A 114505-nucleotide genomic window follows, 5' to 3' on the forward strand; every position below is an offset into this window, starting at 1 on the left:
TTCATGTCCATCACCCGGCGCCACACCACCCGGCGCTCGTCGATCTTCAGCTCATTGCCCCAGTAGATATGGTTGTCGATCATCGCCGACAGAAGGTTGTGGGCGCTCGTGATCGCGTGGAAGTCGCCGGTGAAGTGAAGGTTCATCTCCTCCATCGGCACAACCTGCGCATAGCCGCCCCCGGCAGCCCCGCCCTTCATCCCGAAGTTCGGCCCAAGCGAGGCCTCGCGGATACAGATCACCGCCTTCTTGCCGATCCGGTTCAGCCCGTCGCCAAGACCCACCGTCGTCGTCGTCTTCCCCTCGCCCGCGGGCGTCGGGTTGATCGCCGTCACCAGAACAAGCTTCCCGTCCGGCCGACCCTCCAAAGACCGGATGAACGCCTGACCAACCTTCGCCTTGTCATGACCGTAAGGCAGCAAATGCTCCGAGGGGATCCCAAGCTTGTCCCCGATCTCCTGGATCGGTCGCTTCACAGCCTCACGCGCTATCTCAATATCCGTCTTGAAACCCATAACTCCGCTCCCTTCAGAATGTCCAAGGCGCCGGTGCGACCGGCTCTTGTCCGGGTGATAGCGATAGCTTGGCCGGTCGGAAGGCTGATTTCCGACCTATCCGCTCGCGGAATCGCCAGAAGCTGTTTCCCATCGGAAATCCCGGCCCCCGATCCGCGACGGAACCGCGCGGCGGCGCCCTGCGTTGGGGACGGGAGAGAGAGGAAAGGGGACCGGACATGCGTATCACGACCGTCATCATCAATGCGGGTTTCGCCTTTGGCCTGATGCTGGCCTCGACCGTGCTGCTCTTGGTCTAGACGGCGCCCGCCCAGCCGCGCTGCGACGGTACATGCAGGCGCAGCCGGTCGCCGACCGACAGCCGTCCTTCCCGTTCCACCCAGGCCGTCACCCCGCGCCGTCCGGCGGCGGCACGTTTGAAGGCGGCGCCAAAGCCCGCGTGGACGCTTTCGATTTCCCGTCCCGGCAGGTTGCAGGAGCGGTTTTCCATATCGACCGTCACCGTCACCCCGCTGTCGGATTGCAGGCGCGAAGACGGCGGGACATGGGTGAAATCCGCGATCCCCTCGACCACGACGGAGGCACCGACGAGGTCGGGCGAGAGCCGATCAAGGCCCATTTCGGCGGCGATGGCCGCCAGTTCCTCAGCCGAGACGATCGACAGCTGGCGGGTATTTCGGATCTCGGTATCGCGGGGGTATTGCGACAGCACGCGCGAACAGGATGGCCGCGTCAGGCCCGAATGCGCCTCTCCCGTCACGCCGGCGAAGGTCAGGTCCAGCGCGCGGGCCGGGTCGGAGGACAGCTTTGCCGCGCGGTCGGCAACGCGGCCCAGCCAGATGACGGTGGCGTAGTGATCGGTCGGCTCAAGCGCGGGCATCGGCGGTCCTTTGCGGCCTAAACGGTCAATGTGAAGAAGAGGCGGCGGAACGGGAAAAGGACGGAACCGTCCGCTTCGACCGGATAGGCGGCCTCAAGCGCCTTGTCGTAGCGGCTGAGGAAGGCCGCGATCTCATCCCCGTTCATCCGGTCGAGGTAGGGCCGCATCGCGGTTGCTTCGGTGAAGCGGCGGACCGGGTGGCCGTTGTCGGACGGGGCAAGGCGCTGCACATAATCGGTTTCCCAGACATCGACCTGCCCCAGCGGGGAAAGCATCCGGTGGTAGTCGACCGGCGGCGCCACCGGGGCGACCCGGTCGGCCAGTGGAAAGCGGTCGGGGAACATGTCGGCGGCGAAATCGCGCAGGAAGCGGTGCGAGGGTGCGCCATATTGCCGGGGCATCTGTACGGCAAGCGTGCCGCCGGGCGCGAGATAGCCCGCGAGACGGGGGAAGAGGCCCGCGTGATCCGGCAGCCATTGCAGCGCGGCGTTGGAGAAGATCAGCGCCAGCGGGGTATCGGCCCGCCATTCGGTGACGTCGGCGGGGATCAGATCGTCGTAGCAGCCCTTTGCCCCTGCCGCATCGAGCATGTTGGGCGAAGCGTCAAGGCCGATCAGCCGCCGCCCCGGCCGGTAGCGATGGGCCAGCGCAGGCCCCGCCGCGCCGTTGCCGCAGCCGAGGTCCAGCGCCGCGCCGTCCGGCAGGTCCCCCACCCGGCCCAGAAGGTCCAGCGCGGGCCTGAGGCGCAGGTCGCGAAAGCGCGAATAGGTTTCGGGGTTCCAGTCGGCGCCACGCGCGGTCATTCCCGTCGCTCCTTCATGCAGGCCCGTCCTCCCTTATGCAGGAAGGCGGGACGTGGCCTTTGCCGCATCCCGCCCCGCTGTCTTTTCGTCAGCCTCAGGTCACGCCGAGGGTTCAGGCTCAAGCCCGCCCTTGGGGGTGCGCGGCTTTTTCGTCTTCGGGATGGCGGTGACGGCCGGAACCGCGCTCCCTTTGTCGGAATTGTCATCCTCATCGGTGTCCGACTTCGGCGGCTCACCCCGGATGACGCGCATCATGTCCTCGCCCGTCAGGGTTTCATATTCCAGAAGGCCCTGGGCGAGATTCTCCATCTCCTGCCAGTTGTCGCGCAGGATCGACTTGGCACGCTCATACGCCTCATCCACCAGGCGGCGCACCTCCTGGTCGATGATCTCGCGGCTTTCGCTTGAGGCGTTCCACTGCGATTGCGCGCCAAGGAAGCTTTCCTGGGTCGAGGTGTAGTTAATGTTGCCCAGCTTGTCGGACATGCCCCACTGGCTGACCATCGCGGTGGCCAGGCGGGTGACATGCTGGATGTCGCTGCTGGCGCCGTTGGTCACGTTTTCCGGGCCGAAGACCAGTTCCTCGGCCGCCTTGCCACCCATGGCAGAGGCAAGTTTCGACAGCGCGCTTTCGCGCGTCATCGACAGCTTGTCGCGTTCGGGCAGGTAGAAGGTGACGCCAAGCGCCCGGCCACGCGGGATGATCGTGACCTTGTGGACCGGGTCGTGCTGCGGGACGTGGATGCCGACGATGGCATGGCCCGCCTCATGATAGGCGGTCAGCTTCTTTTCGTCCTCGGTCATGACCATCGACCGGCGCTCAGGCCCCATCATGACCTTGTCCTTGGCCTTCTCGAAATCCTCAAGCGTCACGAAGCGCCGACCGACGCGGGCGGCCAGAAGCGCCGCTTCGTTGACAAGGTTCGCCAGATCGGCGCCGGAAAAGCCCGGCGTGCCGCGCGCGATGATGCGCAGATCCACATCGGGGCCAAGCGGCACCTTGCGGGCATGGACCGACAGGATCTTTTCCCGGCCCTTGATGTCGGGATTCGGCACCTGCACCTGACGGTCGAACCGGCCGGGGCGCAGAAGCGCGGGGTCCAGCACGTCGGGGCGGTTGGTGGCCGCGACGATGATGATGCCCTCGTTCGCCTCGAAACCGTCCATCTCGACCAGAAGCTGGTTCAGCGTCTGCTCGCGTTCGTCATTGCCGCCGCCATAGCCGACGCCACGGCTGCGGCCGACGGCGTCGATCTCGTCGATGAACACGATGCAGGGGGCATTCTTCTTGGCCTGTTCGAACATGTCGCGCACACGGCTCGCGCCGACGCCGACGAACATTTCCACGAAGTCCGAACCCGAGATGGTGAAGAACGGCACGCCCGCCTCCCCCGCGATGGCACGGGCAAGAAGCGTCTTACCCGTCCCCGGAGGGCCGACGAGCAGCGCGCCTTTCGGGATCTTGCCGCCAAGACGGCTGAACTTCTGCGGGTTGCGGAGGAATTCGACGATTTCCTCAAGCTCTTCCTTGGCCTCGTCGATGCCCGCCACGTCGTCGAACGTCACCCGGCCATGCTTTTCGGTCAGCAGCTTCGCACGAGACTTGCCAAAGCCCATCGCGCCGCCGCGTCCGCCGCCCTGCATCCGGTTCATGAAGAAGATCCAGATGCCGATCAGGATCAGGAAGGGCAGCCAGAGCGAGAGGATCGAGAAGAAACCCGATTGCTGCTGACGCTCGGCCCGGACGGAAACCTTCTTGGCGATCAGGTCGGTCACCAGCTGATCGTTCAGCGCGTCGCCCTGCGGCTTGACGGTGACATAGGTCTGACCGTCCTTGGTCTGGACCTGCAACTGTTCGCCATCCATCACGACGGCGCTGACCTCACCGCTGTCGACCTTCTGGACGAAGTCCGAATAGGTCAGCGTGCGCGCGTTCATCGTGCTTTGGCCGTTGCCGAAAAGCTGGAACAGCGCGAGGATCAGGACGAACAGGACGACCCAGAATGCGATGTTTCTCGCGTTACCCAAGGGGATTTCCTCCAAACGTATGCGGGCCGCTCCGGCGAAGGCGCGGCCTTTTCTCTAAAATAGACATTAGAACGCCGGGTTCAATGCGTTATCAGCGTGCAAGGTTGCCCTGTGACGATTTCCGCCGTCCAGCCCGCCCCATGCCCTGCAAACGGCGCCGCGACAAGCGTTTTTCCGCGCCAGACCGCCGGGGAAACGACCAGGGCGGCGCGGCTGATGCCGGTATCGCGCCATGCCTTGCAGGCGCGAAGCCCCTCGGCGCCCAGCGCACGGATGCGCAAATCCGCGTGATGGGGGCCGGTCAGGCGCCAGCGCCCGTCCCAGATCGCGTCGGTCGGGGTAGCCAGCGCCGCAACCGCCTTCGGTTCGCGCGTGATGCGGATTTCGGTCTCGCTGACCCGCAAACGGCAGCCCCACAGCGTCGCGTCCCGGCCCTGCCAGATCGCCTGTTGCAGCCGGTCCAATTGCACCGCGCGCGGGGCGTAGGCGGCAGAGGATGCCCAGCGCAGCGCGGCAATCAGGATGCGGCGGGCGGTTTCGGGATGCGTCAGCCGGAATCCCTGCCGGTCAAGGATCACCTCCCCCGCCGCGCTGCGCAGGATGGCGGATGCCCTCTCGACCGCCGCGGATTTCAGCGCGCCTTGTGCGATCGAAAGCGTGTCGGTGACGGCAGACAGCCCCTCGACCGTGATGCCCAGTGGCTTCAGCGCGGCCAGAACCTTGCGGGCCTTGACGCGCTGAAAGCGGTCATCGGCGTTCGACGGGTCATCGACCCAGGTGATTCCGTGGCGGGTCAGGTAGGCGCGCAGGTCGGCGCGCGGCACCGTCAGGTAGGGGCGCAGCCAGCGGATGCCGCCTTCCTCCCAGCCCCGGCGCATGCCGCAAAGCCCGTCGATCCCGGCGCCGCGCGCAAGGCCCATCAGGAAGGTTTCGGCCTGATCGTCGGCGGTATGGCCCAGGACGACCGACCCGATCCCCCGATCCCGCGCCCAAGCGCCGATCAGGTCATAGCGCGCGCGCCGCGCCTGGTCCTGAAGGTTGCCGTCGATCCTGCCATGGTCCCAGACCAGCGTGTCATGGCTGACGCCCAGCCCGGCGCAAATCCCGGCGACGAACCGCGCCTCTTCCGCCGCCTCGGGCCGCAGGCGGTGATCCACGGTGACGGCATGAAGCGTGCCGCCGCGATGGGCCTGGATGCGCGCGAAAAGGTGCAGCAGCGCAAGGGAATCGCTGCCGCCCGACACGGCGACACCGAACCTTTCCGGCCAAACGCGCGGAAAGGCCCAGTCGGGCAGATGCAGAAGGAAGGCGTCCGCGCCCTCGGACAGCGGCCAGCCTTCGCCCGTCACTGGCAGCCGTAGTTGCGCATGTTCGCCGCCGCCTCGACCGCCTCTGGCGCCGTGGGGAACCGGGTTCCGACCTCGCCCAGCGTGACGCAGGCCTCTTGCGTCTGGCCCAGCGCGCCCAGCGTCGCGCCAAGCCTGAGAAGCGCGCCCGGCGCGCGCGGGCCGTCGGGCGCGCCCGAGAACGCCGTCAGATAGGCGCGCGCCGCATTGGCGGTGTCGCCGGTCTTTTCCAGCGCCTCGCCCCGGTAATATTGCGCATCCCCCATCAGGGGGCTGCCCGGATAGGACTGGGTAAAGGCCGTAAACTTGTCCGCGGCGCCTTGAAAGTCACCGGAATCGAGCGCCGCCTTCGCCCGATCAAAGTCCGCCTGTTCGGCCACGGCCAGTTCCGGCGCCCCAGCCCCGGCGCCCGTCGCGGGCTGGGTGGTGACGACCGGGGCCGTGCCCTGGGAACCGCCGGCGGGCGCGCCCCCAAGGCTTTGGGTGATCGGCAGGTTCGACGGATCGCAGCCCTCTTCCAGCTCACACAGCCGGAATTCCAGATCGCCGATCCGGTTGGTGCCGTCAGACACCACCCGGTTGACGTGGTTCTGAACCTGTTCGGTCTGGGAGGTGAGCCGCGACAGCTCCGCCTCCATCGCGTTCATGCGGTCAAGGGCCGAGGCCCCGCCCGCCGCCTGCATCGCGGGCGCGCCCCCCTGAACAAGTTCGGAGCGCAGCGCCTGGAGATCGTCGGCCAGCCTTTGCAGCTGGCCCCGGATATCGGCCAGCGTCTCGGCCTTGGCCTGCGCGAAACCGGCGGCGGGGGCCGCCACCAGCGCGAGGGACAGAAGAAGCACCCGCATCATCGCCCCTGCCTCAGACGCCGCCCGCGGCGCCAAGAACCGTCACGGCGCGGCGGTTCTGCGTATAGCAGGCCTCATCCGAACAGACGGCCAGCGGGCGTTCCTTGCCGTAGGACACGGTTTGCAGCCGGGTCCCGGCGACGCCATTGGCGATCAGGAAATTCTTCGCGGCATTCGCGCGGCGGTCGCCCAGCGCGAGGTTGTATGCCCGCGTCCCCTGTTCGTCGGCATGGCCTTCGATGATCGCGGTGTAGGCGGGGTGGGAATTCAGCCAGTTCGCCTGCTGGGTCAGCGTCGTCTGCGCCTCGGGCGAGAGCGTGGACTGGTCGACGGCGAAATGCACCCGGTCGCCGACGGTCTGGTTGAAATAGGCGATGGAGTTCGGATCGCTCGGGTCGCCAAGACCACCCTGGCTGATGCCGCCCGCGCCCATGCCGCCCGCACCCGCCCCGCCCGCGCCATAGCGGTCGGGGTTGTTACATGCCGCCAGCGCGACGACGCCCGCGACAAGAAGAAGGGAGTTCAGTTTGTTCATCGGTTTTACCGCCTCTTTCCTTGGCTCGATGGCCGTTATCATATCATCGGGTTCGGTCTTTGGGAACGTCGGCTTCCGCCCCGTCGGGATGGGCAAGATTGCCCATCCTACGGCAGCAGCGGCGACCAGTCCGGGTCGGACGCCCCGCCCTGCATCGGCACCGCTTTCAGGTTCCGGCCCGAAATATCGACCGAATAAAGCTGCGCCACACCCGCCGCGCCCGCGCCTTCGCGGGTGAACATGATGACGCGGCCATTGGGTGACCAGGTCGGGCCTTCGTCGAGGAAAGAGGCGGTCAGAAGCCGCTCTTCCGACCCATCGGTGCGCATCACGCCGATGTGGAAGCGGCCCGCGTTCTGCTTGGTGAAGGCGACCATGTCGCCGCGCGGGCTCCAGACCGGGGTGCCATAGCGGCCCTCGCCAAAGCTGATCCGCGTCGCCTCCCCCCCGCCCGCCGACATGACGTAAAGCTGCTGGTTGCCGGAACGGTCGCTTTCGAAGACGATCTTCGACCCGTCGGGGGAGAAGGAGGGTGCCGTCTCGATCGACGGCGCGTTGGTCAGCCGCGTGGTCGCGCCGGAGGACAGCTTCATCGCATAAAGATCGGTATTGCCGTCCTGCGACAGCGAAAAGACCACCGTCCCGCCATCGGGCGAAAAGCGCGGGGCAAAGGTCATGTTGCCCTGAAGCTCGGCCAGCGCGCGGGAAGAGACGCTGGCAAGGTCCATCAGCTTGATGCGGGGAAAGCCGGTCTCGAACGAGGTATAAAGCACCCGGTCGCCCGAGGGCGAGAAGCGCGGGGCCAGCACGATGGTGGAACTGTCGGTCAGGTACTGCACGTTGGCGCCGTCGTAATCCATGATCGCAAGGCGCTTGAGCCGCTGATCCTTCGGGCCGCTTTCGGCGACATAGGCCACACGGCTGTCGAAATAGGGGCTTTCGCCGGTGATGCGGGCATAGATCTGGTCCGCGACCTTGTGCGCCATGCGCCGCCAGTCACCCTGCCCGCCGCCGAATTGCAGCCCGTCGCCAAGGGGCGCGCCGGAAAAGACGTCGTAAAGCCGGAACTTGACGTTGATCCGCCCGTCCGTCCCGGCCGAGACCGCCCCGGTGATCAGCGCCTGCGCGTTGATCGCCTTCCAGTCGGCATAGGCCACCGGCGCCTCAAAGCTCGTCACCGGGCTGATGAAGGCCGAGGCCGGGATTTCGCGGAACAGGCCGGTGCCGGTCAGGTCGGCCGCGACCACCTGCGAGATCTGCGCCGCGACCTCGGCAGCGCCGGGGTTTTCCGCGATGAACTGCGGGGCGGCAAAGGGCAAAGGCTCGATCACGCCATCGGTGATGGTGATGCGCAAGGGGCCGGTCTGCGCCTCGGCCGCCATCCCGGCAAGACCGGTCAGCGCGAGGGCTACGCAAAGCGAGCGGATGAAGGTCATGGCTTTCCCTTCCCTGGGATCGTTGGCTTTGATGCCGGCCGCATGGATCGCCGCGGCGCGGCCCCATCTTGTCCGGTTCGAGAGTGAATTCAACGCGGCGCGCCCCGGTTCCATCCGGTCGGCGAAAGCCCGCCATGCGAAGGGGCGATGGGGCAACAGGCGATGGGGTGTCATTTCATCCTCATCTTTTCCGGGTCGAAGGTGATCTCGACCTCTTTCCACTGGTCATATTTCTCTGCCGGCAGCGGGTAGCCGTTCTGGCCGCAGCGGATGATGGCGCGGCGCCCGGCCTCATAGGCAAGCCTGGCCGATGCCTCGCTGCCGCCCTCGAAGCCGATCATGTGGATCGACCCGCTGACGGGCTTGCCGCCCGGCTCCATCGTCACGCCGATCGTCACCACCGTGTTCAGCGCATCGGTCGACAGCGATCCGACGTTCCAGCATTGCTTGACCGCGATCACCAGCGCGTCCTTTTCACCGCCCGTCATGGGCGGGCCAGAGGCGGCTGTGCCGGTGCCGGGCGCGGGCGTGTCGGACTGTTCGCCTGCAAGGGCCTCGCTGAGCGCGTCGGCAACGGCGTCGGTCGGTGCCTCCGTCGGCGCGGGCGCTTCGGCGGTCTCGGTCGGGGCGGGCCTTGCTTCCGCCGGTGCCGCCTCGGCGGGCTTCGGCTTGGCCGGTTTGGACCTTGGCCGCATGGAGGCTTCGGGCGCGGCCGAGGCGACCTTGTCCTTGTTCTCCTCGGTCTTCAGCACGTCGCCCGTCTCTTTCGGGGCGGCGGCTTCGGTCTGCGGCTCGGGCAAGGGGTCCGTCGTCGGCTCCGGCGCGACCTCGACCGTCTTGTCGGGGGCGATCTCGGCCGGGCGGTCGGGCGCCTCGTTCGGCGTCGGCGCGACGATGTCGGCGGGTTTCGGCTGCGGCGCGGGGGTGACGATGTCGGCCGAGGCCACCTGTTCGCTTGGCGGCGTGGGGGGCGTCGGCGGCGTGTCCGCCACCTCGGCCTGCGGCGGCGCGATTTCGGTCACGTCCGGGCTTGCATCGGGTTCGGGCTGCGGTTCGGGCTGCGGCTGCGGCGCGGGGTCGGACTGGGTGTCGGGTTCCGGCGCGGGGGGCGTCGGCTCCGCCTGCGGCGGTTCGGGCAGCGAAGGCTGGGGCGGTGCCTCCGTCGCCGCCTTTGGCGCGGCGGCGATCATCGCGTCATAATCGGATTGCGACATCAGCGACACTTCGGCCGTGGCGACGGGCGGCGGCATGTCGTGCGAAAAGAAGATCCCGCCCACAAGCAGCCAGAGGATCGCGCCCGCATGCGCGCCCCCCGAGACGATCAGTCCGATCCGTTCCGAACGGTCCATGGGCATCAGCCCCATCGCCCCCTCAGTTCGCCGCCTGCCCGCCGAAATTCGGGCCTCCGGCATCGGTGACGAGCGTGATGTTCGTAAAGCCGGCCGAATTCAGCGCGCCCATGACCTGCACGACACGCTCATACGGGATGCGCCCGTCGGCACGCAGGAACAGCTTGTCGCTGGTCCGTTCCGTCGCGATGGCGCGCAGCCGGTCGATCAGCTCGCCCTCGGCAACAGGCGTGTTCTGGATCGAGATCGACCCATCGTCCTGCACCGAGATGGTCAGCGGCTCTTCCTGTTCCGTCGCCACCGCCTGCGCGGCGGTCTTGGGCAGTTCCAGCGGCACCCCCACGGTCAGCAAGGGCGCCGCGACCATGAAGATGATGAGAAGGACCAGCATCACGTCCACGAAGGGCGTGACGTTGATTTCCGACATGACGGCCGCCTTCCCGCGCGAGCCGCGACGGCGGCGCCCGCCGCCCCCGCCCTTGATGACGCCAGCCCCCATCGCTCAGGCGTCCAGCTGGCGCGAGAGGATGGTGGAGAATTCATCGGCAAAGGCCTCATACCCGCCGATGATACGGTCGCTGTCGGTCGAAAGCTTGTTGTAGAAGATCACCGCCGGGATCGCCGCGACAAGGCCGAGCGCGGTCGCCACCAGCGCCTCGGCAATGCCCGGCGCCACGACGGCGAGCGAGGTGTTCTGGCTGATCGCGATCTGTTCGAAGGCGACCTTGATCCCCCAGACAGTGCCGAAAAGGCCGACGAAGGGCGCGGTAGAGCCGACGGTGGCCAGGAAGGGCAGCCCACGGGTCAGGTTTTCGGTCGCCTTGGCGATGGCCACATCCATCGACCGTTCGATACGCGCCTGCGCGCCGGTGATAAGCGCCCCGTCCTGCCGGTGGCTGCGCCGCCACTCGACCATGCCGGAGGCAAAGATCCGCTCGCTCGCGCCCTCGGGCTGCGGGCCGATCTGGTCGAAAAGCTCATCCAGCGGCTCACCCGACCAGAAGGCGCGGTCAAAGACCGCCGCCTCGCGCCGGGCCTGCCGGTAAGAGATGAACTTTTGCACGATGATCGCCCAGGACCAGAAGCTGGCCACGGTCAGAAGGATCATCACAAGCTTGACGATGAAGGAGGCGCGCCAGAAAAGCGCCAGCAGGGAAAAGTCGATGTCCTGCGCCATCGCGATAGTCTGGGTATCCATGAATGTCTGCTCGCCGGTTCCGGTCCGTCTTTCGCGGCCCTGTTATCAGCGATTCTACCCGGCTTTTAGAGGGAAAGCCAATACATCTGCGTGAGCGGGCGAAACATTGCCCCTTTGGGGGGAAGGGGCAGGCGGGCGACCCGGCCCCGCTTACCCTTCCCCCTCCGCTCCGCCCGGCGACGCCGCCATCCAGTCATTTAGGCAGAGCTTTTGCAGGGTAGCATCGTGGAGCAACAGGATCGTCGTCCCCGCGAAGACCAGATGCTGCCCCGTTTTCGGGAACTGCGCGGCATCGAACCCGCTGCTTTCGCCGCCCATCAGGTAGATCAGGTCGTCCCGATACGGGTTGGTCAGGTGGTGCGGGGGGCCGTCCGGGGCGGTGAAGCCCATGACATCGCCGGGGCCGACCTCGACGCTGCTGTCGCCGATCTCGGCCCGGCCACGGCCGGAGAGGATCATCAGAAACTCCTCGTCATGGTAGTGGCGGTGGCAGGCGAAGCTTTCCTTTCCTGGCGGAACCCGCGCGAGGTACAGCGCCAGCCGCTTCAACCCGAAAACCGGCGCCAGACGGCGGAGGAAGACATCCGAGGCCGGGTTCAGGGGGTGGCGGATATGCACCTCCTCCAACGCCTCCAGCGCCGTTCGGGACAGATAGCCGACAGGACCGCGTTCGCCCTCCATCGGCCTATCCCGGACGCCGGGCCTTCACCGCCCAGGCCCGCGCGGCAAGGCGCAAGGGCGCGTCCGGCCCCAGGCGTTCGCGCAGCCGCGCCTTCAGGGCCAGACGCCGGTCCTCAGCCAGGCTGACGCAATAGCCCGGCGCAGGGCCTGTGCCGAGCGTGAAGGGATGCCAGAGGGCTTCGAAATCGGCGAACTCCGTCACGATCCCGATCGGGGCGATCTCCGGCGCCGCGATCCCTGCCCCGTGGCAGAGCGCCGCCAGCCCGTCTTCGGTGCAGAAGGAAAACCGCGCGCCCTCGTCAAGCTCCGACGCCGCCGGGTCGATATCGGCCGCCGCCTTCCAGAAGGCATCGACGAAGCCGAGGCCGCCGTCAGGGTAATCCCAGACGTAGAAGGTCAGCCACCCGCCGGGGCGCAGCACGCGCCACATCTCAGCCAGGGCGGCGTTACGGTCGGGCAGGAAATTCAGGACAAGGCCCGAGGTCACGACATCGACGCAGCCGTCCCCCAGCGCCAGATCCTCGGCCACGGCGGTCTGGAACCGGACCTTCGGGTCGGTGATGGCACCTTGTGTGTGGCCGAGGAAGTCCCCGGACGCATCCGTCGCCAAAACCGAAGCGGGCGCGCAGCGCTCAAGGATCGCCGAGGTCAGCGCGCCGGTACCGCAACCCAGTTCTAGCCAGTCCGCCGCGACCGGCGCCTTCAGCCAGTCGAGGAACCGGGCCGCGATCAGGCGGCTCCAGCGGCCCATGTATTGCTCGTAATTGCCGCCTTCCGCCCAGGCGTCGTAGCGTTCCTGCTTGTCCATTGGTCTCACCTCGCATGTCCGGTGTGCGCCGACAGACCGAAAGGCTGCCGGGAGATCACGCCATTGTCGGCCGCCGGGCCGCGCGCTCAAGTTCATAAAGTGAAGTTGCCGGGTGCGGGCGGGCGCGCTAGGCTTCGGGTCATGGGCAAGCGTCAGGGATATGGCCAGTTCTGCCCGATCGCACGGGCGGCAGAGGTCTTGACGACCCGCTGGACACCGCTGATCGTGCGGGAGCTTTATTTCGGCAGCACCCGCTATTCCGATCTGCGCCGCGGCCTGCCGCGTATCTCAAGCGCGCTCCTGTCCCGGCGCCTGAAGGAGCTGGAGCATCACGGCATCGTCCACTGCGACCGTGCAGAGGGCGGGACGGTCTATGGCTTGACGGAAGCGGGGCTGGCGCTGTTCCCCGTTCTTGAAAGCATGGGACGCTGGGCGCAGGCGCATAGCCGGGACGACATGACGAGGGACGAAAACCTCGATCCCGATCTGCTGATGTGGAACATCCGGCGCAGGGTCGACGGTGCGGGTATCCCCGAGGGGCGGACCTTTGTCGTGTCTTTCCATTTCCTCGGCGTTCCGGCGCAGCGGGGCCGGTTCTGGCTTCTGTTCCGGGGCGGCGAGGTGGAAATCTGCGTCCGCGACCCGGATTACGGGACCGATCTTGAGGTGACGGCGCATATCCGCACGATGACGCAGGTCTGGCTTGGGCATCTGCCACTGGGGACGGCGATCCGGCAGCGCGCGCTTCTTCTCGAAGGCGGCGGGGCAGAGGTGCGGGCCTTTTCGCGCTGGTTCCGGGTCAGCGCGCTGGCGATCCGGGATCAGGGCGACACGTCCGCAGCGCCGCTGAATGCAGTCAATCCTTCGCGGCCGGGCCATGGCGATGCGGCGGTCAGCCCAGGGGGGCTTGCGCCGCCGGGCGGTTCCTGACAGGGAATGGGCATTGCCCGGACCCATCCCCGGACCTATCCCATGTCGCTTTTCATCCGCGCCTTCGGCACCCCGCACTGGCCGACCGTCCTTCTGACCTATGTCATCGGCGGCGCGGGCGGGATGCTTGCGAAGGCGCTGCACCTGCCCTTGCCGATGCTGCTCGGCTCTCTCCTCTCCGTGGGCGCGGCGGCGCTTTTCGACCTGAAGCCCTTTGGCCACCTGCCACAGGCGCCGCAGAAGATACGGATGATCTTCATCCCGGTGATCGGCGTCGCCATCGGCGGCGCGGCGCGGCCGGAGATTCTGCAACAGGCCTGGGAATGGATCCCCTCGCTGATGATCCTCGGGCTTTACATCCCGGTCATGCACTACCTCGGCTTTCGGATGCTGACGGCGACGGGGCGGATCGACCGCAAGACGGCCCTTTACGGCACCGCGCCCGGCGGGCTGGTGGAAACCGTGCAGATGGGGGAAGAGGCCGGGGCGGACATCCAGATGCTTTCCATGCTGCAATTCCTGCGGCTGATCCTGACCATCGTCGTGGTCCCCTTGAGCTTCACGGTCATGGAGGGCCATGCCGTCGGCTCGGCAGGCGGTGCGGCGGTGGCTGGGCACGGGATGGGGGCGGCGGATGTGGCGATCCTGCTGGCCTGCGCGGTCGTGGGCGCGGCGGTCGGGCTGCGCCTGAAACTGCCCGCCGGGCATGTGCTGGGGCCGATCCTGTTTTCCGGCGCCGCCCATGTGGCGGGGTTGACGCAGTCGGTGCCGCCCGCATGGCTGGTCGCGGCGACGCAGGTGGTGATCGGCACCTCGCTGGGCGTGCGCTTCGCGGGGATGCCGAAGCGGCGCATCCTTGACGCGCTGGGGCTGGCGCTGATGAACGGGACGCTGACCATCGGCGGGGCGGCGGCGCTGGCCTATCTGATCGCGGGGCTGGTCGGCGAACCGGCGCGGGCCGTCTTCCTGGCCTTCGCGCCGGGCGGGCTGGTGGAGATGGGGTTGATCGCGCTCAGCCTGAACATGTCGATCCTTTATGTCACCGCCCACCACCTGATGCGCATCATCCTTGCCGTCAGCTTCGTGCGCGCCTTCGGCGGGCGGCTGTAAGCGGGGGCGCGCTACAGCAGCCACTCCACCGGCAGCCAGCCGATAACGGTGACGATGGCGCGGACGGGGGCGGTGGTGTTCGGCTCAACCGTCGATGTCACCTCGGCCCCGTCGGCATTCCGGCTGGTCCAGACCAGCCCGCCCCCCGCCCCGCGCGTGACCTTCCACGCCAGGCGCGGCAGGCTGGCGTCAAGCCAGTCGGACATGCCGCCCGCGATGGCGGGGCTGTCGATCAGGAACCCCATCTCGCAATTCAGCTGCTTGGATCGCGGATCGAAGTTGAACGACCCGATGAAGGCGCGCTTGCGATCCACCGACAGGCTTTTCGCATGCAGCGCGGCCGTGGACAGTTCGGTGATGCCAAGATCGTTGACCGACTTGCGGTCGCCGCCTTCCGTGCGCAGTTCATACACCCCGATCCCGGCGTCGATAAGCGTGTCGCGATAGCGGGCATATCCGGCATGGACCGGCACCACATCGGTCGCCTCAAGCGCGTTGGTCAGCGTGCGGACCGTCGCGCCGGAGCGGGCGAAGGCAGCCAGGCTGTCGGCCCCCTTCTCACCGGGAATGAAATAGGCCGAGACGAGATCGACCGAGTGTTCCGGCACGCCGATCTCATCCATCAGCTTGCGGATCATCAGGCCCTGGCCATCCACCAGACCCTGCGCCTTGGCGGGGTCGTCGCTGAACAGCTTGGCAGGCACCCATTCGAAGGACAGCGCCCCGTTTTCGATCTGCCCGACCAGCGTCGCATCGCGCGCCGCCGCCGCATAGGCGACGCCCTGGGGGGAGGTCCTGACCACCGCGTCCCGCGCGGCAAGCCGGTCGGCGGCATCGTCCTCTGCCGTGATCAGCATCGCGGCGGGGAAGGCCGAGGCGCTGTTCCAGTAGCGATCGAAATCGACGCCTACATCGGCGGCGGCGGGACCAGCAGCCAGCACGTCGAGATCGAAGTAAAGATGCCCTGCCCCGGTCTCGAAATACACATCGCCGATATTGCGCCCGCCGACGATGGTCACGGCGCCATCCACGGTGAAGCTTTTGTTGTGCATCCGCCGGTTCAGGCGGAAGAAGTCGAAGGCATAGTTCAGAACCCGCGGGCTGCGCATCATGAAGGGGTTGAAATAACGGACCTCCGCCGTGGGCAGCGCGTCAAGCGCGACAAGTTCCTGATCCAGCGCCGGGGTGCCGTTGTCATCGACCAGCAGGCGGACGCGAACGCCCCGGTTGGCGGCGTCCTGAAGCTCTGCCAGCAGGCGGATGCCGGTCAGGTCATCGGCCCAGATGTAATATTGCGCGTCGATCGAGGCCTCGGCCGCGCGGGCAAGGGCGACGCGGGCGGCAAAGGCATCGACGCCGTTGCCCAGCGGATAGATCCCCGAGGTGCCGGGATGTGCGGACGCCAGCGGCAGCACGGCGGCACCAAGGGCGGTCCGGTCGCTGGCGGGGATGGCGCCGCTCGATTGACGCTGGGCGGCGTCGGGCAGCGGATGCAGCAGTCGCAGCGCCAGCAGCCCCAGCAGGACAAGAGGGATCAGGACAAAAAGCGCGCGACCGATCTTTCCAAACATGGCACCACCTTTCGGGGTTCAGATTTCTTCCACCAGAAGCACCCCCGCCATCGCCTTGATCGCGCCCTTGATCTGCGGATTGACGGGGAAATCGGGGCCGGTGGCGACCTCGACCTCTTCGCCCGTCTCGCGATTGGCGATGCAGAACAGGATCGGCCCGCGGGTGCGGATCTTCGCCTCTTCCCGGATGCGGTTCAGCAGCGCCGCGACCGAGGCGACGGCCTGATCGCTGTCGATATGGATGCGCAAGCCAGCGCCGCCCGCATCGGCCACCACGCCTTCCATCGGCGCGGCGGACCGGGCGACGGGGTCGAACTGGCCTTCGTTGAAGCGCGCCTCAAGCGACATGACAACCTGCGGGGTCTGGTCGAAGACCCGGCGGCAGGCGTCGAAATCCTCGGGGAACAGGACAATCCCGGCGACCTGCCCCGAGGGGTCGGAGATGTTCATGCGGAAGAACCGCGTGCCGCGCGCGGATTTGCGTTCCTGAAGGCCGGAGACAAGGACACCGACACGCGCCACCGCCGCCCCGTCGCGTTCCGCCTTTTGTTGCAGATCGGCCAGCGTCATCAACCCCTTGCGCTTCAGCGCGGGGGCGTAGTCGTCCAGCGGGTGACCGGACAGATAGAAGCCGATCGCCTGATGTTCCTGCGCCAGCCGGTCGGCGGGCATCCAGTCATCGCAATTGGCCAGGCGCGGTTCGGGCAGGTCGTCCCCCGCCTCGCCAAAGAGCGACACCTGGGCCGAGGCGCGGCCTTCGTGAATCGCCGCCGAATAGGCCGACAGCGCATCAAGCGCGCCGAAGACGCGGGCGCGGTTGGGGTCGAGTTGATCGAACGCACCGGCGCGGGCCAGCATCTCCAAGGGCCGCTTGCCGATCCGCTTCAGGTCGACGCGGCGGGCGAAGTCGAAGAGTGTCGCAAAGGGCTTGTCGCCCCCCGTCCCGTCGCGGCGCGCCTCGACGATCATCCGCATCGCCTCGACGCCGACGTTCTTCAAGGCGCCCAGCGCATAGACGATCTGCCCGTCCGTCACCGAGAAGGTCGCGAGAGAGCGGTTGACGCAGGGCGGCACGATCCCGATCTCAAGCCCCCGGCGCACCTCCTCGGCATAAATCGCAAGCTTATCAGTCAGATGGATGTCGCAGTTCATCACGCCGGCCATGAATTCGACCGGGTGGTTCGCCTTCAGCCAGGCGGTCTGGTAGCTGACCACGGCATAGGCGGCGGCGTGCGATTTGTTGAAACCGTAGTTGGCGAATTTCTCAAGAAGGTCAAAGACTTCCCCGGCTTTCTTCTTATCGACGCCGTTCGCGGTTGACCCCTCGATGAACTTCGGCCGTTCCTTCGCCATCTCCTCGGCGATCTTCTTGCCCATGGCGCGGCGCAGCAGGTCGGCGCCGCCAAGCGAATAGCCCGCCATGACCTGCGCGATCTGCATCACCTGTTCCTGATAGACGATGATACCTTGCGTTTCTGCAAGGATGTGGTCGATGGAAGGGTGAATGGATTCAAGGTCCTTCACGCCGTTCTTCACGTCACAATAGGTCGGGATGTTCTCCATCGGGCCGGGACGGTAAAGTGCCACCAGCGCCACGATGTCCTCGATACAGGTGGGCTTCATGCGCCGAAGCGCATCCATCATGCCCGAGCTTTCCACCTGGAACACCGCGACCGTCCTGGCGCTGGCGTAAAGGCGATAGGTCGGCTCATCCTCCAACGGGATGGCGTTGATCTGATCCTCCGCGCCCTCCGGTGGAACGTACAGCTCCCGCCCGTCGGCGGCGATGTGCAGATGCCGGCCGCCGCCCCGGATCAGGTCCACGGCGTTCTGGATCACCGTCAGGGTCTTCAGCCCGAGGAAGTCGAACTTCACCAGCCCGGCCTGTTCGACCCATTTCATGTTGAACTGCGTCGCGGGCATGTCGGACCTTGGGTCCTGATAAAGCGGCACAAGCTCATCCAGCGGCCTGTCGCCGATCACCACACCGGCGGCGTGGGTGGAGGCGTTCCTGAGCAACCCTTCGACCTGCTGGCCGTAGTCCAGAAGGCGTTGCACGACCTCTTCGGCCTTCGCGGCTTCGCGCAGGCGGGGTTCGTCGGCCAGCGCCTTTTCGATGGAAACCGGCTTTACCCCTTCGACCGGGATCAGCTTCGACAGCCGGTCGACCTGGCCATAGGGCATCTGCAAGACGCGGCCCACGTCGCGGACGGCGGCCTTGGACAAAAGCGCGCCGAAGGTGATGATCTGGCCGACCTTCTCGCGCCCGTAGCGTTCCTGCACATAGCGGATCACCTCTTCGCGGCGGTCCATGCAGAAGTCGATGTCGAAGTCCGGCATCGAGACCCGTTCGGGGTTCAGGAAGCGTTCGAACAGCAGCGAATAGCGCAAGGGGTCAAGGTCGGTGATGGTCAGCGCATAGGCGACGAGCGAGCCCGCGCCCGACCCCCGCCCCGGCCCCACCGGAATGTCGTGATCCTTGCCCCATTTGATGAAGTCGGCGACGATCAGGAAGTAGCCGGGAAAGCCCATCTGCTCGATGATGCCAAGCTCGAAGTCCAGGCGTTTCTGGTAATCCTCGACACTGACGGCATGGGGGATGACAGCAAGGCGGGCCTGCAAGCCTTCGTTTGCCTGACGGCGCAGTTCCTGCACCTCGTCATCAGCGAAACGCGGCAGGATCGGCTTGCGCTTGTAGACGCCGAAGGTGCAGCGGCGCGCGATTTCTACGGTGTTTTCCAGCGCCTCGGGCAGATCGGCGAACAGCGCCGCCATCTCCTCGGGCGATTTCAGGTAATGCTGCGGCGTCAGGCGGCGGCGGGGTTCCTGCTGGTCGACATAGGCGCCCTCGGCGATGCAGATCAGCGCGTCATGCGCCTCATACATGTCCGGTTTCGGGAAGTAGACGTCATTGGTGGCGACCAGGGGCAGGTTCATCGCATAGGCCATGTCGATATGGCCGCGTTCGGTCGCCTGCTCGGCCTCGGTGTACTGCCCGCCCTCGCCCGGATGGCGTTGCAGTTCGACATAAAGCCGGTCGGGATAGATCGCGGCAAGGCGCAGCATCAGCGCCTCGGCCTTGGCGACCTGACCGGCCTGCAAGAGCCGCCCGATGGGGCCATCCGGCCCGCCGGTCAGGCAGATCAACCCCTCCGCATGGCCCTGAAGCTCATCCACCGTCACATGCGGCAGCGTCCCGTCGCCCCGCAGATAGAGGCAGGTGTTCAGCTTCATCAGGTTCATGTACCCGGCTTCGTCCTGCGCCAGAAGGACGACGGGCGCGGGCGGGCGCGGCTTTTCGCCCTGCTGCGCGGGGTCATAGTCAAGCGAGAGCTGGCAGCCGACGATGGGCTGCACCCCGGCCCCCTTGGCCGAGACCGAAAACTCAAGCCCCGCGAACATGTTGTTGGTGTCGGTGACCGCGATGGCGGGCATGTTCATCTTGTCGCAAAGGCCGGGCAGCTTCTTCAGCCGCACCGCCCCTTCAAGCAGCGAGTATTCGGTATGAACGCGAAGGTGGATGAATCGGGGAGCGGTCGCCATGGAACAGGCGTAGCGCAGCGCGGGCCTCGGGGAAAGGCGGGGCGTGGCGATTTCGGCCGATCATGGCGGGGGACCGCCCGCGCGGCTCAGGGCGCGAGGTGATAGTCGGTCACGCTCAGGCGGCAATAGGGTTCATACCCGTCGGGATAGACATAGCCGATCTCGGCCGAGGCCGGGATACGGCGCGGGCCGATGCGGCGGTAATCCTTGAAATAGCCGCGCCAGGGGCGGCGATGCTCGGTCCCGTCGGGGTCGAGCGCGGGACGCTCCTTCGCCTCCATCTCGACAATGTCCCCCGCTGCGTCGAAGCGGAAGCTGACCCGCGCGGGGCCGGCGGGCGTGGCCATCCGCACCTCGGCGATATTGCGCGCGACAAGGCGCCATTCGAGGTCCGGGTTGCCCAGGATCGCGTCCGGCGCCCAGGGTAGTTCGGCGAGATAGCGGTAAGCCTCCCCCAGCGTCAGCGCAGGGCCAGAGGCCTCGGCCACGCGGATGGAGCCCAGAAGCCGCACCTCAAGCCGCCCTTCGCGCGCGACATAGGCATCAAGGATGCGCAGCTTCGGGAACGGCCCCCAGTCCTGCCGGCCCAGCCAGACGAAACCCGGCGCGCCGAGCGTGATCGCCTGCCAGGCGGCGACCTTTGCGAAGGGTCCGCCCTGTTTCGCCCGCAGCTCTCCCGTCTGGGTCAGGCTGGCGATGCGCAGCTTGGTGCCGCTTTCGGCCCCGCAGCGCACGGCAAATTCCAGCACCGGCTGCGGCAGCCCGGCGATCTTGCGCGGCAGCGGGCCTTCATGCAGCTTCGCCACCAGCCGCACCCCGCGCTTGCGGAACGCGCCGGACACCGCCACCTGCACGGCAAGGGCGATAATCAGGACCAGAAAGACGAAAGCGACGAATATCTGCATCGGGTACTATGCCTGCAAGGGTTTACCCCTTTGGCACCGATCTTACGCGACCTGCGGCGCAATACCAGCCAAGGTTGTTGCATACGGCGCAGAACTGCCTATTTTCGTACCATTTGCGAAGCACTTTCAGCATCCGCCTGAAAGGTAACGCTTGCCATGCGGGGGGCTTCTGGCGCTTCATACCGCAAGGGAGATGGCGCGCGATCCCGCTTTACGCCGCATCGGGCGGGCGCGCAGGGCCATATGAGGAGAAGGCGGCGGGTTCAGTTGATGAACGACATCGCGTTTCTGTTGAACGGAACGCCGGTCCGCGTGTCAGGTGACGACCCGACGCGGACGCTGTTGCAATGGCTGCGCGAGGATCGCGGCCTGACCGGCACCAAGGAAGGCTGCAATGAGGGCGACTGCGGCGCCTGCACTGTCATGGTGACGGACGCGGGCGGAACGCGGGCGCTGAACGCCTGCATCCTTTTCCTGCCGCAGCTTCACGGGCGCGCGGTGCGCACGGTCGAGGGGCTGAGCGGCCCGAAAGGCGAAATGCACCCGGTTCAGGCGGCGATGGTGGACCACCACGGCAGCCAGTGCGGCTTCTGCACACCGGGTTTCGTCATGTCGATGGCGGCGGCACAGGTGAACGGCGCCACGGATCACGACGATTATCTGGCGGGCAACCTTTGCCGTTGCACCGGCTATGCGCCGATCGTGCGCGCGGCGGAGACGGTGGCGGGGACAGAGGCGCCCGGCTGGATGGCCGGGGCGCTGCCCGAGGTGGGCGCGGCGCCATTCGCGCCGACCTCGTCGGATGAACTGGCAGCGTGGTACGCCGCGCATCCCGATGCCACGCTGATCGCGGGTGCGACGGATGTCGGGCTTTGGGTGACCAAGCAGCTTCGCGACCTGCCCAAGGTCGCCTTCCTGCACGCCTGCGCGGATTTGCAGAAGATCGAACGGGACGGCGACAGGCTGCGCATCGGCGCGGGCGTGACCATCGCGGCTTTGCGCAAGGCGGTGGCAGGGACGCATCCCGCCTTCGCCGAACTGCTGCGCCGCTTCGCCTCGGAACAGGTGCGGCAGGCGGCGACCATCGGCGGCAACATCGCCAACGGGTCGCCCATCGGCGACACGCCGCCCGCGCTGATCGCGATGGGGGCGGTGCTGCATCTGCGCAAAGGCGAGACGCGGCGGGATATACCGCTTGAGGATTTCTTCCTCGACTACGGCAAGCAGGACCGCGCAAAGGGGGAGTTTGTCGAGGCGGTGACGATCCCGGCCTCTGCCGCCGGTCTTGCCTGCCATAAGCTGTCGAAAAGGTTTGATCAGGACATTTCCGCCGTCTGCGGATGCTTCGCGATCGGCGTGGAAGGTGGCAAGATCGCAAATGCCCGCATCGCCTTTGGCGGCATGGCGGGCATCCCGAAACGCGCGGCGGCCGTCGAGGCGGCGCTGGTTGGCCGCGACTGGACGCTTGCGACGGTGACCGCCGCCCTGCCCGCCTTTGCGTCGGATTTCGCGCCGATGACGGATATGCGCGCCTCGGCGACCTACCGGCTTGAGGCGGCGCAAAACATGCTGATCCGCTATTTCCATGAACGCGAGGGACAGGCGGTGTCGGTTCTGGAGGTCACGCCATGAGCGTCGCAAAGCCCCTGCCGCATGATTCCGGCCCGCTGCACGTTTCGGGCCGGGCGCGCTATATCGACGACGTGCCGCTGCCCGCGAATACGCTGCACCTTGCCTTCGGCCTCGCGACCGTCGCGCATGGGGAGATTGCGTCGATGGACCTGTCGGCGGTGCGCGCCGCGCCGGGTGTGGTCGCGGTCTGGACCGCCGAAGACCTGCCCTTCGCCAATGATGTGTCCCCCTCCGTCCATGATGAACCGATGCTGGCCACGGGGACGGTGCATTACGTCGGCCAGCCGGTCTTCCTCGTCATCGCGGAAAGCCATCTTCAGGCGCGCAAGGCCGCCCGGCTGGGCAGGATCGACTACCGCGAACGGCCCGCGATCCTGACCGTCGATCAGGCGCTTGCAGCCGACAGCCGTTTCGAAGACGGGCCGGTGATCTGGGAGAAGGGCGCGGCAGAGGCCGCCATCGCCGCCGCGCCGCATGTGATCGAAGGGCGCTTCGACATGGGCGGGCAGGAGCATTTCTATCTGGAGGGTCAGGCCGCCTTCGCGCTTCCCGCCGAGGGGGGCGTGGTGGTGCAATCCTCCACCCAGCACCCGACCGAGATCCAGCACAAGGTGGCCGAGGCGCTTGGGCTTTCGATGAACGCGGTCCGGGTCGAATGCCGCCGCATGGGCGGCGGGTTCGGTGGCAAGGAAAGCCAGGGCAATGCGCTGGCCGTGTCCTGCGGGCTGGTGGCGCATCTGACGGGGCGGCCCGCCAAGATGCGCTATGACCGCGACGACGACATGGTCATCACCGGCAAGCGTCACGATTTCCGTATCGAATACCGCGCGGGGGTCGATGAGACGGGCCGCATCCTTGGTATCAGCTTCCGCCACCTCGTGCGCTGCGGCTGGAGCCAGGACCTGTCGCTGCCGGTCGCGGACCGGGCGATGCTGCATGCGGACAATGCCTATCTTCTGGAAAACGTGCGGATCGAGAGCCACCGGCTGAAGACCAACACCCAGTCCGCCACCGCCTATCGCGGCTTTGGCGGGCCGCAGGGGATGCTGGGGATCGAACGCGCGATGGATCACATCGCGCATGAGCTGGGGCTTGATCCGCTCGCGCTCAGGCGGGCGAATTACTATGCCGAGGCGCCGGGGGCGTCGCCCCCGGACCCCCAGAGTATTTCGACAACGAAGAAGCAGACGACGCCCTATCACATGGAGGTCGAGGATTTCATCCTGCACGCGATCACCGACCGGCTGGAGGCGGCGAGCGATTTCGCCGCGCGGAAGGCGGCGGTGGCGACGTGGAATGCGGGGAATGCGATCCTGAAGAAGGGTATCGCGCTGACGCCGGTGAAGTTCGGCATTTCCTTCACGCTGACGCATTTGAACCAGGCCGGTGCGCTGGTCCATGTCTATCAGGATGGCTCCATCCACCTGAACCACGGCGGGACCGAGATGGGACAGGGACTGTTCCGCAAGGTGGCGCAGGTGGCGGCGTCCTCCTTCGGGGTGGACATTGCGACGGTGGCGATCACGGCCACGGATACCGGCAAGGTGCCGAACACCTCGGCCACGGCGGCCTCCTCCGGGTCGGACCTGAACGGGATGGCGGTGAAGGCCGCCTGCGACACGATCCGGGGGCGGATGGCGGAATTTCTGGCGCGCGAGCATCAGACGATCCCCGCCAAGGTGCATTTCGAGAATGGCCGGGTCTTTGTCGGCGGCGATGAGATCGGCTTTGCCGAGGCGGTAGCGCGTTGCTATGAGGGGCGGGTGAGCCTGTCCTCGACCGGGTTTTACGCCACGCCGAAGGTCAGTTGGGACCGCAAGGCGGGGCGCGGGCGGGCGTTTTACTACTTCGCCTATGGCGCGGCGGTGAGCGAGGTGGTGATCGACACGCTGACCGGGGAAAACCGCATCCTGCGCACCGATATCCTGCATGATTGCGGCGCCTCGCTGAACCCGGCCATCGACATCGGCCAGATCGAGGGCGGTTTCGTGCAGGGCGCGGGCTGGCTGACGACGGAGGAACTGGTCTGGGACGACAGGGGGCGGCTCAGGACCCATGCGCCATCGACCTACAAGATCCCGGCCTGTTCGGACCGGCCGCGCATCTTCAACGTGACGCTGTGGGATGGCGAGAACCGGGAGGAGACGATCTATCGCTCGAAGGCCGTGGGAGAGCCGCCCTTCATGCACGGGATTTCGGTCTTTTCGGCGCTGGGCGCGGCCTGCGCCGCCTGCGGACCGCATTTCCCGGACCTTCAGGCGCCCGCGACAGCCGAGGCGGTTCTGGCCGCCGTGAAGCGCGCAAGGGGGGCCGCATGAGTTTCGACCGCGAGGGCCTGGGACGGCTGGTGGCGGCGCATGGCGCGGTGGTCCGCGTCGTGCTGGCCGGGACCGCCGGATCGGCCCCGCGCGAGGTGGGCGCTGCGATGGTGGTCTGGGCCGGGGGGCAGGACGGCACGATCGGCGGCGGCGCGCTGGAATATGAGGCAGCGGCACGGGCGCGGGCGATGCTGGCCACGGGCGCGGACCGGCTGGACAGGGTGCCGCTTGGGCCGGCGTTGAACCAGTGCTGCGGCGGGGCGGTGGTACTGCTGTCCGAGGTCTGGGACGCGGCGCGGCTGGCGGGGCTCGGCGATATCGTGGCGCGGCCGATGCCGGGCGCCGGGGCCGCGATGCCGCTGAAGGTTGCGAACCGGCTTCGGGCAGCGCGGAACGGGACGCGGCCCGTTATCGCGGAAGCGCTACAGGGCTGGATGATCGAGCCGGTCGCCACCCCGGCGCGCGAGATCTGGATCTGGGGCGCGGGGCATGTGGGGCGGGCGCTGGTGGCGGTTTTGTCCCCCCTGCCCGGCCTGCACCTGACATGGATCGACACCGATGCCGCGCGCTTTCCCGAGGTACCGCAGGGCGTTACCCAAAGGATCGTGGCCAACCCCGCCGATCTGGTGGCGGAAGCCCCGCGCGGGGCGGAGCATCTGGTCCTGACTTTCAGCCACGCGCTTGACCTTGAACTGTGCCACCGCCTGCTGGGCCATGGCTTCGCGCAGCTTGGTCTGATCGGGTCGGACACCAAATGGGCGCGGTTCCGGTCGCGGCTGGCATCCCTTGGCCATCCGCCCGCACAAATTTCGCGCATCCGCTGCCCGATCGGGCAAAAGGGGCTGGGAAAGCATCCGCAGGCGATTGCGGTCGGGGTCGCCTGCGACGTACTGACGACACAAAACAACAAGACCGAAACGGGGAGTGGACACAATGGCGAGGGACGTGCTGCTGGGCCTTGAGGGGATCAGCAAGACCTATCCCGGCGTGAAGGCCAATGACGGCGTGTCGTTTTCCATCGGCGCGGGCGAGGTTCATGCGCTTCTGGGCGAAAACGGCGCGGGCAAGTCCACGCTGGTCAAGATGATCTACGGCCTCGTGAAGCCCGATGAGGGGCGGATGACGCTGCGCGGTCAGCCCTATGCCCCGCCCGAGCCACGCGCGGCACGGGCGGCGGGCGTGGCGATGGTGTTTCAGCATTTCAGCCTTTTCGACGCGCTGAACGTGGCCGAGAACGTGGCCCTTGGCATGGACAATCCGCCCCCGATGCGGGCGCTTGAGGGGCGTATCCGGGAGGTGTCGGAAGGCTATGGCCTGCCGCTTGACCCTGCCCGGCTGGTGGGGGACCTGTCGGCGGGGGAACGGCAGCGGGTGGAAATCATTCGCTGCCTGTTGCAGGACCCGAAACTTCTCATCATGGACGAACCGACAAGCGTTCTGACCCCGCAGGAGGTGGACATCCTGTTCGGCACGCTGCGGCAGTTGGCCGCCGAGGGGACCTCGATCCTCTACATCAGCCACAAGCTTGAGGAGATAAAGGCGCTCTGCGATGAGGCGACGATCCTGCGCCGGGGCAAGGTGGTCGGCACCTGCACCCCGCGCGAAAAATCGGCGCGCGAGATGGCAGAGATGATGGTCGGCGCAACGCTGAACGTGCCGAAGCGGGCGGGGAAGGAGCCGGGGCCGGTCGCGCTGAAGGTACAAGAGCTTTCCGTCGCCTCGCCCTCGGCCTTCGGGACCAGCCTGAAAGGGGTGAATTTCGAGGTCCGGCAGGGTGAGGTTCTGGGTATCGGCGGTGTCGCGGGCAACGGGCAGGATGAATTGCTGCTGGCGCTGTCGGGCGAACTTCGCACGCCCCGCGACACGGTGCAGATCCATGGGCGCGGGATCGGCGACAGCGGGCCGAACGACCGGCGGCGCGATGGCATCTGCGCGGCCCCCGAGGAGCGGCTGGGCCATGCCGCCGCCCCGGACATGAGCCTGACGGAGAACGCGCTTCTGTCGGGCGCCGTGCGGCGCGGGTTGACGAAGCGGGGCTTCATCGACTGGGCCAGGACGCGCGACTTCGCCGAGGATGTGGTCAGGACATTCGACGTGCGCACCCCCGGCATCGGCACGGCGGCCCGCGCGCTTTCGGGCGGCAACCTTCAGAAATTCGTCCTTGGCCGCGAGATCATGCAGGAACCGGAGGTCATCGTCGTCAACCAGCCGACATGGGGCGTGGACGCGGCGGCGGCGGCCTTTATCCGGCAGGCGCTTCTGAACCGCGCCGAGGCGGGGGCGGCGGTTGTCGTCATCAGCCAGGACATCGACGAGATCATGGAGATCGCCGACCGCTTCGCCGCGCTGAACGAAGGGCGCCTGTCCGAGCCGGTGCCGACACAGGGCCTGACCATCGACCAGATCGGGCTGATGCTGGGCGGTGCGCATGGCATGCATCAGGCGGAGGTGTCCCATGTTCACGCTTGAAAAGCGCCCCACCCCGTCAAAGGCCTGGGCCTGGGGAACACCGTTCCTGGCGGTCGCGCTGACCATGGTGGCGGGCGGGCTTCTCTTCGCCGCGCTCGGCAAGGACCCGTTCGCGGTCGTCAGGACGATCTTCTGGGACCCGCTTTTTGGTGAGTTCGCGCGGTATCTGCGGGGGCAATTGCTGGTGAAGGCCGCGCCCCTGACGCTGATCGCGGTGGGCCTTGCGCTGGGCTTCCGGGCGGGGATCTGGAACATCGGGGCAGAGGGGCAATACATCATCGGCGCCATCACGGGCGCGGCCATCGGGCTGGCCGTCTACCCGACCGAAAGCCGCTGGATCTTTCCCTTGATGATCCTTGGCGGGGCTTTCGGCGGCTGGGTCTGGGCGATGATCCCGGCGCTCTTGCGGACGAAGTTCAACACCAATGAAATCCTCGTCTCGCTGATGCTGGTCTATGTGGCCGAAACGATCCTGTCCAAGGCCGCGACCGGCTTTTTGCGCAACCCGGAAGGCATGGGCTTTCCCGGCAGCCGCAGCTTTTCCTCATATGCGGCGGCGGGCAACCCGGAGCTGATCGCGGGGACCGGCCTGCACTGGGGCGTGGTCGCGGCGCTGATCGCGGTGATCTGGGCCTATGTCCTCTTGCAACGCCACCTTCTTGGCTACCAGATCAAGCTGGCCGGACAGGCGCCGCGTGCGGCGCGTTTCGCCGGCGTCAGTGCCGACCGGCTGGTCATGCTCTGCATGGGGATGTCGGGCGCGCTGGCCGGGCTGGCGGGGCTTTTCGAGGTGACGGGACCGGCGGGCCAGATCTCCATCGACTTCAACGTCGGCTATGGCTTTACCGCGATCATCGTGGCCTTCCTCGGGCGGCTGAACCCGTTCGGCATCTTGCTGGCGGCGCTTCTGATGGCGCTGACCTATGTGGGGGGTGAGATGGCGGCGACCAATCTCGGCCTGCCTTCCTCGGCGATCCGGGTGTTTCAGGGTATGCTTCTCTTCTTCCTGCTCGCCGTGGATCTCTTGTCGAACTACCGCATCCGGCTGGCCGGTGCCGCACGGGAGGTGAGGTGATGGATTTCTACGGCATCAACCCGGCGGTCCTTATCGCCTCTCTCATGGTGGCGTCGGTACCGATCATGCTGGCGGCGATCGGCGAGCTGGTGGTGGAGAAGGCGGGCGTCCTGAACCTTGGCGTCGAGGGGATGATGATCATGGGCGCGGTCTGCGGATTCATCACCGCCGTCCATACCGGCAGTCCATGGGCGGGCTTTCTCGGCGGCGCGGCGGGGGCCATGGCGATCAGCCTGATCTTCGCGCTGCTGACGCAGGTCTTTCTGGCCAATCAGGTCGCGACGGGCCTTGCGATGACGCTTTTCGGGCTGGGGCTCTCCAGCCTGATGGGTCAGGGGTATAACGGCATCAAGCCGCCCGCGATGGCCGATGTGCCGCTGGGGCCGCTGGAGGACATCCCGTTCATCGGCCGCGCCTTCCTGTCCCATGACGCGATGGTCTATGTCTCCATCCTGATCGTGGCGGGGGTCTGGGCGGTGCTGAAATACAGCCGCGTGGGGCTGATCCTGCGGGCGGTGGGCGAAAACCACGACGCGGCCCATGCGCTGGGCTACAAGGTGCGCCGCATCCGGGTGCTGGCGATCCTGTTCGGCGCGGCGATGGCGGGGCTTGGCGGCGCCTATGTCAGCCTTGTCCGGGTGCCGCAATGGACCGACGGGATCACGGCGGGCGCGGGCTGGATCGCGCTGGCCATCGTCGTCTTCGCGAGCTGGAAGCCCTGGCGCGTCCTGATCGGCGCCTACCTGTTCGGCGGCATCACCGTTTTGCAGCTGAACCTTCAGGCAGCGGGCGCGCGCATTCCGGTGGAGTACTTGTCGATGTCGCCCTATCTGATAACCATCCTTGTGCTGGTCATCATGTCCTCGGGCAAGGGCCGCGCGGGCCTGAACGCCCCCGCGGCACTCGGGCAGAATTTCCACGCCTCACGCTGAGGCGCAGATCAACCGGGGCAACAAGCCCCATCCAACGGGAGTGTACGGTATGAAAAGAAGAACATTGCTCGCCTCCGCCGCGACGGCGCTGGGGCTGACCCTGTCCGGCACCGCCTGGGCCGAGGGGATGGACAAGGTGAAGGCCTGCTTCGTCTATGTCGGCCCGATCGGCGATGGCGGCTGGACCTATCAGCACGATCAGGGCCGTCTGGCGGTGATCGAGAAGTTCGGCGACAAGGTCGATGCCTCCACCTATCAGGAAAGCGTGCCTGAGGGGGCGGATGCCGAACGGGTGCTGACCCAGATGGCGCTGGGGGGCTGCAACATCATCTTCACCACCTCCTTCGGCTACATGGACGCGACCAATGCCGTCGCCAAGAAGTTCCCGAACGTGAAGTTCGAACACGCCACCGGCTTCAAGCGCGAGGCCCCGAACGTCTCCACCTACAACGCCCGCTTCTACGAAGGCCGCGCGGTGGAAGGGCTGATCGCGGGCCGCATGACCAAGTCGAACAAGATCGGCTATATCGGATCGTTCCCGATCCCCGAAGTGGTGATGGGGATCAACGCCTACTACCTCAACGCCAAGAAGGTGAACCCGGATGTCGAACTGACCGTCGTCTGGGCCTATACCTGGTTCGATCCGGCGAAAGAGGCCGACGCCGCCAAGGCGATGATCGAACAGGGCGTGGACGTGATCGCGAGCCACACCGATTCCACCGCGCCCCTGGCCGAAGCGGCGAAATCGAACGGCGCCGTGATCGGGTTCGGTCAGGCCTCGGACATGGCCGAATACAAGCCGAGCCCGCGCGTGACCTCGATCATCGACAACTGGGGTCCCTATTATATCGACCGCGTCGGTGCGCTTCTGGATGGCACCTATGAGCAGGCCGATGTCTGGGCCGGGATCAAGGGCGGTGAGGTCCTGATCGGCGAGATCACCGAAGCCGTTCCGGCAGAGGTCAAGGCCGAGGCCGAGAAGCTGCGCGACGATATCGCCTCGGGCGCCTATCACCCGTTCACCGGGCCGATCAACAAGCAGGACGGATCGCCCTGGCTGGCCGAGGGGCAGACCGCGCCGGATGGCGATCTTCTGGGCATGAACTTCTATGTCGAGGGCATCAGCGGCGATATTCCGCAATAAGCCCAGGCTGAGCGGACGCCTCCGAACCGGCCCGGAAACGGGCCGGTTTTTTTGTGCCTGGGGCGTGGGGCTGCCTCATCGGCCCTGCGGATTTTGACAACAATGTGGCGATTTTGCCTTATTGTTGCCCCCTGGAGATCAGCGGCGCGCGCAAAACACAGTGCCGCCGCGAACCGGCCAGAAAAATCCGCGCGCCTGAATAACCAAGCGCGCCCGTCAGGCCACGTAAAGTCGCGCCGTTTTCGTTCCTTTACATCAGATTAAGCTGACAATCTTCGCTGGAAAGTCGTCCTGCCTGTCCCTGCCGACAACCCCGACGCGAATACCGGACGCTACGTCATCCTGAAAACGGCTCAACCTGCCTTTTTCGACAATTGCGGCAAGAAAAAGGAAGGGTTAGGTCCGTTTCCGACGGGTTGACCAGTGATAGGAGTATGAGAAATGAAGACCTTTAAGATCTTGGTCGCGGCCCTTGCCCTTGGGACCGTAACCGCCCTCTCCCCCGCCAGCGCCGCAACCATCAACGTCACCAAACAGGGGACGAACGCCTTCGTCGATGCGAGCGGTGGCAACGGCTGGTATCAGTCCACCAGCTACACGCTGAACGGCACCGGGCGGTCGGCCGCGGCGGGCATGTTCCGCCTGACCGGCACCTCCACCAATGGCGCGGTGCAGGATTTCCTCGCCTTCTGCCTTGAACCGCTTGAGACGCTGACCCTGCCGAAGGATCACACCGTCGGCACGACGCTGGGCAGCTCGGTTCTGGACCGTCTGGGCGCTTTGATGTCGAACGCCTTCACCCTCGTGACCGGATCGCAATCGGCGGCCGCGTTCCAGATGGCGGCGTGGGAAATCGCCAACGAATCCAACGGCAGCCTCGATCTGGCGCAGGGCGGGTTCAGGATCACCTCGGCCCGCAGCGGCACGCAGTCGCTGGCGCAAAGCTGGCTTAACCTGATCGGCTCTGGCCAGTGGACCTCCGGCGGCAATGTCACGATCCTGTCCGCCTCGGGGACACAGGACCTTCTGACCAATATCGCGCCGGTGCCGGTGCCCGCAGCGGGCGTGATGCTGCTGGGCGGGCTTGCCGGGCTGGGCGCGCTGCGCCGCCGCCGCAAGGCCGCCTAAGCGCGGGAAAACACCCCCTAGAAGGCCCCGCCCACGCGCGGGGCCTTTCGCGCTCCGGCCCGCCAAAATGGCAGAGATGCGTCAATCTGCCCTTGATCTATGTCATTCACACATTCGAAATACGCTATATGTATGCCATTGCGGACAGACGAAAGCCGCATGGCGGGAGGACCGATTCTATGGCGCATATCGTTATCCTGGGCGCGGGGCTGGGTGGCTCCATCATGGCCTATGAGCTGAGCGAGCAGATCAGGAAGGAAGACCGGATCACGGTCGTCACCAAGGAAACGAAGTATCACTTCGTCCCCTCGAACCCCTGGATCGCCGTCGGCTGGCGCAAACCCGAGGACATCACCATCGACCTTGCCGACACGATGCGGAAGAAGAAAATCGAGTTCCGCACCACGGCGGCGCAAAAGGTTCACCCGGCGGAAAACCGGCTTGAGCTGATCGACGGGACCTCTCTCGACTACGATTACCTCATCATCGCGACCGGCCCCGAACTGGCCTTTGACGAGATCGAGGGGCTGGGGCCGCATGGCGGGCATACGCAATCCATCTGCCATGTCGATCACGCGCTTCAGGCCAATGCCGCGTTCGAGGCCTTCTGCAAGAACCCCGGCCCGATCGTCGTCGGCGCGGTGCAGGGCGCGTCCTGCTTCGGCCCTGCCTATGAGTTCCTCTTCATCCTCGACACCGAGCTTCGCCGCCGCAAGATCCGCGACAAGGTGCCGATGACCTTCGTGACCTCCGAACCCTATATCGGCCATCTTGGCCTTGACGGGGTGGGCGACACCAAGGGGCTTCTCGAATCCGAGATGCGCAACCACCACATCAAATGGATGACCTCGACCCGCGTGAAGAAGGTCGAGCAGGGCAAGATGACCGTCGAGGAGATCAACGAAGACGGCTCGGTGAAGGCGGAAAAGGACCTGCCCTTCGGCTTTTCGATGATGCTGCCGCCCTTCCGTGGCGTCGAGGCGGTGATGGGGATCGAGGGGCTGGTGAACCCGCGCGGCTTCACCATCGTGGACGAACATCAGCGTAACCCGAAATTCCCCAACATCTTCTCCATCGGGGTCTGCGTCGCAATCCCGCCGATGGGGCCGACGCCGGTGCCCTGCGGCGTTCCGAAGACCGGCTTCATGATCGAAAGCATGGTGACGGCGACGGCCCATAACCTAGGCCAGGTGCTGCGCGGGCAAGAGCCGGACAATGTCGGCACCTGGAACGCGGTCTGTCTCGCCGATTTCGGCGACAGCGGCGTGGCCTTCGTGGCCCAGCCGCAGATCCCGCCGCGCAACGTCAACTGGGCGTCCTCGGGCAAGTGGGTCCACCTCGCCAAGATCGCGTTCGAGAAATACTTCATCCGCAAGGTCAAGAAGGGGACGAGCGAGCCCTATTACGAAAAGGCGATGATGAAGATGATCGGCATCGACAAGCTGAAGGAAATCCAGAAGGGCTGAGGCAAGGCAGGCGCACGGCCATGGGGGCCGGTCCGAAAGGGTCGGCCTTTCCTACGCCTCCCCCGCCACGTCCTTGTGAACGATCACGTCGCATTGCGGATAGGTGTCGATGATCTTGCGGCGCAGGCCCGCGCCGATGCCATGCGCGGCGCGCAGGCTTTGGTCGCCGTCCAGCTCGATATGGATGTTCACGAAGACGATGCTGCCTGCGGTGCGGGTCTTCAGGTCGTGATAGCCCCGCACGCCGGGCCAGTCGGCGGCGATACGGCCGATCCCCTCGATCAGCGCGGGATCGGCGCGCCGGTCCATCAGCGCGTCCCACGCCCCCTTGCCGATCCTCAGCGAGCCGACCACCAGAATGGCCGCCGTCGCCAGCGCCACCACATTGTCCACCGCGCCAAACCCGAACTGGCGCGACATCCACAAGGCGGCAATGGCACCGATATTCGGTATCAGGTCGGACATGTAATGCAGCGAATCCGCCGCCACCACGCGATTGCCGGTCCGTGTGGCCACCCGGCGCTGCCAGAGGACAAGCGCCAGCGTGAGCAGGATGGACAGCGCCATGACCGCCATCCCCGGCCCCTGCGCAGCAAGCTCGGTCGGCGCGTCGGACATCAGGCGACGGACCGCCGACCAGGCGATCACACCGCCGGAGACGAGGATAAAGACCGATTGCGCCAGCGCCGCCAGATCCTCGACAGAGGTATGGCCGAAGGCGTGATCCTCATCCGCCGGGCGTGCGGCGTAAAGGATCGCCATCAGCCCGCCAAGCGACATCATCAGGTCCAGCGCGCTGTCGGCCAATGAGGCCGCGACCGACAGCGATGAGGTCATCCCCAGCGCCCAGAGCTTCAGCGCAACAAGGATCAGCGCCACGGTGACCGAGGCCACCCCGGCCGAAATGTTCAGCGATGTGCCGCGAGTCATCCCGCCCCCCTTCGTTGCGGCGCGCCTTACCAGCTTCGCAGGCGAAGGGGAACCGGCGGTGTCAGTCGCGCAGTTCTTCGGGATCGACACCCCAGATCGCGGATTTCTCCACCCAGCCGGTTTCGCCCCCCGCCGTCACACGGCACCAGTCGGGCTTGCAGGCGCCCAGACGGCCGATCACGCCCGCCTCGGCCTCGGCCACCTCGGATGCCTCCGGGTCGGGCTGGCTGCGCAGCGCGGTGCGCTCGGGTTCGAAAAGCACCGTGCGCACGCCGGAAATCAGCGTGTAATGGACCCAGCCGCCCTGCCCCTCATTATCCTCCACCCTCCGCCAGTTGGCGAATTCGCCGGTGACCTTCAGCGGCATGTCGCGGTGGCGGAAGACCCAGTCGATGCGGTGTGACAGGCTGGGTCCGCGGCGCACATTCGCCTCATCCGTCTTCAGCGAAACGTAGCGCGGCAGCGGCAGGTTGGTGACCGGCCCCTTCCCCGCCTCTTCCGCCAGCACCGCGCCGGGCGCATGCAGACAAAGGCCGATAAGCAAGGCACGCGCCGCAAGGCGCCGGAACCGGGAACTCCGCATGATGTCTGGGCCTGTATTGCCAAGGATTAGTTTACGTTTCGGGGCTTGTGACTTGCTCCGTTCGACGGCACTTTGCCAGTAAGGATGCGCAGATGGAAGAGAGGAGGCAGCGGTCATGGGTTCGAAGCGGCTGAGTGTTGTGGTGACGCGACGCCTGCCCGAGGTCGTCGAGACCCGGATGAAGGAGCTGTTCGATGTCGAACTGCGCAATCCCGACACCCGCATGACGCGGGAGGAACTGGGCGCCGCCATGCAGCGGGCCGATGTCCTTGTCCCTTGCGTGACCGACCATATCGACGCGACCCTTCTGGCGCAGGCGGGGGAGCGGTTGAAGCTGATCGCGAACTATGGCGCCGGGGTCGACCATATCGACGTTCACACCGCGCGGCAGCGGGGCGTTCTGGTGTCGAACACGCCGGGCGTGGTGACCGAGGATACCGCCGACATGACCATGGCGCTGATCCTGGCCGTGACGCGGCGCATCCCGGAAGGGCTGGCGCTGATGCAGTCCGGCGACTGGCAGGGCTGGGCGCCGACCGCGATGATGGGCGGGCGCGTCGGCGGGCGGCGGCTGGGCATCCTCGGCATGGGGCGGATCGGTACCGCCGTGGCGCGCCGGGCGCGCGCCTTCGGGATGCAGATCCACTACCACAACCGCAAGCGCCTGCGGCCCGAGATCGAGCAGGAGGTTGAGGCGACCTATTGGGAAAGCCTTGACCAGATGGTCAGCCGGATGGACGTGATTTCCGTGAACTGCCCACATACGCCCTCGACCTTCCACCTGATGAACGCCCGGCGTCTGAAGTTGCTGAAACCCTCGGCCGTGGTGGTGAACACATCGCGCGGCGAGGTGATCGACGAAAACGCCCTGACCCGGATGCTGCGGGCGGGAGAGATCGCGGGCGCCGGGCTTGACGTTTTCGAGCATGGGCATGAGATCAACCCCCGCCTGCGCGAGCTGACGAATGTGGTCCTTCTGCCCCATATGGGTTCGGCCACCGTCGAGGGCCGGGTCGAGATGGGCGAGAAGGTCATCATCAACGTCAAGACCTTCGCCGACGGCCACCGCCCGCCCGATCTGGTGGTGCCGGGGATGTTGTGAGGGCGCGGCGACGATAGCGGCCTTCCCCCCCTGACCCACGGCCAGAAAGCCGCAGGAATTGTCCGCTGCGGTCACGCTTGTGCCAGATTCCGCGACAATCTTTCCGCCAGATTCGAATTGCCGGAAAGAGTTCCATGTCAAAAGCCTATCTGGGCGCCTTCGTCGCCATCGCCCTCGCCGCCGTAGGGGCCGTCGATTACATCAATCAGGCCAAGACGGCGGGCTCGAAGCCAGGGCAATTCGGTGTCGGCGACTATGTCGGCACCATTTCCGGGCGCTTCATCGCACAGCGGCAGGCCATGGCCGATGCCGCCGCGCGGCAGGACCTTCTGGCGCAGGACCCGCGCGATCTCTTGCCCGAGGCGCCCGAAGGCTGGACCCGCCACGACTGGGATGAGGCAAGCGCGGATGTGTTCGGTCGCCGCTATGACATGCGCAAGGATGACTTCCTCCCCGAAGAAATGAAGCAGGACAAGACCCTGCAGGCGTTCGCCGCGCTTGAAAAAGCGGCGGGGGACAAGAAGGACGCGGCCGAGGTCTATGTCTATGAAAAACCCGGCGCCATCATCGCGCTGCGCCTTGTGGTCAAGCGATCCGAGGGCGGCGGCGGGATCAGTGGCGGGGCGATGAAGATGGTGGCGAACAATATCGAGGCGATGTCGGGCAAGGACGGTTTCGCCGTGATCCGGGGCGTCACCTTCCGCGAGGAGCTGGGGATGTTCGGGGCCGGTGCGGAGGAGCGTGACTACCGCGTCTTTTCCGGGCGGATCGGCCAGACCGTCCTGATTTCCGCGCGGGTCAAGGCCGAGGATGCCGATGTCATCGCCCTTCTCGACCAGATCGACTATGACCGCCTGAACAAGACGCTGAAAGAGCCGGTCGCCGGAATCGGCAGCGAGGCGCCGGACCTCACGCCCGAGGAACAGCTGGCCCTGGCCCAGCAGCGGGTCGAGGCGGATAGCCACCAGCAGCGGATCGACACCGCCGAACAGCATTTGCGCCTGCAAGAGGCAGCGCTGGAGATCAACCACCGCAACGGCGTGATCGACGATCAGCACTATGAGGACATCAAGACCAAGCTCGCCAAACAGCGCACGCGGATCGAGGCGATGGCGGAGACGCCGCAGGCCGACATGCAGACAGCCGCAGCCGAGGTCCCGCAGGAAGCGCCGGCCGCCGGTCAGGGCGGCGGGCTTTTCGGCCAGATCCTTGGCAGCATCGGCTTTGGCGGCAGCACGGGATCGGCCGACACCCCCATCGAGCCCGCCCCCACCCCTGTTGAGGCGAAGGCGAAGATCAAGGTCAACGCCCTTGGCTCCGGCGCCTGCGAAAGCACCGGCCTGGGCAAGCGCTGCAAGATCGGCGAGTGATCAAAGCGTCAGGATCGTCGATCCGGTCGTCCCCCGCGCCTCAAGCGCGCGGTGGGCTTCGGCGATCCGATCCAGCGGGAAGCGCTGGCCGATCTCGATCTTCACCGCGCCGGACGTGACCTTGGCGAAAAGCCGCGCCGCCATCTCCTGACAGGTGGCGTGATCCGCGATATGGGTGAACAGCGTCGGCCGGGTGATCTTCAACGATCCGCGTGACGATAGCGCCAGAAGGTCCACCGGCGGCACGGGACCCGAGGCATTGCCGAAGCTGATCATCATCCCCAGCGGGCGAAGACTGTTCAGCGAGCCTTCGAACGTGTCCTTGCCGACCGCGTCCATGACCACATCGACGCCGCGCCCTTCGGTGATCTCGCGCACGCGGGCGGCAAAATCGCCGTTGCGGTAGTTGATCGCATGGGCCGCGCCGTGTTCCAGCGCCATCTGGCACTTCTCATCCGTTCCGGCGGTGGCGATCAGGTTGATCCCCTCGGAGCGCGCCCATTGGCAGGCGATCAGGCCGACGCCCCCGGCGGCGGCGTGAAACAGCACCCAGTCGCCGCGTTTGATCGGCGTCGTGCGGGTAAAAAGGTAATCGACCGTCAGCCCCTTCAGCATCATCGCGGCCCCTTCGTCGAAGGAAATGCCGTCCGGCAGCGGACAGACCTGCGCGGCGGGCATGGCGCGCGCCTCGGCATAGGCGCCCGGCGGGGCGGCGGCATAGGCGGCGCGGTCACCGGGTTTCAGATGGGTGACGCCATCGCCCACCGCCTCGACCACGCCCGCGGCCTCCATCCCAAGCGCGGCGGGAAGCTGCATCTTGTAAAGCCCGGTGCGCTGGTAGACGTCGATGAAGTTCAGCCCGACGGCCTTTTGGGTGATGCGGATTTCTCCCGGTCCCGGATCGCCCACCGGGCGGTCGACCAGTTTCAGAACCTCCGGTCCGCCGTGATCCTCGATGATGACGGTGCGTGCCATGATCCACTCTCCCTGTTCGCGAAGCTGCCCCGAAGATGTAGGCGCGGGGCGCGGCGGGGTCGAGTCCCCCGGAACGGCCGGGCGTTCAGACCCCTCAGCTTTGGTCGGGGTGGAACCCGTCAAGGAACGCGCCCATCTTCGTGCCGATCGCGATCTGCGGGTTGGATGGGGGCAGCCCTTCGTCCTTCTCGCGCCGTTCGATCGCTTCGCTGGCCCGGTCGAAGGCCAGACGAAAATCGCCGGTGTCGCGCAGCGCCTTGTCGAAATAGGCGCGGCCGAATTCGGTCCAGAGGTTTTCAGAGGCGCAGCCAAAGGAGGTCCGGTCGGCGGCGGCGGCGGTGATGACCATCCGGTCCGGCGCCGCGAGGTTGTCCACGAAGGAGCCGGAGTAACAGGCCTGCACGACGATGATCAGGTTCGTCAGCCCGCTTTCGTCGATCATCGCCGAAAGCTCCTCGGACGCCAGATTGTTCAGACCGGCGTCGTAGAAGCCCAGCGAAAAGCTCTCTGGCCCGCCATGCGAGGTTAGGTAAAGCAGCGTCGCGTCCCGGTCGGGGTCGGCCAGCCCTGCCACCGCGTTCAGCGCCTCTTGCAGGTTCCGGCGGCCAAGCATCGGGTTTTCGAACGGCTGCGCATCGCTGTTGGCAAGGATCAGCGTCCGCCCCTCCGCGCCGCCCTGCATCGGTTTGAGGATGTCACGGATCTGGGTCGCCTCACGCAGGAACACGCCTTGATAAGAGGTGCCGGCGCCGAGGATCGCGTAAAGGTCGGCGCGGTCGGGGTCATTCGCGTCCAGCGCGCGGACCGCGCCGGCCATCAGGCCGGGCTGGGCATAGTAAAGGCGTTCCACATCGACGCGGGTATAGGCGGCTTCGGTGCTTTCGGGCATTTGCGGATAGAAAAGGACGGCACGCGGCATGAACAGCGCGGCCAGGACCGAGACGATGCCATAGCCACCGACCGCAAGACCCGCCCGGACACCACCGCGCAGCCCCGGCCCCTTCAGAACCCGGAAGAGACCGATGAAGACGATCACATAAAGCGCCCAGGAAAAGACGGTGGCAATGCCATCCTCGATACCGAGGCCCGTCATCCGCATGAGGGCGCCGGTGACGATCAGAAACAGCGTGTTCCCCACCAGGGTCGCGAAAAGCGCGGGCCAGAACCGCTCGCCCCGGCCCATGATCCAGACGGCAAGGACCAGCGCCAGGAACAGCACCGCCTGACCGGCCAGAACCGAGGTGACGCCCCAGGGTTCGAACGAACCGACAGGCCAGACCACCACCAGCCCCCAGAGCAAGGTCGCCAGAAGGTTGACCGCGAAACAAAGCGCAAGCTGCGCGCCCGTGACCTCAAGCGCCGCCGCGTCGAAGCGCAGGGGCAGAAAGGCGCGGGCGGCCCCTGCCGCATTGCGGGCGAAGCCCTGAAAAAGACCAGTCGTCAAAAGAAACACCTGCACGTCACAACGTTCGGTTGATCCTCTCCTTCAACTACGGCGAGAATTGGGCCTGTGACCCCCAGCCATGTCGTTTTTACACCGCGACAGGTCGGGCTGACCTTTCCGCATTTCTTCCGCTCTGTCAGATAGACTACAGCCATGAATGCGAGGAGTCGGCCGATGAAGACCCATGTCAAAGCCCTAGTCGTCGGCGGCGGCGCCGTCGGAACCGGGATCGCCTATCATCTGGCCAAGGCCGGGTGGGACACGATGCTGATCGAGCGGGATGAGCTGACGTCAGGCTCCACCTGGCACGCGGCGGGTCTGCTGCCCCTCTTCAACATGTCCTACGCGACGACGCATATCCACAAATACTCCGTCGATTTCTACAAGACGCTTGAGGCCGAGACGGGCCTGAACGCGGGCTTTTCCATCTGCGGCAACCTGCGCATGGCGCAGACCGATGCGCGGATGGACGAATACATGCTTTATTCCTCGGTCGCGGAAACGGCGGGGGTCTATCACGAATTCCTGACCCCGAAAGAGATGAAGGAGCGTTGGCCGCTTCTGCGCACGGACGACCTGAAAGGCGCGCTCTTCCACCCGCAGGACGGTTATATCAACCCCGCCGACGTGACCCAGGCGATGGCCAAGGGCGCGCGCCAGCACGGCTGCACGATTGAGCGGAAGTGGCAGGTCGACAGCTACAAGTGGACCGGGTCGGAGTGGATCGTCACCCTGACCAAGATGGTCGAGAAGGGCGGCAACCTCGTTCCGTCCGAGGAACAGACCGAGGTTCATGCCGAACACGTCGTCACCGCGACGGGCAACCACGCCCAGCGCACCGCGCGGCTTCTGGGCATCAAGATCCCGGCGATCCCGGTCGAACACCAGTATATCGTGACCGAACCGGACCCGGCGCTTCAGGCATGGCGCGCGGCGGGCAACCCGGAACACCCGGTTCTGCGCGATGCCGACGCCAAGTGGTATGTCCGCGAGGAACGCGGCGGCTGGATCCTCGGCCCCTACGAACGGAACGCTCCGGCCCGCTTCCTTTACGACGTGCCGGAAAGCTTCCGCGCCGACCTCTTCCCGCTTGATCTTGAGCGGATCGAGGAAGAATACATGTCGATGATCCACCGTCTGCCGTCGTCGGAGACCGTGGGCCTCAAGGACGATTTCAACGGCCCGATCTGCTACACGCCCGATGGCAACCCGCTGGTTGGCCCGGCGCCAGGCCTGCGCAACATGTGGCTGGCCGAGGGGTTCAGCTTCGGCATCACGGCGGCGGGTGGCACCGGCTATTACCTTGCCCAGATGATGGTGAATGGTGAGGCCGAGATCGACATGGCCTCGCTTGATCCCAAGCGCTACGGCTCTTGGATGACGACCGAATATGCGGCGCGCAAGAACGAGGAATGCTATGAGCATGTCTTCATCCTGCACCACCCGGACGAAGAGCGTGAAGCGGCCCGCCCGCTGCGCACCGCCCCCGCCTATGACCGCCAGAAGGCGGCGGGCGCGCAGATGGGTCAGGTCAACGGCTGGGAACGGCCGAACTACTACGGGCCGAAGGATGCGCCCGCCTCGTTCGATCATGACTCGCGCAGCTTCCGCCGTGGCGGCTGGTGGCAATATGCGGTGGATGAGGCGAAGGCGGTGCGTGAGACCGCCGGTCTCATCGACGCCTCGGCCTTTACCAAGCATATCGTCCGTGGCCCCGGCGCGACGGCGTTCCTTGACTGGTTCACCTGCAACGCGCTGCCGAAGGTCGGCCGGATCAACCTGACCTACGCGCTGACCGATGCGGGGACCACGCGGACCGAATACACCATCGTGCGGAATGGCGAGAACGACTATTACCTCGTCTCCGCTGGCGCCTGGACGGCCTATGACGCGGATTACCTGAAGAAGTCGGCCGAGGACTTCATGGCCCAGGGCGGCGGCTATATCGACATCCACGATGTGACGACCCAATGGGGCGTCTTCGCCATCGCAGGTCCGAAATCGCGCGATATCCTGAAAGAGATCATCAAGGATGCCGAGCCGGAAACGGCGCTGACGAACAAGCGTTTCCCGTGGCTGTCGGCGCGCAAGATCGAACTTGGCATGTGCCCGGTCAACGCGATCCGCGTGGCCTATACGGGCGAGCTTGGCTGGGAACTGCATCACCCGGTCGAGATGGGGCGTTACCTCTGGGACCTGCTGGTCGAGGCCGGTGAAAAGCACGGCATGAAGCTCGTGGGTGCGCGGGCGCAGAACTGGCTGCGGCAGGAAAAAAGCTACCGCGCCTTCGGGACCGAGCTTGGCCGCGACGCGACGCCGGCCGAGGCGGGGCTGGACCGCTTCATCGACCGGACCAAGGACTTCCGTGGCAAGGAGGCGATGGAAAAGACCGGCATCCGCGCGATGTGCGTCACGCTTCTGATCGACGGGCCGTCGGATACCGATCCCTGGGGCAAGGAGGCGCTGCTGCTGAACGGCGAAAAGATCGGGCGCCTGACCTCGGGCGGCTATTCGGTCGCCTTCGGCAAGCAGATCGGCATGGGCTATGTCCGCCCCGATCTGGCCGCCGTCGGCACCAAGCTGAAGGTCAGGATGCTGCGGCAGGAATGGGATGCCGAGGTGGTCGAGGACAGCCCCTTCGACCCGTCGAACGAACGCATCCGCGTGAACGGCTGAACGACATCACCGAAACGACAGGGGGCCGCATCGCGCGGCCCCTTTTTCGTCTGCGCCCCTCTCTGCGCCGCCCCGTCAGCGGCGCCCGAAATCCTCTGCTGTCAGGACGCCGTCACCGTTGCGGTCAAGCTGGGCGAAAAGCGTATCTGTCGCCTTGACGAATTCCTCCTTCGTGACCACGCCATTGCCGTCGAGATCGTTGAAGGGCGGCTCCATCGCGGCCTTGACGAAGCGGCCCGGCCCCTTGCCCATGCCTTGTCCGCCGCCCTGCCCCTGATTGCCCTCTTCGGCTGCCAGGTGGTCAGCGATCATCGCCCATTCCCCGGGCTGCAGATTTCCGTCCTCGCTTTGATCGAACATGAAGAAGACATCGCCACGTTTCTCGCGTGCTTCCTCCGGCGTGACGTGGCCGTCCCCGTTCAGGTCCCATTGTTCGATGAAATGGACGCCGGGAATGCCCTGCTGGGCGAAAGCCGGACCGCCGATCAGAAACAGCGCGGCGAGAACGGGGGGGATGCGGGTCATGGCGATGGTCCTTCCTGCGATGGGTGATGGGTGTCCAACGCAGAACCCGGCCGATTCCGTCGCCCGCCGCCGGGGATTTTTCCGGCAACCGCCCGTCCGTCCCCGGATCAAAGCCGCCGCGACGCCAGCCAGGCCTGCCAGTCCGCCGCCGAGCCGCCGAAGGCATTGGCATCGACCTTGCCCGCAATACCGGGGATGGCGGCGGTGCCGCTATACTGCCAGAAGGTCCAGTCATGGCCCGGATAGCGATCCTCGGGGTGCGCGGTGACCGAACGCAGCCAGAACTCCGCCCCCCGGACGCGCCACAGTTCGTTATCGCGGAAGAAATCGACCGTGGTGTAGATGATCGGCCGGGTGCCGTAATGGCCCGCGAACAGCGACACCATCTGCCGCGCATCGGCCCGCACATCGCCTGCCGGACGGCGGGCGGAACAGGTCGGGGAAAACGGCGTCCATTCCATGTCGATCACCGGGGGCAGCATGCCGCTTTCCTTCGGGACATGGCGGAAGAACCAGCGCGCCTGCTCGGACGCGGCGCGGCAGTGGTAGAAGAAATGATAGGCCCCGCGCGGCACCCCTGCCCGGCGGGCGGCGCGCCAGTGGTCGCGAAACATCGGGTCGACCATGTCGCCGCCCTCGGTCGCCTTGATGAAGGCAAAGCTGACGCCATTGGCGCGGGCGGTGTCCCAGTCGATGGCGGTCTGGAACCGCGCCACGTCGATGCCGTGGACGGGGTAGCGGCGCGGGTGGGCGCGGCCCCAGTCCACGGGATCGTGATCGTCGAAGCGGACCCGCGCCGGGGCGGGGGCCGCCATCGCGACAAGGCGCGGATCGTCGCGCCGGGCGACCGTCTCCTGCCGTCCGCAGGCCGACAGGACCGCCCCGGCGGCGAGGAGTGCTATGGCATGGCGTCGGCGCATCATGGCCCCCGTTCTGGACGCGAGTCGGTTGCCCCGATGATGGCGAAGCCCCGCGCCCTGACAAGGGGCGTTTGCGTTATGCCCTGGCCGCTGCGCGATGCCCCGCCGTCGTCACCCGGCGGCAAGCTCATCCCAGCAGGCAAGTGCATGGCCCGCATACATGACTGCCGGTCCGCCGCCCATCTGGATCGCCATGGCCAGCACGTCGCCCAGTTCCTCGCGGCTGGCCCCGGCTTTCATCAGCGCCTCGACATGGAAGTTGATGCAAGGGGTACAGCGCATCGCGACGGCCATGCCAAGGGCGACATATTCCTTTTCCTTGACCGACAGCGGGCCATTGTCCTTCACCGCCTTCGAGAGCGTCGAGAAGCCGCCCGTGGCCTCGGGGATGGCCTTGTAAAGCGCGCGCAACTCGGTGCGCATGTCGGTGATGTCGTCCTTGTAACCCATTGTCGGCTCCATGTTTCCTTTGCCGCCTTGTCGCATCGGCGCGGGGTGGCGGCCTTGACCCAGGTCAATTCATTCAGCTTTCCGAATGTATCTCAGCCCACCACCCGGAACAGGAAGGCGAGGTTGTTGGCGGGCATCTCGGCGACCTTTCGCAGATGCAGCCCCGCCGCCCCGGCGCGGTCGCGGACCCAGCCATCGTCCTTGTAGCCGATGGCGGGGTCCTGCGCCTTCAGCCTTGCGTCAAAGCCCGCGTCGCCGTCGCTGGTCAGCAGGCCGTCGCGGCGAAACGGGCCGTAAAGCAGGAAACTTCCGCCGGGGGCGAGGGCCGTGGCGACGCCGGTCAGGATGTTCTCGGCCTCAGCCTCCGAAATGAGGTGCAGAAGGTTGACCAGCACGATCAGGTCGACGCCGCGCAACTCCTCCGGCCAGGGCAGCGCCGTCGCGTCAAGCGGGCGCGGCGGGTGGAGGTTGGGGCAGCGGGAGGCCGCGCGCCAGGCCTCGATACTGGCGAAACGGGCGGGGTCGGCCTCGGTCGGGGTCCAGTCGATCCCCGGAAGTGCGGCGGCGAAACCGGCGATGTGCTGGCCGGTGCCGCTCGCGATCTCAAGCGCCGTGCCGGTCTCGGGCGCGTGGCGGCGCAAAAGGTCAAGGATCGGCCCGGCATTGCGTTCGGCCGACGGCGCGCTGACGCGCCCGTCGCCGTGACGCGCCGCCCCGCTGTCGGGCAGGAACAGGCGGCGCGGCCCGGTCATGCGAAGCGTCCGGGTGAGACGGATTTGACGAAACCGGCGTCATAGCCCGTCGCGCGCCCCGCGATCAGGTCGGCGAGGAAGGATGAGGCGCCCGGCGCCGACTGAAACCCGTAGCCGCCCTGCCCCGCGCACCAGAAAAGATCCGGCACCGATGCGTCCGGCCCGAAGACCGGCGCGCGGTCGGGCGAAAAGGTCCTGAGCCCCGCCCAGGAGGCGACAAGGCGGGTGACAGGCACCGTCACCATCGCCTCATACCGCGCCAGCCCTTCGGCCAGCACCATGTCATCGGCCCAGGCGTCATGCGGGTCCATCCCGTGTTCCTCGGCGGGGGAGACGATCAGCGCCCCGGCATCGGGCTTGGCGTACCAGCCCTCACCGGAACCGAACATCATCGGCCAGCCCGTGATGTCATGGCCATCCGGCGCCGGGATGCGCGCCATCGACCGGCGCAAGGGCGTGAAGCCCAAAGGTGCCGCCCCGGCCATCGCCGCCACCTGATCGACCCAGGCCCCGGCGGCGTTGATCAGGACCTTGGCCTGCCGGTCCCCTTTCGCCGTCTCGACGACCCAGCCCAGCGCATCGCGGCGGATCGCCGTCACCTGCGCGCCGGTTTCGATCGTGGCGCCCTGATCGCGGGCGGCGCGGGCGTAGCCCTGCACCAGCCGGTCGGTGTCGATGTCCCAGGCGCGTTCGGAATAGGCCGCTGCGTGAAGGGCATCGGGCGAGAGGATCGGCACCAGCCGCCGCGCCTCATCCACCGTGATCGGATCGAGGCCAAGCGCGGTGGTTTCACCGTCGAAAGACGCCATGTCCTCGGCGCCCGCGACCAGCATCAGCCCGCGCGGCGACAGAACGCCCGCCCCGCGCAACTCTCCATCGCTGGCCTCGGAGAGCGCGACGATGGCGGGGGGGCCGTATTTCGGCTCATACAGCGCGGCGGAGCGGCCGGAGGCGTGATAGGCCAGATGGCTTTCGCCCTCGACAAGGTGAACCGAGCCAAGCGGGGCAAGCTTCGCCGCCAGCGATACGCCTGCGATCCCGCCGCCGATGATAAGGAAATCGCTCATGCCGTCACACTCCCCTCATCCCGCATCGACAAGGCCCCGGCCCCGCAACAACGGCTCAACCCCCGGCATCCGGCCCCGGAAGGCGCGGTAAAGCGTATCGGCCTCACGCGAGCCACCGGCGGACAGGATCGCCTCCTCAAGCCGTTTCGCGGTCGCGGGGTCAAAGGCATCGCCCGCCTCGCGGAAGGCGTCGAAGGCGTCGGCATCCATCACCTCGGACCACATGTAGCTGTAATAGCCCGACGAATAGCCGTCGCCGGAAAAGACATGGGCGAAATGCGGCGTCGCGTGGCGCATGGGGATGGCGGCGGGCATGCCGATCTTCTCCAGCACCCCGGCCTGAACCGCCATCGGGTCGGCGGGCGCCGCGCCTTCGTGGAAGGCCAGATCGACAAGGGCGGAGGCGATGTATTCGACCGTCGCGAAGCCCTGATCGTAGGTGGCCGCCGCGATCAGCCGGTCGCGCAGGTCGGCGGGCATCGGCGCGCCGGTTGCCGCGTGGCGGGCGTGGCGGTCCAGCACCTGAGGCACCTCAAGCCAGTGTTCGTAAAGCTGGCTTGGCAGTTCGACGAAATCGCGCGCGACGGAGGTTCCGGCGATGAAGCCATAGGTCACGTCCGACAGCATCGCATGAAGGGCATGGCCAAATTCGTGGAAGAGCGTCCGCGCATCGTCCCAGGACAAAAGCGCCGGTTCCCCCGCCGCGGGCTTGGCGAAGTTGCAGACGTTCACGACCACGGGCCGCCGGTCGCCGCCGAGCTTGCGCTGGCCCCGGAAGGACGAACACCACGCGCCCGACCGCTTTGACCCGCGCGCGAAATAGTCGCCGATGAAGACGGCCATGTGCCGCCCGTCGCGGGTGACCTCCCAGGCGCGGGCGTCGGGGTGGTAAAGGGTCAGGTCGAGCGGCTTGAAGTCAAGGCCGAACAGACGGTGCGCGGTGTCGAAGGCCGCCTGAATCATCGCGTCGAGGCCGAAATAGGGCTTCAGTTCCGCCTCATCGAGATCATGTTCGGCCAGACGGCGCTTTTCGGAATAGTAGCGCCAGTCCCACGGCTCCAGAGGGCCGTTGACACCGTCGCCCTGCATCATGCCGGTCAGGACGGCGCCATCGGCCTCGGCCTTGGCGCGGGCCGGTTCCCAGACCCGCATCAGAAGATCGCGCACCGCGCCCGGCGTCTTCGCCATCTCGGTTTCCAGCTTGTAGGCGGCGAAACTGTCATAGCCGAGAAGCTTTGCGCGTTCCTCCCGCAGCTTCAGGATCTCTGCCGCCAGCGCGCGGTTGTCGGTCTCGCCGCCATTCGCGCCACGCGCGACCCAGGCGCGCCAGGCGGTTTCGCGCAGGTCGCGGCGGGAGGAGAATTGCAGGAACGGCACGATGAGGGACCGGCTGAGCGTCAGGACATGCCCCTCCCGCCCGCGCTCTGCCGCAGCGGAACGGGCAGCGGTGACGACGAAACCGGGCAGGCCTTCAAGGTCGGCCTTCTCAAGCGGCAGGAACCAGTCGCGTTCATCGGCCAGAAGGTTCTGGCTGAACTGCGTGGACAGAACCGCCAGCAGTTCCTTGACCTCTGCCATCCGCTTGCGCCCGGCCTCGTCCAGTGCCGCACCGGCGCGGACGAACATGCGGCGGTAAAGCTCAAGCACCCGGCGCTGTTCGTCGGTCAGGGTCAGCGTATCCTGCCCCTGCCAGAGCGTGTCGATGCGCGCGAAAAGATCGGCGTTCATCGTCACCTCGGACGAAAACGCCGCCATCTTCGGCGCAAGCTCGCGCTGCAACGCCTCGCGCGCGGGGGTCGAGTCTGCACCGGCGAGGTTGTAGAAAACCCCCGAAACCCGGTCCAGCACCTCTTCGGCCAGTTCCAGCGCCTCGATCGTATTGGCGAAGGTCGGCGCCTCGGCCGATCCCGCGATCTTTGCGATATTGCGCCGCGCCTCGGCCAGCCCGGCCTCGAAGGCGGGGCCGAAATCCTCATCCCGGATGGCGGGAAAGGGTGGCAGTTGGAACGGCCCGGTCCAGGGCTCAAGCAGCGGGTTGGTCATGCGCGAACTCCTTTTCCGGCACTCTAGGCAGAGCGTCGGGGAACCGCCAGCACCGCCATGCAACTTCGGCGCCTCAGCGTTCCTCCAGCCGCGCGCGCAGCCGCATCTCGATCCGGCGCAGGATCAGCGACAGGGTGACGGTCATCGTCAGGTAGATCAGCGCGACAAGGTTGTAGGTCTCGAAATAGCGAAAGTTCCCCGCCGCCGTGACCTTGCCCAGTTGCGTCACATCCGCGACGCCGAGGACAGAGACGAGCGAGCTGTCCTTGACCATCGCGACGAAGTCGTTGCCCAAGGGCGGCAGGATCATGCGGAAGGCCTGCGGAAAGACGATGAAGCGAAAGCGGTGCCAGCCCGACAGGCCCAGCGCCTTCGCCGCCTCGATCTGCCCCTCCTCGACCGACTGGATACCGGCGCGGAAGACCTCGGCGATAAAGGCGGAATAGGCGATGGTCAGCGCGGCGATGGCGCGCCAGAGGAGCGAGATGTCGCGGGTGCGCAGCGGATCAAGGCCCAGCGGCCCGGTCAGCCAGTTCCAGAAGGCGACCATCGCCGGAGCCGCCGCGAAGGCGATGTAAAGCAGCAGCACGATGATCGGGATGCCGCGCACCACCTCGATATAAAGCCGCGCCGCCTGCCGCAGCACGATGAAGCGCGACAGCGTCGCCACCGCAAGGCCCAGCCCCAGAAGCGCCGCCATCGCGAAGGACACGAGCGTGACGAAGACCGTCATCCAGACGCCCTTCGACAGCGTCGAAAGAACCTGCGCATAGGTTCCGTTCGACAGCGCGAGGTAGAAAAGATACCCCCCCGTGGCGGCCAGCACCACGAGCCAGTAGGGAAAGTCCTTGTCCTTGCGTGCGGGGGGGATCATCGGAAAAGCGGCCCCGATCCGGCGACCGGGGCCGGTGCGGCCTTACTGGCCCATCTTGTAATCAAGGAACCACGTCTTGTTCAGCGCCTCCATCGTCCCGTCCGCCTTCATCGCGGCAATCGCCGCATTGACCGGCGCGACGAGGTCGGAGCCTTTGGGGAAGATAAAGCCGAAATCCTCGGACCCCAGCGGCCCGCCGATGATCTTCAGCCCGCCGTCCGAGGCATCGACATAGCCCTGCCCCGCGGTGCCATCGGTCAGCACAAGGTCCACGTCGCCCGCCTTCAACGCCGCCACCGTGGCGCCGAAGGTCTCCATCAGCTTGATGCGGGGATTGGCCTCATCCCCGTCCAGAACCTCATAGACACCGACATAGAAGGGCGTCGTGCCGGGTTGCGCGGCCATCAGAAGATCGGGATTGGCGGCAAAGCTCGGGCCATCGGTGAAACGGCTTTCGTCGCCCCGCACCAGCATCACCATTTCCGACCGCATATAGGGATCGGAGAAATCGACCTTCTCCTTCCGGTCGTCGCGGATGGTGATGCCGGTCATACCGATGTCATACTGCCCTTCCGAAACGGCGGGGATCATCGCGTCCCAGCTTGAATTCTCATAAGTCACCTTCATGTTCAGCCGCTTCGCGATTTCATCCATCGCGTCATATTCCCAGCCGACCGCCTTGCCCCCGGCATCAAGGAATTGCAGCGGCGGATAGGCGTTTTCCGTCACCACGGTCACCTCGCGCCCGCCAAGATCGGGAACCTCGGCAATCGCGGCGCTGGCAAGAACACTCGCGGCGAAGGCGAGAACGGGCATGAATTTCATCGGAAAGGCTCCTGTCACAAGCATCGGGCGAAGCCTAGTCGCGCGCCACGGGCCTGTCCAGCGGGGTCAGCCCTGCCCGCAGACCTTGCAGGCCGGATCGCGCTTCACGGTGAACTGCCGCGCATCGGCGTAAAGCGCGTCATAGATCATCAACCGCCCCTTCAGTGTCTCGCCCGCGCCGGTCACGGCCTTGATCGCCTCGACCGCCATCATGGAACCCACGACACCGGGCAAGGCGCCCATCACGCCCGCCTCGGCACAGCTTGGCGCGAGGCCCGGCGCGGGACGTTCGGGAAAGACACAGGCATAGCAGGGGCCGTCATGGGCCGGATCATACAGGCCGATCTGCCCTTCCCATTGCGTGATCGCGGCCGAAATCAAAGGTTTACGGGCGGCAACGGCGGCTTCGTTGACCAGATAGCGGGTGTCGAAATTATCGGTCCCGTCCAGGATCAGGTCATAGTCTGCGAAAAGCGCTGTCGCATCCTTCGCCGTCAGGCGCCGGTTATAGGCGCGCACCTCGACATAGGGGTTCAGCGCCTTCATCGCGGTCTGGGCGGAAAAGACCTTGGGCATGCCGATCCGGGCATCGCTATGGATCACCTGCCGTTGCAGGTTGGAATTCGACACGACGTCATCGTCGACGATGCCGATGGTCCCGATCCCCGCCGCCGTCAGGTAAAGCAGCGCGGGGGAGCCAAGGCCCCCGGCGCCGACGACCAGCACCTTCGCCTCCTTCATCCGGCGCTGGCCCATGCCGCCGATTTCGCGCAGCACGATATGGCGGGCATAGCGGTCCAGTTCACCGGGCGAAAACCCCTCGCCCCGCGGCGCGGTCCCGGCCGCCGTCAGGGCAGCCTCCTTATGGGCAAGACGCAACAGCACCCGGTAGCCCAGCACCGCCGCCAGCACGATGCCCATCGCCATCCAGGCCTGAAACGTGCCGCCAAGGGCGCGCGGCAAGGGATGGGCCTCGGGCAACAGCCCATGAACCAGCACCGTGGCCAGCCAGATCGTGGCGAGGCCGCCAAGGATGATCCGCCCCGGCACCCGGATGAAGACGCAAAAGGCGACCAGCGTCGCCGTAACCACCAGAACCGTCATCCGCGCCCCGTCGATCCGAAACCGCCGGCGCCCCGCGCGGTGTCACTCAGCCGCACAACCTCTTCGAACCCCGCCTGCACCACGGGCGCCACGATCATCTGCGCGATGCGCTCACCATGGCCGATCACGAAGGGTTCCGCCCCAAGGTTGATGAGCAACACCCCCAGCGGCCCGCGATAGTCGCTGTCGATCGTGCCGGGCGTGTTGGGCAGCGAGATCCCGTGTTTCAGCGCCAGGCCCGAGCGTGGCCGGATCTGCACCTCGAACCCCGCCGGTATCTCCACCCGAAGGCCGGTCGGCACGATCCGCCGCTCCATCGGCGCAAGGACAAGGCCGCCCGCCCGCGCCTCCTCGGGCAGGTTGGCGCGAATATCCGCCCCCGCCGCGCCCGGCGTCTCGTAAGACGGCAGCGCGATGGCCGGATCGGCCCAGTCCTCGCGCAGGACCCGGATCGTGGGGTGCATGCCTTGCCCTTTCATCTTGCCCGAAATACCTCCGCCGGAGGCATCAGACCTCGACCACCCGGCCCAGCGCCGCCGCGATGCGCGCGGCAAGCCGCCGGGCGACCTCATCCTTCGACAGGCGCGGCCAGTCCTCGGCGCCTGTCGCGTCGATCACCGTCACCGCGTTTTCCGCGCCGCCCATGATGCCGGTGGCGGGGCGCACGTCATTGGCCACGATCCAGTCGCAGCCCTTGCGCTTGCGCTTCGCCGTGGCGTGGGCGACCACATCGTCCGTCTCCGCCGCAAAGCCCACGACCAGCGCCGGGCGGCCCGCCTTCATCTGCGACACGGTTGCGAGGATGTCGGGGTTTTCGGCAAATTCCAGCGCCGGGGCCTTGCCGGAGCCGTCCTTCTTCATCTTCGACCCGCTCGCATTGGCGACGCGCCAGTCGGCCACGGCGGCGGCGAAGACGGCCGCCTCGGCGGGCAGCGCCGCCTTGACCGCCGCCAGCATCTCTGCCGCCGTCTCGACCGGGATCACACTCACGCCTTGGGGCGGTGGCACGCTGGCCGGGCCGGTCACGAAGCTGACCCTTGCCCCCAGATCGCGCAGCGCCGCCGCAAGCGCGGTCCCCTGCGCGCCGGACGAACGGTTGGCGATATAGCGCACCGGGTCGATGGGTTCATGCGTGGGACCGGAGGTGACGATGACATGGCGCCCCTTCAGCGGCCCGTCGCCCAGCGCCGCCCCGGCCGCCGCGACGATCTCAAGCGGTTCGGCCATCCGGCCCTCCCCCGCCTCGCCGGCCTCGGCCATCTCCCCCCTGCCCGGCCCGACGAAGGCGACACCATCCGCCGCCAGTTGCGCCCGGTTGCGGCGCGTCGCGGGATGGGACCACATGCGCGGGTTCATCGCGGGCGCCATCAGGACCGGCCTGTCGGTCGCCAGCAGCACGGCCGAGGCCAGATCGCTCGCCAGCCCGGCGGAAAGCTTCGCCATCAGATCGGCCGTCGCGGGCGCCACGACGATCAGGTCAGCCTCGCGCGCAAGACGGATATGGCCCACGTCCTGTTCGTCCTGACGGTCGAAAAGGTCGGTGAAGACATGGTCCGCCGTCAGCGCGCCGACCGACAGTGGGGTGATGAATTCCTGCGCCGCCGCCGTCATCACCGCGCGCACGGACGCCCCCCGCTCCCTGAGCCGCCGGATCAGGTCGAGCGTCTTGTAGGCCGCGATGCCGCCGCCGATGATCAACACGATACGCTTGCCGGAAAGCATGAGGTCCTCGCTTGTCTTTCCAAGGATTAGGCGTGGCGGGCCGCAAAAACAAGGGCTTGGGGGATCATTCCGAACCGTGATGAAGATCGTCACGAAGAAGAACGTGACCGGGGGGTGGTCTCGCGGCTAAGCCAAGGCGACACCGGCCCCGGATCGGGTCCGGGGTCCAACCGACGAAAGGGCGCGCGCCATGACCTATGATCTCGCCATCGGCGATCGCAGCTATTCAAGCTGGTCCCTGCGCGGCTGGCTTCTGTTCGAGAAGTTCGGGCTGCCGGTGAAGTGCCACACCGGCATCCTTTACACCGACGATTTTCAGCGCCTGCTGGCCGAATTCCAGCCCGCGCGCCTTGTTCCCGCAATGCGCACGCCCGAAGGCGAGGTGATCGGCGACACGCTGGCCATCGCCGAAACGCTGGCCGAGCGTCACCCCGACGCCGGGATCTGGCCCGACGATCCGGCCGCCCGCGCCATGGCGCGCTATATGTGCGCCGAGATGCATTCGGGCTTTACCGCGCTGCGCAGCGATTGCGCGATGAACCTGCGGCTTAGCTATGTCGATTCCCAGCCGCGGGCCGAGGTTCTGGACGATCTGGCGCGGATCGAGGCGATCTGGGCGCGGGCGCGGGACCGTTTCGGCGCCGGTGGACCCTGGCTTTTCGGGCGCTATACGGCGGCGGATGCGTTTTTCGCCCCGGTCGCCACCCGGATCGCGACCTACAACCTGCCGGTTTCGCCGGACGCGATGGCCTATGTGACCGCCCACCTCGCCGACCCGGCCTTCCGCCGCTGGCGCGCGATGGGGGCGGCGGAAAAGCTGGTCCAGCAAAGCTATGCGAAGCCCTATGCCGAACGCCCCTGGCCCGGCCTGCCCCCCTTGGCCGCAAGCCTTGCCGATGGCCCGTCGGAAAACGACGCCTGCCCCTATTCCGGCAAGCCGGTGACCGATTTCCTGTCGCTTGACGGCCGCATCTGGGGCTTTTGCAACGCCTTTTGCCGCGACAAGACCCTCGCCGACCCCGAGGCATGGCCTGCCTTCATGGCGATGACCGGACGTTAACCTTTTCTCAACCAGACCTGCGCTAGCCGTTAACCAATCTTAAGGGGTCAACGGATGGTCACGCGCACCTATACGGTCGCTTTCGAAGGGGTGGAGGCGCGGATTGTCGAGGTGCAATGCGCCGTTTCGGCCGGGATGCCCGCCTTTTCGGTCGTGGGCCTGCCTGACAAGGCCGTCAGCGAGGCGCGCGACCGGGTGCGCGCCGCGCTGACCGCGCTCTCGATCGCGCTGCCCTCGAAGCGGATCACCATCAACCTCTCGCCCGCCGACCTGCCCAAGGAAGGGTCGCATTTCGACCTGCCCATCGCGCTTGCGCTCCTCGCCGCCATCGACATCGTCCCGCGTGAGGAGGTGGAGAACACCGTGGCACTGGGGGAGTTGTCGCTGGACGGGCGGCTGGTGCCGGTGATCGGCGCGCTGCCCGCCGCGATGGCGGCGGCGGGAGACGGGCGGCGGCTCCTCTGCCCGCGCGCCTGCGGGCCAGAGGCCGCCTGGGTCGGCGCGGCCGAGGTGATCGGCGCCGCGACGCTGGATGAGGTGGTCGCCCATTTCACCGAACGCGCGCCCATCGCGCCCGCCAGGCCGGGGGAGGTGACGGCCCCCGCCCGGTCCCGCGACCTGCGCGACGTGAAGGGGCAGGAACGGGCCAAGCGGGCATTGGAGATTGCGGCCGCCGGGCGGCATCACCTGATGATGGTCGGCACGCCGGGGTCGGGCAAGTCGATGCTGGCGGCCCGCCTGCCCGGCATCCTGCCGCCGCTCTCGCCGACCGAGGCGCTGGAAACCTCGATGATCCACTCCCTCTCCGGCCTTCTCGACGAAGGCGGGATCAGCCGCACACGACCTTTCCGCGAACCGCACCACACCGCCTCCATGGCCGCCATCGTCGGCGGCGGGCGCGGCGCGAAACCGGGAGAGATCAGCCTGGCCCATAACGGGGTCCTGTTCCTGGACGAATTTCCCGAATTTCCCCGCACCGTCCTTGAAACCCTGCGCCAACCGATCGAGACGGGCGAGGTCGTCGTCGCCCGCGCCAATGCCCATATCCGCTATCCCTGCCGCTTTCTTCTGGTCGCCGCCGCCAACCCCTGCAAATGCGGCTACCTGAGCGATCCGGCGCGCAGTTGCGCCCGCGTCCCCCAATGCGGTGAGGATTACCTTGGCCGTATCTCCGGCCCCTTGATGGACCGCATCGACCTCAGGGTCGAGGTGCCGCCGGTGGCCTATACCGACCTCGACCTGCCGGATACCGGCGACAGTTCCGCCACCGTGGCCGACCGCGTCGCCCGCGCCCGCGATGCGCAGACGAACCGCTTCGCCGATCACCCCGGCATCCGCGTCAATGCCGATGCTGAGGGGCAGTTGCTTGAGGACATCGCCAGCCCCGACGCCGAGGGGCGCGATCTCTTGGTCAGGGTCGCGGAACGCTTCGGCCTGTCGGCGCGCGGCTATCACCGCGTGCTGCGCGTCGCCCGCACCATCGCCGATCTGGACGGTGAGGCGACGGTACGCAAGCCGCATGTGGCCGAGGCGGTCAGCTATCGCCTCAGCGTTCAGGCGGGGCGTTAGGCGGCCAGCCGGGTCAGGAGGACACCGGCAACGATCATCGCGGCCGACACGCCTTTCAGCGGCGTCATGCGTTCGCGAAAGACCAGCCAGCCGATCATCACCGCAAAGAAGATCGAGGTTTCGCGCAAGGCGGCGACCAGCGGGATCGGCGCCACTGTCATCGCCCAGACGACGACCGCATAGGCGCCGTAGGAAAAGACCGCCCCCAAACTTCCCAAGGCCCAGACCCGGCCCGATCGCGGCAGGGACGCCCGCCCCCGCAGCGCCAGCATCAGCGCGGCGAAGGCCACGCCTGCCACCACCATGACCCAGCCGAGATAGACGACCGCCTGCCCTTCAATCCGCGCGCCGATACCGTCGACGACGGTGTAGCCCGCCGTCGCGAAGGCCGCGCCGAAGGCATAGGGCAGCATCCGGCGCGATTCGCCGGATCGCCAGACCCCGCCCGCCAGCAGGATGATCCCCGCCCCAAGGACGAGGATGCCGAGCGTTTCCATGGCGCTGACCGCCTCGCCCAGCCAGAGCGCGTTGGCCAGAAGCGTCAGCATCGGCGCCGTGCCACGCGCCAGCGGATAGACCCGGCCAAGGTCGCCATGTTCATAGGCGAAGGCGAGGAAGGTCTGATAGCCGGTATGGATCAGGCCCGAGGCAAGGATCCACGGCCAGACCGCCGCCCCCGGCCAGTCATGGGTCAGCACGACGCCAAGCCCGATCACCCCCTGCCCGGCCGACAGCACCATCATCGCGGCGACGCGGCTGGTCCCGACGCGCAACAGGGCGTTCCAGGACGCATGAAGGAAGGCCGCGCCGAGAACGGCAAGAAGAACCGTGACTGTCATGGGGCCGTTTGCCTACCGCTTTGTCCCGAAGGCGTAGCCGTGGCGGCAGGGACTGGCAAGCCGCGCGGGTTCAGATCAGGAGCGAGGCCGCCCCTTCGTGGCGCAGAAGCGCGACCTTGGTTTCCACCCCGCCCGGCGCGGAAAAGCCGCCAAGGCCGCTGGCGCCAAGGATACGGTGGCAAGGCACGATGATCGGCACCGGGTTGGCGCCGCAGGCCTGCCCGATCGCCTGCGCGGGGGTGCCGAGCGCCCTGGACAGATCGCCATAGGTCCGCGTCTCTCCGAACGGGATCGCGACCATCGCGCGCATCACGTCGCCCTGAAGGCCGGGGCGATAGTCGATGGGCAGGTCGAAGGCCTTGCGGCCGCCATCGAAATACTCCGCCAGCTGCCGGGCGGCCTCGGCCAGCAATTCGCTGTCATCCCCCGCATCGCCGCCCCAGCGCAGGGCTGCGATCCGGCCGTCGCTTTCGCCGATGGTCAGGGGGCCGAAGGGGCTTGGGCAGGTCAGTTCGCGCATGGGCCGATGCTGCGCCCGTCGCGCGCCGGGTACAACCCGTTTCCTGCGCGGATCACACGCCGGGCAAGGCCGGGCGGCGCGCGCTGACGACGCCGTTCAGGACCACGCCGATCAGGATGATGGTGCCACCGACGAAGGTGTTCACGCTGGCCGTTTCGCCAAGAAAGGCCCAGACCCAGACCGGGGCCAGCATCACCTCCAACAGCGACAGAAGCGCCAGTTCGGCGGCAGGCACCACGCGGCTGCCCAGCGTGTAAAGCACCATCCCGCCTGATAGCGTCACCGCCCCCATCGCCATCGACCAGAGCCTGTCGGGAAGGCTGATCCGCAACGTCTCCGCCCCCTGCCAAGAGATCAGGGCCGCCAGCGCAATCGCGAAAAGGGCGCCGATCAGGACGACCGGCAGCGTATCGCCCAGCCGCCGCCAGCGCAGCGTGACGGTGAAGACGGAAAAGCCAAGCGCACTGATCAGCGCGCCGATATTGCCCATCATCGCGCCCCCGGCGAGGTTTTCGCGCACCATGATGAAGATGCCCGCCGCCGCGATGCCGATCGCGAACCAGGTGTCCTTGCGGACCCTCTCGCCCAGAAACATCCAGCCCAGAAGTGCCGTCAGCAGCGGTGAGGCCGCGAGCAGGAAGACCGCATTGGCAACGGTCGTGATCTGGATGGCAAAGATGATGCCGCCAAAGGCCCCGACAAGGCTAAGCCCGCCAAGAACGCCCGCGATCCCCACCGCGCGGATCGCGGCAAGCGGATGGCCGGAACTGCGCCAGACCAGAAAACCCATAAGCACCGGCAGCATCCCGATGGAGCGCCAGAAAAGGATCGCCCATGGCCCGGCCGCGTCGATCTGGCGAAAGACCAGCCCTTGCAGGGACCACAGCACCCCCGCCATCGCCACCATGAGAACGCCGACGCCGTAGCGCATTCCAGCCGCCTGCCCTGATGCCGGGACGCGCCCGGTTTCCAACCGTCATGGCGGCATCGTTGGGCCAAGTTTCCCTGCCGGTCAAGCGGTTCCTTCGGCGTCAGTGTGACGGGCCGCGACGGCGGGGCGGAAGGCCGCGCGCAGCACCTCGGCCATGGCGCTGATCGCGGCACCCGAACGGCGCGGGTTGGACAGCAGCGCGACCTCGGTCCCGTCAATGGCCGGAAAGCCGTCCCCGGCGCCAAGCACCCGGCAGCCCTCCGGCACGGTGGAGCGCGCGCGCGGCACGATGGCAAGGCCGGAGATCAGCGCCTTTTCAAGCGCCGCGGAATTGTCCGCTTCGAACGCCAGCCGCCAGGGCAGGCCCGCGCGGTCAAGCGACCAGGCGGCGTAGTCCCGGCTCCAGCTTGAGTTGATGTAAAGCCCGACCGGGATCGGGCGGCATTCATGCGTCCGGTGCGCCAGCGAGGTGACCCAGACCGTCGGGTCGTGGCAGATCACCTCCCCCGCGCCGGTGCCTTCCCAGTCGAAGATCACCGCAAGGTCGATGCGGTCCTGCGCCAGCGCCTCGACCTGACGGTCGGAAAAGTCGCAATAGACGCTGACATCGACCTCGGGATGGGCGGCGTTGAAGGCGGCCAGCACCGTGGGAACGACGCTTTCGACATATTCGTCGACGATGCCGACCCGGACGGTGCCGGACAGGCGCGGGCTGGTCAGATGCTCCCCCGCCTCGCGCAGCAGGGCGTGGATGCGTTCGGCATAGGGCAAAAGCTCCCGCCCCATCTGGGTCAGCGCGACGCCGCGCGGAAGGCGTTCGAAGACCGCGCCGCCCAGCACCTCCTCCAGCCGCCGGATCTGCATGCTGACCGCCGATTGCGTGCGCCCCACCACCTCCGCCGCGCGGGTCACGCTGCCGGTTTTCGCGACGGCAAGGAAGTGGCGCAGAAGATCGCTGTCGAGCGGCGGCGGCATGGCAAACCATCAGAAATTCAGATGGCACCCATGATTTCTATTCGTTTGATTTCTGTCAAGCCAGGGCGCATCTGGCGGGGCAGGAGGTGTGAGATGACCCTGATCGCCGGAAAGACCGCTATCGCCCGTATCGTCGCAAGATGGCAGGCGCGCCGCACCCTCGGCGCGCTGCTGTCGCGGATGGACGACCACCTGCTTGACGACATCGGGCTGACGCGCGACGAGGTTCGCCGCGCGCTCTCGCTGCCCGAGGCCCCCTACCCCAGCGCCGCGTCGCAGCGGGCGCAGGTGCCGGGATGCGCGTGGGTGCCGACGTCGGGCAGGATCTTCCAGCAGCGGTCGCATTTCGCGCCCTCGGCCTTTTCGAACACCACGCCGACGCCCGGCACCTCGGCCAGGCGGAACGCCTCTTGCGGGGCGGGGTCGTTGGTGATCTGAATGCCGGAGGTGATGCAGAGATCGGCGAAATCGACCGATTTCAGCGCCTTGACGGTCTCGGCATCCTCGACATGGACCACCGGCTCGGCCTCAAGGCTGGCGCCGATGACCTTGGCGGTGCGCTGAACCTCAAGCGCGGCCGTGACGGTGCGGCGCACACGGCGGATGCGGTCCCATTTCTGCGCCAGCGGTTCGTCCAGCCAGTCGGCGGGCGTTTCCGGGATGTCCTGAAGGTGGACGGAGCTGTCCTCACCCGGAAAGCGGCAAAGCCAGACCTCTTCCATGGTGAAGACGAGGATCGGGGCCAGCCAGGTCACAAGACGGTGGTAGAGCAGGTCCAGCACGGTCCGCGCTGCCCGGCGGCGCTGGCTGTCGGCCGGATCGCAGTAAAGCGCGTCCTTGCGGATGTCGAAATAGACCGCCGAAAGGTCCACGGTGCAGAAGGTGAAGAGCGTCTGGAACACGCCCTGAAAGTCATAGGCGGCGTAGCCCTTGCGCACGACATGGTCGAGTTCGGCCAGCCGGTGCAGGACCCAGCGTTCCAGTTCCGGCATCTCCGCCGGGTCCACCCGCTCCGCCTCGGTGAACCCCGCGAGGTTGCCGAGGATGAAGCGCAAAGTGTTGCGCAGGCGGCGGTAGCTGTCCGCCGTCCCTTTCAGGATTTCCTTCCCGATGCGCAGGTCGACGGTGTAGTCCGACTGCGCCACCCAAAGGCGCAGGATATCGGCGCCGTACTGGTCGATCACCTCTTGCGGGGCGACGGTGTTGCCCAGCGACTTGGACATCTTCATGCCCTTCTCGTCGAGCGTGAAGCCGTGGGTCAGGACGCCCTTGTAGGGCGCGCGGCCCTTGGTGCCGCAGGCTTGCAACATCGAGGAATGAAACCACCCCCGGTGCTGATCGGTGCCTTCAAGGTAAAGGTCCGCGATGCCGTCCTTGGCCCCGTCCGCCCGGTCGCGCAACACGAAGGCGTGGGTGGAGCCAGAATCGAACCAGACGTCCAGCACGTCGAAGATCTGTTCATAATCCTGCGGATTGGCGATGCCATCCAGCATCTTTTCCTTGAATCCCTGCACATACCAGACATCCGCGCCCTCGGCTTCGAATGCCGCGACGATGCGGGCGTTGACGGTGTCGTCGCGCAGCAGGAAGTCGGGATCGGTCGGCCGCGCGCCCTTCTTCACGAAGCAGGTCAGGGGTACGCCCCAGGCGCGCTGGCGGCTCAGCACCCAGTCGGGGCGCGCCTCGATCATGGAATAAAGCCGGTTGCGTCCGGTCTGCGGCGTCCATTTCACGAGATCGTTGATCGAGGTCAGCGCGCGGGCGCGGATCGTGTCGCCATAGGTGGACATGCCGTCGTCGAGCTTTTCGTCGATGGCCACGAACCATTGCGGCGTGTTGCGATAGATCAGCGGCGCTTTCGACCGCCAGCTATGCGGGTAGGAGTGCTTGATCTTGCCCTTGGCGAACAAGGCACCCGCATAGGCCAGTTGCTTGATGACGCTGACATTGGCCGGGCCATCCTTGCCGTCGGGCAGGATGATCGCCTCGCCGCCAAAGACCGGCAGATCGGCGCGGTAGCTGCCGTCCGGCTCCACGTTATAGGTCATCGGCAGGCCGTATTTCAGGCCAAGCTGGTAGTCGTCGTCGCCGTGGCTGGGCGCGGTGTGGACAAAGCCCGTGCCTGCGTCCTCGGTGACATGGTCACCGGGAAGCATGGGGACGTCGTAGTCCCATTCGCCGTTCGCGCCGTCGATGCCCCGGAAGGGGTGGGCGAGGGTCATACCGTCAAATTCGTGCTCCCACACCCTCCGAATGGGTTTGAACTTCTCGACCTTCGCTTGAGTGAATACCCCTTCAGCGAGCTTTTTCGCGATGATCAGCTTCTCGCCGACTTGAGCGGTGCTCCCCTCGGCGACTTGCTCAACTTCATAAAGCCAATACTCAATCGTCAACGGATGGTAGGCCACCGCGCGGTTCTGCGGGATTGTCCAAGGGGTGGTTGTCCAGATAACGACAGATGCGGACCTTAATTCTGCTTCTCGCGCCCGCATTTCCGCGTCATGCTCAATTCTGGCTTCGACGCTTTCTGACAGTCCAGGTTTTTTGGTCCTGACTTCTTTCGAGTAGGCTTCAACCACCCTAAACCGCACCCAGATGGTGTGGCTCGTGTGGTCGTGATACTCCACCTCCGCCTCGGCCAGCGCGGTCTTTTCGACCGGGGACCACATCACGGGCTTCGACCCCTGATACAAGGTCCCGTTCATCAGGAACTTCATGAACTCGCCCGCGATCACCGCCTCGGCGTGGTAGTTCATCGTCAGGTACGGATCGGCCCAGTTGCCGGTGACGCCAAGGCGCTTGAACTCCTCGCGCTGGACGTCGATCCAGCCCTCGGCAAACTTGCGGCATTCCTGGCGGAAGGCCACCACGTCCACGTCGTCCTTGTTCAGCCCCTTGGCGCGGTACTGTTCCTCGATCTTCCACTCGATCGGCAGGCCGTGGCAGTCCCAGCCGGGAACGTAACGCGAATCCTTGCCCATCATCTGCTGGGACCGGACCACCATATCCTTCAAGACCTTGTTCAGCGCGTGGCCGATATGCAGGTGGCCGTTGGCGTAGGGCGGGCCGTCATGAAGGACGAAGCTGTCCCGCCCGGTCTTTTCGCGCAGGCGGTCATAGACGCCGATCCGCGCCCAGCGGGCCAGCCAGTCCGGCTCGCGCTGCGGCAGGCCGGCGCGCATGGGAAAGTCGGTTTCGGGCAGGAAGACGGTATTGCGGTAATCGGGGGTCGTGTCAGGGGTATCGGCGCACATCTGGGGCGGTCCTTGGAATATCGTGGAAGCTTGGTTCGGCGCGAACGCTCAGGCGCCTTTCCCCGGCGACTGAAAGGTCAGACCGCCGGGCCGCTAATTCGAATGATGATCGCGGTCATGTGCTTCATGCGCGGGGGTTATAAGGAGGGGACCTGCGATGGTAAAGGGGCGCGGCAAAGCGCCCCTTGCGCCGGGGCGCGCGGGCGCGCAAGGATCGGCGCCGAAAGGAACCGCCATGACCGCCCTGCCCCCGCGTTTCGCCATCACGCCCGAGGAAATCGACCGCGTCGTGGCCGAGTTCTATGCCTGCATCCGCGAACATCCCGGCCTTGGCCCGGTCTTTGCCGCCCATGTCACCGACTGGCCCGCGCATGAGGCGAAGATCGCCCGCTTCTGGCGCAACGCGATCCTGTTCGAGCGGTCCTATGACGGCAACCCGCTTGAGGTTCACCGCCGCGCGGGCAATGTGCGGCCGGGGATGTTCGACATCTGGCTGGGCCTGTTCGACGCGGTCCTGCGCCGCCAGCTTGCCCCCGACACGGCCGCGGCCTGGTCCACGCTCGCCCACCGCATCGGCCGCGGTCTGCGCTATGGCGTGGTGCCGGACACCGCGCTGCCGGGCGGGGTGCCGAAGCTGAGGTAGGCGGGTTGCGGATCGCGATCATCGGCGCCGGGATCGGCGGGCTGGCGGCGGCGTCGCTTCTGCATGACGCCGGGCATGAGGTAGCGATCTATGACCAGTTCGATGCACCGCGCCCGCTTGGCTCCGGCCTCGTGATTCAGCCGGTCGGTCAGGCGGTCCTGGACCGGATCGGGGCGGGCGCGGCGGCGCGGGACCTTGGCGCGGCAATCACCCGGATGGAGGGGCTTGACCAGACCGACGGGCGCAAGGTGCTTGACGTGGTCTACGACCGCAAGGACGGCGCGCGCTTCGGCCTTGCCATCCATAGGGCGAGCCTCTTTCACGTCCTTTACACCGCCGCGATGGCACGGGGGCTGACGATCACGCCCGGTACGCGGGTGGTCTCTGCCCCGCAGGAGGGCGGCGGGCGGCTGGTCCTGACCGAGGATGGCCGGCGCTTTGGCCCCTATCCGCTTGTCGTCGATGCCTCTGGCGCGCGGTCACGGCTGACGCCGCTTGCGGCGCGGCCGCTGAGCTATGGCGCGATCTGGGGGACGGTGCCGTGGCCGTCGGGCAGCCCCCTGCCCCACGACCGCCTGTCCCAGCGCTATTTCCGCGCCTCGAAGATGGCGGGTGTCCTGCCGGTGGGGCGGATGCCGGGGGACGGGGTCGAACGCACGGCGATCTTCTGGTCGATGCCGGTGGCCGGTTTCGACCGCTGGCGGCAGGCCCCCTTCGCGGCGTGGAAGGCAGAGGCGACGGCCTTCTGGCCCGACTTTGCGCCCTTCCTCGACACGCTGAGAACCCACGACGACATGGTGGCCGCGCGCTATGCCCATGGCACGCTGCGCCGCCCCTGCGCACCCGCCCTTGCCCATATCGGTGACGCGGCCCATTGCGCCTCGCCCCAGCTTGGGCAGGGGGCGAACATGGCGCTTCTTGACGCGCTGGCGCTTGTCACGGCGCTGGCGCGGGTCACGGACGATCCGTTGCGCGACTATGCCGCGATGCGCCGCTGGCATGTGCGCGCCTATCAGGGGATGAGCCGCGCCTTCACCCCGCAATACCAGTCCGACAGCCGCGTCCTGCCATGGCTGAGGAACCACATCCTGATGCCCGTCTCACGCATTCCGCCGGTGCCCGCGATCCTGACCCGGCTGGTCGGCGGCGACCTTCTGCCGCCGCTGTCCGGTCAGCCCTTTCCCTGATCCTCTCCCTGAGCTTCCCCCTGCCCCGCCGCCCAGCGGTTCAGCCAGGCGAGGCCGGCCAGAGACAGGCCGAGCGCGAGGAAGGAGAAGACCCGCGTCAGGCCGGTCAGGCCCGAGACGTCGATCAGGAAGACCTTGGCGATGGTCAGCGCGATCACCGCCATGGCGATCCGGCGCAGCCCCTGCGAACGTCGGGCGATGGCCTGGTAAAGCAGCGCCGCGCCCAGAAGCATCAGCGCGACGGTGTAACTGTAAAGTTCGGCCTGCGTGACGCCCGGCACCGACAGGTCCGGCCCGCGCCAGAAGCGGCGGATCTCAAGCGCCGCGTAGAACGCGACCAGCCCCGTCCCCAGGAGCACAAGCGGGGCGCGGACCAGTCCGGGCAGATGGCCAAAGAACCGGCCGACGCCGATCAGCATCAGCCCCGGCAGCGCATAGGCGACCAGAAGCGTGTCAAGCAGAAGCGGCCCGCGCACCAGATGCCCGTCCCCGAACCAGTCGGCGAAAAGCGGGTTCACCAGGGTCAGCGTGACCAGCGTCCCGCCACCCCAGATCAGCCCCGCCACGCCCGCGATGACGATCCGCACCCAGCGCATCCAGCCGCCAAGCTGCATCCGGTAAAGTTGCGCCAGCGCCACGATCAGCCAGGGCATCGCGTTCAGCGCGACGGCCCAGTGGCTGGCCAGAAGATCCTCGCCCCCACCGCTGTTGAGAAGCCAGCGCGTGATAAGGACGTTGACCAGAAGCGCCGCCGCCGACGCCCCGCCGCTTTCGAGGAAGGCCTTGGCCCCCGGCCGATCCAGATCGCGGATCAGGGAAAGCGCGGCAAAGGCCGCCAGCGCACCGCCCGCATAGGAGGCGATAACCTCCCACAGGGCTGCGTCGTTCACCGCCCAGTCAAGGCCGGGGTCGATGGTCAGCCGGTAGCCCAGCACCAGCACGCCCGCCTGCACGAACCAGCCCATCTCGGGCAGTCTGAAGCGCCGGTCGAGCGCGGCGGCGCTGACCAGAAGTGCGGCGAGCGCCAGCGTCAGCGCGCCCTTGGTGGTGACAAGGAACAGCGCCAGCGCGATCAGCGACAACGCCGAAAGCGTGGCATAGGCCGCGCGGCGCATATCCCCGCCATCGGCGCGGGCGAAGACCACCGCGAGGCCGACCATCAGCGCCGCCAGCGCGATGACATGCAGCGCCCAAGGATAGTCGCCCAGCACCCAGGACGGCCCCCACCAAAGCTCCATCACCAGCGCGGCGACCGGCGCGGTCAGCGCGGCCCCCGCCGCCCAGAAGGGCTTCAGCCGCCCGGCCCCGCCGCTGATCCAGGCCGCGCCCAGCGTGATGAGGGTCGCGATGGCCAGAAGCAGCGTCGCGGTGAGGGGCGCCGAGGTCTCTGGCGGCCGTACTGCGACCGCGCGCGACAGGAAGTCCTGCTGAAGCGGGCCGCTGCTCACCCCCTCAAACCCCAGGCGCAGAAGGAAGGCGGCGACCGGCAGGACGGTCAGGTCGCTTAGCGCCCGCGCGCCGCCGGACCAGACGGTCAGCGCCAGCGCGAGGGCTGCAAGGCAGATATAGGCCATCAGGCTTTCCGCCACGGTGTTGCTGTCCAGAACAAGCAGCAGAAAGCTGGCCACCGCGACGGTTCCGGCGGCCAGAAGCGTCGGGAAGATCGGCATTTCGCCGCCCTTTCCGCGCAGCGCCGCGATGGTCATCGCCCCGGCATGGTCGGGCATCAGCCCGCGCGCCGGAACGCAGACGACAAGGAAGACCATCGCCACCAGCATCAGCATGAACCAGCCGACCCCGCCGGTACTGACATAGACAAGCCCCCCGCCCGCGATCCCGATCGCAACGGCGAGGACCGAAACCCAGGCCCAGCGCCGGATCGTGTCGACGAAGAGGCCGACCCCCGCGATCAGCGCGAAATAGCCGTAAAGCCAATAGGGCGCCTCACTGGCACCGCCGACGACAAAAGGGGCGACCGCCGCGCCGACCAGCCCGACGGCGGCAAGGAAGGGGCCGTAGAACCAGCCCAGTACGACGGCCAGAAGCGCCGTCGCAAGGAGGCCCGCGAAGGCGGTCCCCTGCCCGATCAGGTCATAGAGCTGCCGGGCGGCGATGATACCGCCGAAGATGGAGACAAGCCCCGCGCCGGAGAAGGTCGAGGGCAGGTAGGCCGTCGCGTCCCCCTCTTCGTCACCCCAGCGACGGCGCAGCCATTCACCCGCGCCGATCAGGACAAGGCCGAAAAGGATCGCCGCCGTCACCCGCGCGGCGGGCGGCAACAGGCCGTTCTCGATCCCGTACTGGACGAAAAAGATCCCCGCCAGCGCGAGCGAGAGGGCGGAAACGGCATAGACCCAGTTGATCTTCAGCCAGGCGCCAAGGCGGTCCACCGCGGACGGGCCGCTTGGCGCAAGGCGCGCGGCGCGGGCCTGCGACGCGGCATGGGGGCGCTTCGGGTCGGCGGGGACGCCCCAGGGATCGCGCGGGGCGGGCTGGGGCGCGGCGGGGGCCTGCGCTTCGGGTTGCGGGACCTCTGGCGTCGCCTCGGCTTGCGGGACCTCCGGTTGCGGCGCCTCTGGGACCGCCTCGGCTTGCGGCGCCTCGGCCACCGTCGCGGGCGGGCTGGCGACCGTCTCGGCCACCGGGGCGGCGGTTGCAGCCATCGGGGCGGCGGCCCTTGGCGCGGCGGCCAGGTCCCGCACCTGGCGCTCCAGCATCTCCATCCGGCGCTTGAGGCCGGAAACCGAAACCATCAGGACGATGACGACAATTGGCAGCGCGAGGAAGACCAACGCCGCAACAACCAACAGAAATTCCATGTCTCTCCCGACCGCTCACCAAACCGTTACCGGCACTTCTTAGCAGGGCGGCGCTGAGAAGGAAGTCAGGAAATGCCGTCCTCCTCTGCGACCTTTCCGCCGCGTGAGGTACCGAAAAGCCCGGCCAACCCCCGGCTGACAAGGTTGGTCACGCGGGGTTTGGGCAGCGCCACGAAGGGCAAGGGGCGGCAGACCTCGATCGCGGCCACACCGACGCGGGCGGTCAGGGCGCCGTTGATGACCCCCTCGCCGAAGCGGCGCGAAAGCTTTGACAGAAGCCCGCCGCCCGCGACGGAATGGATCAGATCGTCGCCCACCGCCACAGCACCCGTGGCGACCAGATGGGTCAGGACGGTGCGCAGAAGGCGCCAGCTTCCGAAGGCCCCGGCGCGGCCGCCATAGATCTCGGCGATGCGGCGGATCATGCGCAGGTTGGCCATCAGCGCCGCCGCGACATCGGCCAGCGCAAGGGGGACGATGGCCGTCACCGTCGCGACCTGACGGGCGGATGCCTCGATCTCAAGCCGGGCGGCGTTGTCGAGGGGGGCCATCAACTCGGCCTCGGCCAGCGACAAAAGCGCGTCGGCGTCGAAGACATCGCCCGCCCTTTCCTTCAGGCGCGAGCGGCCCCATTCGGTGTCGGCGCGGCCGGCGTAAAGCGTCTCGATCCGGCCCACCACCTTGCGCGCCGCCGTCAGATCGCCCGAGCCTGCCGCCGCCAGCGCCGCCTTGTGAACGCCGTCCAGCCGCATCAGGCGCGCATAGGCCGTCCATTCCCTGAGCGCGATCAGAAGCGCCGACAGCGCAAAGAGGCCGACAAGGATCAGCGCCACCCAGCCCAGAAGCGGGTAATCCGCAAAGAGCCGGTCGATGAAAGCCCAGGCCGCGATGGAGAGGATGAAGGTGAAAAGCGCCCCGGCCGAGGTCCAGAAGAACCGGCCCAGCCGCGATCTTGGCCGCGCGGCCAAAAGCGCCACGGCCTGCATCGCGCGGCCTTCGGGCGCGGGGTCCATGACGTCGGGGACCGGGGGCGCGCGGTCCGGTCCCTCCGCCGCCGCCTCATTCAGTTCGATCAGCACCGGGCCTTTCGGTTTCGTCATCGCCGCCCCCTATAGCCTGTCGCCGATCAGGAATTCCGCCGCCCGGTCCAGCCGGATATGCGGCGGCCCCTCACCGGGTTTCAGCGCCAGTTTCGCGGGCGCGAAGCCCATGACGCTGTAATCGGCATCCAGCCATTTCGCCGCCCCTTCCCGCGCGGGGGACAGGATCGCGGCGGGGTTTTCCGGCAGTTCCCCGGCATACATCGCGGCCTCGCGTCCCGTGGAGATCAGCCTGCCCCGGACAAGGTCAAGCGGGCGGCCGTCGTGGGTCACCTGTTCCTCAACCGTGGCGCGGACCGAGGCGATGGACATCGCCGCCGTCTGCGCACCGGCGAAATCGGCGCGATCCTTGGCGTCGCGCATCAGGGCGGCCATGATCGCGGTCAGGCGCATGTGCTGGCTGTGATGCAGGTGGTCGGCCTTGGTGGCGGCAAAAAGGATGCGTTCCACCCGCTTGCCGCCCAGAAGTGCGCTCAGCCAGCGGTTCCGGCCGGGACGAAAGGCCGAAAGGATGCCCGCCATCGCCTGCCGCATATCCTCGACCGCGCGGGGGCCGGAATGGATCGCGCCCAGCACATCGACCAGCACCACCTGCCGGTCGATGCGTGCGAAATGGTCGTGGAAGAACGGCTTTACCACCTTGGCCTTGTAGGCTTCATAGCGCCGCTCCATCTCGCGCCGGAGCGATCCGCGCGCGACGGGTCCGGCGTCGGGCAAGGGCGCGAAGGTCAGGACAGGTGAGCCCGCCAGTTCACCGGGCAGCAGGAACCGCCCCGGCGTGCAGTCGGAATACCCCGCCGCCCGCGCCGCCGTCAGGTATCCGGTGAAGCTTTCGGCCAGCGCCTTGGCGGTGACCTCATCGAAGGGTTTCGCGGCATCCGTCGATCCGGCCAGGGCGAGAAAGCCCGCCGCCTCTTCGCGCGCCGCGATGCGCGCCATCACCTCACGCGACCAGTCGTCATAGCCCTGATCCATCAGCGCAAGGTCCAGCAGCCATTCGCCGGGATAGTCGACAATGTCGAGGTGCAGCGTCCGCACCCCGCGCAGCGCCCCCATCAGCCCGCCATCCTGCAAGCGGAACGAAAGACGCAATTCGCTGACCGCCCGCGTGCCGTCCGGCCAGTGCGGATCGGGGCCGGTCAGCGCGGCCAGATGCGCCTCATAGTCGAAGCGCGGCACGGTATCGTCGGGCTGCGGTTGCAGAAAGGCAGAGCGGATGCGCCCTTCGGAGGCTGCCCTAAGCCCCGGCATCCGCGCCCGGTCCATCAGGTTCGCGACCAGCGAGGTGATGAACACGGTCTTGCCCGCGCGGCTGAGGCCGGTGACGCCAAGACGCACGACCGGATCGGAAAACGGCTCCGTCAGGCCCTGCCCGATGGTGCCGACGCCGCGCAGGATGTCATCCGCCAGATCGCCTATACCCAACTCGTCCGCCCTCATACCTTTCGGCCCAAGATAGGCGCGGGGCGCGGCGCTGTGTAGGGGCGATTGCCAAAGACCCCGGCGGCGGCTAGGGGAAGGCATGCCCAGATATGCCCTGAAGATCGACTATCACGGCGGCGCCTATGCCGGTTGGCAGCGTCAGGCGGGCCAGCCTTCGGTGCAGGAGGCGGTGGAAAACGCGCTCAGCGCGCTGGAACCGGACGCGCCGGGGATCGCGGCGGCGGGGCGCACCGATGCCGGGGTTCATGCGACGGGACAGGTGGCCCATTGCGACCTTGCGCGCGACTGGGACCCGTTCCGCCTGTCCGAGGCGCTGAACTGGCATCTGAAACCCGCGGCGGTGGCGATTGTCGCGGCGGCGCGGGTGGCGGACGACTTCCACGCCCGGTTTTCGGCAGTTGAGCGGCGTTACCTTTTCCGCCTGATCGCGCGGCGGGCGCCGCTGACCCATGACAAGGGGCTGGCCTGGCAGGTGCTGAACCCGCTGGATGCGGAGGCCATGCGCGAAGGGGCCGCGCATCTGATCGGCAGGCACGATTTCACCACCTTCCGCGCCGCGATGTGTCAGGCGGCAAGCCCGGTCAAGACGCTTGATGAGATCACGATAGAAGAGCGGGCGCTGGCGGCGGGGGTGGAATACCGCTTTCACCTGCGCGCGCGCAGTTTCCTGCACAATCAGGTCCGATCCATCGTCGGCACGCTGGAACGTGTCGGCGCCGGGGCCTGGGCGCCGGAGCGGGTAAAAGACGCGCTGAAGGCCCGCGACCGCGCGGCCTGCGGCCCGGTCTGCCCGCCGCAGGGGCTTTACCTGACCGGGGTCGGCTATCCGCAGGACCCCTTCGCCTGACGGCGCGCTGCGGCGCGGTCGCGCATGGACAAGGGGGGGCTTGCGGGGCTAACTGGGGCCATGAAACGGGATGCCGATGTCATTGTCGTGGGCGGCGGGCTGAACGGTCCGGCGCTGGCCCTTGCGCTGGCCCGCGCGGGCCTTGGCGTGATCGTGATCGACGCCCAGCCAGCGCAAGCACGGGCCGAAGCCGCCTTTGACGGGCGCGCCTATGCGCTTGCCATTGCGTCCAAGCGGTTGTTACAGGCCGTTGGCGTCTGGGACCGGATCGCGGGCGGCATCCAGCCGATCCTTCAGATCAAGGCCAGTGACGGGCGACCCGGCGAAGGCCCCGCGCCCTTCTTCCTTCAGTTCGACGCCGCCGAGATCGAGGAAGGCCCGATGGGCTTCATGGTCGAGGACGGCGCGCTTTACGCCGCCCTTCTGGCCGCGATGGCCGAAACCGACGGGCTGACCCATATCCCCGGCGCCGAGGTCGTGGCGCAAGAGGTCACCGAGACCGGCGCCTCGGTCACGCTGAAGGACGGGCGCGTTCTGACCGGCGCGCTGATCGCGGGCTGCGACGGGCGGCGGTCGGGCGTTGCCGAACGGGCCGGGATCAAGCGCATGGGCTGGGACTATGGCCAGACCGCGCTGGTCTGCGCGGTGGAACATGACCTGCCCCATGACGGCACCGCGCATCAGTTCTTCATGCCCTCCGGCCCGCTGGCGATCCTGCCGCTGACCGGCAACCGATCCTCGATCGTGTGGAGCGAGCGGACGGAGACGGCGGCGGCCATCGCTGCGCTGGACGACGCGGAGTTTCTTGAGGTTCTGCGCCCCCGCTTTGGCGATTTCCTCGGGCCGATCCGGCTGGCGGGCGGGCGGTTCCGCTATCCGCTGAACCTGACTTTGGCAGAGCGTTATGCCGACCGGCGGATCGCTCTGGTGGGCGATGCGGCGCATGGGGTGCATCCGATTGCCGGTCAGGGGTTGAACCTTGGCTTTCGCGACGTGGGCGCGCTGGCCGAGGTGCTGGTCGACGCCAAGCGGCGCGGCGAGGACATCGGCGCGGGCGATGTGCTGGCGCGCTATCAGGACTGGCGGCGGTTCGATGCGACCACGCTCGCGCTGGGAATGGACGGGGTCAACCGGCTGTTTTCGAATGATAATCCCGTCCTGCGCGGGGCACGCGACCTTGGCATGGGGGTGGTCGGCGCGCTGCCGGGGCTGCGCCGCGCCTTCATCCGGCAGGCGGCGGGGATCGCCGGGACACCGCCGAAACTGCTGCGCGGGCTGGCGCTTTAGGGCCTGCGCAACCCCCTTGCCCCGGCCCCCGCATTGCCGCAGAACGCAGCCCAGACACGCCAGCGAAGGACCAATGCCATGAGCGAGGAAAAGACCAGAACGCCCCGCCCGCAGCAGGTCTACACGCTGCTGGTGGAGGTCGGGCGCAAGACCGGCGACGGGCTGCCCAAGGGCGCGACGGGTGCGGCGCTGATGATCTACGCGACCGGCGTCGATGAGGCCGAAGCGGTGCGCGAGGCGGTCGCGGTCCTCAAGCAGGCGGACATGGCGCCGCTGGACGTCACCGGCTACGGCACGCTTGATGAACGCATCGCCCAGGGTCATGAGGTCGAAGACGACGAACGCGCGCTGATGGACAAGGCGCTGGCCGAAAACGCGGTCATCGTCGCGCAGGTTTCGCCCTTCTTCGACTGATCCGCGCTTCCCCCGCGCCCCTGCCCCCTTGGACTTTGCCGACGCTGCGCGCATATAGGGGGCAAGAGGGAACAGAGGGGGCGCGCATGCTCGAATTCGGTCAGAACACGGTAGAGGCCCCGGCGGGCGATCTGATCCGCGACGTCAGTGAGGCGGACTTCATGGCGGAGGTCATCGACGCCAGCAATGAGGTCCCGGTCATCGTGGATTTCTGGGCGCCCTGGTGCGGCCCCTGCAAGACGCTTGGCCCCGCGCTTGAGGCCGCCGTGACCGCCGCCAAGGGCAAGGTCCGCATGGCCAAGGTCAACGTGGACGAAAACCAGACCATCGCCGCGCAGTTGCGCATCCAGTCGATCCCCACTGTCTATGCCTTCTGGCAGGGCAAGCCGGTGGACGGGTTCCAGGGCGCGCTGCCGGGGTCCGAGATCAAGACCTTCGTCGAGCGTGTCGGCGCGCTGGCCGGTGACGGCGGGCTGGGCGAGGCGCTGGATGCCGCCGACGCGATGCTGGCCGAAGGGGCCGCGGTCGATGCCGCCGAAACCTATGCCGCCGTTCTGGGCGAGGAGCCGGAGAACGCCCGCGCCCTTGGCGGGCTGATCGCCGCCCATCTGGCGCTTGGCAATACCGATCAGGCCGAGGGTTTCCTGAACGCGGTCCCCGAGGCGATTGCCCACGCGCCCGAGATCGAGGCCGCGCGGGCCAAGCTCGCCCTTGCCCGGCAGGCCGCGAATGCCGGGCCGGTGGCGGAGCTTCAGGCGAAGGTCGATGCCGATCCCGCCGACCACCAGGCGCGCTTTGACCTTGCGCAGGCGCTTTATGCCAACGGTCAGGCCGAGGCCGCGGTCGAGGCGCTGCTGGAACTCTTCCGCCGCGACCGGGAGTGGAACGACGGCGCCGCGAAGGCGCAGTTGTTCACCATCTTCGACGCGCTGAAGCCGAACGACCCCGTCGTGCAGAAAGGCCGCCGCAAGCTGTCGTCGATGATCTTTGCGTGACAGCGGATAAGTGCTTAACGCGTTTCGGGTTTCCGTTGAGAAAGCAAGCATCAGAATTCGAACGAAATAAGGTCAAATTCTGATTCAGTGTAAACCCGAAATGCTATAGGATCGGCGACATGAGATTGCGTGGCGAACTGCCCGGAAAGGTGCCCCTGTTCCCCCTTCCCGGGGCGCTTCTCCTGCCGCGTGCAAAGCTGCCCTTGCAGATCTTCGAGCCGCGCTATCTTGCGATGCTGGAAGACACGCTGAAAACGCCCGACCGGCTGATCGGGATGATCCAGCCGCGCCCGCGCCCCGACGGCACCGACGCGCTGGCGGCCATCGGCTGTGCGGGCCGGGTGACGGCGTTTTCGGAAACCGAGGACGGGCGCTATCTGATCACGCTGACCGGGATTTCCCGCTTTCGGCTTGCCTCGGAAATCTCGGGCTTTGCACCCTACCTGTCGGGCGAGGTCCGGTGGGAGGATTTCACCCGCGACCGGGGTCAGGTGGAAACCGACCCGGAGTTCGACCGCGACGGATTCCTTGACCTGCTGCGGCGCTATTTCATGGAAGAACAGCTTTCGACCGACTGGGACAGCCTGAAAGAGGCCGAGGACGAGTTGATGATCAACTCTCTTTCCATGCTCTGCCCGTTCGAACCAGAGGACAAGCAGGCCCTGCTTGAGGCGCCATCGCTCCAGACCCGGCGGGAAACGTTGGTGACGCTGATGGAATATGCCCTTGCGGGCGGCGGCGAGGAGCAGATGCAATGAGCGGAGAGACCAAGGCCGACCGCCGGATGCTTGAGGCGCTGGTCTGCCCGGTGACGCAGGCGCCGCTGTCTTATGACGCCGAGGCGCAGGAATTGATTTCCAAGCCCGCGAAGCTCGCCTTCCCGATCCGGGGCGGCATTCCGGTGATGCTGGTGGATGAGGCGCGGCGGCTCGACTGAACCGCCGCGCGGTCCGGGTCAGTCGCGCAAAAGCTCGTTGATCGAGGTTTTCGACCGGGTCTGCGCATCGACGCGCTTCACGATCACCGCGCAATAAAGGCTGATGCCGTTCTTCGAGGGCATGGAGCCCGCGACGACGACCGACCCGGCGGGCACCTCGCCATAGCTGACATTGCCGGTCTCGCGGTCGACGATCTTGGTGGACTTGCCGATGAAGACCCCCATGCCAAGGACCGAGCCTTCGCGCACGATGCAGCCTTCGACGACCTCGGAGCGGGCGCCGATAAAGCAGTTATCCTCGATGATCGTGGGGCCAGCCTGCATCGGTTCCAGCACGCCGCCGATGCCGACGCCGCCGGACAGGTGGACGTTCTTGCCGATCTGCGCGCAGGAGCCGACGGTGGCCCAGGTATCGACCATCGTGCCTTCGTCGACATAGGCGCCGAGGTTGACGAAGGAGGGCATCAGCACCACGCCCTTGGCGATGAAGGCCGAGCGGCGGACGATGCAGTTCGGCACGGCGCGGAAGCCCGCGCCCTTCCATTCGTTGTCGCCCCAGCCCTTGAACTTGCTGTCGACCTTGTCGAACCAGTGGCCGCCCTGCGGGCCGCCGTCCTGCTGTTCCATGTCCTTCAGGCGAAAGCCCAGCAGGACCGCCTTCTTGGCCCACTGATTCACATGCCAGTTGCCGTCGGCCTGTTTTTCCGCCACCCGCAGCGTGCCGCCGTCAAGCGCGTTCAGCGTGTCTTCAATCGCCTCGCGGACCTCGCCCCCGGTCGAGGGCGTGATGGTGTCGCGCACCTCCCATGCGGCTTCGATGGCGGTTTCGAGCTGGGCGTTGGACATGGGATCACTCTCCGGGTCTGGACGGCGTTTGCAGCGCCTATACTGGTCCCCGCGCCCCGGCGCAATCCGCGCGGGGCGACGACAGGCGCCGGTCAGCCGTTCCAGAAGGGCCGCCCGACCTCCTGCCGGACGTCGCGTTCGCTCAGCCCGCAATCCCTCAGAAGCCGCGCGTCGAGACGGGACAGCGCGATCCGGCTGCGGCGGCGGGCCTGCCAGAGGCGAAGCCGTGCAATAAGGCGGCGTTTCAGCGAGGGCGAGCGTGCGGGGGCGAACATATCGGGCGGCATGGCGATCCTTTCTGTCAGGCCCCGATCCTGCGGAATTGCGCCGCCGCCATGCTTCGGTTAAGATCGAACTATGACTGAGAGCCCGAATATCGCCCGCACCGCCGCGCTGATCGGCGATCCGGCCCGCGCCGGGATGCTGATCGCGCTGATGCGGGGGCAGGCCCTGACGGCGACGGAACTGGCGCATGAGGCCGGGGTCGCGCTGTCCACCGCCTCGGGCCATCTGGCGCAGCTTCTGGACGGCGGGCTGATCGCGGTGCGCAAATCCGGGCGGCACAAGTATTTCGCGCTGGCGGGGGAGGACGCGGCGGGCGTGATCGAGGCGCTGATGGGGTTCGCGGGCGGCACCGGCGGGCCGAAACGCCAGCCCGGCCCGCGCGATCCCGCGCTGCGCAGGGCGCGGGTCTGCTACAACCACCTGGCCGGTGAGATGGGCGTGCAGCTTTACCAAAGCCTTCTGGCGCGCGGCTTCCTGACCGCCGGGCAGAGCGGCCTGACGCTAAGCCGACAGGGCCGCGATTTTGCCCATGGTTTCGGCATCGCGGAACAGGCGATTTCGGGTGGCCGGCCACCCCATTGCCGCGAATGCCTCGACTGGTCGATGCGGCAAAGCCACCTTGGCGGCCGCGCCGGGCGCGCCTTCCTTGCCGCCATCGAGGCGAAGGGCTGGGCGCACCGGAAAAAAGGGTCGCGCGTGGTCGCCTTCACGGCGGACGGACAACGCGCCTTTGCCATCGCCTTCCCGCCCGTTCCGCGCGATGAATCACTTGACCTTGGCCGGGTTGGGGCGTAAAGCCCGCGGACGAAATTCCGGGGGGCCGCCGTGGCGGCGCCCATAGATGTTGTCGAATGCCGGGCTCCGATAGCCCAGAGAATAAGGAAAAGCCCATGTCTCGCGTCTGCGAACTGACCGGAAAGGGCCCGATGTCGGGCAACAACGTGAGCCACGCGAACAACAAGTCGCGCCGCCGCTTCCTGCCGAACCTGAACGACGTGACGCTGATCTCGGATGCGCTTGGCCAGTCGTTCAAGCTTCGCATCTCGGCCGCGGCGCTGCGTTCGGTCGACCATCGCGGTGGCCTTGACGCCTTCCTCGCCAAGGCGAAGGATGAAGAGCTGTCCTCCAAGGCGCTGAAAATCAAGAAAGACATCGCCAAGGCGCAAGCCGCGGCCTGATCCCCCGAAGGGGTGATCTGTGACCAGGCCCCGCTTCGGCGGGGCTTTTCGTTTTCGCCCCCTCAGGCCCCTTCCCCTTGATCTGACCCGCGCGGAATGCCTATGTCAGCGCCAGCGGGAGGACACCCGCACGGGGCAGGCACGGGAAGGCGAAAGACCATGCGCAACGCGGCATTGATGCTGGGAATCATCGGCGGGCTTTTCGCGATGGTGGTCGGGTTCTTCGGCTATGGCTATACCGAGGTGGTGGCGAAACATGCCGAGGTGGGGCAGCTTTTCGGCCCCGTCGAGAACGCGCAACTGATCCGGGTCAGCAGCTTCCTTGCGCCGCTTCTGGCGCTTGCGGGCGGGGCGATGGCCAAGGCGCGCGCGCTGTGGGGCGGCATCCTGATGCTGATCGCGGCGGCGCTGATGTATCACGCCTTCGGCTTTGGCGTCTTCACCATGTTCCCCATCGGCTTTTGCCTTGTCGGCGGCCTTCTTGCCCTTGCGGCGGGCAAACCCGACGAACCGAAGGCGCATTTCTGATCCCTGCGGCAGTTGGTCGCCTTTCCGCCGGACGGCGCGGCCGGACCATCGCCGCACCTTCCCTTCCCCGGACCGGACGCCTAAACTCCCCACCATGAGGACCCGCCCGCTGCAAAGCCTTGTCGCCCTGATCCTGACCGTCGCGATGACGGTCATGGGCTATGGCGCGGCCGCGGCGCGGGGGCAGACCACGGTCGAGGGCCGTGTTCTGGTCCTTTGCTCCGGCGGTGGTCTTATCCAGATCACGCTGGACGAAAACGGCCAGCCCACCGGCAAGTCGCATCTGTGCCCCGACCTTGCCTATAGCGTTCTGGCGGCGATCGACAGCGTTCCACCGCAGGTCATGGCGCCCGCAGGCGTCCTTTCGGAAACGCTGCACCCGGCGCAAAAGGCCACGCTGCGCGCCGACCGCCACACCCGCCCGAATGCCCGCGCCCCTCCGGTCCGGCTCTGAACGCCTATCGACATTCAGACAACCGAACCAAGGAAAACGCAGATGAAACCTCTGAAATTCGCCCTTGCGGCGCTGGCCATGACCGTCGCCCTGCCCGCCTTCGCGCAGGACACCATCACCGTCAAGGACGCCTATGCGCGCTTCATGCCCGGTTCCATGGCCGGGGCGGCCTTCATGGTGATCGAAAACGCGGGCGACGCGGATGACCAGTTGATCGACGCCAAGTCCGACATCGCCGCCAAGGTGGAGCTTCACACCCACAAGGCCGATGCCAGCGGCATGATGCAGATGATCCATGTGCCGGAAGGCTTTGCGATCCCCGCCCATGGCGAACATTCCCTGCAACGGGGCGGCGACCATGTGATGTTCATGGGGCTGAAGGAAAAGCCCGAAAACGGCCAAAGCTTCAGCCTGACGCTGACCTTCGAGAAGGCCGGTGACGTCACCGTCGAGGTTCCCGTCGACATGACGAAGTAACCCGCGCCGGGCCGGGGGCGGCACCCGCCGTTCCCCGGCCGGATTGCGACAGCTGTGTCGCGGGCGGCGCAGACTACCGGGCCGTTCCGGCGCAGATGGCGGGGCATCAGGCCCCGCATCCCGCCGGGCCATTGCCCCGGTCCGCCCGCGCCCCCCATGTTCACCCCCCTGACCCTGCCCGAGGCCTTCACCCCGGCCGAATGCGACCGCATCATTGCCCTTGCGCAAAGCGAACCGCTGGACGAAGCCGGGCTGGTGCGCAACACCGCCGATCACAATATCCGCCGGGCGGAGCTTGCCTGGCTGGACGACCGCGCGGGCGCAGACTGGGTGATGGAGCGGATCATCGCCCTTGTCGCCCGCGCCAACCGCGAAGGGTTCGACTTTGCCCTGACAGAGTTCGCCGAAAGCGCACAGGTCGCCCGCTACGGGGCCGAGCGTGAGGGGCATTTCGACTGGCATTCCGATATCGGCGCGGGCGCGGTGGCCGCGCGGCGCAAGCTGACCATGGTGGTGCAGTTGTCCGAACCGGGCGGCTATCAGGGCGGCACGCTTGAGCTTTGGCCCGACGGTTTCGCGCGCGAGGCGCAGAAGGCACGCGGCGCCGCGACCGTCTTCCCCAGCTTCGTCCTGCACCGTGTGACGCCTGTCACGGCGGGGGAGCGCTGGTCGCTGACGATATGGGCGCACGGACCGGCTTTCCGGTAGCGGTTGGACAATCACGGCGATCCCTGACATCAAAGGGGACCAGACCGCGCAAGGGATACCGATGAACGACGACAGCCGCCGCCACCCGTTCCGCCACAGCCATCAGGATGTCGAGGCGGCCGACCGCATTCCCGACACGCCCCAGACGCGCGCGCCGGCCTATCGCCTTGCCTTCACCGATGCCGAATTCATGTGCCGGGAGGAGCTTCGCCCGGTCCGGTTGCAACTGGAACTGCTGAAGCCGCAGATGATCATGGATGAACGCGGGGTGGAATCCACCGTGGTCATCATGGGCAGCGCCCGCATCCCCGACCCGGAAGGGGCGTCCGAGGGCAAGCCCAAGGGCCTGCGCGGCATGGCGCCGTGGTATGCCGAGGCGCGCAAACTGGCGCAGTTAGTGACAGAGAAAAGCCTTGCCGAATACGGCCGCGAATTCGTCGTCGTGACCGGCGGCGGGCCGGGTATCATGGAGGCGGGCAATCGCGGCGCGGACGATGTCGGTGGCCAGTCCATCGGGCTGAACATCGTGCTGCCGCACGAACAGGCCCCGAACCCCTATGTGACGCCGGATCTGTGCTTCAACTTCCACTATTTCGCGGTGCGCAAGATGCATTTCCTGATGCGCGCGCGGGCGATCTGCATCTTCCCCGGCGGCTTCGGCACGCTGGACGAGATGTTCGAATCGCTGACCCTGATCCAGACCGGACGGATGAAGCCGGTGCCGTTCCTTCTGTTCGGCCGCGACTTCTGGGAAAGCGTCATCAACTGGCAGGCGCTGGCCGATGCGGGCACGATCTCTGCCCGCGACCTTGATCTGTTCCGCTATGTCGATACCGCCGAAGAGGCGGTGGAAATCATCTGCGGCGGCGAAGGCTGAGCGCAGGCCTCAGACGATCACCTCAAGCCGCTCCTGCGCGCCGACGTCGAAGACGCGCTTGTAGCGCGCGACCTCATCGGACGGTCCCATCGCCTTGTTGGGGTTGTCCGAGAGCTTCACCGTCGGTCGCCCATCCGCGCTGACCGCCTTGCAGACGAGGCTGAAGGGGGCGAGCGCGTCGTTCGGGACCAGGCCGCGGAAATCGTTGGTCAGAAGTGTCCCCCAGCCGAAGGAGACCTTGACCCGCCCGGCGAACTTGGCGTGCAGCTCCTCAATCTTCTCGACGTCGAGCCCGTCGGAGAAGATGATGAGCTTCCTTGTCGGGTCCTCCCCCCTCTCCTTCCACCAGCGGATCGCGGTTTCGGCCCCGGTGGCGGGATCGCCTGAATCGATGCGGATGCCGGTCCAGCCCGCCAGCCAGTCCGGGGCGTTCTTCAGAAAGCCCTCGGTGCCGTAGGTGTCAGGCAGGATGATGCGCAGGTTGCCCTCATGTTCCTCATGCCAGTCGGCGAGGACGCGGTAGGGTGCCTGACGCAGGTCGGCATCGGTATCGGCCAGCGCGGAATAGACCATCGGCAGTTCATGCGCGTTGGTGCCGATGGCCTCGATGTCGCGGCGCATGGCGATGCGGCAGTTGGAGGTGCCGATGAAGGCATCCCCCAGCCCCTCGATCATCGCCTGCACGCACCAATCCTGCCAAAGGAAGGAATGACGGCGACGGGTGCCGAAATCGGCGATCTTCAGCCCGTCGATCCTGCGTAACCTCTCGATCTTCTCCCAAAGGCGGGTCATGGCGCGAGCATAGAGGACCTGAAGCTCGAACTTGCCCATCGTGGCGAGGACGGCGCGCGAGCGCAGTTCCATCAGGATGGCGAGTGCGGGGATTTCCCACAACATGACCTCGGGCCACTTGCCCTCGAAGGTCAGTTCGTACTGGTCGCCCTTGCGTTCAAGTTCATAGGGCGGCAGGCGCAGGTTCTCGAACCACTCCATGAAGGTGGGGCTGAACATCTGGCGCTTGCCGTAGAAGGTGTTGCCGCGCAGCCATGTGCTTTCGCCCCGCGTCAGGGTGCGCGAGCGGGCATGGTCAAGCTGTTCGCGCAACTCGCCTTCGTCGATCAGCCGGGCCAGCGGGATGCTTTTCGTCCGGTTGATGAGGGAGAAGACGACATTGGTGTCGGGGCGGTTGCGATGCACCGACTGGCACATCAGAAGCTTGTAGAAATCGGTGTCGATCAGCGACCGGACGATCGGGTCGATCTTGAAGTTGTGGTTATAGACGCGGGTGGCGATGTCGGACATGTCAGGCCTCCAGCCGGACGCCGGCGGCGCGCATGTCGGCCCGCGCCTTGTCGAGCGAGCCGTCAAGGTCGATGGCGCGGCAGGCGCCCTCCAGAACGGTGACGGTAAAGCCGAGCTTCGCCGCGTCGATGGCCGAATAGGCGACGCAGAAATCGGTGGCGAGGCCAACCAGCGTCAGGTCGGTCACGCCGCGCGTGCGCAGATAGCCTTCAAGCCCGGTGGGGGTTTCGTGGTCATTCTCGAAAAACGCCGAATAGCTGTCGATCGCAGCGCGGAAGCCCTTGCGGATGACAAGGTCGGCCGGGTCGGTTTTCAGCGCGGCGTGGAAGGCCGCCCCGTCCGTGCCTTGCACACAATGGACGGGCCAGAGGACCTGTGGGCCATAGGGCATGTCGATCAGGCCAAAGGGCGCGGCGCCGGGATGGTTGGCGGCGAAGGAGGAATGATCGGCCGGGTGCCAGTCCTGCGTCAGGACGCGGACGGGAAAGTCGTCCATCAGCGCGTTGACGCGCGGAATGATCGCATCGCCCCCGGCAACGGCCAGCGCGCCGCCGGGGCAGAAGTCGTTCTGGATGTCGATCACGATCAAGGCTTTGGACATGCGCGCGCTCCCTCACTCCCCCTCATGGGTAGAAAGCCCGCAGGCCCGCGTCAATGGTCGCCGGGCGTCCCGGCGGCCAATGCGGCCCGGATGGCGGCGGTTTCCAGCCCGCCGCTATGGACATGCAGCGTCACCGGCGAGGCGACGGGCGGCACGGCCCAGCTGGCGCCATTGCGCAGCTTGCCGGGGTTGCGCCCGCTGCCGCGGTCGGCGGCATCGTCGCCCGTCGCGTCGTTCAACGTCCAGAGACCGACAAGACCGGGTTCGTTCCCTTCAAGGCGGTTATACATCGCGCCCTGCACCTCTGCTCCGTCCAGCGCCCTGGCCCAGACGCGGGCCTCTTGCAGATAGCCGTCGAAGAACTGGGCAATCGTCGGGCGTCCGCCAAGCTGAAGCTTGAATCCGGGGTCGGCCAGCGCGCCCGCCTTGCCGGTCTGGGAAAACAGCGGCTGGCCGTTGATGAAGACCTTCACCGCGCCGGTCTTGGCGCTGCGTGACACGGCCACGTGGCTCCACTGGTTCGCCGGGATCGACCGCCCGGTCGCGGTCCAGACCCAGCCCTTCACGCCCTCGATGCCGAAGGCAAACTTGATCTCGCCATTCGGGTAGCGGGCAATCTCAAAGCTCTGGTCCTTGTTGAAGAGGATGCCGCCATTGGTGGCGGTGCCGGTGCCGACAGGGTGAACCCAGGCCTCGAACGTGGCGTCGCCCAGATGCGAGAGGCCGCTTTGCCCGGTGATGTCGACAAAGGACCCGGCCCCGTTCATCCGCACCGAATAGTCGCTGTTGCGGTAGCAGTAATCGGCGAAGGCGGCCTTCGCGGCGGCCTGAAGCGTGCTGTCCTCGATCAATGTCCAGATCTCTTTGAGGCCGAAATCGCGGGTGGCGGGGTTGTCGGCGATGGTCGCGACCCAGTGCGCATAGGCGCCGGGGTCGGTCTCCATCAGCGCCACCATGCCCGCATCCCCGCCGTAAAGCCGCGTCCTGGCGCGCGAGGCCTCCCGATAGTCCTTGTCCATCTTGTCCCGCTCGGCCGAGCCGCCGCCCTTGAAATAGGACCCATACTGAAGCTCGAGCTGCGCCGCGATCTTCGACTGGGTCATCGTCTCGGACCGGGTGACAGAGACGAAAAGTTCGGAAAACCCGCCCACCGCGCAGCCGCGGATATAATGGGTTCCGAAATTGCCGAAGAACCTGTCCCAGGCCCGGCGGTCCGGGGCCGAGGTGCAGCCCTTCGGCAGGCCGGACATCGCCGCGCGAAACCCCTTGTCAAGCTCGGGCCGGGTGTCGATCAGATTCTGCGCAAGGGACAGGCCCCACATCTTCTGCGACATCCGGGTCGAGGCGTAGCTGCTGGCGTTCACCTGCTTCTGATCGACATCGTAGCTGGCCGCGAAGGAGGCCCGAAAAAGCCCGAAGCCGCCCGAGACCGAGGCCTTGGCGGCCAGCTTCTCCTCCACCTCGCTCTGGCTTTCGGAGACGTCCTTTTCCAGCAGCCCCGCGCTGCCGGTAGGGTCGATCACGATCCCCTTCGGCACCGAATAGTCCCGGTTGCCCGGCGCGGTATAGGTCCCCGCCGACCAGGCATCGGAATAGGGCCGGTCGTCCCCGGTATAGTCGAGCGTGATGAGACGGGGCTTGTAATTGTCATTGGTGTTTTCGAACGGGTTGAACCCGCAGCCAAGGGCGTCAATGCCCGGCAAGACCTTGTGGGTCGGCATCGCGAAAATCCTTCGATGGGTTGGAAAAATGAACCTTGGGGCGCAATCGTATGGCGGCACTCTACCACGCCTTGCGACGGACAAGGGGCCGGGAATTCCTGACCGCGCTTGTGCGCGGAAGGGCCGGGGTCTATTGGGGGCCGATGTTCACCGTGGCAGCCTTTTACAAGTTCACCCCCTTCGACGATCCCGCCGCGCTGCGACCACCGCTTCTGGCGGCTTGCGAGGCCGTGGGGGTTCGGGGGACGCTGTTGCTCGCGCGGGAGGGGATCAACGGCACCATCGCGGGGACGCGCGCCGGGATCGACACCGCGCTTGCCCATATCCGCGCCCTGCCCGGCTGCGGCGATCTCGACTGGAAGGAAAGCACCGCCGCGGACATGCCCTTCGGCCGCATGAAGGTGCGCCTGAAGCGTGAGATCGTGACGATGGGCGAACCCGATGTCGATCCACGCGCCGGGACCGGGCATTACGTCGCGCCGGGCGACTGGAACGCCCTGATCTCCGCCCCTGATGTCGTCGTGATCGACACCCGCAACGATTACGAGGTCGCCATCGGCACGTTCGAGGGCGCGGTCGATCCCGGCACCCGCAGCTTTCGCGAGTTTCCCGCCTGGTGGCGCGCGAATGCGGGGCGGTTCGGAAACAAGCGCGTGGCGATGTTCTGCACCGGCGGCATCCGGTGTGAGAAATCGACGAACTTCCTCTTGCAGGAGGGCGTGCCAGAGGTCTTTCACCTGCAAGGCGGCATCCTGAAATACCTTGAAGAGGTGGCTGAGGGCGACAGCCTGTGGCAGGGGCAATGCTTCGTCTTCGATCAGCGGGTCAGCGTCGGCCATGCCTTGCGGCAGGGGCCGTATGGCATGTGCCACGCCTGCCGCCGCCCGGTGTCAGAGGCAGACCGGCAGCACCCGGACTATGAAGAAGGCGTGTCCTGCGCCGCCTGCATGGGGGACTATAGCGACGCCGACCGGCAGCGGTTCCGCGAACGCCAGCGCCAGTCCGACCTGGCCCGCGCGCGGGGCGAAAGCCATCTCGGCGCGGAAAGCGCGCCCTCTCAGCGCGCGAGGAAGGCGTCGAGTTTCGCGAAGCGGGCCGGGCCGGCAAGCGACCAGTCATAGGCGAAGGACGCGGCCCTGAGCCGGGCGCCCTGATGGCGGCGCAGCTCTGCATCGGCCGTGTAGCGCGCGACGGCATCGCGGATCGCGGCGACATCGCCTGGCACGACCATGTCGACCAGCCCGGTTTCGGCGCCGAACCGTCCGGCCCCGGCGACGGTGGCGATGACGGGCAGGCCATGGGCCGCGGCCTCATAAGTGGCGATCGGGTCGCCCTCTTCCAGCGAGGGCAGGACCGCGACATCGGCGGCGGCGTATTCGGCCGCCATCCCTTCGGTAAAGCCTGCGGCAGAGACCGAGGGCTGGTTCAGCACATCGCCGTAAAGCTCTTGCAGGAGGGGCGGGATTTCGCCGACGATCCGCAGTTCCGCCCCCTCCGGCACGTTGCGCCAGACCTCAAGCAGGTGATGCAGCCCCTTGCGCACCCCGTCGCGCCCGACAAAGAGGAAGCGCACCGGCCTGCCATCGACCGGCGGACGTTCGGGCAGCGTTTCTGGCACCCAGGTGCCGTATCCCGCCGCGATCAGCCGCCCGGCGGCGGGCGTTCCGGCATAGGAGGCCTCGACGATCGCGCTGGGGGCGAAGACGGCGGAACACATCGCGGTCCGTTCCGCCTGAACCGCGATCCGTTCGGCCGTGATGCCATGCAGCGGCGGTGAACCCAGCGCATCATAGGCCGCGTCCAGAACCTCTTTCGCGACCGCCATGCGGGTGTTGACCGCCTCGATCACGATGGGATTGCCCCGTCTGGCGACCTTTTCATAGGTCTCAAGCGGCGTGTCGGGCCAGAGATAGGCGACCTCGCCCTCTGCCAGGGCGGCGATGAACCGCGCCTGAAGCGGGGTGTCGGCATAGGTGCGCAGAAGCCGGTAGGGCAGACCGCGAAAGACCCTTGGCAGGGCGACGGTCACATTCACCCCGCGCAGACCGTCCCAACGCACGAGCGGCGCATGGAGCGAAACCGGACGCCCGGACCTTGCCGCCGCACGCAACATCGCAACGCAGGTCTGACTGACGCCCGAGGCTTCGACCGGAATGGTCAGAAGCGCCCGCAACGCCCGCATGGGGGCGCGGCGCGGCCACTCCGTCACCGGGGCGGGAACTGGAGAAAGGTCCATGGGGCGGTACTGTGAAAGGGCAAGGGCATGGGAAACATCATCAAGCCTTAGACACGGCCCCGTGACAAGGCAAGATGCCCGCCCCGTCCCTGACCACCCGGTTCCCGAGCGCCGACGATCGGCTGAAAACGGCCATATTGTTACCAATTTCCCCAGGCTATATTCGGCGCCGTATCAGGGCGCGGCGGCCTTATGGACTTCACCCTTGCGCTGATTTAGTCATGGCCCCGCTGGCAAAGAAGGACCTGTCGCCTTGGGCGAAATGACCGCCAACCTTTCCGGGCGCGATTTCCGCGCCGGGCGGACAGCCGCGCCACAGTCGGGCGGCCGCTTCCTTGTGACTTTATCGCTTTTGACGTTGATGCTGCCGATCACCTTTACGATCGGTTCGCTGACGATGACGCCCTCGCGGGCGCTGTTCATGGTCCTGATGCCGATCCAGCTGATCGGGCTTCTGTCCGGGCGTTTCGGCAAGATAACCTATGTAGACTGGCTGATCCTTGCCTATATGTTCTGGCGAACCTTCGTTCCCTTCTATCACAACCCCAATGTCGCGCTTCAATACGCGGGGTCGAACTCGATCATCTTTCTGGGTGGTTACATGGCGGCCCGCGCGATGGTGCGCACGGTCGAGGATTTTCAATACGTCGCGAAGCTGCTCGGCCTCTTCGTCCTCTTCTCATTCCCCTTCGCCATATACGAAACCGTGACGACCCAGTTCGTCTTGCCCAAACTGTTCGAAATGATCCCCGGCGTGACGAGTGTGAAGGATGTCAACTACATCCGTCGCATGGGCCTTGACCGGGTCCAGTTCGTGTTTTCGCACCCGATCCACTACGGACTATTCGTGTCGCTGGTGCTGTCGATCTGGTTCATCTCCCTGCGCGGCGTGATTTCCGGCTTCTGGCGTTGGACCGGCGGCGCGATCATCATCGCATGCTGCTTCTTTTCGGTGTCGAGCGGCCCGTTCCTGTCCCTGATGGTGCAGATCGCGCTGGCCTTCTATGCCTATATCGCCCGGAACCTCGAAAAGATCTGGCTGCGGCTGGGCCTTGTGTTCGGCATCGCCTACCTGATCATTGAACTCGCCTCGAACCGGCCCGCCATCGTCGCGGTGACGTCACGGTTGACCTTCAACAGTTCGACCGCAAACGTCCGCTTCATCCTTTTCGACTATGGCATGGCGCAGGTCTGGCGAACGCCGATCCTCGGGATCGGCTTCCGGCAATGGGACCTGCCGTCCTGGATGACGGGAAGCCTGGACAACTTCTGGCTCGGGCTGGCGCTGGTCTTCGGCGTCCCGGCGTTCCTGTTCCTTTTCCTGGCGATGGTCACGGCCCTTGTCGGGATCGGGAAGCGGCCGTTCAAGAAGGGCGGGCCGCTTGCCAATGCGCGGCTTGGCTGGGGCATCACCATGGTCAGCCTGATGCTGACACTCGCCACCGTCTATGTCTGGAGCGAGGTCGCCTCGCTGATGATGTTCATGATCGGGGCCGGTGTCTTCATGCTGACCGCCACCGATCGCGATGCCGAGGGCGAAGACATCGTTGAGGAGAAGACCAGAGGCGGGATGAGCTTCACCCGCTTCGCCCCGGAGGTCACCCGGACCGGTGTGCCCGCCCGCCCGGCAGCGCCAGCCACCCGTAACCGGACAGGACGAGTATGACGCCATCCTTTTTCGCCAATCGGTCGAACCTTCTCGACACGATCCGGGCCGTCGCCGTGACGATGGTCGTCCTGTTCCATGTCGCCACCCGCTATCCGGCCACGGACCTTGACATCGTCGCGCAGCAGTTCCTGCGCTACGGCTTCCTGGGGGTCGACATCTTCTATCCGCTAAGCGGCTTCCTGATCACGCGCTTCCTTCTGTCGCATACCGAAAAGGGGTCCATCCGCGCCTTCTTCCTGCGCCGGGTGTTTCGGATCATCCCGCTTTATGTCGTCGCGGTGACGATCTTCTTCATCGCTTCCAAGGTGACGCATTACGAAGAGGATGCTCTGGAACGGATCTGGGCGACCTATCTCTTCCTGACCGGCTGGTTCGCCTTTTTCACCGGGCCTGACAGCGTTCCCTACACGATCACATGGTCGCTGTCGGTCGAGGAATTCGCCTATGTCCTCTTCGGCCTGTCTGCCTGGCTTTTGCGCAGGTCCTTTCCGGCGATCCTGGTCTTTTTCGCCATTGCCCCCTTCGTGCTGCGCATCTGGCTTTACGCGCAAGGGTACGAGAACATCTATTACTTCCCGCTCGCCCGGCTCGACAGTATCGCGACGGGCGGGCTGGTCGCGTTGCTGATCCGGCGGGTTCCGCATCTCTGGGCGATCCTCGCGGCGCTTTTGGGTGTTTCGGCGCTGATCGGCCACGGGCAGGGCCCGGTCGCTTCGGCCGCACTGTTCACTACCGTGACGATGGCGACCTGCATGACGATCGCGGCCTGCGAGACGATCCTGCGGGGGCTGCGGGGGCGTGTCTTCGACTGGGCGGCGCAGGTCGGGCTTTATTCCTACTTCATCTATCTCTTCCACTTCTTCGTGCTTTACGCGCTGTTCATGGTCGCGGACCGGCTGGGCCTGGGCCTGCCGCCGTTCTGGATCATGGGGCTGCTCTGCATGGCGGGGACCTTCGCTGCGGCCTATGTCTCCTTCACCTGGTTCGAGGCGCCGTTGATGGCCTTTGGCCGCAAGCTTGAGGCACGGACGCGCGGGCAGGGCCTGATGGCCGAAGGATCGAAGCCATGACCGAACAAGCCGCCCCCCCGCCCCACAAGAAAGCGAAGAAACGCGGTCTCAACCGGCTTTCCGCGCTCCGCAACGTGCTTGTCGATCTCAAGCGGGCCTATCTGACGCGGCTTTGGGGGATGGATATCCATCCGACGGCGCAGTTCTCGCTTTCGGCGAAGCTTGACCGGACCTTTCCCATCGGCGTTCATGTCGGCGCGCAGTCCTATATCGCGTTCGAGGCGCGGATTCTGACCCATGACCGGACGCGCGGTCTCTACCTGCACACGCGGATCGGCGAGAACTGCTTTATCGGCGGGCGGAGCATGATCCTGCCGGGGGTGGAGATCGGGGACAATTGCGTCGTCGGGGCCGGGTCGGTGGTGACGAAATCGGTCCCGCCCCGCTCCATCGTCGCGGGGAACCCGGCCAGGGTCATCCGCTCGGACATCGAGGTCGGCCCCTATGGGCGGTTCACGGACGCCGATGCGCGGGAAAGTGCGCTGGCCGAGCAGGGTCTGGCCTGAGGATGCGGCGCGCGGCCACAGCGGTGGCGGGCGCGGTTCTGGTCCTTCTTGCCGTGGCGCTGTTCGTGAGGCCCGGAAAGGTGCCGGGCGATCTGGGCGACGTTCCGTCCGCGACCGGGCGCGATATCCCCGCCACGCTGCACCTTGTGGCGGCGGGGACAAGCCTGACCAGCCGGGGGTCCTGGCCCGACGATCTGGGCGCGCGGCTGGGGCGCTGCCTTGGCGTCCCGGTGGTGGTGGACCGTGTGGCGAAGGCCGGGGCAAACTCGGACTGGGGCCTTGCGCAGGTGCCAGGGATCGTGGCGCTTTCGCCCGATCTGGTCCTGATCGAATTCGCGATCAACGATGCGGATATGCTGGACGGCGTCGCGCTTGAGCGTTCGCGCGGCAACCTTCGCGCGATCATCGCCGGGGTGCGGGACGGACAGCCCGAGGCGCTGATCGTCGTCGCCTCGACCAGTCCGGTCTCGGGCCTCAGAGGGGCGAAACGGCCCTTTCTGGGGGAGTATTTCGCCGCGGCCCGGTCGGTCGCCGAAGACGCGGGCGCGGCCTTCTTCGACGGCACCGCGCGGTGGCGGGCGGACCCGCGACCGGGTGACCTGACCGACGGGCTGCATCCGGCGGACGCGGCCGCCGCGCGCGTCGTCGCTCCGGCGCTGGCCACCTTCCTTGGCGCCGCCTACGGCAGGGATTGCTGAAAGGGAAGCGCGCCGCGCGCCGCAGCGCCCGCAGGCGCAACGCCCGCCTGCCCGATGCTATGAGGTCGGGGGCAATCTGCCGGGATCGCCCTTCCCCATCCAGCCTGCGAGCGATGGTGTCCGGGGCGGCCCGGCGCCATTCACCGGACGAGCGCCGATGTTTTCCCGGCCCGGCCGGTCCCTGTTGCGGCGCAAGTCCCGCAAGAGGGGACATGACATGATCTCGCTTTCATCGCTTTCGGTCCTGCGGCGCGAGGGGCGCGGAACCCCGCCGGTCGCAACCGGCACGGTTTCCATCGCCAACTTCTCCCGCGACCGGACCCTGTTCGACAGCGGCGCGGCGCTTGGCCAGAACAGCGCGGACATCGCGATCCATGGCACCGGCACGGCGGCGGAGGTCATTCAGGCGCGGGCCTTTTCGACCGATGACGGGGGCGCGACGTCCACCGCCTGGGCCGATGTTGCGACGACCGATGCCAATGGCGACTGGGTCGCGACGATCTCCGCGCCGCGCAGCGCGTCGTGGTACCGGGTGCAGGTGCGGCTGAAGACCTCCCCCCCCGTCAGCGCCCAGACCGCGACGCGCTTCGGCGTCGGCCATGTCATCGCCATCTGGGGCCAGTCGGAGCCGGAACGCCTGCTTTCCACCTTTCAGGACGTCACGACGCCGCCCGCGATCACCGATGACGAGGCGGTGCAGATCCTTCACGGCGCGGCCGGCACGCCCGCGCTGCATTTCGTGACCCAGGCCGCCCCGATGACCGCGGCGGTCGCGGCGCTGGCCGATACGCTGATCGCCAGCCGACCGGGCGAGAAATTCGCGGTGGTGTTCCAGACCGTGTCCGGCACCGACCCGCGCGCCCTGGTCAATGACGCCGACACGACCCGCAACTGGGCCGATGACCGCGCGCTGCATGATTTCGCCACCGCCGATGGCCAGCAGGTCGGTATCGCGGCGATGTCGTGGTTCGCGGCGCCGGGCAATCTTGGCGCGAATTACGGCGAGGCGATGTTCCCGCTGTTCTCCGGCAAGACGGCCGCGGGCGCGGCGCTGAGCTTCCCGACCGACATCACCTATGGCGGCGGATCAAGCTATCACGCCGATCACTGGTTCGGAGAGCTTTACGACTACGCCCATACCCGCTGGATCGCCTATGGCCCGCACCGCTTCGACATCACCGCCGACATGGCGGATGCGACGCATCTTCTGGGCGGCGCGGTGCAGGCGAACATGGTGAACAAGCAGGCCGCGCGGACAAGCTGGCGGGCGATGCTGTCGCTGCCCGACGCGACCATGTTCCTGCCGCTGGGGCTTGAGCCGCTAAGCTATGTGAACGGCTATGACGACGGCGCGGGCGGCTGGACCGACCTTGCCCACCCCTCGGGGCTGACGGCGGACGGGCGGCAGGCGTTCGGGCGCCTGACGGCGGCGTCGGTCCTTCAGGCGGCGGGGCTGGTCGGCTGGCCGGTCCCGGTCTTCGACAACTGCCTGTGGGAGCAGACCGGCGCCTGGGTAGAGGTCTGGTGTTCGGCCGGGCCGGTCACGACCACGCGCCTTGCCCGCGCCGAGGCGCCGCTGGACACCACCTATCCGCACTGGACCGAGGTGATGGGCTTTCAGATCAACGGCCAGCCCGCGGGCAACACCCAGATCGCCGCCGGGCGGGTGCGCATCTTCCCCGAAAGCGGGCCTTTCACCCATGCCGACCTTCTGACCTATGGCGACGGCGGCGCGACCGGCGCGCTGAAATTCCCCGAGGATCTGTCCATCGGCGTGTGGAAGAACCTGCCGATCGTCGATCTGGGCGTCGCGGGGCTTGCGGGCATCCCGGTCAGCAGCCTGCCGGACGCGGGCGTTCTGGCCAATACGCTGCCCGCAGGCTCGGCCAGTTTCACCACCTCGGCGACCGGCCCCTATTACCTCGACACGCAGAACGTGCCTGCGGGGGTGACCGGGATCACCTTCGCCGCCCGCTTCCGCCTGCCCGCGCTGCCCAGCGGGGCAACGCAGATCCTGTTCTCACAGGCCTCTACCGGCTTTGACGTGGAGATCATGAATACCGGCCACCTTCGCGTGACGGTGGAGGACGGGGCCGGCGCGAAGATGCTGAGCAGCGAGATTGTCAGCCTCGGCCTGGCGGCGGGGGTCTGGTATGACATCGTCTGCGCCGCCGATCACGCCGCCGCGCATCTGATCGTGACGCTGGACGGCGTCGTGGCGGCGACGGTTCCCTATACCGCCACCGGCAACGGGGTGTTCCAGAGCAACCGCGCCCTGGGGTTCCTTGGCCGCAACAACGGCAGCCTGCAACTTGTCGGGGATGTCGAATACCTCAACGTCTGGCTCAGCGCGACGGCGACCGGCGCCCCGCCTGCGGGCGCGCCCTACAAGACGATCACCGGCCCTGCCGCAACGGCGAATGGCGATGCGTGGAAGCGCGGCAGCGACGCGGTCTGAGGGCTGCGCATAAAACAAGGACGGCGCGGGGGTCCGCGCCGTCCTCAGCGGTCTCTCCCATATCCGGCCGCCTACCAGAGCGCGACGAGGGCCGAGGCCGTCGTGCCGGTCGCATAGACCCGGCGGACGCGCACCGGCAGGATCGTTCCGCCCGACACGGCTTCGAAGGTCACGTCCTGCCCCCCCGCCATCCTGACCGTCAGGTTCCCGCCCTGCCCCACGAACAGGGCGCGCGGCATCATGCTGAGATCGCCAAGATCGTCCGGCACGATCGCGATCGCGTCGCGCCCCGGTGCGGTCAGGGTCGTCGGGTAGTCGGCAAACTTGTCCATCGTCTTGATCCTTTCTGGGCTGGGCCGCGGGACGGCTGCCATTCGCGTTGCTGCCGCCTTTGCCGGTCATCTCCGGGGCCTGCGCGGGACAGCGCGCCCCCCGGATTCGCGGCTACGGCGCCCAGACTCTCGCCAAAGGGGATCAAGGCATTATTTAGCCACCGTACGGTTGAGTTTGTTTCTTTCGCGAAAACGCTGTCGTCCTCCATCTCGGCGGGAACATGCCGATTGGATTTGAATTGTAGGTAAATTTCTGAACGAAAGGCCCCCAGCGAACACATGGGGACTGCATTTATGCCCAATCTTTGCCATGTTGAACCGCATTGTTCGGACCCAGGACACACTCACCGACCAAAGGAATATACCATGAAAATCGTCCCTCCCCTGCTGGTGGCAGGCATGGGCCTGACTGTCCTGGTTACGCCTGCAGCCGCAGCCGACTATTTCATTCAGGCGCAGACCCCCGGACCTGTCACGGGTTCGGCGCTGAACGCGATCTCGCTTCAGGCCACGACCGAAAAGCCGAAGGCCGAGGAAGAGTCGCTTCGCACCCGCTCTGCCATTGCGGTCAGCCCGGCCAAGGCCAAGTGGACGCGCGCCCGCAAGGAAGGCGAAACCTCGGCCGGGACCTCGGACGAGCCGTTCAGCACCGGCGGCGAGACCACGACCGGCGGGGAAACCACCACCGGCGGCGAGCCGGGTTTCGGGGGCGAGCCCACCTCGGGCGGCACGACCGAAACCTCGGGCGGGACCACGACCGAGGGTGGCGGGACGACCGAAGGCGGTTCCACGGCTGAGGGCGGTTCCACAACCGAGGGCGGGACGACCGAAGGCGGGGCGACTGGCGGTACGACGGACAGCTCCGGCGGCACGACCGACACCTCCGGCGGCACGTCGACCTCTACCGGCGGCGCCACCGGCAACACGGTCGTTCCCCCGACCCAGATCAGCGTCTCCGGCCCCGCGCCGACCATCAGCGCCAGCCAGACCTACAGAAGCTTTGACGCCCTCGCGCTGTCCAACAAGCTGACCGGCGGCGACCGGGTCTTTTTCCTCGACGGCTATCACGGGCCGCTGGTGGTCAAGGGGATGAAGTTCACCTCGCCAGTCCTGTTCGCGGCGATGCCGGGCCAGGTCGCCCATGTCGATGGCATCTCGGTGCGCAGCTCCAGCAAGATCATCTTTCAGGGCCTGAAGGTCTGGCCGACCGCCGCGCAGCCGGGGCCCAGCCCGCTTGTCAGATCCATGGCGGATTCCAGCGATCTGGTCTTCCAGGACCTCGACGTCCGCTCGGTCGCGAATGCCGCGAACTATGTCGGCTGGACCGTCACGGACTGGAACAACAACAAGCGTGACGCCTTCCTGATCGACGGCGCCCGCCAGTCCGTGATCGGCAACCGTGCGACCGGCATCTTCAACGGCGTCCAGATCACCGGCACCGGTTCCTACGCCGACAGCAATATCGTCGACGGGTTCAGCGGCGACGGCCTGCGCGCGCTTGGCAATAACTCCATCGTGCGCCGCAACAAGGTGCAGAACTGCGCCCAGACCTCGGCTTCGCACCTCGACGGTTTCCAATCCTGGTCGCGCGGCTCCGACGGCAGGCCGGGGACCGGCACGGTGCGCAACCTGACGATCGAGGACAACAAGATCTTCGAATGGGTCTCCCCCCAGGTCAGCCCGCTGCGCTGCCAGCTTCAGGGCATCAGCATGTTCGACGGGATGTTCGATGGCGTCATCGTTCGCAACAACGTCGTCGCTACCTCCAGGTATCATGGCATCACGATCAACGGCGCGCTGAACAGCAAGATCGTGAACAACACCGTCGTCAACATCACCGGCCAGAAGACCAATTATCCCTGGATCATGCTGTCGCCGCACAAGAACGGGACGCCTTCCAAGAATGTCGATGTCGCCAACAACCTGGCGATGGACATCCGGGTGAAGCCCAACCCGAGCCTTGGGCATACGGTTCTGAACAACGTCATCCCCGGCAGCATCTTCAATGACTTCACCGCGCCGGGCAATCAGGACTACACGCTCAAGTCCGGGTCTTCGGCGATCGACAAGGGCGCTGCCGCCTATGCGCCGCAGGACGACCTGGTGGGCGCCGCCCGTCCGAAGGGCAAGGCGCCTGACGCCGGGGCTTACGAAAGCTTCTGAGGGCACGCCCAGACCGAACCAACAAACCCCGCCGGTCACCGGCGGGGTTTTTCGTCAGGTCACGTCGCGGCCGAAGACCTGCCCGATCATCCAGCCCGCGCGCACCAGCCGAAAGCGCAGAAGCGTCCCAACGCCCCGCAGCCGCTCCCCCGGCCCCGCAAGCCGTGGATGCGCCAGCACCTTCGGTATATGCGCAAGGCCGCTGCCCGCGACCGCGACCGCGCGCAGGAACCAGCGCAGCCGCCCGCCCAGGCCCGGATGCGACGCCATGTGCAGGCCGAACATCTCGCGCGTGATGCGGCGCCATTTGCGCATCAGGGCGGGCCAGTCCGACCGCGTCGGATGCGCCACCCGCAGCGCTTCTTCCAGAACCAGCCCGAACCCCTTGTCGCGCGCGCGAAAGCACCATTCGGCGTCTTCCGACAGGCCGGGCCGGAACGGGCCGACCGCCTCGAACACCGCCCGCGTCGTCAGGAGATTGGCGGTGACGGAAAAGCCCTTGCGCTCTATATAGTCGCGATAGTTGAAGGCGAAGACCGTCTCGAACGCCTCCGCCCCGCTGCGCGGCGGCGGGGTTTCGTCGAAGACGTCGATCGCGCCGCCGACGATGTCCGCCCGCCCGACCGTGGCCCTGGCAACCCGCAGCCAGTCCGGCGAGGGGATGCAGTCGGCGTCGAGGAAGAAGAGGTTCGGCGCCGCGCTTTCCAGAACCCCGCGATTTCGGGCATTGGCGGCACCCGCCAGCGGCTCCTCCACGAAGCGGACGGAGGGGAATGCGGCCCGGACCGCATCAAGCGGCTGGGTCGAGGCGTTGTCGACCACCAATATCTCGGTGTTGTCGGTGTCGCCCTTCGACAGCGCGCGCAGGCAGCGCTGCAACCGCTTCGAATCATTGAAGTGCGGGATGATGACGACGTGGTCGAAGGTCATATCTGGCGCCAAAGGTAAGGACAATTTCTTGCGGAACGGTCTGACAAGTTTGATCCGTTGCCGCAATCGCCTTCTGTCTTCCGGGGGTGCTTTTGCCGACACGGAAACGATTGAGTCAAAGTTCGCGGATCGTAGCCGCATCGCGACCAATCAATGTTGCCAGATCGGCGACGAACGCCCCCGAAAGCGGCGGATAAGCCCATGGAACCATTTAGAGAACACGCTATGGTTGAAATGTGGCGAACTCGAACGAAAAATGGTCGAAATGTGGCCGACAGATGTTCCTTCCCCGGCGAAATGTGGTAAAACCATGTGGAGACGGAGCTTGCTATTTTTCTACAAGGGGTGGCTATGTTTAACATGAAATGGGTGGCCGGTGCTGTTACGGGCGCGGTGATCGGGCTTGGGTCCGCTGCTGCGAACGCTTACATCATCGACTTTACGAACGCGAATACCGGGACGACGGGCACCATCTTCGGTGGCAGCGTCAGCTGGACCATGACGGCCAGCGGACCGCTGAACAACTCCCAGGCTTTCGACGGGACGGCAAATGCCGGCACCAACGCGGCGGGCCTCGCGCTTGACACCGACGGTTACGGTGTCGGCAGCTACGACGACGAGGTGACCACCTTCGCCAATGGCGAGCAGGAGTGGATCCGCGTTTCCTTCAGCGCTCCGGTGCTGGTCGATGCGCTTTACTTCCTCGACCTTTTCGTTGCACGTGACGGGTCCTCGCAGGAAGTTGCGATGGCCTCGATCAACGGCGGTTTCCCGATCGTGTCGACCTACGCGACCGACGTCTTCGGCAACAGCCGTCCGGGCTTCGCCGCGTCGACCTTCGCGCCGATCCTGGTCAGCGACATCTTCTTCACGATCATGAGCACCAACGACAATATCGGCTTCGCCGATGGCGCGCTTGCTGGCATCGGCCTTGCGCCGGTCCCGGTTCCGGCCGCCGGTCTGATGCTGCTTGGCGGTCTCGGTGGCCTCGCCGCCCTGCGCCGTCGGCGCAAGACGGCCTGATCGGACCTGACAGAACAAGAAAGGCCGGGCAAGTTGCCCGGCCTTTTCGTTTGCAGGTCGTTGAACAGCGAAAGACGGGGCGACAGGCGGATCGCCCGCGCCCCGCTTATTCGTACATGCCGTAATCGTAGCCGATCGTGTCATCCGAATAGCGGCACTTGTTCAGCACCACGCCCAGCACGTTGGTCAACTGGGCGATTTCCTTTTCGCAGATGTCGATATTGGGCAGCGTGGTGGTTTCCGCCGCCGCGACGAGGATCGCGCAATCGACATTGCCGAGGAAGCCGAGGTTGTCGTCGCTGGCCAGCATCGGCGACATGTCGAACAGGATCAGGTCCGGCTTGTAGCGCCGCTCGGCCGCGTCCAGCGCGTCGCGGGCGGCCTGGCTTTGCAGAAGCTCCGCCGGGCGGTGGCTGTAGGTCGCGTTCAGCGAGACGAGGCAGTTCGCCCCGATCCTGACGGCCGTCTGCTCGAACTCCGCCTCTCCGGCCAGATAGTCGTGCAGCGATTTCTCGGGCGTATGGCCCAGCGTCCGGTGCAGCGACGGGCGCCGCAGGTCGAGGTCCAAGAGCATGACCTTCAGGTCCTTCTGCCGCCCCAGGCTGACCGCGAGGTTCAGCGCCACGGTGGACTTGCCGCAGCCGGCCTCGGGCGAGGTCACGGCAAGGCGGGTCCACCCCTTGTCCTTCATCATGCGGATGGTGCGCGAGCGCAGCATGTCATAGGGCGCGGCATTCTTGCCGCCCTGCAGGGCCGTGATCCGGTTGCGCATCGCCATTTCGGGCGAGATCGTCACCTCAGGCAGGTCTTCCCAGCCCGTCGTGGCCACCGGGGCCGCGGCCGCCACGGTCCGGCTGCGGACGACATCGCCCCCGCCGACCGCGGACTTCCGCATCTCCCGCGCCTTCGCAAGCGCCGCTTCAAGCTTTTCCATACCGTTAAACCTTCCGCTGTCCGCGAAGCACGGGGCGCATCAAAGCCTGATCCCGAGCTTGTCAGCCACTTTTGCAAAGATGTAGTCAAGCGGCGCGACATAGACATGCACCGCGTAGATCACCGCCGGAATGCCGACCACGGCCAGAAGCAGAAGCACGACAAAGCCGCTGCGCCGTTTCATCGTCTCATTCGGGGTGCGGATATAGGGGACCGTCACCAAGGGCGTGATGCCAAAGCTCTTGATAAGGTCCTTCGGCCGACGCACCGAGCGGTTGAGCAGTTCCAGAAGCACGATCAGCGCGATGCCAAGCGCCGCGCCGCCGCCGACACCGGCCGCCGCAACCATCATCCGGTTGGGCTTTGTCGGGCTGTCCGGGGCGCTTGCCGCCTCGATCACGGTCAGCCGCTCGCCCTTGGCCTGCGCCTCGACCACCTCGCTGCTGCGGGCGGCGGCCAGCTTTGCCACGGCATTGTTGTACTGGCCCTGGATATTGCCAAGGTCGCGCGTCATCGCGTCCAGCGCGATCTGGTTCGCGGGCGTGCGGTCGATCGAATCCTTGAGGATATCGAGTTGTTCGATCAGCTGCTTGCGCTGTTCTTCCAGCGCCTCCATCTGCGCGTCCATGGAGGCGATCTGCACGTCGATCGGCGACATCACTGCGCCCGAGACATCGGCCGGGACCTGCTGCGCCTGCACGACCTTTTCAAGCTGGTCGATCTGCGCCTGAAGCTGCTTGATCTTCGGGTTCGAGGGCGACAGCACGGCCAGCGAGGCGTTCATCTGCTGGCGCAGCTGGTCCAGTTGCTTGGCCTCGGGCGTCTGCGCCGCCGCCACGCCGGTGATCTGGCCCGTCGCGTTGAAGAGCGCGATCATCCGGTCCTTCTGGTCCTTCAGAAGCGCGATGTCGCGTTCGGTCTGCGCCAGCCGGTCCTGTAGGATCTGCTGCTGACCAAGGCGATAGGTCAGCGTGTTGGGCAGCGCATCCTTGTTTTCCTCCTGGAATTTCAGGATCTTCGCGCTCATGTCGCTCAACTGGCCGTCAAGGTTCTTCACGTCTGACTGGAAGGTGGCCACGGTTTCGGATGCACCCGTCTTGCGACGCTCTGCGTCCTGGGTCAGGACGATGGTCACATATTCGTTGACGACCGCCGCCGCCTTGGGGCCGGTTTCGCCATCGAAGGTGATGGTCATGAAGGCGGCCTGGCCCTTGCCCGCGCTCTTGTTGATCGTCGTCGCGTCGCTCATCGCCTGGACGATCTGATCCGGCGTCATCTTGTTCATGTCGCGGAAGACATTGAGCTTGTTGGCGATGTCGAGAAGGTTGACCCGCCGCATCAGATCCTTTTCGGCGATCTGCAACTGCTCCATCGCCGCGGCCTGAACCGTCGGCGGCAGCAGCGCGCCGGGGATTTGCGGGCTTTCGATGACCAGCGTCGAGCGCGCGGTATAGACCGCGGGCAGCAGGAAGGCCGCGGCGATGGCCGCCGCCGTCACCAGCGCGAAGACGAGAATGAAGTAGTGGATGCGCCGCAGGAAGACGGCAAAGTAGAAGGACAGGTCCAGGTTCATTTCCGCTTCTCTTCCTCGGCCGCGATCTGGGCGGCGAAAAACACGCCATCGTCCAGAACGGATTGTACGACATGTTCGTCTACATGATGATGGTCCATGCTCCAAGCATAGAGCAGCGACATGTCGGACAGTTGATTGACCAGGCGCGGCACGCCGTGGGTGTGCTTGTGGATCATGCGCGCGGCCTCGGGCGTGATCTCTTCGCCCGTGCCACCGGCGGCGCGCAGGCGGTGCGCGATCAGTTCGCCCACCGATTTCTCATCCAGCGGCAGAAGGTGGAAGCTGGCCGCGATCCGCTGCGCAAGCTGGCGCAGCGAGGGGTCGAGGACAAGTTCGCGCAGTTCCGGTTGCCCGACCAGCACCAGCTGGATGACCTCATCCTTGCCGGAGTTGATGTTGGTCAGCATCCGCAGCTCTTCCAGGCTTTCCTGCGACAGGTTCTGCGCCTCGTCGAAGATCAGCACCACGCGGCGGCCCGAGGCGTATTCCTCGATCAGGTAGTCCTGCAACTGCTGGAACAGGTGGACATAGCTGGCATTGGGGTCGAAGGACACGTCGAGCGCGTTCAGCACCCACTGGATCAGTTCCCCCCGCCCGCCCTGGGCGTTGGAGATCAGCCCGACGGTGACCTTTGACCCGAACTGGCGCAGCAATTCCCGCAAAAGCGTCGTCTTGCCGCAACCGACCCCGCCGGTGACCAGAGTGATGGGCGCGCGCGACAGGATGCCGAATTCCAGAACGGAATAGGCACGCCGGTGCTGCGCCGACCAGAACAGGAAATCGGGATCGGGGACGAGCGTGAAGGGACGCTCGCGGAACCCGAAGAAATCCATGTAAAAGCCGACACTCGTATCTTCTGCTCCGGTCTCCACGACCTTATTCATTCACCAATCCATCCGTCGAATGCAGGTAAGAATATTCGTCTTACATGCAAGACTGCATAGCCCAATCCGGGCCGGAGTTCACGCCGTTACTGCCCGAGAACTTCGACAACTTAATGGCACGGGCAAGGCCTGCGCCAGAATGAACCGCCTCAAGGTTGCGAATCGCCCCGCCGGACACGCTGCGCTGCGGCAAAATCCGCACAAAGCCCCGAAGGTCAATATATCTGTTTCCGAGCGCGAAACGCCCGGTTTGCGGGCCTTCGCCACAAAATAGCCATAAATGGCGGGAATCAGCCGGTTAGGCGCCTGGAACACCGCCGACAGGGGGGCCGGTCCCGTTTTCGTGTTTTCGCCAAGATGCGAAAAATGCTAGTACACACATAGTGAAATTGCCACGGCGCAGAATCGTGACGGGCCAGCGGAACGGTCGCAGTCATGCCGCGGTGGGGGTGAATGGTTGCACGGGCGGAGTGGACGTATGACGCTTCAGTTGAATGAACTGTCAGACGAGTTTGAGATGTCTAGCGCTCCGGTAGGTCTGGTGAATATCGCGGCTCGGTCTGGTCTCTACCGAAATTATGTAAAGCGCCTTTTCGACGTCGCCGCCGTGCTTTCGGCCAGCCTCGTCGTCGGGCCGCTGATCCTTCTGCTTGCGCTTCTGGTGGCCGCCGATGGCTCCAACCCCTTCTACTGGAACGAACGTGTCGGGCGGCGGGGGCGGAATTTCCGCATGCTGAAGCTCAGGACCATGGTTCCCGATGCCGACAAGATGCTTGAGGATTACCTGTCCCGCAACGCCGAGGCGCGGCTGGAATGGAACAGCACGCAAAAGCTGAAGTCCGATCCGCGCATCACCCGGATCGGGCGTTTCCTGCGCAAGACCTCGCTTGATGAACTGCCGCAGCTCTGGAACGTGCTGACGGGCGATATGTCCCTTGTCGGGCCGCGCCCGATGATGCCCAGCCAGCGGCCGCTTTATCATGGCCTGGCCTATTACTCGCTCCGTCCCGGCATCACCGGCATCTGGCAGGTGTCCGACCGCAACGAAAGCGCCTTTTCCAAGCGTGCCGAGTATGACAGCGCGTATGACGAGAAGCTGACCTTCCGCATGGACATGTGGCTTTTGTGGTCGACGGTGCGTGTCGTCCTGAAGGGCACGGGCTATTGAATTGACCCCATGCCCCCAGTTCGGGCAAAGACTCCCCAATAATTGACGGACCTGCCATATTGGCGCCCCGGTTCTGGCGTATGGGCCGCCCACGAGGCGCGTAAGAGGATTTGATGACGCTCCGCAAAGTACTTGTTCCCGCCTTCCTGGCCATCGGCGTGATGGCCCTGTCGTCCTGCGAATCCTCAAAGGAGCGGGCGGAGAAGTTCTATCAGTCGGGCATGGCCTATCTGGAACAGGGCGATGTGGAGCGCGCGATCGTCGAATTCCGCAACGTCTTCAAGCTGGACGGCGAACACAAGGAAGCGCGGCGCGCCTATGCCGAGATCGAGCGCAACCGGGGCAAGCTGCGCGAGGCGTTTTCGCAATACCTGCGGCTGGCCGAACAGGACCCCAAGGACCTCGACGCGCTGCGCGCCCTGTCGGAGATGGCGGTCGCCAATGGCGACTGGGAGGTGGCGGAGCGGTACGCGACCCCGGCGGCGGAGCTTGCGCCGCAGGACCCGCAGATCCTCGCCCTGAAGGCGGCGGCGGATTACGGCAAGGCCACGACCGAGGCGGACAGCGCCGGTATTGTCGACGCGATGAACCGCATCAAGGCGCTGCGCGCGGCCAACCCCGACAATGTCCTGCTGCGCCGGGTCATCGTCGATGATCGCCTGCGCGCGCAGGATTTCAACGCCGCCCTGACCGAGATCGACGAAGCCATCGCGATTGAGCCTAAGGACCGGCAGTTGAACGCGCAGCGCCTGACCGTCCTTTCCGCGCTTGGTGACGAGCAGGCGGTGGAGGACGGGCTGATCGACATGGTCCAGCGCTTCCCCGAGGCGCCGGAGATGAGCGCGACCCTCGTGCGCTGGTATGTGTCCCGCGATGAGCTGGACAAGGCCGAGGCGCATCTGCGCGCGCGCGTCGATCTGACCGCGCCCGATGTCACCCATGTCTTCGACCTTGTGCGGTTCCTCGCCGAACATCGCGGCACCGACGCCGCCGTGGCCGAGCTTGACAAGGTGATCGCCAGCGGCGCCACCTCGCCCATCTTCACCTCCGCGCGCGCCGGGTTCCTTTTCGACCTCGGCCGCCACGATGAGGCGATCGCCGACATGCGCGCGGTCCTGAAGGAAGACGGCAGCCCCGACGACACCCGGCGGATCAAGATCGGGCTGGCCCGGATGCTCAGCGCCTCGGATCAGGACGATGAGGCGCGCAAGCTGGTCGATGAGGTGCTGGCCGAGGATTCCGGCTATGTCGAGGCGATGAAGCTTCAGGCGGGCTGGGACATCCGCGACGACAAGGTGGGCGATGCCATCGCGGTCCTGCGCCGCGCGCTGGACGACAGCCCGAACGACCCGGCCCTGATGACGCTGATGGCACGCGCCTATGAGCGTGACGGCAACCGCGACCTGATGCGCGAGATGCTGTCACTGGCCGTCAACGCCTCGAACCGCGCGCCGGACGAATCGCTGCGCTATGCGCAGTTCCTTGCGTCCGAGAACAAGCTTGTGCAGGCCGAAAGCGTGTTGATCGACGCGCTGCGCCTGACACCCGGCAACGCCCATATCCTGATGCCGCTGGGCCAGGTCTATGTCGCGATGCAGGACTGGCCGCGCGCCAGCGCCGTCGCCAATCAGCTTGCCGCCAGTTCCCAGCCCGCCGCGCGTAACGCGGCCGTCGGGCTTCAGGCCGCCGTCCTGAACGGCCAGAAGAACAGCGAAGAGGCAGTCGGCTATCTTCAGGGGCTAGTCGACAGCGGCAAGGGCGATCTGGGGACCAAGATCGCGATCCTGCGGACCTATGTCAGCAACAACCAGATCGACCGGGCGCTGGCCTATGCCAACCAGCTGAGCCATGAGGCGCCCGACAACCCGGAAATCGAGTTCATCAACGGCTCGGTCCAGCTTCTGGCCGGGAACACGGCCGCCGCCGAAACGATCATGCGCAAGCTGGTCGAGGCGGACCCTTCGCGCAACCAGGCCTGGCTTGCGCTGGTGCGCATCGTCGCCAGCGACCCGAAGCGGACCGAGGAGACCCGCACCCTGATCGCCGAGGCGCAGAAGGCCGCACCGGACGCACCCGAGCTGAAATGGGCGCAGGCGGGCATTCTTGAGCGGACCGGGGATTATGCAGGCGCCATCAGCGTTTATGAGGCGCTTTACAAGGAAAACACCGGCAATCCGATCATCGCCAACAACCTCGCCAGCCTGCTATCGGTTCATGGCGCGGGTGAGGACAGCCTGAACCGGGCCGAGATCATCGCCCGCCGTCTGCGCGGCAGCACGGTTCCGGCCTTCCAGGACACCTATGGCTGGATCGCCTATCTGCGCGGCAACTACAAGGAAGCGGTGAGCGAGCTTGAAAAGGCCGCCGCGGGCATGCCCGACGACCCGTCGGTGCAGTTCCACCTGGCCAAGACCTACCTCGCCCTCGACCGCAAGAGCGACGCGCTGGCCCAGTATCGCCGGATGGAGGGTCTTTTCCCGCAAGGGGCGGAGAAACCCGGCTACGCGGCGGATGCCGAAAAGGACGTTCAGGCCCTTGAAGCGGGTGGTACGACGGTCGGAAACTGACGCCGGGGGGTGTTGCCCTTGGACAACGAACCGTTCCGGCCCCCGGCAAACGCGTGAAGATTACGAGTTAACAATTTGAAAGATCAACAATCGGGCTTAGTGTGGGTTCGATTCGAAACTCAGGGTGACATAATGTTCCGGACCCTCATTGCCTTTCTCGTGGCCATCTTCCTTGCCCCCTCCGCCTGGGCGCAGGGCTATTCCATCCAGCCGGGCGACGTCCTGCAAATGGAAGTGCTTGAGGACCCGAGCCTGAACCGCAGCCTTCTCGTCCTGCCGGACGGCACCGTCAGCCTGCCGCTGGTCGGCTCGCTCAAGGCCTCGGGCCGCAGCGTCAGCACGATGCGCGGTGCGATCTCCTCGGCCCTGGCGCCGAACTTCGCCTCGGCGCCGACGGTCTACCTTTCGGTCGGCCAGTTGAACCCGATCACCAGTGCCGTGAACAACGCCGCCGCCCAGACCGCCGCGCAGAACTACAAGCCTTACGGCACCGTCTCGGTCTACGCGATGGGGGAATTCAACACCCAGGGTCGGCTTGACATCCAGTCCGGCACGACGCTGCTGCAATTCCTGGCCGAAACCGGCGGCCTGACCCGCTTCGCCGCGACCAAGCGCATCCAATTGCGCCGCCCGAACAAGAAAACCGGCACGGAAACGGTGTACAACTACAACTTCAAAGCCGTACAAGGCGGGGCGCAGGCGCCCGTGATCATGCTTCGTGACGGCGATGTCATCGTGGCACCGGAGCGCAAACTCTTCGAATAAAGGGCAAATCGCGTGGTGGGGACGAGCAGTAAGAAAATCGCGGTAATCGCGGCCCTGACAACACTCTTGCCAACAAGCGCCCTCCCTCAGCAGCAGGGGGGCGTCGGCACGGTGGCAGGGGCGCAGCCGACGACGGCAACGACGACGACGGCCGCAACGCCGGGCATGGCGACGGCGGGTGCCGCGCAGACGGCGGGGGGGGGGCTTACGCCCTCGCCCAGCGGGCTGAACAATACCGGCGGGCTTCAGATCGACTTCGGTCTGTCGAGCAAGCTGACCTTCGACGACAACTTCCGGCTTAGCAATTCCAGTTCCGGCACGACGACGATCTGGGACAACACGCTGGACTTCAACCTGTCCAGCATCACCCCGCTGAGCGACCTGTCGATCACGGGGTCGACCGTGCTGCGCAATGCCTCCATTCCGGGGCGCAGCGTGTCGGGCTTCGAAGATCCGCAGGTCCGGCTTCGTTATACCCGCGACGGCGTCAACAGCCGCTTCACGCTGGATGGCCGCTATCGCCATGCCGACCGTGAGTTCCTGAACCCCTTCAAGGTCGAGCAGGAAGAACAGGCGCTGGGGACGCTTCTGGGCGGCGGCGGCACGGTGACCTGGAAGGATTACGGGCTGACCTACCAGACGGGCCTCAACGCGCCCCTTGGCTTCCAGCTTGCGCTGAAGCGGGCCGAGACGGATTACGACACTTTCGCCACCGCGATCGACCCGAATACGCTTTACGACCGGGTGACCGACACCGCGAATGCGACGGTGACGATGAAGGTATCGCCGGTGATGACGGTGCGCGGATCGGTCGGACTGACCGATTTCGACGCGCAGGACCCGGTCAGCACCAGCCGCCGGACCGAGGATTACGCCATCGGCGCGACGATGGACATCAACCCGGTCCTGCTGCTGGACGCGCAGATCGGCTTTACCGACATCACGACCGACACGATCGGCGGCCGGACCACCCGCAATGGCGCGACCTCGGCCTTCCAGCTGACCAAGACGCTGCCGAACGGGACGATCTTCGGCAACTTCACCTCGACAGTGAACCAGAACGGCACCCGCTCCATCCTCAGCTTCGGGCGCACGCTGCAACTGCCCTCCGGCACTTTCTCCGGCACGGTTGGGGTGACCCATACGCCGGGCGGCAGCGACCGGTTGTCGGGCAGCGTGGCCTATAACCGCGTCATGCGGTCGAGCGACATCACCATCACCGCCCAGCGCAGCGTGACGAGCAACGGCGCCAACACGGCGACGGGGACCAGCACCGACGTGCTGAACACGCGCATCGGCGTTGCCTACAACTATGCGATCAACACCGATTCCGCCCTCAACCTCGCGCTGGACTGGGGCCGGGCCGAGGCGGCCGATTCCGGCTTTGCCTATAACACGACCGAACGCACCACGCTCAGCGCCGGTTACTCCCGGATGCTGACGCAGGACTGGAACATGACGGGCGGCTTGCAGCTTCGCCATCGGTCCGACAACGGCGGCACGGCGCAATCGAACGCGGTCTTCCTGACGCTGGACCGGAATTTCAGTTTCCGTCCCTGACGCAATGACGCGCGCGGACCGGGTTCCGCGCGCGGCTGCGCAACGGTGGCCGCGTCCTGACGCAAAGTTCATTGGCCCGCAGCGGAAGCCTGTCGATCTTTGCCAGCGTATACAGTAGGTTCCTGCGTGTTTAACCAGGCCGGATTTTATATCAGATGACCCATAGCCCTACCCCGAATGACAGCGCCGCCTCGCTTTCGGCCGGGGTGCGTCCGGTGGGCTTTGGCCTTTTCGTGGCGCTTCTGGTGGCCTCGCTGCCGATCTTCTGGCTTGGCTTCGCCTCGCTTCTCAGCGCCTGGTCGACGGCGGAATACAGCCACGGGCCGCTGATCCCGCTGATCTCGCTTTACCTCTTCCTGCGCGAATTGCGGCGGATGCCGCCGCCCGGCCCGGCGCGGGCGCGCTGGCCGGGGCTGGTGGTCCTGGCCGCGGGGCTGGGCCTTGCCGCGCTTGGCAACATGATGCGGGTGCCGGACATCGTCACCTATGCCTTCATCATCTGGGTCGGCGGCGTTGTCCTGACCGTCTTCGGCTGGGATCGCGGGCGCCACCACATGCTGCCGGTGGTGCATCTGGTCTTCATGCTGCCGCTGCCGCAGATCCTTTACTGGAAGCTGACGATCTTCCTTCAGACGGTGTCCTCAGAAATCGGCGTCTGGCTGGTCAGCCTTGCCGGTGTGGCGGTCTATCTGGAAGGCAACGTAATCGACCTTGGCGTCTACAAGCTTCAGGTGGCCGAGGCCTGTTCCGGCCTGCGCTACCTCTTCCCGATCCTCAGCTTTTCCTACCTCTTCGCGATCCTCTATCGCGGGCCGTTCTGGCACAAGATCGTGCTTCTCCTGTCGGCCGCGCCGCTGACGGTGCTGATGAACTCTGTCCGCATCGGGGTGATCGGCATCCTCGTCGACCGTTACGGGATCGAGCAGGCCGAGGGGTTCCTGCATTTCTTCGAGGGCTGGGTAATTTTCCTGATCTGCGTCGGCATCCTCTTTCTGATGGCGATGGGCTTGCAGCGCATCGCGCCCACGCCCCTGTCGCTGTCCGAGGCGATCGACCTCGATTTCAACGGCCTTGGCGGCATCTTCGCCCGCGTCTTCGGTATTCAGCCCTCGGCAGGCCTTCTGGGCGCGGTGCTGCTGACCGCCGCAACCTCGCTGGCCTGGCAGACCCTGCCCGCCCCGCAGATCGCCGCGCCGGATCGCGACCCGCTGGCGCTTTACCCGCGCGTGATCGACAACTGGCAAAGCTATACCGAACAGCTTGACCCAGACATCGAGAAGGTGCTGGCCGCCGACGATTACCTGAACGCGATCTATCAGAACCCCGACGTGGCCCAGCCGGTCAGCTTCTTTGTCGCCTGGTACAACAAGCAGACCGAGGGCCAGGGCATCCACTCGCCCGAGGTCTGCCTGCCGACCGGCGGGTGGGAGGTGTTCAGCCTTCAGGAAATGCCGCTTGACCTGACGGCCGAGGGCTATGGCACGTTCCGCGCCAACCGCGCGGTGATCCAGAAGGGGCTGACCAAGCAGTTGGTCATCTACTGGTTCGAAGGGCGCGGCAAACGGGAATCGAACGACTTCAGCGCGAAGATGAGTGTCTTGAAGGACAGCCTCGTGTCCGGCCGGACCGACGGCGCGCTGGTGCGCTATGTCACCCCCATCGGCCCGGATGAAACGGAAATGCAGGCAGAGGCGCGGCTGATCGCCTTCATGCGCGAAAGCCTGTCCACCCTGCCCCGCTTCGTCCCCTTCTGACCCGATGCCGCCCGGAACGCCCCCTCGCCTGCGCGTGCCTGCCGTCATCTGGGCGCTGGTGATCGCCTCGACCCTGCCCGAGCTTTTGCTGACCGGCGCCGACCTCCGGCTTTGGGGCGATCCGTCCTGGCGGATGGCGGCCTACGAATACGGCGGCTTCTGGTCGGGCCTTCTGCGCGACTGGGTTCCGACCTATCCCGGCCAGGCATTCGCGATGTTCGCGACCTACGGTTTCCTCCATGGCGGGCTGTCGCATCTGGCGCTGAACATGGTGACGCTGATCGTCTTCGGCTCCATCCTCGCGCAGCGCTATGGCGGGGGCGCGATGCTGATCCTCTATGGCCTGTCGCAAATCGGCGGCGGGCTGGCCTATGGCCTGCTTTCGCCCGCCGACAACGTGCCGATGGTCGGCGCCTCGGGCGCGATCTTCGGCCTTGCAGGGGCGTTCCTGATGCTGAGCGCGCGACAATTGCGCATCCGGGGGCAAAGCGTCATCCCGGTGCTGAAATCTGCGGGCGCGCTGGTCCTGCTGAACCTCGTCCTCTGGTGGGCGATGGCGGGCGGGCTGGCCTGGCAGGCCCATCTTGGCGGCGCGCTGGTCGGGATCGCCTTTGTGGCGCTGGTCCCCCCGCGCCAGGCCTGACCACAGCTTTTCGGGTTTACACCGCATCAGAATTCGAACTTATTTCGTTCGAATTCCGATAGTTACTGCCTCAACCCAAACCCGGAACGCATTATTTGCCGATCTTGCCGAAGGCCCGGTCATAGGCCGCCAGCAGGTTCGGCACCGAATGCGCCCAGCTGAGCGCGGACAGGACACGTTCGCGCCCGACCCGCCCCATCTCGGCCCGCTTTTCGGGGGCGTCGATAAGACCCGCGATCTTTTCGGCGAAATCGACCGGGTCGTTCGCCCGCGCATAGACCGAGGCATCGTCGGCCGAGGCGCGGCCCTCTTTCAGGTCGAACTGCACGACCGGCTTTTCAAGCGTCATGTATTCCATGACCTTGTTCATGGTCGAAATGTCGTTCATCGCGTTCTTCGGGTCCGGGCTGACGCCGATGTCGCAGGAATTGAGCGCGCGCAGCAGATCCTCACCGTAAAGCGGCCCGGTGAAGGTGAACCAGTCCGACAGCCCCCGGCGGTCCACGTCCGCCTGAACGGTCGGAAGCTCTGGCCCGAAGCCGACGATCACGAAATGCACGTCCCGGTGGCCCAGCGCCTGGATCAGGTGTTCGGCCGCCGCGACCAGAAGGTCCATCCCCTCTTGCTGGCCGATGACGCCGACATAGCCCATGACCGTGCCTGCCCCCTTGCGGACCGCAGGGTCCGCTGGGCGGATCTCGAACTTCTCGATCTTGGGGGCAGAGCGGACGACAAAGACGTCCTCGGGCGCCATACGGCCACGGTCAATCGCGATCTGGCGAAAGCTCTCATTCGTGGCGATGGAGACGGCGGCAGAGGCGAAGGTCATCCGCTCCCAGATCAGCATGATCTTGTAAAGCAGGCCGCGCTTGTCGAACTTCGCCTCGAACAGCTCCGGGCAGACGTCGTGATGGTCGAAAAGATAGCGCACGCCGCGCCAGCGATACCAGAGCCCCAGAAGGAAGATCAGGTCGGGCGGGTTGCAGCCATGGATGATATCAAAGCCGCGTTCCCGGCGCACACGCGGGGCCAGCCGGAACCAGTGCCAGAGAGAGCCGAGATATTCGCGCGCATAGGCGACGGCGCCGGAATGCGCCTCGGCCGGGGCCGGGTAGCGGTAGATGTGGATGTCGTCTATGACTTCGTAAAGCTTGTCCCAGCCGCGCCCCGTCGGGCAGATCACGCTGACCTCATAGCCATGCGCGGTCAGTGTCGTCGCCTCAAGCCAGACGCGCCGGTCCAGCGGCACGGGCAGGTTTTCCACCACGATCAGCACCTTGCGGTTACGTCCGGCGAGGGTGGCGGGGGTGGTGTTCAGCGGGTCCATGGCCGTCATCACGCGTGATCCCGGCAGGTCATCAGGCCGCCGCGCGCCGGACGGTCCGCCGGGGTGAGGCCCCGGCCCATACCAAATACTGCGATCTTCACCCTGGACCTCGCGCTCGTTCCGTTTCTTGTGCTGTGCCGGACCTGTGGCCCGCCCCCCGGAATGCCCTGAACGCCCCACCTCAATTCCGCCGGAGTTTTAGCCGAGCGGCCCCCTATTGGCAAAATGAAAATCCCGGCGGGTCGGCGATCAGGCGCCGATGCGTGGACAATCGACCTCAGGGCAGGACTTCGTATTCGACGAGGGTCGTCTGGCCGAAGGCGCTGAAATTATCGTCCGAGATCAGGGTCATGATCTGGCGCCCTTTCGGATCGCGCCAAAGCGACATGCCCTCCATATTCCCCAACGTCCCCGGTTCCGTTGTCAGGATCGCGGTGCAGTCCACCACGCCCGTGGCGGCCAGGGGGCAGGTGGAGATACGGACCTGCATCTTGCCCAGCCAGGTCACCCGCCGCTCCAGCAGCCAGAGCCGCCCCTGATCGTCCACCGTCGCATCCGAGGCGCCGAAATCCCCGTCCGAGCGCAGGATCGGCCCGTCCTGCCAATCGCCCCTGGTGCCGCGATAGGTGCGATACCCCCCGGCCTTGTCGTCGGGCGCCTCGATCACCGCCAGAAGCGTTCCGTCGGGTAGCCGCGCCAGCCCTTCGAAGCCTTCGTTACCCCAGTCGCCCTTGAAGCGATCCCAGGCGTGAAGCGGGATCGGCGTCATGTCGGGCGGCTTGACCGCGGTGATGCGTGAATAGCTTTCATATCCCACGAAAAGCCCGCCCTCCGGCCCCATGGCAAGCGATTCCGCGTCGCTGGTGAACCCCGCAACCGGCTGTCCCTTGTTGTCGAGAAACCGCGCGTGCCAGTCTGGCACCGCATTCACGATCCGGCCCGCTTCGTCGCGCGCAACGCTTACCCGCCATAGCGTGCCATGGTCACTGACGGCCCAGAAGGCGCGTCCTTCATCGGTCACGGCAAGGCCGGAAAACCCACCGAAATCAGTGCCTTCCACGGCCCAGTCAAGGTTTTGCAGGAGCCGCAGCTCCAACGCCCCCGCCGGGGTGGCCAGCAGCATCAGCGCGCACAGCGCGGCGCTACTCCGACGACCGGCCAAAGGCGATCTTCTGCGCGTCGGGCGACAGCCGGTCGCGCACCTCTTTCGGGGGCGGCAGGCAAAGCGCGCCGCGCACCAGCGCAACGGCCTGCGGCCGCGCGCCCTTCAGCAGGATCTGCACCGCCTTGGCGCCGGAATAGGCCAGCGTCACCGGCAGCGCGACGGGGTTGAAGCGGCGGATGAACAGGGTTCGCCCGCGATACTTGAACCAGAACGAAAACGGCGAGGCCATCCGGTCCAGCGTGGGCGAGCCGATGGCCGTACCGGCGTGGTGATAGACCACCAGCCCCGGCGCCACGACCAGCGGCAGCGCGCCCCGCCGCATGGCCCAGTCTGCTTCCTCATAATAAAGGAAATAATCCTCCCGCATCGGGCCGACGCTTTCATAGAACCGGCGCGAGGCGACCATGCTTGCCCCGGTGATGAAGTCGAGCTGATCGGCACCGGGCAGCGCCGTCTTGTCGGCGTCGCGGCCAAGGTTGACGTTGCTGCTGACCCCGGTCCAGCGGTTGATGGTTCCGCCGTCGATCTGGATGCGGGTTTTCGGGTCGGCATAGCAGACCCGCCCGCCCATCAGCCCATAGCCCGGCGTCACCGCCGCCGCCGCCATGATCGCGCCCGTCGCGCCCGCGTCGGCAAAGGCATCGGGGTTCAGCACCCAGAAATGGCCGATCTCCGGCATCCCGGCCAGCAGCGCGAGGCCAAGGTTCACCCCGCCCGCAAAGCCCGTATTCGCCGTGGAATGCAACAGCGCCACATCGCCCGCCTCATCCAGCGCGGGCCGCTCGCCCGAGGCGAATTCGCGCAAGACGACATCCGGGTTTTTCGCCGCCCATTTGCGGATCACCGGCACCGTGTCATCGGTCGAGGCATTGTCGACGACGACGATCTTCGGCCTGCCCGCCGACTGCGCCAGCAGGCTTTCGATACAGCCCACGATCACGTCGCTGGCATTGAAGGCGACGACAACGACGCCAATCGGGCAGGTCACAGATGTCATAGGCTGAAAATCCGGCTTCTTCGTTCCGTTTGCTCTATCCCCCGAACGTGGTAGCAATTTGGCGATTGCGCCGCCATGCAGAAATCGGGCCGCGCCGAGCGATACGGGGGAAAACCATGGCCATCCAACACCGAAGCCCGGTCAGTCGGCTGAAACGTGCCGTCCGCTCCATGCTCGACCCGGCGGTGTTGCTGCACCCCTTCCGGCTGATGCATTACTACGGTTATACCCATGTCTCCCAGCGTCGGCACCTGACGCTTGGCCGCGATGTCAGGATCGCGCCGAACGTCTCTTTCGCCCATGCCGAACGGATCTCGCTTGGCGATCAGGTTCAGGTGGGCGCGCGCTGTTCGCTTTGGGCGGGCAAGACGACAAGCTGGATCCGCGTGGGCGAGCGCAGCACCTTCGGGCCAGAGGTCTTTGCCACGGCCGCCGATTACGGCCTTGCCCCGGACAAGCGGATCACCGATCAGGAGATGGTCGAACGCGACATCGTGATCGGGCAGGATTGCTGGATCGGCGCGCGGGTCATCCTGACGGCGGGCATCACCATCGGCGACGGGGCGGTGATCGGGGCCGGGTCGGTGGTGACGAAGGACGTCCCGGCAGGCGCCATCGCGGTCGGCGTTCCGGCCAAGGTCGTGCGGATGCGTTAGGGCCTGTCGCGTTCCTTCGCAGTCACGCGATACGCGCCAACCCTTTGATGCCGCATGTTCGGGAAGCGCGAAAACCGGTTCCCGCTTTTCGCGCAACATGCGTCAGACGCGCCCGCGCAGCCGCCGCAGCACATAGCCCCTGAGCGCCGACATCTGCCACAGCCCCGCAAGGATGATCGCGGCGACGATCCAGCGCGTCCAGTGCAGGTTGTCAAGGAAGCCGGGCTGCGGCAGCAGGATCGCGGCGTCGATCAGCGCCCCGGCGCAGGCGATCCCGAACAGGATCGACGGCATCAGCAGCGGCCGCAGCCTTAGCCCCGCGCGTTTCGAAGCGAGGGAAAGCGACACCAGATAGCCCAGAACCTCGGCCACCGTCGCGATGGCCAGAACCGTGTAGACCGATCCGGTCTGGACCACGGCGAGCCATGAGATCGGCAGCGACAGCACCCGGAACATGTTGGCGATGGCCGCATTGCCGGACCTGTGCTTGGCCAGGGCCACAGTCGAGGCGCCGGTCTTTGCCACCCGCACCGCCTGCATCACCGCCATCGGCATCAGGATCAGCAGCATCGCGTCGTATTTCGGCCCCAGAAGGATATGCACGATCGGCCCGCCCAGAAGGACGGTCCCCAGAAGCAGCAGAAACCCGATCGCGATCCCGCCTTCCACGGCGGCGGTGCCGAACCAGTTGAAGCTGCTGTCATCGTCACGCAGGGCCGACAGTTTCGGCAGGAACAGCGACTGCGCCGCGTTGCCAAGGACCAGCGTCGGCGTCAGCGTCAGCGTGATCGCCATGGAAAAGACGGCCAGCTGGCTCATCCCCAGCTCCCGCCCGACGATCAGCCGTTCGCCGTTGAAGACGCCAAAGAGCAGGATCCCGTTCAGGAGAAGCGGCCAGCCGAACATCGTGGCCCGTCTCATCAGCCCGAAATCGAAGCTGAGCCGATAGGGGCGTTCGGCCATCACATGCGACAGGATCACCATGCTTGCCGTCTGGATCAGAAGCGAAACCAGCATGATCCGGTAATCGCCATAGATCAGCGCGATGGGCCAGAGCAACAGGACCGAGATCAGCGGCGGGATCGACTGTGTCGCGACGAAGGGGCGAAAGACCATGTGCCGCTTCAGCCGGTGCATGTCGAAATGCTGCAATCCGTTCATCAGCGGAATGACCGCGATGACCTGATAGGCCCAGGCCACTTCGGAGATGCCCAGAAAATCGGCATAGGGCTGCGCGATCAGGAACAGGATCACGCTTGACGTCATGCCGCGCATGACCTGAAACCCCTGCATCGCGCGCTGGAAATGCGGGTCGTCGCCATCCTTGTCGACCACCATAAGCTGGTTGAGGCCGACATAGGACAGCATCTCGACCACCGACATCACGATCGCGAAGGTGGAGGCGATACCGTAATCATGCGGGCTGACCAGCCGCGCGACGATAAGGTTGCGCAGCAGCAGCAGGGCAGAGCCGAAGGCGTTGCCGGTGACAACGAGAAAGGCTTTCTTCAGCATTCTGCGCTCTGCCCGGTTTGCGTCTTCGTCCCCGGCGGGCCTTTGCCCGACCGTGGATGCGTCGATGCCATGGCGCGCGAGAGAAACCAAACGAAAAAGTTCGCACCGGCAACGATCTGCCGTAAAATACGCGATTGCTTACGGGCTACTCCGTGTCGCGCCCGATCTTTCCGCGCAGGGCCTTCACTTCGCCCCGGATCGTCTTCGCCGCCAGACGGCGCTTCTGGCTGCCAAGCGTCGGCCGCGTCGGGCGGCGTTTCTTGGGCGTGACGAGGGCTGCGCGGATCATCTCAACCAGCCGGTCGCGCGCGATCTCGCGGTTGCGGGTCTGGCTGCGGGTGTCTTCCACCTGAATGACGATAGCCCCGTCATTGGTCCATTTCCGCCCCGCGATCCGCTTCAGCCGCGCCTTGACCGGCGGCGTGAGGTGGGGGGACCGGTCGGCCTCGAACCGCAATTCGACGGCGGTGGACACCTTGTTGACATTCTGCCCCCCCGGCCCCGAGGCGCGCATGAAGCTTTCCGTCAGCTCCCAGTCGGCAATCGCGATGTCATCGGTGATGCGCAGCATGACCTCAGAGATACGTCGCAAGGCGGGCCAAGTCCACGGGCGCGGAATTGCCACCCGGCGACGCGGTCCCCGGCAGCGCTTTGCGCGGGCCGGGCGATCCGCTACAGTGGCGGAAAAAGAACTCCGGGCAGTAGGAACAACCATGACCATCACGCGACGCAACTTCGCCCTTGGCCTGACGACGCTGTCGGGCCTTGCCGCCTGTAGCAACCCGCAGCTTGGCGCCCTGACCACGACGCGCCGCGCCGCGCCCGCAGGGGACCTGCCTGCGGTGCCGAACGCGGGCTATGACGCCTGGGTCGCGGCGTTCCGGCAGCGGGCGGCGGGCTATGGCCTGACCGCCGCGACCGTCAACACCGCCTTCCGCAGTGCGGGCTTCCTGCCCGGCGTCATCACGCGGGACCGCAACCAGACCGAATTCAGCCGCACGCTGGAGGATTACCTGTCCATCGCCACCTCGGACGAACGTGTATCCAAGGGCCGTGCCGCCTATGCCCGGCACCGCGCGACGCTTTCGGCGCTGCAAAGCCGCTACGGCGTCGATGCCACCGTGATCGCCGCGATCTGGGGGCTTGAGAGCTTTTATGGCGAGCGGCGCGGCGATGTCTCCGTGATCTCCGCCACCTCGACGCTGGCCTATGAGGGGCGGCGCGGGGCGTTTTTCGAAAAGCAGCTCGTCGCCGCGCTGAAGATCCTGCAAAGCGGCGACACGACGCCCGCGAACCTGACCGGAAGCTGGGCCGGGGCGATGGGCCACACGCAGTTCATCCCGACCACCTATCAGGCCTATGCCGTCGATTTCACCGGCGACGGGCGGCGCGACATCTGGGGCGACGACCCGACCGACGCGCTGGCCTCGACCGCCAACTACCTTGCCAAAAGCGGCTGGGCGCGGGGCCTGACATGGGGCGGCCTTGCCGGATCGGGCGTCGCGGGGCGGCTGATCCAGCCGCAGGCGGGCGGCCCGAGCTTTGCCGTCACAGGCAATTTCGACGCCATCAAGCGCTACAACAACTCCGACAGCTATGCGCTTGGCGTCGGGCTGCTGGCCGACCGGATCGGCGGCGCGGGGCCGTTGCAGGCAAGCTTTCCGCCCGATGCCAACGGGCTGACCAAGGCCGACCGCGTGGCGCTGCAAAAGGGCCTGACGGCGCGCGGTTTCGATACCGGCGGCAGCGACGGGGTGATCGGGCCGAAGACGCGCGACGCGATCCGCGCCTATCAGGCCAGCCGCGGCATGGCGGCGACGGGGGAGCCGTCGGTGGCACTGCTGCGCAGTCTGGGCTAGGCGTTCAGGTCCTTCAACAGCCGCCCGTGCTTGCGCACCTCGGTCAGCACGTCGCCGAAGGTCAGAAGCCCCTTGGCCTTCAGCATCGGCAACAGCTTCTGAAACGCCTCGGCCGTCGCGATCGTGTCGCCAAGCGCGGTGTGGCGCGCCTCTTCCGGGATGGTGATGCCAAGCCGGTGGGTCAACGCGTCAAGGCTGTGGCTTTCGGTCTTGCCATAGACCACCGCCGACAGAAGCACGGTGTCGAG

The 114505-nt window shown here is 66.4% G+C and carries 103 protein-coding genes and 1 pseudogene (1 of these 104 cut by a window edge); 48 read left to right on the forward strand and 56 right to left on the reverse strand.

What is annotated here, in order from left to right; genetic code table 11:
- The 13 genes from LX70_RS17845 to LX70_RS17905 all read right to left on the reverse strand — a co-directional run.
- Positions 1-515, reverse strand: a 515-nt coding sequence (locus LX70_RS17845; protein ID WP_146111592.1) for a formate--tetrahydrofolate ligase, incomplete at its 3' end; no start/stop codon positions are given.
- Between the two features lie 295 nt (positions 516-810).
- A complete protein-coding gene (locus LX70_RS17850; RefSeq protein WP_105516156.1) occupies positions 811-1395 on the reverse strand; it encodes an MOSC domain-containing protein in 585 nt (194 codons plus the stop codon).
- 17 nt (positions 1396-1412) lie between these two features.
- On the reverse strand, positions 1413-2198 hold the full coding sequence (locus LX70_RS17855; RefSeq protein WP_105516157.1) for a methyltransferase domain-containing protein: 786 nt from the start codon (positions 2196-2198) through the stop codon (positions 1413-1415).
- 99 nt (positions 2199-2297) lie between these two features.
- Entirely contained in the window at positions 2298-4226 is a 1929-nt protein-coding gene (gene ftsH / locus LX70_RS17860; RefSeq protein ID WP_105516268.1) for an ATP-dependent zinc metalloprotease FtsH, read from the reverse strand.
- Positions 4227-4306: 80 nt separating this feature from the next.
- Positions 4307-5575 (reverse strand): tRNA lysidine(34) synthetase TilS, encoded by a 1269-nt coding sequence (gene tilS, locus LX70_RS17865; protein ID WP_170076248.1) that lies wholly within the window; start codon positions 5573-5575, stop codon positions 4307-4309.
- The gene (gene ybgF, locus LX70_RS17870; protein ID WP_105516269.1) at positions 5572-6417 is read right to left on the reverse strand and encodes a tol-pal system protein YbgF; all 846 of its coding nucleotides are present in this window, start codon (positions 6415-6417) and stop codon (positions 5572-5574) included. Before ybgF ends, tilS begins: the two co-directional genes overlap by 4 nt.
- A gap of 13 nt (positions 6418-6430) precedes the next feature.
- Positions 6431-6952, reverse strand: coding sequence for a peptidoglycan-associated lipoprotein Pal (gene pal / locus LX70_RS17875; RefSeq protein ID WP_105516159.1), 522 nt, complete (start codon positions 6950-6952; stop codon positions 6431-6433).
- 107 nt (positions 6953-7059) lie between these two features.
- Positions 7060-8388: a Tol-Pal system beta propeller repeat protein TolB gene (gene tolB, locus LX70_RS17880; protein WP_105516270.1), complete on the reverse strand. Its 1329-nt coding sequence runs from the start codon at positions 8386-8388 to the stop codon at positions 7060-7062.
- A 170-nt stretch (positions 8389-8558) separates the two neighbouring features.
- Positions 8559-9752, reverse strand: coding sequence for a cell envelope biogenesis protein TolA (locus LX70_RS17885; protein ID WP_245885128.1), 1194 nt, complete (start codon positions 9750-9752; stop codon positions 8559-8561).
- A 7-nt stretch (positions 9753-9759) separates the two neighbouring features.
- The gene (gene tolR, locus LX70_RS17890) at positions 9760-10236 is read right to left on the reverse strand and encodes a protein TolR (protein WP_105516160.1); all 477 of its coding nucleotides are present in this window, start codon (positions 10234-10236) and stop codon (positions 9760-9762) included.
- A gap of 3 nt (positions 10237-10239) precedes the next feature.
- The gene (gene tolQ / locus LX70_RS17895) at positions 10240-10935 is read right to left on the reverse strand and encodes a protein TolQ (RefSeq protein ID WP_105516161.1); all 696 of its coding nucleotides are present in this window, start codon (positions 10933-10935) and stop codon (positions 10240-10242) included.
- Between the two features lie 150 nt (positions 10936-11085).
- A complete protein-coding gene (locus LX70_RS17900) occupies positions 11086-11616 on the reverse strand; it encodes a cupin domain-containing protein (RefSeq protein WP_105516162.1) in 531 nt (176 codons plus the stop codon).
- A gap of 4 nt (positions 11617-11620) precedes the next feature.
- Positions 11621-12424 (reverse strand): class I SAM-dependent methyltransferase, encoded by an 804-nt coding sequence (locus LX70_RS17905; protein ID WP_105516163.1) that lies wholly within the window; start codon positions 12422-12424, stop codon positions 11621-11623.
- A gap of 141 nt (positions 12425-12565) precedes the next feature.
- Between LX70_RS17905 and LX70_RS17910 the strand changes: the two genes are divergently transcribed.
- Both LX70_RS17910 and LX70_RS17915 read left to right on the forward strand, forming a co-directional pair.
- Positions 12566-13354 carry a winged helix-turn-helix transcriptional regulator gene (locus LX70_RS17910; protein ID WP_105516164.1) on the forward strand — a complete coding sequence of 263 codons (789 nt, stop codon included), beginning with the start codon at positions 12566-12568 and terminating at the stop codon, positions 13352-13354.
- A gap of 42 nt (positions 13355-13396) precedes the next feature.
- Positions 13397-14464: an AbrB family transcriptional regulator gene (locus LX70_RS17915; RefSeq protein WP_170076250.1), complete on the forward strand. Its 1068-nt coding sequence runs from the start codon at positions 13397-13399 to the stop codon at positions 14462-14464.
- Positions 14465-14475: 11 nt separating this feature from the next.
- Here the strand turns inward: LX70_RS17915 and LX70_RS17920 are convergent, their stop codons facing one another.
- From LX70_RS17920 to LX70_RS17930, 3 genes are all read right to left on the reverse strand, one after another.
- Positions 14476-16035, reverse strand: a complete 1560-nt coding sequence (locus LX70_RS17920) for a phospholipase D family protein (protein ID WP_105516166.1) — start codon at positions 16033-16035, stop codon at positions 14476-14478.
- A gap of 18 nt (positions 16036-16053) precedes the next feature.
- Entirely contained in the window at positions 16054-19578 is a 3525-nt protein-coding gene (dnaE, locus tag LX70_RS17925; protein WP_105516167.1) for a DNA polymerase III subunit alpha, read from the reverse strand.
- Between the two features lie 86 nt (positions 19579-19664).
- Positions 19665-20483, reverse strand: coding sequence for a DUF6544 family protein (locus tag LX70_RS17930; protein WP_105516168.1), 819 nt, complete (start codon positions 20481-20483; stop codon positions 19665-19667).
- Positions 20484-20753: 270 nt separating this feature from the next.
- Here LX70_RS17930 and LX70_RS17935 point away from each other — a divergent pair, with 270 nt between their 5' ends.
- From LX70_RS17935 to LX70_RS17975, 9 genes are all read left to right on the forward strand, one after another.
- Positions 20754-22115, forward strand: a complete 1362-nt coding sequence (locus LX70_RS17935; protein ID WP_105516169.1) for a xanthine dehydrogenase small subunit — start codon at positions 20754-20756, stop codon at positions 22113-22115.
- On the forward strand, positions 22112-24433 hold the full coding sequence (xdhB, locus tag LX70_RS17940) for a xanthine dehydrogenase molybdopterin binding subunit (protein ID WP_105516170.1): 2322 nt from the start codon (positions 22112-22114) through the stop codon (positions 24431-24433). The genes LX70_RS17935 and xdhB overlap by 4 nt, the downstream gene beginning before the upstream one ends.
- On the forward strand, positions 24430-25395 hold the full coding sequence (xdhC, locus tag LX70_RS17945; RefSeq protein ID WP_105516171.1) for a xanthine dehydrogenase accessory protein XdhC: 966 nt from the start codon (positions 24430-24432) through the stop codon (positions 25393-25395). Before xdhB ends, xdhC begins: the two co-directional genes overlap by 4 nt.
- The gene (locus tag LX70_RS17950) at positions 25367-26902 is read left to right on the forward strand and encodes an ABC transporter ATP-binding protein (protein ID WP_105516172.1); all 1536 of its coding nucleotides are present in this window, start codon (positions 25367-25369) and stop codon (positions 26900-26902) included. Before xdhC ends, LX70_RS17950 begins: the two co-directional genes overlap by 29 nt.
- Entirely contained in the window at positions 26889-27977 is a 1089-nt protein-coding gene (locus LX70_RS17955; RefSeq protein WP_105516173.1) for an ABC transporter permease, read from the forward strand. Before LX70_RS17950 ends, LX70_RS17955 begins: the two co-directional genes overlap by 14 nt.
- Positions 27977-28909, forward strand: a complete 933-nt coding sequence (locus tag LX70_RS17960) for an ABC transporter permease (protein ID WP_105516174.1) — start codon at positions 27977-27979, stop codon at positions 28907-28909. Before LX70_RS17955 ends, LX70_RS17960 begins: the two co-directional genes overlap by 1 nt.
- Positions 28910-28958: 49 nt before the next feature.
- Positions 28959-30053 carry a BMP family ABC transporter substrate-binding protein gene (locus LX70_RS17965; RefSeq protein ID WP_105516175.1) on the forward strand — a complete coding sequence of 365 codons (1095 nt, stop codon included), beginning with the start codon at positions 28959-28961 and terminating at the stop codon, positions 30051-30053.
- A 441-nt stretch (positions 30054-30494) separates the two neighbouring features.
- Positions 30495-31181 (forward strand): VPLPA-CTERM sorting domain-containing protein, encoded by a 687-nt coding sequence (locus tag LX70_RS17970; protein ID WP_105516176.1) that lies wholly within the window; start codon positions 30495-30497, stop codon positions 31179-31181.
- A gap of 179 nt (positions 31182-31360) precedes the next feature.
- Positions 31361-32647, forward strand: a complete 1287-nt coding sequence (locus LX70_RS17975; RefSeq protein WP_105516177.1) for an NAD(P)/FAD-dependent oxidoreductase — start codon at positions 31361-31363, stop codon at positions 32645-32647.
- A 51-nt stretch (positions 32648-32698) separates the two neighbouring features.
- Here LX70_RS17975 and LX70_RS17980 read toward each other — a convergent pair whose 3' ends face one another.
- Together LX70_RS17980 and LX70_RS17985 are read right to left on the reverse strand one after the other, a co-directional pair.
- Positions 32699-33577: a cation diffusion facilitator family transporter gene (locus LX70_RS17980; protein WP_105516178.1), complete on the reverse strand. Its 879-nt coding sequence runs from the start codon at positions 33575-33577 to the stop codon at positions 32699-32701.
- Between the two features lie 61 nt (positions 33578-33638).
- On the reverse strand, positions 33639-34121 hold the full coding sequence (locus LX70_RS17985) for an SH3 domain-containing protein (RefSeq protein ID WP_342747720.1): 483 nt from the start codon (positions 34119-34121) through the stop codon (positions 33639-33641).
- A gap of 154 nt (positions 34122-34275) precedes the next feature.
- Here LX70_RS17985 and LX70_RS17990 point away from each other — a divergent pair, with 154 nt between their 5' ends.
- Both LX70_RS17990 and LX70_RS17995 read left to right on the forward strand, forming a co-directional pair.
- Positions 34276-35262, forward strand: a complete 987-nt coding sequence (locus LX70_RS17990) for a 2-hydroxyacid dehydrogenase (RefSeq protein WP_105516180.1) — start codon at positions 34276-34278, stop codon at positions 35260-35262.
- Positions 35263-35396: 134 nt separating this feature from the next.
- On the forward strand, positions 35397-36632 hold the full coding sequence (locus tag LX70_RS17995) for a hypothetical protein (RefSeq protein ID WP_105516181.1): 1236 nt from the start codon (positions 35397-35399) through the stop codon (positions 36630-36632).
- On the opposite strand, the gene LX70_RS18000 is transcribed toward LX70_RS17995, so the two are convergent.
- Both LX70_RS18000 and LX70_RS18005 read right to left on the reverse strand, forming a co-directional pair.
- The gene (locus LX70_RS18000; protein ID WP_105516182.1) at positions 36633-37607 is read right to left on the reverse strand and encodes a quinone oxidoreductase family protein; all 975 of its coding nucleotides are present in this window, start codon (positions 37605-37607) and stop codon (positions 36633-36635) included.
- A 94-nt stretch (positions 37608-37701) separates the two neighbouring features.
- Positions 37702-39051 carry a C13 family peptidase gene (locus tag LX70_RS18005; RefSeq protein WP_146111650.1) on the reverse strand — a complete coding sequence of 450 codons (1350 nt, stop codon included), beginning with the start codon at positions 39049-39051 and terminating at the stop codon, positions 37702-37704.
- A 174-nt stretch (positions 39052-39225) separates the two neighbouring features.
- On the opposite strand from LX70_RS18005, the gene LX70_RS18010 reads away from it, so the two are divergent.
- Complete coding sequence (locus LX70_RS18010; protein ID WP_105516184.1) at positions 39226-41727, forward strand: GcvT family protein; 2502 nt, start codon at positions 39226-39228, stop codon at positions 41725-41727.
- Between the two features lie 75 nt (positions 41728-41802).
- Here the strand turns inward: LX70_RS18010 and LX70_RS18015 are convergent, their stop codons facing one another.
- The 11 genes from LX70_RS18015 to coaBC all read right to left on the reverse strand — a co-directional run bounded on the left by LX70_RS18015 (position 41803) and on the right by coaBC (position 52009).
- Positions 41803-42252: an EF-hand domain-containing protein gene (locus LX70_RS18015; protein ID WP_105516185.1), complete on the reverse strand. Its 450-nt coding sequence runs from the start codon at positions 42250-42252 to the stop codon at positions 41803-41805.
- Positions 42253-42359: 107 nt separating this feature from the next.
- A complete protein-coding gene (locus LX70_RS18020) occupies positions 42360-43175 on the reverse strand; it encodes a GH25 family lysozyme (RefSeq protein ID WP_425430603.1) in 816 nt (271 codons plus the stop codon).
- A 108-nt stretch (positions 43176-43283) separates the two neighbouring features.
- A complete protein-coding gene (locus LX70_RS18025) occupies positions 43284-43622 on the reverse strand; it encodes a carboxymuconolactone decarboxylase family protein (protein ID WP_105516186.1) in 339 nt (112 codons plus the stop codon).
- A 92-nt stretch (positions 43623-43714) separates the two neighbouring features.
- Positions 43715-44374 (reverse strand): DUF938 domain-containing protein, encoded by a 660-nt coding sequence (locus LX70_RS18030; protein WP_105516187.1) that lies wholly within the window; start codon positions 44372-44374, stop codon positions 43715-43717.
- Positions 44371-45441 (reverse strand): NAD(P)/FAD-dependent oxidoreductase, encoded by a 1071-nt coding sequence (locus tag LX70_RS18035; protein ID WP_105516188.1) that lies wholly within the window; start codon positions 45439-45441, stop codon positions 44371-44373. The genes LX70_RS18030 and LX70_RS18035 overlap by 4 nt, the downstream gene beginning before the upstream one ends.
- A gap of 15 nt (positions 45442-45456) precedes the next feature.
- A complete protein-coding gene (locus LX70_RS18040; RefSeq protein ID WP_105516189.1) occupies positions 45457-47484 on the reverse strand; it encodes a M3 family metallopeptidase in 2028 nt (675 codons plus the stop codon).
- Between the two features lie 73 nt (positions 47485-47557).
- Positions 47558-48358, reverse strand: a complete 801-nt coding sequence (locus tag LX70_RS18045) for an amino acid ABC transporter permease (protein ID WP_105516190.1) — start codon at positions 48356-48358, stop codon at positions 47558-47560.
- 42 nt (positions 48359-48400) lie between these two features.
- Positions 48401-49174, reverse strand: a complete 774-nt coding sequence (locus tag LX70_RS18050; protein ID WP_425430604.1) for a transporter substrate-binding domain-containing protein — start codon at positions 49172-49174, stop codon at positions 48401-48403.
- Positions 49175-49249: 75 nt separating this feature from the next.
- Positions 49250-50287 (reverse strand): HesA/MoeB/ThiF family protein, encoded by a 1038-nt coding sequence (locus LX70_RS18055; protein ID WP_105516192.1) that lies wholly within the window; start codon positions 50285-50287, stop codon positions 49250-49252.
- The gene (gene dut, locus LX70_RS18060; RefSeq protein ID WP_105516193.1) at positions 50284-50751 is read right to left on the reverse strand and encodes a dUTP diphosphatase; all 468 of its coding nucleotides are present in this window, start codon (positions 50749-50751) and stop codon (positions 50284-50286) included. The genes LX70_RS18055 and dut overlap by 4 nt, the downstream gene beginning before the upstream one ends.
- A gap of 43 nt (positions 50752-50794) precedes the next feature.
- Entirely contained in the window at positions 50795-52009 is a 1215-nt protein-coding gene (gene coaBC / locus LX70_RS18065) for a bifunctional phosphopantothenoylcysteine decarboxylase/phosphopantothenate--cysteine ligase CoaBC (protein WP_105516194.1), read from the reverse strand.
- Positions 52010-52199: 190 nt separating this feature from the next.
- On the opposite strand from coaBC, the gene LX70_RS18070 reads away from it, so the two are divergent.
- Both LX70_RS18070 and LX70_RS18075 read left to right on the forward strand, forming a co-directional pair.
- Positions 52200-53069 carry a glutathione S-transferase gene (locus LX70_RS18070; RefSeq protein WP_105516195.1) on the forward strand — a complete coding sequence of 290 codons (870 nt, stop codon included), beginning with the start codon at positions 52200-52202 and terminating at the stop codon, positions 53067-53069.
- Between the two features lie 54 nt (positions 53070-53123).
- Positions 53124-54638: a YifB family Mg chelatase-like AAA ATPase gene (locus tag LX70_RS18075; protein WP_105516196.1), complete on the forward strand. Its 1515-nt coding sequence runs from the start codon at positions 53124-53126 to the stop codon at positions 54636-54638.
- Here the strand turns inward: LX70_RS18075 and LX70_RS18080 are convergent.
- The 4 genes from LX70_RS18080 to LX70_RS18095 all read right to left on the reverse strand — a co-directional run bounded on the left by LX70_RS18080 (position 54635) and on the right by LX70_RS18095 (position 57903).
- Positions 54635-55477 (reverse strand): EamA family transporter, encoded by an 843-nt coding sequence (locus LX70_RS18080; protein WP_105516197.1) that lies wholly within the window; start codon positions 55475-55477, stop codon positions 54635-54637. The two genes, LX70_RS18075 and LX70_RS18080, sit on opposite strands and share 4 nt — an antisense overlap.
- A gap of 70 nt (positions 55478-55547) precedes the next feature.
- A complete protein-coding gene (locus tag LX70_RS18085) occupies positions 55548-55997 on the reverse strand; it encodes a methylated-DNA--[protein]-cysteine S-methyltransferase (protein WP_105516198.1) in 450 nt (149 codons plus the stop codon).
- A 52-nt stretch (positions 55998-56049) separates the two neighbouring features.
- Positions 56050-56928 (reverse strand): DMT family transporter, encoded by an 879-nt coding sequence (locus tag LX70_RS18090; RefSeq protein WP_105516199.1) that lies wholly within the window; start codon positions 56926-56928, stop codon positions 56050-56052.
- Positions 56929-57009: 81 nt separating this feature from the next.
- A complete protein-coding gene (locus LX70_RS18095) occupies positions 57010-57903 on the reverse strand; it encodes a LysR family transcriptional regulator (protein WP_105516200.1) in 894 nt (297 codons plus the stop codon).
- Positions 57904-57996: 93 nt separating this feature from the next.
- Here LX70_RS18095 and LX70_RS21155 point away from each other — a divergent pair.
- Positions 57997-58122 (forward strand): annotated as a pseudogene (locus LX70_RS21155) (YjiS-like domain-containing protein); the annotation flags it as partial.
- Between the two features lie 38 nt (positions 58123-58160).
- On the opposite strand, the gene ileS reads toward LX70_RS21155, so the two are convergent.
- On the reverse strand, positions 58161-61157 hold the full coding sequence (gene ileS, locus LX70_RS18105; protein WP_105516202.1) for an isoleucine--tRNA ligase: 2997 nt from the start codon (positions 61155-61157) through the stop codon (positions 58161-58163).
- Between the two features lie 235 nt (positions 61158-61392).
- Between ileS and LX70_RS18110 the strand changes: the two genes are divergently transcribed.
- Positions 61393-61800 (forward strand): group III truncated hemoglobin, encoded by a 408-nt coding sequence (locus LX70_RS18110; RefSeq protein ID WP_105516273.1) that lies wholly within the window; start codon positions 61393-61395, stop codon positions 61798-61800.
- A 5-nt stretch (positions 61801-61805) separates the two neighbouring features.
- Positions 61806-62987 (forward strand): FAD-dependent oxidoreductase, encoded by a 1182-nt coding sequence (locus tag LX70_RS18115; protein ID WP_105516203.1) that lies wholly within the window; start codon positions 61806-61808, stop codon positions 62985-62987.
- Here LX70_RS18115 and LX70_RS18120 read toward each other — a convergent pair.
- From LX70_RS18120 to LX70_RS18130, 3 genes are all read right to left on the reverse strand, one after another.
- Complete coding sequence (locus LX70_RS18120; RefSeq protein WP_105516204.1) at positions 62972-65806, reverse strand: DUF2339 domain-containing protein; 2835 nt, start codon at positions 65804-65806, stop codon at positions 62972-62974. The two genes, LX70_RS18115 and LX70_RS18120, sit on opposite strands and share 16 nt — an antisense overlap.
- Positions 65807-65871: 65 nt before the next feature.
- Complete coding sequence (locus tag LX70_RS18125; RefSeq protein WP_105516205.1) at positions 65872-66906, reverse strand: YcjF family protein; 1035 nt, start codon at positions 66904-66906, stop codon at positions 65872-65874.
- Positions 66907-66915: 9 nt separating this feature from the next.
- Positions 66916-68331, reverse strand: a complete 1416-nt coding sequence (locus tag LX70_RS18130; protein WP_245885129.1) for a YcjX family GTP-binding protein — start codon at positions 68329-68331, stop codon at positions 66916-66918.
- Between the two features lie 97 nt (positions 68332-68428).
- Here LX70_RS18130 and truA point away from each other — a divergent pair, with 97 nt between their 5' ends.
- The 6 genes from truA to LX70_RS18160 all read left to right on the forward strand — a co-directional run bounded on the left by truA (position 68429) and on the right by LX70_RS18160 (position 72829).
- Entirely contained in the window at positions 68429-69196 is a 768-nt protein-coding gene (gene truA / locus LX70_RS18135; protein WP_105516207.1) for a tRNA pseudouridine(38-40) synthase TruA, read from the forward strand.
- Positions 69197-69256: 60 nt separating this feature from the next.
- Positions 69257-70483 carry an FAD-dependent monooxygenase gene (locus LX70_RS18140; protein WP_105516208.1) on the forward strand — a complete coding sequence of 409 codons (1227 nt, stop codon included), beginning with the start codon at positions 69257-69259 and terminating at the stop codon, positions 70481-70483.
- Between the two features lie 78 nt (positions 70484-70561).
- Positions 70562-70897 (forward strand): hypothetical protein, encoded by a 336-nt coding sequence (locus tag LX70_RS18145; RefSeq protein WP_105516209.1) that lies wholly within the window; start codon positions 70562-70564, stop codon positions 70895-70897.
- Between the two features lie 86 nt (positions 70898-70983).
- Positions 70984-71892 carry a thioredoxin gene (trxA, locus tag LX70_RS18150; RefSeq protein WP_105516210.1) on the forward strand — a complete coding sequence of 303 codons (909 nt, stop codon included), beginning with the start codon at positions 70984-70986 and terminating at the stop codon, positions 71890-71892.
- A 119-nt stretch (positions 71893-72011) separates the two neighbouring features.
- Entirely contained in the window at positions 72012-72650 is a 639-nt protein-coding gene (locus LX70_RS18155; protein WP_105516211.1) for an LON peptidase substrate-binding domain-containing protein, read from the forward strand.
- A complete protein-coding gene (locus LX70_RS18160; RefSeq protein WP_105516212.1) occupies positions 72647-72829 on the forward strand; it encodes a Trm112 family protein in 183 nt (60 codons plus the stop codon). The genes LX70_RS18155 and LX70_RS18160 overlap by 4 nt, the downstream gene beginning before the upstream one ends.
- A gap of 18 nt (positions 72830-72847) precedes the next feature.
- Here the strand turns inward: LX70_RS18160 and dapD are convergent, their stop codons facing one another.
- Together dapD and LX70_RS18170 are read right to left on the reverse strand one after the other, a co-directional pair.
- Positions 72848-73675, reverse strand: coding sequence for a 2,3,4,5-tetrahydropyridine-2,6-dicarboxylate N-succinyltransferase (gene dapD / locus LX70_RS18165; RefSeq protein WP_105516213.1), 828 nt, complete (start codon positions 73673-73675; stop codon positions 72848-72850).
- Between the two features lie 92 nt (positions 73676-73767).
- Positions 73768-73962: a DUF1127 domain-containing protein gene (locus LX70_RS18170; RefSeq protein WP_105516214.1), complete on the reverse strand. Its 195-nt coding sequence runs from the start codon at positions 73960-73962 to the stop codon at positions 73768-73770.
- A 70-nt stretch (positions 73963-74032) separates the two neighbouring features.
- Between LX70_RS18170 and LX70_RS18175 the strand changes: the two genes are divergently transcribed.
- From LX70_RS18175 to LX70_RS18205, 7 genes are all read left to right on the forward strand, one after another.
- Positions 74033-74755: an ArsR/SmtB family transcription factor gene (locus tag LX70_RS18175; RefSeq protein ID WP_105516215.1), complete on the forward strand. Its 723-nt coding sequence runs from the start codon at positions 74033-74035 to the stop codon at positions 74753-74755.
- Between the two features lie 95 nt (positions 74756-74850).
- Complete coding sequence (rpmB, locus tag LX70_RS18180; protein ID WP_105516216.1) at positions 74851-75138, forward strand: 50S ribosomal protein L28; 288 nt, start codon at positions 74851-74853, stop codon at positions 75136-75138.
- 159 nt (positions 75139-75297) lie between these two features.
- Positions 75298-75666, forward strand: coding sequence for a hypothetical protein (locus LX70_RS18185; protein ID WP_105516217.1), 369 nt, complete (start codon positions 75298-75300; stop codon positions 75664-75666).
- A 94-nt stretch (positions 75667-75760) separates the two neighbouring features.
- A complete protein-coding gene (locus tag LX70_RS18190) occupies positions 75761-76120 on the forward strand; it encodes a hypothetical protein (protein ID WP_105516218.1) in 360 nt (119 codons plus the stop codon).
- Between the two features lie 42 nt (positions 76121-76162).
- Complete coding sequence (locus LX70_RS18195) at positions 76163-76597, forward strand: copper chaperone PCu(A)C (RefSeq protein ID WP_105516219.1); 435 nt, start codon at positions 76163-76165, stop codon at positions 76595-76597.
- 156 nt (positions 76598-76753) lie between these two features.
- Complete coding sequence (locus tag LX70_RS18200; RefSeq protein ID WP_105516220.1) at positions 76754-77305, forward strand: 2OG-Fe(II) oxygenase; 552 nt, start codon at positions 76754-76756, stop codon at positions 77303-77305.
- Positions 77306-77366: 61 nt separating this feature from the next.
- Positions 77367-78182, forward strand: a complete 816-nt coding sequence (locus LX70_RS18205; RefSeq protein ID WP_105516221.1) for an LOG family protein — start codon at positions 77367-77369, stop codon at positions 78180-78182.
- Positions 78183-78191: 9 nt separating this feature from the next.
- On the opposite strand, the gene pncB is transcribed toward LX70_RS18205, so the two are convergent.
- Genes pncB through LX70_RS18220 form a run of 3 tightly spaced genes read right to left on the reverse strand, consistent with a single transcriptional unit; the run spans position 78192 to position 81806 of the window.
- On the reverse strand, positions 78192-79484 hold the full coding sequence (pncB, locus tag LX70_RS18210; RefSeq protein WP_105516222.1) for a nicotinate phosphoribosyltransferase: 1293 nt from the start codon (positions 79482-79484) through the stop codon (positions 78192-78194).
- A 1-nt stretch (position 79485) separates the two neighbouring features.
- On the reverse strand, positions 79486-80085 hold the full coding sequence (pncA, locus tag LX70_RS18215) for a bifunctional nicotinamidase/pyrazinamidase (RefSeq protein ID WP_105516223.1): 600 nt from the start codon (positions 80083-80085) through the stop codon (positions 79486-79488).
- A 50-nt stretch (positions 80086-80135) separates the two neighbouring features.
- Positions 80136-81806, reverse strand: coding sequence for a LamG-like jellyroll fold domain-containing protein (locus LX70_RS18220; protein ID WP_105516224.1), 1671 nt, complete (start codon positions 81804-81806; stop codon positions 80136-80138).
- Positions 81807-81949: 143 nt separating this feature from the next.
- Between LX70_RS18220 and trhO the strand changes: the two genes are divergently transcribed.
- The gene (trhO, locus tag LX70_RS18225) at positions 81950-82927 is read left to right on the forward strand and encodes an oxygen-dependent tRNA uridine(34) hydroxylase TrhO (protein WP_105516274.1); all 978 of its coding nucleotides are present in this window, start codon (positions 81950-81952) and stop codon (positions 82925-82927) included.
- Here the strand turns inward: trhO and LX70_RS18230 are convergent.
- Positions 82864-84042, reverse strand: coding sequence for a glycosyltransferase family 4 protein (locus tag LX70_RS18230; protein WP_105516225.1), 1179 nt, complete (start codon positions 84040-84042; stop codon positions 82864-82866). The genes trhO and LX70_RS18230 overlap by 64 nt on opposite strands.
- Positions 84043-84295: 253 nt before the next feature.
- Here LX70_RS18230 and LX70_RS18235 point away from each other — a divergent pair, with 253 nt between their 5' ends.
- The 5 genes from LX70_RS18235 (at position 84296) to LX70_RS18255 (ending at position 90443) form a co-directional block, all read left to right on the forward strand.
- The gene (locus tag LX70_RS18235) at positions 84296-85708 is read left to right on the forward strand and encodes an O-antigen ligase family protein (RefSeq protein ID WP_105516226.1); all 1413 of its coding nucleotides are present in this window, start codon (positions 84296-84298) and stop codon (positions 85706-85708) included.
- Positions 85705-86781, forward strand: coding sequence for an acyltransferase family protein (locus LX70_RS18240; protein ID WP_105516227.1), 1077 nt, complete (start codon positions 85705-85707; stop codon positions 86779-86781). Before LX70_RS18235 ends, LX70_RS18240 begins: the two co-directional genes overlap by 4 nt.
- Positions 86778-87287 carry an acyltransferase gene (locus LX70_RS21070; RefSeq protein WP_105516228.1) on the forward strand — a complete coding sequence of 170 codons (510 nt, stop codon included), beginning with the start codon at positions 86778-86780 and terminating at the stop codon, positions 87285-87287. Before LX70_RS18240 ends, LX70_RS21070 begins: the two co-directional genes overlap by 4 nt.
- A 2-nt stretch (positions 87288-87289) precedes the next feature.
- Positions 87290-87985, forward strand: coding sequence for an SGNH/GDSL hydrolase family protein (locus LX70_RS18250; RefSeq protein WP_105516229.1), 696 nt, complete (start codon positions 87290-87292; stop codon positions 87983-87985).
- Between the two features lie 217 nt (positions 87986-88202).
- The gene (locus LX70_RS18255; protein WP_105516230.1) at positions 88203-90443 is read left to right on the forward strand and encodes a LamG-like jellyroll fold domain-containing protein; all 2241 of its coding nucleotides are present in this window, start codon (positions 88203-88205) and stop codon (positions 90441-90443) included.
- Positions 90444-90514: 71 nt separating this feature from the next.
- On the opposite strand, the gene LX70_RS18260 is transcribed toward LX70_RS18255, so the two are convergent.
- Positions 90515-90775 carry a spike base protein, RCAP_Rcc01079 family gene (locus LX70_RS18260; protein ID WP_105516275.1) on the reverse strand — a complete coding sequence of 87 codons (261 nt, stop codon included), beginning with the start codon at positions 90773-90775 and terminating at the stop codon, positions 90515-90517.
- Positions 90776-91141: 366 nt separating this feature from the next.
- On the opposite strand from LX70_RS18260, the gene LX70_RS21075 reads away from it, so the two are divergent.
- Complete coding sequence (locus LX70_RS21075; RefSeq protein ID WP_146111652.1) at positions 91142-92938, forward strand: right-handed parallel beta-helix repeat-containing protein; 1797 nt, start codon at positions 91142-91144, stop codon at positions 92936-92938.
- Between the two features lie 54 nt (positions 92939-92992).
- Here the strand turns inward: LX70_RS21075 and LX70_RS18270 are convergent, their stop codons facing one another.
- The gene (locus tag LX70_RS18270; RefSeq protein ID WP_105516231.1) at positions 92993-93868 is read right to left on the reverse strand and encodes a glycosyltransferase family 2 protein; all 876 of its coding nucleotides are present in this window, start codon (positions 93866-93868) and stop codon (positions 92993-92995) included.
- Between the two features lie 351 nt (positions 93869-94219).
- Between LX70_RS18270 and LX70_RS18275 the strand changes: the two genes are divergently transcribed.
- Positions 94220-94891, forward strand: coding sequence for a VPLPA-CTERM sorting domain-containing protein (locus tag LX70_RS18275; protein WP_245885130.1), 672 nt, complete (start codon positions 94220-94222; stop codon positions 94889-94891).
- Between the two features lie 106 nt (positions 94892-94997).
- On the opposite strand, the gene LX70_RS18280 is transcribed toward LX70_RS18275, so the two are convergent.
- Genes LX70_RS18280 through LX70_RS18290 form a run of 3 tightly spaced genes read right to left on the reverse strand, consistent with a single transcriptional unit; the run spans position 94998 to position 98281 of the window.
- Positions 94998-95825, reverse strand: coding sequence for a CpsD/CapB family tyrosine-protein kinase (locus LX70_RS18280; RefSeq protein ID WP_105516232.1), 828 nt, complete (start codon positions 95823-95825; stop codon positions 94998-95000).
- Positions 95826-95864: 39 nt separating this feature from the next.
- Entirely contained in the window at positions 95865-97397 is a 1533-nt protein-coding gene (locus LX70_RS18285) for a GumC family protein (RefSeq protein ID WP_105516233.1), read from the reverse strand.
- On the reverse strand, positions 97394-98281 hold the full coding sequence (locus tag LX70_RS18290) for an ExeA family protein (RefSeq protein ID WP_105516234.1): 888 nt from the start codon (positions 98279-98281) through the stop codon (positions 97394-97396). The genes LX70_RS18285 and LX70_RS18290 overlap by 4 nt, the downstream gene beginning before the upstream one ends.
- A gap of 517 nt (positions 98282-98798) precedes the next feature.
- Between LX70_RS18290 and LX70_RS18295 the strand changes: the two genes are divergently transcribed.
- The 6 genes from LX70_RS18295 (at position 98799) to LX70_RS18320 (ending at position 106738) form a co-directional block, all read left to right on the forward strand.
- Positions 98799-99449: a sugar transferase gene (locus LX70_RS18295; protein WP_245885131.1), complete on the forward strand. Its 651-nt coding sequence runs from the start codon at positions 98799-98801 to the stop codon at positions 99447-99449.
- A gap of 113 nt (positions 99450-99562) precedes the next feature.
- Positions 99563-102016, forward strand: a complete 2454-nt coding sequence (locus LX70_RS18300; RefSeq protein ID WP_105516236.1) for a tetratricopeptide repeat protein — start codon at positions 99563-99565, stop codon at positions 102014-102016.
- 132 nt (positions 102017-102148) lie between these two features.
- Positions 102149-102781, forward strand: coding sequence for a polysaccharide biosynthesis/export family protein (locus LX70_RS18305; protein WP_105516237.1), 633 nt, complete (start codon positions 102149-102151; stop codon positions 102779-102781).
- Between the two features lie 111 nt (positions 102782-102892).
- Positions 102893-104341: a TonB-dependent receptor gene (locus LX70_RS18310; protein WP_146111653.1), complete on the forward strand. Its 1449-nt coding sequence runs from the start codon at positions 102893-102895 to the stop codon at positions 104339-104341.
- A 155-nt stretch (positions 104342-104496) separates the two neighbouring features.
- On the forward strand, positions 104497-106095 hold the full coding sequence (xrtD, locus tag LX70_RS18315; RefSeq protein WP_105516239.1) for a VPLPA-CTERM-specific exosortase XrtD: 1599 nt from the start codon (positions 104497-104499) through the stop codon (positions 106093-106095).
- A gap of 34 nt (positions 106096-106129) precedes the next feature.
- Positions 106130-106738: a rhomboid family intramembrane serine protease gene (locus tag LX70_RS18320; RefSeq protein WP_170076251.1), complete on the forward strand. Its 609-nt coding sequence runs from the start codon at positions 106130-106132 to the stop codon at positions 106736-106738.
- A 91-nt stretch (positions 106739-106829) separates the two neighbouring features.
- Here LX70_RS18320 and LX70_RS18325 read toward each other — a convergent pair whose 3' ends face one another.
- The 3 genes from LX70_RS18325 to LX70_RS18335 all read right to left on the reverse strand — a co-directional run bounded on the left by LX70_RS18325 (position 106830) and on the right by LX70_RS18335 (position 110227).
- Positions 106830-108074, reverse strand: a complete 1245-nt coding sequence (locus LX70_RS18325) for a glycosyltransferase family 4 protein (RefSeq protein WP_245885132.1) — start codon at positions 108072-108074, stop codon at positions 106830-106832.
- 268 nt (positions 108075-108342) lie between these two features.
- Positions 108343-109188: an esterase-like activity of phytase family protein gene (locus LX70_RS18330; RefSeq protein ID WP_105516241.1), complete on the reverse strand. Its 846-nt coding sequence runs from the start codon at positions 109186-109188 to the stop codon at positions 108343-108345.
- 19 nt (positions 109189-109207) lie between these two features.
- Positions 109208-110227, reverse strand: coding sequence for a glycosyltransferase family 2 protein (locus tag LX70_RS18335; RefSeq protein WP_105516242.1), 1020 nt, complete (start codon positions 110225-110227; stop codon positions 109208-109210).
- A 116-nt stretch (positions 110228-110343) separates the two neighbouring features.
- On the opposite strand from LX70_RS18335, the gene LX70_RS21080 reads away from it, so the two are divergent.
- Positions 110344-110883: an acyltransferase gene (locus LX70_RS21080; protein WP_105516243.1), complete on the forward strand. Its 540-nt coding sequence runs from the start codon at positions 110344-110346 to the stop codon at positions 110881-110883.
- Positions 110884-110985: 102 nt separating this feature from the next.
- Here the strand turns inward: LX70_RS21080 and LX70_RS18345 are convergent, their stop codons facing one another.
- Together LX70_RS18345 and arfB are read right to left on the reverse strand one after the other, a co-directional pair.
- Positions 110986-112398 carry an oligosaccharide flippase family protein gene (locus LX70_RS18345; RefSeq protein WP_105516244.1) on the reverse strand — a complete coding sequence of 471 codons (1413 nt, stop codon included), beginning with the start codon at positions 112396-112398 and terminating at the stop codon, positions 110986-110988.
- A 145-nt stretch (positions 112399-112543) separates the two neighbouring features.
- Positions 112544-112969 (reverse strand): alternative ribosome rescue aminoacyl-tRNA hydrolase ArfB, encoded by a 426-nt coding sequence (arfB, locus tag LX70_RS18350; protein ID WP_105516245.1) that lies wholly within the window; start codon positions 112967-112969, stop codon positions 112544-112546.
- Between the two features lie 142 nt (positions 112970-113111).
- Here arfB and LX70_RS18355 point away from each other — a divergent pair, with 142 nt between their 5' ends.
- On the forward strand, positions 113112-114257 hold the full coding sequence (locus LX70_RS18355) for a lytic murein transglycosylase (protein WP_105516246.1): 1146 nt from the start codon (positions 113112-113114) through the stop codon (positions 114255-114257).
- Here LX70_RS18355 and LX70_RS18360 read toward each other — a convergent pair.
- Positions 114254-114505 carry the final stretch of a 3'-5' exonuclease gene (locus tag LX70_RS18360; protein WP_105516247.1) on the reverse strand. 1827 nt of this gene lie beyond the right edge of the window, so 252 of the gene's 2079 nt are visible here — the last part of the coding sequence; its start codon lies beyond the right edge, outside the window — the gene reads right to left on this strand; it ends in the stop codon at positions 114254-114256. The genes LX70_RS18355 and LX70_RS18360 overlap by 4 nt on opposite strands.

This window comes from Albidovulum denitrificans, assembly GCF_002973535.1.
Lineage (GTDB): Bacteria > Pseudomonadota > Alphaproteobacteria > Rhodobacterales > Rhodobacteraceae > Albidovulum > Albidovulum denitrificans.

Coding starts and splice junctions, on each gene's coding strand:
- LX70_RS21075 (WP_146111652.1), top strand. CDS start 91,142: ATGAAAATCGTCCCTCCCCTGCTGGTGGCAGGCATGGGCCTGACTGTC.
- LX70_RS17980 (WP_105516178.1), bottom strand. CDS start 33,577: ATGACTCGCGGCACATCGCTGAACATTTCGGCCGGGGTGGCCTCGGTC.
- LX70_RS18075 (WP_105516196.1), top strand. CDS start 53,124: ATGGTCACGCGCACCTATACGGTCGCTTTCGAAGGGGTGGAGGCGCGG.
- LX70_RS18055 (WP_105516192.1), bottom strand. CDS start 50,287: ATGACGGTTCTGGTGGTTACGGCGACGCTGGTCGCCTTTTGCGTCTTC.
- LX70_RS18040 (WP_105516189.1), bottom strand. CDS start 47,484: ATGACCAACCCGCTGCTTGAGCCCTGGACCGGGCCGTTCCAACTGCCA.
- LX70_RS18295 (WP_245885131.1), top strand. CDS start 98,799: ATGTCTAGCGCTCCGGTAGGTCTGGTGAATATCGCGGCTCGGTCTGGT.
- LX70_RS18355 (WP_105516246.1), top strand. CDS start 113,112: ATGACCATCACGCGACGCAACTTCGCCCTTGGCCTGACGACGCTGTCG.
- LX70_RS18170 (WP_105516214.1), bottom strand. CDS start 73,962: ATGCCGCCCGATATGTTCGCCCCCGCACGCTCGCCCTCGCTGAAACGC.
- LX70_RS17900 (WP_105516162.1), bottom strand. CDS start 11,616: ATGGAGGGCGAACGCGGTCCTGTCGGCTATCTGTCCCGAACGGCGCTG.
- tolB (WP_105516270.1), bottom strand. CDS start 8,388: ATGACCTTCATCCGCTCGCTTTGCGTAGCCCTCGCGCTGACCGGTCTT.
- LX70_RS17960 (WP_105516174.1), top strand. CDS start 27,977: ATGGATTTCTACGGCATCAACCCGGCGGTCCTTATCGCCTCTCTCATG.
- dapD (WP_105516213.1), bottom strand. CDS start 73,675: ATGTCCAACGCCCAGCTCGAAACCGCCATCGAAGCCGCATGGGAGGTG.
- LX70_RS18200 (WP_105516220.1), top strand. CDS start 76,754: ATGTTCACCCCCCTGACCCTGCCCGAGGCCTTCACCCCGGCCGAATGC.
- xdhB (WP_105516170.1), top strand. CDS start 22,112: ATGAGCGTCGCAAAGCCCCTGCCGCATGATTCCGGCCCGCTGCACGTT.
- dnaE (WP_105516167.1), bottom strand. CDS start 19,578: ATGGCGACCGCTCCCCGATTCATCCACCTTCGCGTTCATACCGAATAC.
- LX70_RS18010 (WP_105516184.1), top strand. CDS start 39,226: ATGAAGACCCATGTCAAAGCCCTAGTCGTCGGCGGCGGCGCCGTCGGA.
- LX70_RS18080 (WP_105516197.1), bottom strand. CDS start 55,477: ATGACAGTCACGGTTCTTCTTGCCGTTCTCGGCGCGGCCTTCCTTCAT.
- pal (WP_105516159.1), bottom strand. CDS start 6,952: ATGAACAAACTGAACTCCCTTCTTCTTGTCGCGGGCGTCGTCGCGCTG.
- LX70_RS18280 (WP_105516232.1), bottom strand. CDS start 95,825: ATGGAAAAGCTTGAAGCGGCGCTTGCGAAGGCGCGGGAGATGCGGAAG.
- LX70_RS17905 (WP_105516163.1), bottom strand. CDS start 12,424: ATGGACAAGCAGGAACGCTACGACGCCTGGGCGGAAGGCGGCAATTAC.
- LX70_RS17920 (WP_105516166.1), bottom strand. CDS start 16,035: ATGTTTGGAAAGATCGGTCGCGCGCTTTTTGTCCTGATCCCTCTTGTC.
- LX70_RS21080 (WP_105516243.1), top strand. CDS start 110,344: ATGGCCATCCAACACCGAAGCCCGGTCAGTCGGCTGAAACGTGCCGTC.
- LX70_RS18000 (WP_105516182.1), bottom strand. CDS start 37,607: ATGGCACGCACCGTCATCATCGAGGATCACGGCGGACCGGAGGTTCTG.
- LX70_RS18160 (WP_105516212.1), top strand. CDS start 72,647: ATGAGCGGAGAGACCAAGGCCGACCGCCGGATGCTTGAGGCGCTGGTC.
- LX70_RS17850 (WP_105516156.1), bottom strand. CDS start 1,395: ATGCCCGCGCTTGAGCCGACCGATCACTACGCCACCGTCATCTGGCTG.
- rpmB (WP_105516216.1), top strand. CDS start 74,851: ATGTCTCGCGTCTGCGAACTGACCGGAAAGGGCCCGATGTCGGGCAAC.
- trxA (WP_105516210.1), top strand. CDS start 70,984: ATGCTCGAATTCGGTCAGAACACGGTAGAGGCCCCGGCGGGCGATCTG.
- LX70_RS17965 (WP_105516175.1), top strand. CDS start 28,959: ATGAAAAGAAGAACATTGCTCGCCTCCGCCGCGACGGCGCTGGGGCTG.
- LX70_RS21070 (WP_105516228.1), top strand. CDS start 86,778: ATGACCGAACAAGCCGCCCCCCCGCCCCACAAGAAAGCGAAGAAACGC.
- dut (WP_105516193.1), bottom strand. CDS start 50,751: ATGCACCCCACGATCCGGGTCCTGCGCGAGGACTGGGCCGATCCGGCC.
- LX70_RS18220 (WP_105516224.1), bottom strand. CDS start 81,806: ATGCCGACCCACAAGGTCTTGCCGGGCATTGACGCCCTTGGCTGCGGG.
- LX70_RS17935 (WP_105516169.1), top strand. CDS start 20,754: ATGAACGACATCGCGTTTCTGTTGAACGGAACGCCGGTCCGCGTGTCA.
- trhO (WP_105516274.1), top strand. CDS start 81,950: ATGTTCACCGTGGCAGCCTTTTACAAGTTCACCCCCTTCGACGATCCC.
- arfB (WP_105516245.1), bottom strand. CDS start 112,969: ATGCTGCGCATCACCGATGACATCGCGATTGCCGACTGGGAGCTGACG.
- pncA (WP_105516223.1), bottom strand. CDS start 80,085: ATGTCCAAAGCCTTGATCGTGATCGACATCCAGAACGACTTCTGCCCC.
- LX70_RS18145 (WP_105516209.1), top strand. CDS start 70,562: ATGAGCGAGGAAAAGACCAGAACGCCCCGCCCGCAGCAGGTCTACACG.
- LX70_RS18030 (WP_105516187.1), bottom strand. CDS start 44,374: ATGACCGGGCCGCGCCGCCTGTTCCTGCCCGACAGCGGGGCGGCGCGT.
- LX70_RS17955 (WP_105516173.1), top strand. CDS start 26,889: ATGTTCACGCTTGAAAAGCGCCCCACCCCGTCAAAGGCCTGGGCCTGG.
- LX70_RS18300 (WP_105516236.1), top strand. CDS start 99,563: ATGACGCTCCGCAAAGTACTTGTTCCCGCCTTCCTGGCCATCGGCGTG.
- pncB (WP_105516222.1), bottom strand. CDS start 79,484: ATGTCCGACATCGCCACCCGCGTCTATAACCACAACTTCAAGATCGAC.
- LX70_RS18095 (WP_105516200.1), bottom strand. CDS start 57,903: ATGCCGCCGCCGCTCGACAGCGATCTTCTGCGCCACTTCCTTGCCGTC.
- LX70_RS18255 (WP_105516230.1), top strand. CDS start 88,203: ATGATCTCGCTTTCATCGCTTTCGGTCCTGCGGCGCGAGGGGCGCGGA.
- xdhC (WP_105516171.1), top strand. CDS start 24,430: ATGAGTTTCGACCGCGAGGGCCTGGGACGGCTGGTGGCGGCGCATGGC.
- LX70_RS18205 (WP_105516221.1), top strand. CDS start 77,367: ATGAACGACGACAGCCGCCGCCACCCGTTCCGCCACAGCCATCAGGAT.
- LX70_RS17990 (WP_105516180.1), top strand. CDS start 34,276: ATGGGTTCGAAGCGGCTGAGTGTTGTGGTGACGCGACGCCTGCCCGAG.
- LX70_RS18260 (WP_105516275.1), bottom strand. CDS start 90,775: ATGGACAAGTTTGCCGACTACCCGACGACCCTGACCGCACCGGGGCGC.
- LX70_RS18155 (WP_105516211.1), top strand. CDS start 72,012: ATGAGATTGCGTGGCGAACTGCCCGGAAAGGTGCCCCTGTTCCCCCTT.
- LX70_RS17855 (WP_105516157.1), bottom strand. CDS start 2,198: ATGACCGCGCGTGGCGCCGACTGGAACCCCGAAACCTATTCGCGCTTT.
- LX70_RS18270 (WP_105516231.1), bottom strand. CDS start 93,868: ATGACCTTCGACCACGTCGTCATCATCCCGCACTTCAATGATTCGAAG.
- LX70_RS18330 (WP_105516241.1), bottom strand. CDS start 109,188: ATGCTGCTGGCCACCCCGGCGGGGGCGTTGGAGCTGCGGCTCCTGCAA.
- LX70_RS18325 (WP_245885132.1), bottom strand. CDS start 108,074: ATGACGGCCATGGACCCGCTGAACACCACCCCCGCCACCCTCGCCGGA.
- LX70_RS18285 (WP_105516233.1), bottom strand. CDS start 97,397: ATGAACCTGGACCTGTCCTTCTACTTTGCCGTCTTCCTGCGGCGCATC.
- LX70_RS18070 (WP_105516195.1), top strand. CDS start 52,200: ATGACCTATGATCTCGCCATCGGCGATCGCAGCTATTCAAGCTGGTCC.
- LX70_RS18125 (WP_105516205.1), bottom strand. CDS start 66,906: ATGACGAAACCGAAAGGCCCGGTGCTGATCGAACTGAATGAGGCGGCG.
- LX70_RS18335 (WP_105516242.1), bottom strand. CDS start 110,227: ATGACATCTGTGACCTGCCCGATTGGCGTCGTTGTCGTCGCCTTCAAT.
- LX70_RS18290 (WP_105516234.1), bottom strand. CDS start 98,281: ATGAATAAGGTCGTGGAGACCGGAGCAGAAGATACGAGTGTCGGCTTT.
- truA (WP_105516207.1), top strand. CDS start 68,429: ATGCCCAGATATGCCCTGAAGATCGACTATCACGGCGGCGCCTATGCC.
- LX70_RS18140 (WP_105516208.1), top strand. CDS start 69,257: ATGAAACGGGATGCCGATGTCATTGTCGTGGGCGGCGGGCTGAACGGT.
- LX70_RS18175 (WP_105516215.1), top strand. CDS start 74,033: ATGACTGAGAGCCCGAATATCGCCCGCACCGCCGCGCTGATCGGCGAT.
- LX70_RS17915 (WP_170076250.1), top strand. CDS start 13,397: ATGTCGCTTTTCATCCGCGCCTTCGGCACCCCGCACTGGCCGACCGTC.
- LX70_RS18090 (WP_105516199.1), bottom strand. CDS start 56,928: ATGCGCTACGGCGTCGGCGTTCTCATGGTGGCGATGGCGGGGGTGCTG.
- LX70_RS18250 (WP_105516229.1), top strand. CDS start 87,290: ATGCGGCGCGCGGCCACAGCGGTGGCGGGCGCGGTTCTGGTCCTTCTT.
- tolR (WP_105516160.1), bottom strand. CDS start 10,236: ATGGGGGCTGGCGTCATCAAGGGCGGGGGCGGCGGGCGCCGCCGTCGC.
- LX70_RS18190 (WP_105516218.1), top strand. CDS start 75,761: ATGAGGACCCGCCCGCTGCAAAGCCTTGTCGCCCTGATCCTGACCGTC.
- LX70_RS17975 (WP_105516177.1), top strand. CDS start 31,361: ATGGCGCATATCGTTATCCTGGGCGCGGGGCTGGGTGGCTCCATCATG.
- ybgF (WP_105516269.1), bottom strand. CDS start 6,417: ATGCGGGTGCTTCTTCTGTCCCTCGCGCTGGTGGCGGCCCCCGCCGCC.
- LX70_RS18110 (WP_105516273.1), top strand. CDS start 61,393: ATGACCGCCCTGCCCCCGCGTTTCGCCATCACGCCCGAGGAAATCGAC.
- LX70_RS17885 (WP_245885128.1), bottom strand. CDS start 9,752: ATGGGGCTGATGCCCATGGACCGTTCGGAACGGATCGGACTGATCGTC.
- LX70_RS18120 (WP_105516204.1), bottom strand. CDS start 65,806: ATGGAATTTCTGTTGGTTGTTGCGGCGTTGGTCTTCCTCGCGCTGCCA.
- LX70_RS18020 (WP_425430603.1), bottom strand. CDS start 43,175: ATGATGCGCCGACGCCATGCCATAGCACTCCTCGCCGCCGGGGCGGTC.
- LX70_RS18045 (WP_105516190.1), bottom strand. CDS start 48,358: ATGATCCCCCCCGCACGCAAGGACAAGGACTTTCCCTACTGGCTCGTG.
- LX70_RS18275 (WP_245885130.1), top strand. CDS start 94,220: ATGTTTAACATGAAATGGGTGGCCGGTGCTGTTACGGGCGCGGTGATC.
- LX70_RS18230 (WP_105516225.1), bottom strand. CDS start 84,042: ATGGACCTTTCTCCAGTTCCCGCCCCGGTGACGGAGTGGCCGCGCCGC.
- LX70_RS18305 (WP_105516237.1), top strand. CDS start 102,149: ATGTTCCGGACCCTCATTGCCTTTCTCGTGGCCATCTTCCTTGCCCCC.
- coaBC (WP_105516194.1), bottom strand. CDS start 52,009: ATGCTTTCCGGCAAGCGTATCGTGTTGATCATCGGCGGCGGCATCGCG.
- LX70_RS18185 (WP_105516217.1), top strand. CDS start 75,298: ATGCGCAACGCGGCATTGATGCTGGGAATCATCGGCGGGCTTTTCGCG.
- tolQ (WP_105516161.1), bottom strand. CDS start 10,935: ATGGATACCCAGACTATCGCGATGGCGCAGGACATCGACTTTTCCCTG.
- LX70_RS17970 (WP_105516176.1), top strand. CDS start 30,495: ATGAAGACCTTTAAGATCTTGGTCGCGGCCCTTGCCCTTGGGACCGTA.
- LX70_RS18345 (WP_105516244.1), bottom strand. CDS start 112,398: ATGCTGAAGAAAGCCTTTCTCGTTGTCACCGGCAACGCCTTCGGCTCT.
- LX70_RS18025 (WP_105516186.1), bottom strand. CDS start 43,622: ATGGGTTACAAGGACGACATCACCGACATGCGCACCGAGTTGCGCGCG.
- LX70_RS18015 (WP_105516185.1), bottom strand. CDS start 42,252: ATGACCCGCATCCCCCCCGTTCTCGCCGCGCTGTTTCTGATCGGCGGT.
- LX70_RS18195 (WP_105516219.1), top strand. CDS start 76,163: ATGAAACCTCTGAAATTCGCCCTTGCGGCGCTGGCCATGACCGTCGCC.
- LX70_RS18050 (WP_425430604.1), bottom strand. CDS start 49,174: ATGCCCGTTCTCGCCTTCGCCGCGAGTGTTCTTGCCAGCGCCGCGATT.
- LX70_RS18085 (WP_105516198.1), bottom strand. CDS start 55,997: ATGCGCGAACTGACCTGCCCAAGCCCCTTCGGCCCCCTGACCATCGGC.
- LX70_RS17930 (WP_105516168.1), bottom strand. CDS start 20,483: ATGCAGATATTCGTCGCTTTCGTCTTTCTGGTCCTGATTATCGCCCTT.
- LX70_RS17950 (WP_105516172.1), top strand. CDS start 25,367: ATGGCGAGGGACGTGCTGCTGGGCCTTGAGGGGATCAGCAAGACCTAT.
- LX70_RS17995 (WP_105516181.1), top strand. CDS start 35,397: ATGTCAAAAGCCTATCTGGGCGCCTTCGTCGCCATCGCCCTCGCCGCC.
- xrtD (WP_105516239.1), top strand. CDS start 104,497: ATGACCCATAGCCCTACCCCGAATGACAGCGCCGCCTCGCTTTCGGCC.
- ileS (WP_105516202.1), bottom strand. CDS start 61,157: ATGTGCGCCGATACCCCTGACACGACCCCCGATTACCGCAATACCGTC.
- LX70_RS18035 (WP_105516188.1), bottom strand. CDS start 45,441: ATGAGCGATTTCCTTATCATCGGCGGCGGGATCGCAGGCGTATCGCTG.
- LX70_RS18240 (WP_105516227.1), top strand. CDS start 85,705: ATGACGCCATCCTTTTTCGCCAATCGGTCGAACCTTCTCGACACGATC.
- LX70_RS17910 (WP_105516164.1), top strand. CDS start 12,566: ATGGGCAAGCGTCAGGGATATGGCCAGTTCTGCCCGATCGCACGGGCG.